Annotated in this window: 100 protein-coding genes and 6 pseudogenes (1 of these 106 running past the window's edge); 19 read left to right on the top strand and 87 right to left on the bottom strand. The window is 36.9% G+C overall.

All coding sequences use genetic code 11. The features are described 5' to 3' along the window. Positions 1–92 precede the first annotated feature (92 nt). Positions 93–419 carry a YlaH-like family protein gene (locus SLH51_RS03210; protein WP_335959066.1) on the bottom strand — a complete coding sequence of 109 codons (327 nt, stop codon included), beginning with the start codon at positions 417–419 and terminating at the stop codon, positions 93–95. Positions 420–440: 21 nt separating this feature from the next. Further along, positions 441–2,276 carry a translational GTPase TypA gene (gene typA, locus SLH51_RS03215; protein WP_335959068.1) on the bottom strand — a complete coding sequence of 612 codons (1,836 nt, stop codon included), beginning with the start codon at positions 2,274–2,276 and terminating at the stop codon, positions 441–443. A gap of 284 nt (positions 2,277–2,560) precedes the next feature. Between typA and SLH51_RS03220 the strand changes: the two genes are divergently transcribed. After that, entirely contained in the window at positions 2,561–2,746 is a 186-nt protein-coding gene (locus tag SLH51_RS03220; RefSeq protein ID WP_335959070.1) for a DUF5325 family protein, read from the top strand. A gap of 309 nt (positions 2,747–3,055) precedes the next feature. On the opposite strand, the gene SLH51_RS03225 is transcribed toward SLH51_RS03220, so the two are convergent. The 3 genes from SLH51_RS03225 to SLH51_RS03235 all read right to left on the bottom strand — a co-directional run bounded on the left by SLH51_RS03225 (position 3,056) and on the right by SLH51_RS03235 (position 5,432). Then, positions 3,056–3,946: an NAD(P)-dependent oxidoreductase gene (locus SLH51_RS03225; RefSeq protein ID WP_335959072.1), complete on the bottom strand. Its 891-nt coding sequence runs from the start codon at positions 3,944–3,946 to the stop codon at positions 3,056–3,058. A gap of 4 nt (positions 3,947–3,950) precedes the next feature. Next, complete coding sequence (locus SLH51_RS03230; protein ID WP_335959074.1) at positions 3,951–4,751, bottom strand: inositol monophosphatase family protein; 801 nt, start codon at positions 4,749–4,751, stop codon at positions 3,951–3,953. Between the two features lie 492 nt (positions 4,752–5,243). Then, complete coding sequence (locus SLH51_RS03235) at positions 5,244–5,432, bottom strand: hypothetical protein (protein WP_335959075.1); 189 nt, start codon at positions 5,430–5,432, stop codon at positions 5,244–5,246. Between the two features lie 251 nt (positions 5,433–5,683). Here SLH51_RS03235 and SLH51_RS03240 point away from each other — a divergent pair, with 251 nt between their 5' ends. Further along, positions 5,684–6,313 (top strand): YktB family protein, encoded by a 630-nt coding sequence (locus tag SLH51_RS03240; RefSeq protein WP_335959076.1) that lies wholly within the window; start codon positions 5,684–5,686, stop codon positions 6,311–6,313. Between the two features lie 22 nt (positions 6,314–6,335). Here the strand turns inward: SLH51_RS03240 and SLH51_RS03245 are convergent, their stop codons facing one another. Next, positions 6,336–6,611: a UPF0223 family protein gene (locus SLH51_RS03245; protein WP_335959077.1), complete on the bottom strand. Its 276-nt coding sequence runs from the start codon at positions 6,609–6,611 to the stop codon at positions 6,336–6,338. A 314-nt stretch (positions 6,612–6,925) separates the two neighbouring features. On the opposite strand from SLH51_RS03245, the gene SLH51_RS03250 reads away from it, so the two are divergent. Beyond that, entirely contained in the window at positions 6,926–8,437 is a 1,512-nt protein-coding gene (locus SLH51_RS03250; RefSeq protein WP_335959078.1) for an aminotransferase class I/II-fold pyridoxal phosphate-dependent enzyme, read from the top strand. A gap of 184 nt (positions 8,438–8,621) precedes the next feature. Here the strand turns inward: SLH51_RS03250 and SLH51_RS03255 are convergent, their stop codons facing one another. The 4 genes from SLH51_RS03255 to SLH51_RS03270 form a co-directional block, all read right to left on the bottom strand. After that, entirely contained in the window at positions 8,622–8,753 is a 132-nt protein-coding gene (locus SLH51_RS03255; RefSeq protein ID WP_335959080.1) for a GapA-binding peptide SR1P, read from the bottom strand. A gap of 206 nt (positions 8,754–8,959) precedes the next feature. Continuing rightward, positions 8,960–9,409: a hypothetical protein gene (locus tag SLH51_RS03260; protein WP_335959081.1), complete on the bottom strand. Its 450-nt coding sequence runs from the start codon at positions 9,407–9,409 to the stop codon at positions 8,960–8,962. A gap of 116 nt (positions 9,410–9,525) precedes the next feature. Continuing rightward, positions 9,526–10,617: a M23 family metallopeptidase gene (locus SLH51_RS03265; protein WP_335959083.1), complete on the bottom strand. Its 1,092-nt coding sequence runs from the start codon at positions 10,615–10,617 to the stop codon at positions 9,526–9,528. A gap of 150 nt (positions 10,618–10,767) precedes the next feature. Continuing rightward, positions 10,768–11,613 (bottom strand): polysaccharide deacetylase family protein, encoded by an 846-nt coding sequence (locus SLH51_RS03270; protein WP_335959084.1) that lies wholly within the window; start codon positions 11,611–11,613, stop codon positions 10,768–10,770. 133 nt (positions 11,614–11,746) lie between these two features. On the opposite strand from SLH51_RS03270, the gene SLH51_RS03275 reads away from it, so the two are divergent. From SLH51_RS03275 to SLH51_RS03285, 3 genes are all read left to right on the top strand, one after another. After that, the gene (locus SLH51_RS03275; protein WP_335959085.1) at positions 11,747–12,787 is read left to right on the top strand and encodes an FUSC family protein; all 1,041 of its coding nucleotides are present in this window, start codon (positions 11,747–11,749) and stop codon (positions 12,785–12,787) included. 177 nt (positions 12,788–12,964) lie between these two features. Further along, the gene (locus SLH51_RS03280; protein ID WP_335959275.1) at positions 12,965–14,581 is read left to right on the top strand and encodes a glycine betaine uptake BCCT transporter; all 1,617 of its coding nucleotides are present in this window, start codon (positions 12,965–12,967) and stop codon (positions 14,579–14,581) included. 199 nt (positions 14,582–14,780) lie between these two features. After that, positions 14,781–15,212: a protein disulfide isomerase family protein gene (locus SLH51_RS03285; protein WP_335959087.1), complete on the top strand. Its 432-nt coding sequence runs from the start codon at positions 14,781–14,783 to the stop codon at positions 15,210–15,212. Positions 15,213–15,334: 122 nt separating this feature from the next. Here the strand turns inward: SLH51_RS03285 and lpdA are convergent, their stop codons facing one another. The 5 genes from lpdA to SLH51_RS03310 all read right to left on the bottom strand — a co-directional run bounded on the left by lpdA (position 15,335) and on the right by SLH51_RS03310 (position 21,371). Beyond that, the gene (gene lpdA / locus SLH51_RS03290) at positions 15,335–16,744 is read right to left on the bottom strand and encodes a dihydrolipoyl dehydrogenase (RefSeq protein WP_335959089.1); all 1,410 of its coding nucleotides are present in this window, start codon (positions 16,742–16,744) and stop codon (positions 15,335–15,337) included. Between the two features lie 3 nt (positions 16,745–16,747). Next, on the bottom strand, positions 16,748–18,031 hold the full coding sequence (locus SLH51_RS03295) for a dihydrolipoamide acetyltransferase family protein (RefSeq protein ID WP_335959091.1): 1,284 nt from the start codon (positions 18,029–18,031) through the stop codon (positions 16,748–16,750). 106 nt (positions 18,032–18,137) lie between these two features. Beyond that, the gene (locus SLH51_RS03300; protein WP_335959093.1) at positions 18,138–19,115 is read right to left on the bottom strand and encodes an alpha-ketoacid dehydrogenase subunit beta; all 978 of its coding nucleotides are present in this window, start codon (positions 19,113–19,115) and stop codon (positions 18,138–18,140) included. A gap of 3 nt (positions 19,116–19,118) precedes the next feature. Further along, positions 19,119–20,204 (bottom strand): pyruvate dehydrogenase (acetyl-transferring) E1 component subunit alpha, encoded by a 1,086-nt coding sequence (gene pdhA, locus SLH51_RS03305; protein WP_335959095.1) that lies wholly within the window; start codon positions 20,202–20,204, stop codon positions 19,119–19,121. A gap of 513 nt (positions 20,205–20,717) precedes the next feature. After that, positions 20,718–21,371, bottom strand: a complete 654-nt coding sequence (locus tag SLH51_RS03310; RefSeq protein WP_335959096.1) for a YkyA family protein — start codon at positions 21,369–21,371, stop codon at positions 20,718–20,720. Positions 21,372–21,813: 442 nt separating this feature from the next. On the opposite strand from SLH51_RS03310, the gene SLH51_RS03315 reads away from it, so the two are divergent. The 4 genes from SLH51_RS03315 to rnjA all read left to right on the top strand — a co-directional run bounded on the left by SLH51_RS03315 (position 21,814) and on the right by rnjA (position 24,985). Next, entirely contained in the window at positions 21,814–21,996 is a 183-nt protein-coding gene (locus SLH51_RS03315) for a YjcZ family sporulation protein (RefSeq protein WP_335959097.1), read from the top strand. A 187-nt stretch (positions 21,997–22,183) separates the two neighbouring features. Continuing rightward, a complete protein-coding gene (gene def, locus SLH51_RS03320; protein WP_335959098.1) occupies positions 22,184–22,735 on the top strand; it encodes a peptide deformylase in 552 nt (183 codons plus the stop codon). Between the two features lie 369 nt (positions 22,736–23,104). Further along, on the top strand, positions 23,105–23,314 hold the full coding sequence (locus tag SLH51_RS03325; protein ID WP_335959099.1) for a DNA-dependent RNA polymerase subunit epsilon: 210 nt from the start codon (positions 23,105–23,107) through the stop codon (positions 23,312–23,314). 3 nt (positions 23,315–23,317) lie between these two features. Continuing rightward, entirely contained in the window at positions 23,318–24,985 is a 1,668-nt protein-coding gene (rnjA, locus tag SLH51_RS03330) for a ribonuclease J1 (RefSeq protein ID WP_335959101.1), read from the top strand. 199 nt (positions 24,986–25,184) lie between these two features. Here the strand turns inward: rnjA and SLH51_RS03335 are convergent, their stop codons facing one another. The 3 genes from SLH51_RS03335 to SLH51_RS03345 form a co-directional block, all read right to left on the bottom strand. Continuing rightward, positions 25,185–26,417, bottom strand: a complete 1,233-nt coding sequence (locus tag SLH51_RS03335) for a peptidoglycan recognition protein family protein (RefSeq protein WP_335959103.1) — start codon at positions 26,415–26,417, stop codon at positions 25,185–25,187. A 102-nt stretch (positions 26,418–26,519) separates the two neighbouring features. Continuing rightward, the gene (locus SLH51_RS03340) at positions 26,520–26,972 is read right to left on the bottom strand and encodes a TlpA disulfide reductase family protein (RefSeq protein WP_335959105.1); all 453 of its coding nucleotides are present in this window, start codon (positions 26,970–26,972) and stop codon (positions 26,520–26,522) included. An 82-nt stretch (positions 26,973–27,054) separates the two neighbouring features. Continuing rightward, positions 27,055–27,606 (bottom strand): peroxiredoxin, encoded by a 552-nt coding sequence (locus tag SLH51_RS03345; protein WP_335959107.1) that lies wholly within the window; start codon positions 27,604–27,606, stop codon positions 27,055–27,057. Positions 27,607–27,926: 320 nt separating this feature from the next. Between SLH51_RS03345 and SLH51_RS03350 the strand changes: the two genes are divergently transcribed. Then, positions 27,927–28,763 (top strand): mechanosensitive ion channel family protein, encoded by an 837-nt coding sequence (locus SLH51_RS03350; protein ID WP_335959109.1) that lies wholly within the window; start codon positions 27,927–27,929, stop codon positions 28,761–28,763. An 87-nt stretch (positions 28,764–28,850) separates the two neighbouring features. Here the strand turns inward: SLH51_RS03350 and SLH51_RS03355 are convergent, their stop codons facing one another. From SLH51_RS03355 to ku, 14 genes are all read right to left on the bottom strand, one after another. Beyond that, complete coding sequence (locus SLH51_RS03355) at positions 28,851–29,102, bottom strand: YkuS family protein (protein ID WP_335959110.1); 252 nt, start codon at positions 29,100–29,102, stop codon at positions 28,851–28,853. A 168-nt stretch (positions 29,103–29,270) separates the two neighbouring features. Continuing rightward, positions 29,271–30,407 carry an N-acetyldiaminopimelate deacetylase gene (locus SLH51_RS03360; RefSeq protein WP_335959112.1) on the bottom strand — a complete coding sequence of 379 codons (1,137 nt, stop codon included), beginning with the start codon at positions 30,405–30,407 and terminating at the stop codon, positions 29,271–29,273. Further along, positions 30,407–31,585: an aspartate aminotransferase family protein gene (locus SLH51_RS03365; protein WP_390183821.1), complete on the bottom strand. Its 1,179-nt coding sequence runs from the start codon at positions 31,583–31,585 to the stop codon at positions 30,407–30,409. Before SLH51_RS03365 ends, SLH51_RS03360 begins: the two co-directional genes overlap by 1 nt. A 126-nt stretch (positions 31,586–31,711) precedes the next feature. Next, positions 31,712–32,434: a 2,3,4,5-tetrahydropyridine-2,6-dicarboxylate N-acetyltransferase gene (gene dapD, locus SLH51_RS03370; protein WP_335959116.1), complete on the bottom strand. Its 723-nt coding sequence runs from the start codon at positions 32,432–32,434 to the stop codon at positions 31,712–31,714. Between the two features lie 174 nt (positions 32,435–32,608). Continuing rightward, positions 32,609–33,505, bottom strand: coding sequence for an AEC family transporter (locus SLH51_RS03375; RefSeq protein ID WP_335959118.1), 897 nt, complete (start codon positions 33,503–33,505; stop codon positions 32,609–32,611). A gap of 244 nt (positions 33,506–33,749) precedes the next feature. Beyond that, entirely contained in the window at positions 33,750–35,036 is a 1,287-nt protein-coding gene (gene aceA / locus SLH51_RS03380) for an isocitrate lyase (RefSeq protein WP_335959119.1), read from the bottom strand. Positions 35,037–35,443: 407 nt separating this feature from the next. Beyond that, positions 35,444–36,943 (bottom strand): glycine betaine uptake BCCT transporter, encoded by a 1,500-nt coding sequence (locus SLH51_RS03385; RefSeq protein WP_335959121.1) that lies wholly within the window; start codon positions 36,941–36,943, stop codon positions 35,444–35,446. Positions 36,944–37,069: 126 nt separating this feature from the next. Then, a complete protein-coding gene (locus tag SLH51_RS03390; protein WP_335959122.1) occupies positions 37,070–38,203 on the bottom strand; it encodes a mechanosensitive ion channel family protein in 1,134 nt (377 codons plus the stop codon). Between the two features lie 165 nt (positions 38,204–38,368). After that, entirely contained in the window at positions 38,369–38,692 is a 324-nt protein-coding gene (locus tag SLH51_RS03395) for a YckD family protein (protein WP_335959123.1), read from the bottom strand. 206 nt (positions 38,693–38,898) lie between these two features. Next, positions 38,899–39,117 (bottom strand): YozQ family protein, encoded by a 219-nt coding sequence (locus tag SLH51_RS03400; RefSeq protein ID WP_335959124.1) that lies wholly within the window; start codon positions 39,115–39,117, stop codon positions 38,899–38,901. Between the two features lie 273 nt (positions 39,118–39,390). Next, complete coding sequence (locus tag SLH51_RS03405; RefSeq protein WP_335959125.1) at positions 39,391–40,983, bottom strand: response regulator; 1,593 nt, start codon at positions 40,981–40,983, stop codon at positions 39,391–39,393. Between the two features lie 17 nt (positions 40,984–41,000). Then, positions 41,001–41,870, bottom strand: a complete 870-nt coding sequence (locus tag SLH51_RS03410; RefSeq protein ID WP_335959126.1) for a CheR family methyltransferase — start codon at positions 41,868–41,870, stop codon at positions 41,001–41,003. A gap of 20 nt (positions 41,871–41,890) precedes the next feature. Then, positions 41,891–44,611 (bottom strand): response regulator, encoded by a 2,721-nt coding sequence (locus SLH51_RS03415; RefSeq protein ID WP_335959127.1) that lies wholly within the window; start codon positions 44,609–44,611, stop codon positions 41,891–41,893. 160 nt (positions 44,612–44,771) lie between these two features. Next, on the bottom strand, positions 44,772–45,638 hold the full coding sequence (ku, locus tag SLH51_RS03420; RefSeq protein ID WP_335959128.1) for a non-homologous end joining protein Ku: 867 nt from the start codon (positions 45,636–45,638) through the stop codon (positions 44,772–44,774). 114 nt (positions 45,639–45,752) lie between these two features. Between ku and SLH51_RS03425 the strand changes: the two genes are divergently transcribed. Beyond that, positions 45,753–47,594, top strand: a complete 1,842-nt coding sequence (locus SLH51_RS03425) for a DNA ligase D (protein WP_335959129.1) — start codon at positions 45,753–45,755, stop codon at positions 47,592–47,594. A gap of 157 nt (positions 47,595–47,751) precedes the next feature. Here SLH51_RS03425 and SLH51_RS03430 read toward each other — a convergent pair whose 3' ends face one another. Continuing rightward, the gene (locus SLH51_RS03430) at positions 47,752–48,426 is read right to left on the bottom strand and encodes an NAD(P)H-dependent oxidoreductase (protein WP_335959131.1); all 675 of its coding nucleotides are present in this window, start codon (positions 48,424–48,426) and stop codon (positions 47,752–47,754) included. 241 nt (positions 48,427–48,667) lie between these two features. On the opposite strand from SLH51_RS03430, the gene SLH51_RS03435 reads away from it, so the two are divergent. Further along, complete coding sequence (locus SLH51_RS03435) at positions 48,668–48,802, top strand: YjcZ family sporulation protein (RefSeq protein ID WP_335959133.1); 135 nt, start codon at positions 48,668–48,670, stop codon at positions 48,800–48,802. Between the two features lie 151 nt (positions 48,803–48,953). On the opposite strand, the gene SLH51_RS03440 is transcribed toward SLH51_RS03435, so the two are convergent. Further along, the gene (locus tag SLH51_RS03440; RefSeq protein WP_335959278.1) at positions 48,954–49,091 is read right to left on the bottom strand and encodes a hypothetical protein; all 138 of its coding nucleotides are present in this window, start codon (positions 49,089–49,091) and stop codon (positions 48,954–48,956) included. A gap of 450 nt (positions 49,092–49,541) precedes the next feature. Here SLH51_RS03440 and SLH51_RS03445 point away from each other — a divergent pair, with 450 nt between their 5' ends. Beyond that, on the top strand, positions 49,542–50,459 hold the full coding sequence (locus tag SLH51_RS03445; protein WP_335959135.1) for a PucR family transcriptional regulator: 918 nt from the start codon (positions 49,542–49,544) through the stop codon (positions 50,457–50,459). 110 nt (positions 50,460–50,569) lie between these two features. Beyond that, a complete protein-coding gene (locus tag SLH51_RS03450) occupies positions 50,570–51,670 on the top strand; it encodes an ABC transporter ATP-binding protein (RefSeq protein ID WP_335959136.1) in 1,101 nt (366 codons plus the stop codon). Positions 51,671–51,773: 103 nt separating this feature from the next. Here the strand turns inward: SLH51_RS03450 and SLH51_RS03455 are convergent, their stop codons facing one another. The 6 genes and pseudogenes from SLH51_RS03455 to SLH51_RS03480 form a co-directional block, all read right to left on the bottom strand. Further along, positions 51,774–52,163: a hypothetical protein gene (locus SLH51_RS03455; protein WP_335959138.1), complete on the bottom strand. Its 390-nt coding sequence runs from the start codon at positions 52,161–52,163 to the stop codon at positions 51,774–51,776. 514 nt (positions 52,164–52,677) lie between these two features. Then, the gene (locus tag SLH51_RS03460) at positions 52,678–53,109 is read right to left on the bottom strand and encodes an RbsD/FucU family protein (RefSeq protein ID WP_335959140.1); all 432 of its coding nucleotides are present in this window, start codon (positions 53,107–53,109) and stop codon (positions 52,678–52,680) included. A gap of 18 nt (positions 53,110–53,127) precedes the next feature. Continuing rightward, on the bottom strand, positions 53,128–54,024 hold the full coding sequence (locus SLH51_RS03465) for a fumarylacetoacetate hydrolase family protein (RefSeq protein WP_335959141.1): 897 nt from the start codon (positions 54,022–54,024) through the stop codon (positions 53,128–53,130). A 44-nt stretch (positions 54,025–54,068) separates the two neighbouring features. Then, positions 54,069–54,842, bottom strand: coding sequence for an SDR family NAD(P)-dependent oxidoreductase (locus SLH51_RS03470; RefSeq protein WP_335959142.1), 774 nt, complete (start codon positions 54,840–54,842; stop codon positions 54,069–54,071). Between the two features lie 18 nt (positions 54,843–54,860). Continuing rightward, positions 54,861–55,655: an SDR family NAD(P)-dependent oxidoreductase gene (locus SLH51_RS03475; protein WP_335959144.1), complete on the bottom strand. Its 795-nt coding sequence runs from the start codon at positions 55,653–55,655 to the stop codon at positions 54,861–54,863. A gap of 19 nt (positions 55,656–55,674) precedes the next feature. Further along, positions 55,675–55,932 (bottom strand): annotated as a pseudogene (locus SLH51_RS03480) (hypothetical protein). 482 nt (positions 55,933–56,414) lie between these two features. Between SLH51_RS03480 and SLH51_RS03485 the strand changes: the two are divergent. After that, positions 56,415–57,434, top strand: coding sequence for a LacI family DNA-binding transcriptional regulator (locus SLH51_RS03485; protein WP_335959145.1), 1,020 nt, complete (start codon positions 56,415–56,417; stop codon positions 57,432–57,434). 163 nt (positions 57,435–57,597) lie between these two features. Here the strand turns inward: SLH51_RS03485 and SLH51_RS03490 are convergent. From SLH51_RS03490 to SLH51_RS24400, 3 genes and pseudogenes are all read right to left on the bottom strand, one after another. Continuing rightward, a pseudogene (locus tag SLH51_RS03490) lies at positions 57,598–57,763 on the bottom strand (LUD domain-containing protein); the annotation flags it as partial. A gap of 11 nt (positions 57,764–57,774) precedes the next feature. Further along, complete coding sequence (aroD, locus tag SLH51_RS03495) at positions 57,775–58,557, bottom strand: type I 3-dehydroquinate dehydratase (RefSeq protein WP_335959146.1); 783 nt, start codon at positions 58,555–58,557, stop codon at positions 57,775–57,777. Between the two features lie 59 nt (positions 58,558–58,616). Beyond that, positions 58,617–58,788: pseudogene (locus tag SLH51_RS24400) on the bottom strand (alcohol dehydrogenase catalytic domain-containing protein). 363 nt (positions 58,789–59,151) lie between these two features. Between SLH51_RS24400 and SLH51_RS03505 the strand changes: the two are divergent. Then, positions 59,152–59,706, top strand: a complete 555-nt coding sequence (locus SLH51_RS03505) for a shikimate kinase (protein WP_335959148.1) — start codon at positions 59,152–59,154, stop codon at positions 59,704–59,706. 66 nt (positions 59,707–59,772) lie between these two features. Here SLH51_RS03505 and hpf read toward each other — a convergent pair whose 3' ends face one another. From hpf to SLH51_RS03665, 33 genes and pseudogenes are all read right to left on the bottom strand, one after another. Then, positions 59,773–60,330: a ribosome hibernation-promoting factor, HPF/YfiA family gene (hpf, locus tag SLH51_RS03510; RefSeq protein ID WP_335959150.1), complete on the bottom strand. Its 558-nt coding sequence runs from the start codon at positions 60,328–60,330 to the stop codon at positions 59,773–59,775. Positions 60,331–60,539: 209 nt separating this feature from the next. Next, positions 60,540–61,466, bottom strand: coding sequence for a S8 family peptidase (locus tag SLH51_RS03515; RefSeq protein ID WP_335959276.1), 927 nt, complete (start codon positions 61,464–61,466; stop codon positions 60,540–60,542). An 802-nt stretch (positions 61,467–62,268) separates the two neighbouring features. Continuing rightward, positions 62,269–62,442 (bottom strand): hypothetical protein, encoded by a 174-nt coding sequence (locus tag SLH51_RS03520; RefSeq protein ID WP_335959152.1) that lies wholly within the window; start codon positions 62,440–62,442, stop codon positions 62,269–62,271. A gap of 68 nt (positions 62,443–62,510) precedes the next feature. Then, positions 62,511–62,777, bottom strand: a complete 267-nt coding sequence (locus SLH51_RS03525; protein WP_335959153.1) for a hypothetical protein — start codon at positions 62,775–62,777, stop codon at positions 62,511–62,513. 29 nt (positions 62,778–62,806) lie between these two features. Beyond that, the gene (locus SLH51_RS03530; protein ID WP_335959154.1) at positions 62,807–63,070 is read right to left on the bottom strand and encodes an HPr family phosphocarrier protein; all 264 of its coding nucleotides are present in this window, start codon (positions 63,068–63,070) and stop codon (positions 62,807–62,809) included. Between the two features lie 272 nt (positions 63,071–63,342). Then, entirely contained in the window at positions 63,343–63,480 is a 138-nt protein-coding gene (gene sda, locus SLH51_RS03535) for a sporulation histidine kinase inhibitor Sda (protein ID WP_335959156.1), read from the bottom strand. A 394-nt stretch (positions 63,481–63,874) separates the two neighbouring features. Then, positions 63,875–63,950, bottom strand: a pseudogene (locus SLH51_RS24405) (ATP-binding cassette domain-containing protein); the annotation flags it as partial. A gap of 38 nt (positions 63,951–63,988) precedes the next feature. After that, positions 63,989–65,116: a Gfo/Idh/MocA family protein gene (locus SLH51_RS03540; protein ID WP_335959158.1), complete on the bottom strand. Its 1,128-nt coding sequence runs from the start codon at positions 65,114–65,116 to the stop codon at positions 63,989–63,991. Between the two features lie 204 nt (positions 65,117–65,320). Further along, complete coding sequence (locus SLH51_RS03545; RefSeq protein ID WP_335959160.1) at positions 65,321–66,394, bottom strand: Gfo/Idh/MocA family protein; 1,074 nt, start codon at positions 66,392–66,394, stop codon at positions 65,321–65,323. A 171-nt stretch (positions 66,395–66,565) separates the two neighbouring features. Next, positions 66,566–66,990 (bottom strand): annotated as a pseudogene (locus tag SLH51_RS03550) (glycoside hydrolase family 66 protein). A gap of 2 nt (positions 66,991–66,992) precedes the next feature. Next, entirely contained in the window at positions 66,993–67,142 is a 150-nt protein-coding gene (locus SLH51_RS03555; protein ID WP_335959162.1) for a hypothetical protein, read from the bottom strand. Positions 67,143–67,258: 116 nt separating this feature from the next. Further along, complete coding sequence (locus tag SLH51_RS03560) at positions 67,259–68,245, bottom strand: carbohydrate ABC transporter permease (RefSeq protein WP_335959163.1); 987 nt, start codon at positions 68,243–68,245, stop codon at positions 67,259–67,261. A 6-nt stretch (positions 68,246–68,251) separates the two neighbouring features. Then, a complete protein-coding gene (locus SLH51_RS03565) occupies positions 68,252–69,001 on the bottom strand; it encodes a carbohydrate ABC transporter permease (RefSeq protein ID WP_335959164.1) in 750 nt (249 codons plus the stop codon). A gap of 107 nt (positions 69,002–69,108) precedes the next feature. Beyond that, positions 69,109–71,376: a DUF5696 domain-containing protein gene (locus SLH51_RS03570; protein ID WP_335959166.1), complete on the bottom strand. Its 2,268-nt coding sequence runs from the start codon at positions 71,374–71,376 to the stop codon at positions 69,109–69,111. Then, complete coding sequence (locus tag SLH51_RS03575; RefSeq protein ID WP_335959167.1) at positions 71,370–73,391, bottom strand: YIP1 family protein; 2,022 nt, start codon at positions 73,389–73,391, stop codon at positions 71,370–71,372. Before SLH51_RS03575 ends, SLH51_RS03570 begins: the two co-directional genes overlap by 7 nt. A gap of 1 nt (position 73,392) precedes the next feature. Continuing rightward, positions 73,393–74,262: a carbohydrate ABC transporter permease gene (locus tag SLH51_RS03580; protein WP_335959169.1), complete on the bottom strand. Its 870-nt coding sequence runs from the start codon at positions 74,260–74,262 to the stop codon at positions 73,393–73,395. Between the two features lie 34 nt (positions 74,263–74,296). After that, the gene (locus SLH51_RS03585; RefSeq protein ID WP_335959171.1) at positions 74,297–75,274 is read right to left on the bottom strand and encodes a carbohydrate ABC transporter permease; all 978 of its coding nucleotides are present in this window, start codon (positions 75,272–75,274) and stop codon (positions 74,297–74,299) included. Continuing rightward, positions 75,258–78,272 carry an extracellular solute-binding protein gene (locus SLH51_RS03590; protein WP_335959173.1) on the bottom strand — a complete coding sequence of 1,005 codons (3,015 nt, stop codon included), beginning with the start codon at positions 78,270–78,272 and terminating at the stop codon, positions 75,258–75,260. The genes SLH51_RS03585 and SLH51_RS03590 overlap by 17 nt, the downstream gene beginning before the upstream one ends. Before the next feature lie 192 nt (positions 78,273–78,464). Then, the gene (locus tag SLH51_RS03595) at positions 78,465–80,024 is read right to left on the bottom strand and encodes an ABC transporter substrate-binding protein (RefSeq protein ID WP_335959174.1); all 1,560 of its coding nucleotides are present in this window, start codon (positions 80,022–80,024) and stop codon (positions 78,465–78,467) included. A 477-nt stretch (positions 80,025–80,501) separates the two neighbouring features. Then, positions 80,502–82,178, bottom strand: a complete 1,677-nt coding sequence (locus SLH51_RS03600) for a glycoside hydrolase family 13 protein (protein WP_335959176.1) — start codon at positions 82,176–82,178, stop codon at positions 80,502–80,504. Positions 82,179–82,181: 3 nt separating this feature from the next. Beyond that, the gene (locus SLH51_RS03605) at positions 82,182–83,459 is read right to left on the bottom strand and encodes an extracellular solute-binding protein (RefSeq protein ID WP_335959178.1); all 1,278 of its coding nucleotides are present in this window, start codon (positions 83,457–83,459) and stop codon (positions 82,182–82,184) included. 13 nt (positions 83,460–83,472) lie between these two features. Further along, on the bottom strand, positions 83,473–85,008 hold the full coding sequence (locus SLH51_RS03610; RefSeq protein ID WP_335959180.1) for a response regulator transcription factor: 1,536 nt from the start codon (positions 85,006–85,008) through the stop codon (positions 83,473–83,475). Beyond that, positions 85,001–86,797, bottom strand: coding sequence for a cache domain-containing sensor histidine kinase (locus SLH51_RS03615; RefSeq protein WP_335959181.1), 1,797 nt, complete (start codon positions 86,795–86,797; stop codon positions 85,001–85,003). Before SLH51_RS03615 ends, SLH51_RS03610 begins: the two co-directional genes overlap by 8 nt. 103 nt (positions 86,798–86,900) lie before the next feature. Further along, a complete protein-coding gene (locus SLH51_RS03620) occupies positions 86,901–87,740 on the bottom strand; it encodes a carbohydrate ABC transporter permease (protein WP_335959183.1) in 840 nt (279 codons plus the stop codon). A gap of 70 nt (positions 87,741–87,810) precedes the next feature. Next, on the bottom strand, positions 87,811–88,770 hold the full coding sequence (locus SLH51_RS03625) for a carbohydrate ABC transporter permease (RefSeq protein WP_335959184.1): 960 nt from the start codon (positions 88,768–88,770) through the stop codon (positions 87,811–87,813). A 120-nt stretch (positions 88,771–88,890) separates the two neighbouring features. Beyond that, positions 88,891–90,171: an extracellular solute-binding protein gene (locus SLH51_RS03630; protein WP_335959185.1), complete on the bottom strand. Its 1,281-nt coding sequence runs from the start codon at positions 90,169–90,171 to the stop codon at positions 88,891–88,893. A 265-nt stretch (positions 90,172–90,436) separates the two neighbouring features. Continuing rightward, complete coding sequence (locus tag SLH51_RS03635; RefSeq protein ID WP_335959186.1) at positions 90,437–92,995, bottom strand: glycoside hydrolase family 66 protein; 2,559 nt, start codon at positions 92,993–92,995, stop codon at positions 90,437–90,439. Between the two features lie 428 nt (positions 92,996–93,423). Beyond that, positions 93,424–93,537: pseudogene (locus SLH51_RS03640) on the bottom strand (thioredoxin family protein); the annotation flags it as partial. A gap of 79 nt (positions 93,538–93,616) precedes the next feature. Next, positions 93,617–94,387 (bottom strand): alpha/beta hydrolase, encoded by a 771-nt coding sequence (locus SLH51_RS03645; protein ID WP_335959188.1) that lies wholly within the window; start codon positions 94,385–94,387, stop codon positions 93,617–93,619. A gap of 156 nt (positions 94,388–94,543) precedes the next feature. Then, positions 94,544–95,512, bottom strand: a complete 969-nt coding sequence (locus SLH51_RS03650; protein WP_335959190.1) for a sugar phosphate isomerase/epimerase family protein — start codon at positions 95,510–95,512, stop codon at positions 94,544–94,546. Beyond that, positions 95,509–96,552 carry a Gfo/Idh/MocA family protein gene (locus SLH51_RS03655; RefSeq protein WP_335959192.1) on the bottom strand — a complete coding sequence of 348 codons (1,044 nt, stop codon included), beginning with the start codon at positions 96,550–96,552 and terminating at the stop codon, positions 95,509–95,511. The genes SLH51_RS03650 and SLH51_RS03655 overlap by 4 nt, the downstream gene beginning before the upstream one ends. A gap of 78 nt (positions 96,553–96,630) precedes the next feature. Beyond that, positions 96,631–97,401 (bottom strand): sugar phosphate isomerase/epimerase family protein, encoded by a 771-nt coding sequence (locus tag SLH51_RS03660; protein WP_335959193.1) that lies wholly within the window; start codon positions 97,399–97,401, stop codon positions 96,631–96,633. Between the two features lie 335 nt (positions 97,402–97,736). After that, positions 97,737–98,669 (bottom strand): DMT family transporter, encoded by a 933-nt coding sequence (locus SLH51_RS03665; protein WP_335959195.1) that lies wholly within the window; start codon positions 98,667–98,669, stop codon positions 97,737–97,739. A 164-nt stretch (positions 98,670–98,833) separates the two neighbouring features. On the opposite strand from SLH51_RS03665, the gene SLH51_RS03670 reads away from it, so the two are divergent. Beyond that, the gene (locus SLH51_RS03670; protein ID WP_335959197.1) at positions 98,834–99,604 is read left to right on the top strand and encodes an AraC family transcriptional regulator; all 771 of its coding nucleotides are present in this window, start codon (positions 98,834–98,836) and stop codon (positions 99,602–99,604) included. A gap of 136 nt (positions 99,605–99,740) precedes the next feature. On the opposite strand, the gene SLH51_RS03675 is transcribed toward SLH51_RS03670, so the two are convergent. The 6 genes from SLH51_RS03675 to SLH51_RS03700 all read right to left on the bottom strand — a co-directional run bounded on the left by SLH51_RS03675 (position 99,741) and on the right by SLH51_RS03700 (position 106,866). Beyond that, positions 99,741–100,988 (bottom strand): MFS transporter, encoded by a 1,248-nt coding sequence (locus SLH51_RS03675; protein ID WP_335959199.1) that lies wholly within the window; start codon positions 100,986–100,988, stop codon positions 99,741–99,743. Positions 100,989–101,520: 532 nt separating this feature from the next. Further along, positions 101,521–101,787 (bottom strand): LysM peptidoglycan-binding domain-containing protein, encoded by a 267-nt coding sequence (locus SLH51_RS03680; protein WP_335959200.1) that lies wholly within the window; start codon positions 101,785–101,787, stop codon positions 101,521–101,523. A 316-nt stretch (positions 101,788–102,103) separates the two neighbouring features. Next, complete coding sequence (locus SLH51_RS03685; RefSeq protein ID WP_335959202.1) at positions 102,104–102,370, bottom strand: hypothetical protein; 267 nt, start codon at positions 102,368–102,370, stop codon at positions 102,104–102,106. 615 nt (positions 102,371–102,985) lie between these two features. Then, positions 102,986–104,809 carry a UbiD family decarboxylase gene (locus SLH51_RS03690; protein ID WP_335959204.1) on the bottom strand — a complete coding sequence of 608 codons (1,824 nt, stop codon included), beginning with the start codon at positions 104,807–104,809 and terminating at the stop codon, positions 102,986–102,988. 181 nt (positions 104,810–104,990) lie between these two features. Continuing rightward, entirely contained in the window at positions 104,991–106,004 is a 1,014-nt protein-coding gene (locus SLH51_RS03695) for a zinc-binding alcohol dehydrogenase family protein (RefSeq protein WP_335959206.1), read from the bottom strand. Positions 106,005–106,038: 34 nt separating this feature from the next. Next, the gene (locus tag SLH51_RS03700) at positions 106,039–106,866 is read right to left on the bottom strand and encodes an amidohydrolase family protein (protein WP_335959207.1); all 828 of its coding nucleotides are present in this window, start codon (positions 106,864–106,866) and stop codon (positions 106,039–106,041) included. 137 nt (positions 106,867–107,003) lie between these two features. On the opposite strand from SLH51_RS03700, the gene SLH51_RS03705 reads away from it, so the two are divergent. Continuing rightward, positions 107,004–107,867, top strand: coding sequence for an AraC family transcriptional regulator (locus SLH51_RS03705; RefSeq protein WP_335959209.1), 864 nt, complete (start codon positions 107,004–107,006; stop codon positions 107,865–107,867). Between the two features lie 371 nt (positions 107,868–108,238). Here SLH51_RS03705 and SLH51_RS03710 read toward each other — a convergent pair whose 3' ends face one another. The 5 genes from SLH51_RS03710 to SLH51_RS03730 form a co-directional block, all read right to left on the bottom strand. Further along, positions 108,239–109,564, bottom strand: coding sequence for an ABC transporter substrate-binding protein (locus tag SLH51_RS03710; protein ID WP_335959211.1), 1,326 nt, complete (start codon positions 109,562–109,564; stop codon positions 108,239–108,241). Between the two features lie 216 nt (positions 109,565–109,780). After that, positions 109,781–112,474, bottom strand: a complete 2,694-nt coding sequence (locus SLH51_RS03715) for a GH32 C-terminal domain-containing protein (protein WP_335959213.1) — start codon at positions 112,472–112,474, stop codon at positions 109,781–109,783. A gap of 159 nt (positions 112,475–112,633) precedes the next feature. Next, on the bottom strand, positions 112,634–113,599 hold the full coding sequence (locus SLH51_RS03720) for a carbohydrate kinase family protein (RefSeq protein ID WP_335959214.1): 966 nt from the start codon (positions 113,597–113,599) through the stop codon (positions 112,634–112,636). A gap of 126 nt (positions 113,600–113,725) precedes the next feature. Further along, positions 113,726–115,171: a glycoside hydrolase family 32 protein gene (locus SLH51_RS03725; RefSeq protein ID WP_335959216.1), complete on the bottom strand. Its 1,446-nt coding sequence runs from the start codon at positions 115,169–115,171 to the stop codon at positions 113,726–113,728. 14 nt (positions 115,172–115,185) lie between these two features. Then, positions 115,186–115,343 carry the 3' end of an extracellular solute-binding protein gene (locus SLH51_RS03730; RefSeq protein WP_335959217.1) on the bottom strand. The gene runs 1,444 nt beyond the window's last position, so only the last 158 of its 1,602 coding nucleotides appear in the window; the start codon falls outside the window, past its right edge; it ends in the stop codon at positions 115,186–115,188.

The following is a 115,343-nucleotide window of genomic DNA, read 5'->3' on the forward strand; positions in this document are numbered from 1 at the left end:
CCTATTCAATATAGGAATCATCTTCTAGTTGCTTAATCTCTTTTTTTATTGTGTCCTTGACATAGGTGCCAGTTTAACTCGCTCTCTTTCTTTTATGCTTGTTCTTTTTCTTTTCGATGCCTATGCAATCTGAAACGATACATTCCTAGGATAATACCAGAAATAATCAAAACAGCAATAATCGGAGCACCAAACGCAAACTCCAAAAACCACATAACAAAGCTCCCAATTACTAACATGACGTAAACCAATACCTTCTTTAGAATTGGTAACTCTCTTGCAAACCCTAAATTGAACACAACAATAGTTAATAAGACGACAACAAGATAAGTTAAAAAACCATACCATGGATTATCCGCCGTTAAACGCATCATCCAAGTTAATGCTTCTAATTCTTGTTCAGTAAACTGATTGTCCATACTATCACCCAACTTTATTCCTTACTTTGCTGCAAGCTTTCTACGTTTTTCTTCACGCTCACGCTCTGATTTATTTAAGATTTTCTTGCGAAGACGAATAGATTCAGGAGTCAATTCACAATACTCATCTTCATTCAAGTATTCAAGTGCTTCTTCTAGACTCATAATACGTGGCTTCTTCATCGTAACAGTATTATCTTTGTTAGCAGAACGGACATTTGTCTGTTGCTTCATCTTCGTAATGTTTACGGCAAGATCATTGTCACGAGTATGCTCCCCAACAATTTGGCCTTCGTAAATTTCAACACTTGGTTCAACAAAAATCGTTCCACGATCTTCTACTTGCATAATTCCATACTGACTAGTTTTCCCAGTTTCCATTGATACAAGCACACCTTGACGACGGCCCCCTACTTGTCCAGGAGTCATTGGTGCATAGCTATCAAACGAGTGATTAATAATTCCGTAACCACGAGTTTGAGATAGGAATTCAGTTGTGTAACCAATTAATCCACGTGCTGGAACTAAAAACTCAAGACGAACTTGTCCACTTCCATTATTCGTCATATTAAGCATTTCACCTTTACGCTCTCCGACAGATTCCATAACTGAACCCGTATATTCCTCAGGAACATCAATTTGAACACGCTCCATCGGCTCAGATTTCACACCATCAATTACACGGATGATAACTTCCGGTTTAGAAACTTGAAGCTCATAGCCTTCACGACGCATGTTTTCAATTAAGATAGAAAGGTGTAATTCTCCACGCCCCGATACGATCCATACATCAGGTGATTCTGTGTTTTCAACACGTAAACTTACATCCGTTTCTAGTTCTGATTTTAAACGTTCTTCTAGCTTTCTGCTCGTAACAAACTTCCCTTCACGACCAGCAAAAGGACTATTATTCACAAGAAACGTCATTTGAAGAGTCGGCTCGTCAATACGTAAGATTGGTAGAGCTTCTTGGTGATCTACTGGACAAACCGTCTCTCCAACGTTAATTTCTTCCATACCAGAAATAGCAATTAGATCTCCAGCTTTCGCTTCTTGAATTTCTGTACGCTTAAGACCTAAGAAACCAAACATTTTTGTTACACGATACTGTTTAACAGAGCCATCAAGCTTCATTAGAGCTACTTGTTGACCAACTTTGATCGTTCCTCTAAATACACGACCAATTCCAATACGACCAACATAATCGTTATAATCAAGCATCGTCACTTGAAATTGTAAAGGCTCATTACTATTATCAATTGGAGCAGGAATTGTTTCAATAATTGTTTCAAATAACGAAGTCATATTTTCATCTTGTTGTTCCGCGTCCATACTTGCTGTTCCATTGATAGCAGAAGCATATACTACTGGGAATTCTAATTGATCTTCGTTTGCACCTAAGTCTATAAATAAATCAATGACTTCATCAACTACTTCTGCAGGACGTGCAAAGTCTCTATCAATTTTATTTACGACAACGATAGGCGTAAGGTTTTGCTCAAGAGCCTTTTTTAATACAAATCGAGTTTGTGGCATACAACCTTCATAGGCATCAACGACGAGTAATACACCGTCAACCATTTTCATAATCCGTTCAACTTCTCCACCGAAATCAGCATGTCCTGGGGTATCCATAATATTAATTCGTTTATCTTTATAGTTAATTGCTGTATTTTTAGCAAGAATCGTTATTCCACGCTCTTTCTCTAGTGCATTAGAATCCATTGCGCGCTCATCAACTTGTTCGTTTTCACGGAATGTACCTGATTGTTTTAATAATTGGTCAACGAGGGTCGTTTTTCCATGGTCAACGTGAGCAATGATAGCGATGTTACGTATATCGTTACGAATAGTCATATTTTTCTCTCCTTATTTGTTCATTAACTGTACAAGTATATCACAAATTCTTTTTAAAGAAACAATTATCGACAAATAGTTATGAAACAGACTGTTACTAGGGTGCTAATTATGAGAATTGTTTTTCATTATCTGTTATTATTTACTTAATTATCCATAATAAACAACGACTTTTTCACTATCAGTAACATGTTTAACGTATTTGTCACATTGTTGGGGTTTTTCTTTTTTATGTTTCGAGTTAAACTTAGGATTAGAGAATGTTCGTTTTGAGGGGGATCCATATGAAGAAGGAGAATGTATTATTCCTATTGCTTGCAGCAATTACTGTCATTTGTATTATGAGTATTGGAGTCGCCGTTGCTGAAAGAAGCATTCTAATAGCTTTATTAGCTATTGCTGGTGTTATTTTAGCGACTGGCCTAGGGTTTACATTACGTAAAAAACTTAGAGAATCCAATGAAGTGTAATCACTCTTGCTCAAATAACCTGTTTTTAATGAAATTCATTTGACTCTTATTTATCGATTTAGGACTATTCCTTTGTTTTAGGTAGGAGTTTTTGTAAAGATGTAACGTAAAAAGCTTCTTAGACAATAGGCCAAGAAGCATAGGAGGGTGTCTCAAAAAAGACACCCTTCTTTTTCAGTGCCCTCGAAGCATTGAGCGCAGCCGGTGCCTTGTTTTAAAGCCCGCTATGAGTTGGTTTCTCTATCCGCTGGCGCGCAACGCGCGGAGCCATTGCCACTTCCTCAATGAACTTTTTCAGCGGCCTACTTATTATTGCTTTCTCTTTAACATTACGCCTGTTTTTTCTTCTAATGGACGAACGATCGCACAAACGTCTTGATCCCCGAACTCCACTTTTGCTTCAGCTACTTTTTGTTCGCCTAGTTTAATCATATCAAGGGGCATATCAATTTGTTCAGCAAGGTCTAAGGCAAGGCGAATATCTTTGTGGAGAAGATTAATAGAAAAGCGTGGATCAAATTGGCGATCAAGGATGGCATCTACGGACCAATCCATACTTTTTGAAAAACCTGCACTTCTCTTGATTAAGTCATATGCAATCGCAGGATCAACTCCCGCTTTTTCTGCCATTATGTAACACTCTGCTAATGCGGATTGATGCACTCCAATTAACATATTATTTAATAATTTAACTACTGTGCCACTACCCGTTGGTCCAACATGAACGATGTATTCTCCAAATGCTTTCATTACTGGTCTCGCTTGCTCATATGCTTCTTTTTCACCGCCACACATGATTGTCAGCGAACCGGCTTTTGCCCCCATTGGTCCCCCACTTACAGGAGCATCTAAAAACAAAGCGCCTTTATCAGCTAACAGCTTTTGCACATGTTCATTTGTTTCTCGATCTACTGTCGAATGATCAATGATAATTTTCCCAGCGCTCACACCTGCAATCAGACCATTTTGTCCCTCATATACATCAATAATTGTTTGAGGAGCCGGTAAACACGTCATAACTATGTCAACGTTTTCCATTAGTTTCTTAGGAGTATCAACCTCTTTAGCTCCGTACGCGACTGCGTCTTCAACTGGTCCTCTACTTCTGCTGACTACAAAAGTTTCAAAGCCAGCATCTACTAAATGCTTTGTCATTGGTAGACCCATCGTACCTAGTCCAATAAACCCTACTTTTTTCATTTTTTTATAACTCCTCTCCAACATAAGATGAAACCATCTCTTTATGAAGATCAGGCTTGCCCACAATGACCGTACTCTTTTGTAAGAAATCTAAATGCTCTCCCTTAAATGTTGAAGCTCTACAACCAACTTCTTCTAATAAAATAACTCCCGCTGCATAGTCCCATGGTGATAAATTCACACTAATGTAACCATCTAATCTATCTGCTGCCACATACGCTATTTCGATCGCCGCAGATCCATAAGACCTAATGCTTCTAACGTCACGAACGAGCGCTTTCAACGGGTTTCGATATGGGTTTTTCTCTTGAACTAGCCACTTGGCATTTAATCCAATAATTGATTCGTGAAGTGGTCTTTCCTTTACTGGTACTAATTCTTCATCATTTATGTATGCTCCTTGGTCACGTATAGCATGAAACAATTCATCATTCATTACATCGTAAATAAGACCAACCATTCCAACACCTTCATGGTAGACCGCTACTGAGATTGCAAAGTTATACCTTTGATGGACAAAATTCATCGTTCCATCAATTGGATCAATAATCCACACTGTTCCTTTTAACGAATCTAGCTCCTCAGCAACCCCTTCCTCACCAAGAAATAAATGCTTAGGGTATGTTTTTTGAATCTTATGATAAAAGAATGATTCAACCGCTCTGTCAACTTCTGTTACTAAATCATCCGGATTAGACTTGGATTCAATTTGAATTGGGTTAGCTAGTGATTGTTTAATCAAGCTAGCAGCTTCATATATCCAGTTTCTTGCCGTTTTTTCAAGCTCTAACCAGTCGATTGACATATACATGACCTCCTAAAAATCGAACTACCTTCCAACCTATTATGACATACATTTTGGAAATAGAAAAATTTTAGAAAAACTTGGATCCCGCCAAATAAATTTCAAAAAAACACTAACACAGTCCTACCCACTTCACATGACCGAAGTTTGACAATCCGGCGGGATCCTTAGTTTTTCTTACCACCCAAACTCACGTCTCTCCCACTCGGAATAACTGCAGGAAGAACTCTTTGCACTGTTTCTTCCTGCAGTTATGGAGGGCTTCAGGACTCCGCTTCTTTCACTCCTTCAAAAACAATGAAATAAAAAAACACTAACACAGTCCTACCCACTATACATGACCGAAGTTTGACAATCCGGCGGGATCCTTAGTTTTCTTATCTCCCAAACTAATTACTGCCTCACCCTCCGTAACTGACTTTCTTTTCATCCTTTAACCAAAAAGAGAAGGTGACTCAGAATTAAAAAGTCACCCTCCAAATTAAATTCTTATTATACCTCTAACAAAATAAGTTCCTTGCGGAGATGTTCAAGTCGCTGTTTTGTTTGTTTAATTACTACTAAATCTTCATCGAGTAAAGCATCATGTAGAGTTGCAAGCTCATAGTCAATTTCGAGGCGCAACACGGGAATTCTCATTTCTCCATCTTCACGAATAAAAGCTTGCACAACTTGTTCCATATGGCTTCACTCCCCTTATGATCGTTAGCAAAATACTAACCAGTTAATATAGACTAAATTTTCTGTTATTTAAACTAATTTTATTATAGCACATTTAATAATAGAAGGAAATGAAATAAAAAAACATTCAATAATTTGATAAAGACTTGACCTAGCAAGTTTTTCTTTTTGTTTTTCACTTCATAAAATTCGAGATCATTAGTCGATATATGATAAAATGTTATTATAAATGATAAAGTGAGGTTAAGATTATGAGTTTGAATGGATTTACTATGTCAGATTTTGACGTATTTAACATTGAAGGACTAGAGGCAAGAATGGAGGCAATCCAGTCAAAAATTCAACCTAAGTTCAAAGAGTTAGGAGATCTTCTAACAAACGACTTATCTATTTTAGCGGGTAATGAAATGTACCTTCATATTGCTAGACATGCCAGAAGAAAGGTTAATCCCCCAAACGATACATGGCTTGCTATCTGTCATGATAAACGAGGCTATAAAAAACACCCACACTTCCAACTTGGCTTATTTGATGACCATTTATTTATATGGTTCGCGCTCATTTATGAAGCCCCTAATAAAGCTAACATAGCTGAATCTTTATTAACAAACAGCAACCTTATTATGGATTTACCCAATGACTTTGTTATTTCCTTAGATCATATGAAAAAAGAAGCGACGCTAATTGGGACTATGAATGAAAGTGATTTAATTGCCGACCTTGAACGACTTCGTGATGTAAAAAAAGCTGAATTCTTAGTTGGACGTCACCTTCAACCAAATAGCCCAATTTTAAAAAATGGACAAACACTATTAGACTTTACTAAAGACACGTATGAACAATTGCTACCCATTTATCAAAAGGCTATGGAGCAATCATAATAAAAAAATGGAAAGAAGCTTATTAGCCTCTTTCCATTTTTATTATATTAGTCATTTCATCTCTTGCTTTTTTAACAACATGGTAACTAGAAATGTCTAACTCTTCATCATATTGTTTAAATAACTGTTTTTCCTCACTTTTGCTTGGTACAATTTCTTTAAACCTCCGGTAGTGCGCTAATAAACTTTGTCTATCAACACCACCTTTGTAGGCTTTCTCTACAACTTCAAAAAAACGAATAACCTCAATTACCTCTTGGGTAGACCAATCAAGTGAAATTGGTAACTTTGACTCCATATTACTCTTCCCCTCTTTCATTATGACCAACGGTTGCGAATACTTTCAACCTCAGTTATGATCCTGTTCGCTCCAACTAATACTACCTTTTTTTTAGAGGTTCCTTCAAGTTTTTTCAAAAAGAGCAACATTTCCTAATGCCTTAGAAATAACTCCTTCATTCGTTTCTAATAAATCAGTTCCACCTATATTTCTCCTCTACTTCACTCGTACCCAATCATATAAAAATAAAAATTTGTGTCATTTTTCATATTAGACTAAGAAAGAATCTTTGCTTTCATCTTCTTTTTTGATATACTCAACTTTGTTTTATAATGATTATTTTAATTGAAAAAAATGAGGTGAACCTGTTGTCACGACAACATCTTACTCCGTTGTTCACTGGTGTTCGTAATCACGCCGAAAAACAACCAATCCAATTTCACATCCCTGGTCATAAACAAGGTAAAGGGATGGACTCTGAATTTAAAGACTTTATCGGAGAAAATGCTCTCTCAATCGATTTAATAAACATTGAACCTTTAGATGACCTACATCATCCTCATGGAATTATTAAAGAAGCTCAAGAGTTAGCAGCTGAAGCGTTTGGAGCTGATTATACATTCTTCTCTGTCCAAGGAACAAGCGGGGCCATTATGACGATGATCATGTCTGTTTGTGGACCTGGAGATAAAATAATTGTTCCACGTAATGTACACAAATCAATTATGTCTGCGATTATCTTTTCCGGTGCTACCCCTATCTTTATTCATCCGGAAATCGATCCTGAGTTAGGGATATCACACGGTATCACAACAGACTCCGTTGAAAAAGCCCTAAGTGCTCATCCTGATGCCAAAGGACTTCTCGTAATAAACCCAACCTATTTTGGGGTTGCAGGCAATTTAAAAAAAATTGTTGAAATTGCTCATTCTTATGACGTTCCTGTTCTTGTGGATGAAGCCCATGGTGTGCATATTCATTTTCATGACCAGTTACCAATATCGGCTATGCAAGCAGGTGCAGATATGGCCGCGACTAGTGTTCATAAACTAGGTGGTTCCATGACTCAAAGTTCAATACTAAACGTAAAAGTAGGTCTCGTCTCACCTAAACGCGTTCAATCGATCATAAGCATGCTCACAACAACATCAACATCATATTTATTACTTTCTTCTCTTGATGTTGCTAGAAAACAATTAGCAACAAAAGGTGAGCGCCTTATTTCAGAGGTAATTGACCTTGCCGAAACAACTAGATATCGAATTAATCAAATTAATGGACTATCATGTATTGGCAAAGAAATTCTTGGGACAAAAGCAACATTTGATCTTGATCCGACGAAACTGATCATCACAGTGAAAGAGTTAGGTATAAATGGCCACGAAGTCGAAATCTGGTTACGGGAAAATTATATGATCGAAGTAGAAATGTCTGACTTATACAACATTCTTTGTATTGTTACGATAGGTGATACACAAGAAAAATTAGACATTCTCATAGAAGCTCTAACACAACTTGCTGCAAAACACGGCTCGTCCAATAATAACAACCAGCATACATCTGTTTATGTGCCTAATATTCCAACACTTGCCTTATCACCACGTGATGCGTTTTATGCAGAAACTGAAGTTGTTCCATTTGAAGAATCCACTGGAAGGGTTATTGCAGAATTTATTATGGTTTACCCACCTGGAATTCCTATTTTAATTCCAGGTGAAATTGTCACTGAGGACAACTTATCGTATATTCAAAAAAACGTAAAAAGTGGATTGCCGGTACAAGGTCCTGAGGATGAAACGTTTGAAACATTACGAGTAATTAAAGAACATCGGGCTATACAATAAAGAAATAAGTAATCTAAAAAATAGGGTTTGACCCCTAGTAAAAAATATATGATCAAGATGCACCATATATTACTCTTACTAGTCGTGGATCAAACCCTATTTTAAATAAATCTTGTAATTATTCCGCTCAGTGTTCGAGGAAGATTCCTAAATCAAAAACTTAGCAAAGGAGTCTTCCTCTTTTTCATTTATTATTATTCTGCTCAGTTGATTTACAATGCTCACAACCATTTCCCTTTGCATAAAGCGTTGTGACCTTTTCACCTTCAAACACATCGATCGTCTTATTACATGATTGACAAATGATAATTCCCATTAGAGCCAGCCCCTTTATGCATTTTTTGTAAGCGTTATTATTTGCTTATCTAAATAATAATACACACTATTGGAGACGTCAACCCCTATATTGTATGTCACATTATTTTTTTAAAACAAAAAAGGATGTCCAATTTAGATCAACATCGACCTTTTAGACATCCTCAAAACATTGGGTATAAAATTTTTAAGTATTACGGCACACTATTAATATGTACTAGGATAGAACGTCTCATGTTGAACCTCGATAAAACGGCCTACCTCCCTAATGAAAATAAAGTCCTCTTCAGTTACTTGATAGCTTTTTGTAGGTAGATGGAAAACGATTAAACCAAGTAAGTGGTGTTCCTTGTAAAAAGGCAAATACAATTTTTGCATCTCGTTTTCCACTTGAAAAACAAGCCTGCCTCTTATGGCAACTAAACTTAATACACTTTCTCCAAAGGGGATAGTCGTATTTAAATAACTAGGTCCAGAACAAGCTTTTAAATGAAAGAACGTTTCTTTTGTCTCATAAATCGAAACAGAGGAGTTATCATTCATAAAGTTTCCAAACTTCTTTATAATTCCGATATAAAAACTAGATAAAGTTTGAACTTGCTCGCGCACTAGACCAATCTCAAGACGTAACTCATCAAGTAAATTCGACTTATTCATTGAGCCAAACCTCCATCAGTGCAAACTTACTTATCTTTTTTTATAGCTTATCATAAAGTCATTGTAAAAGGTTGTAGGGTTACGACAGCTATTGTCGATGGAGCTTAGTTAGAACTTTAGTCCCAAATGCGCTCTAACACTTCTCGAACTTCGGTCTGAGATAATGGTTTCCAAAATAGTTCGCCAAAAATCAATAAGTCCTGATGCAAATGTAAACCCGCTTCATAATTCTCTGCAACTCCATCGCTTGTCCCCGAATTCCCTACATAACCGATGATTGTTTCAGCACTCACACGATCACCTACTTGCAATTCGTTTGGAATATCGTGAAGATGAGCAAAGCGATTCATGACGCCTCCTTGATATTGAACCCAAACTTGTCTTCCTCTTAAGCGATCAAAAATATATTCTGGCGTATCACCCAGTTCAGCAGTATATGCTAAGTCTTGATTACGGACCTCTGTTGATTCATATTCAGTAAAATCATGATCAGCTCTTACAACTACCCCATCGCCCATAGCATAGATAGGTGTTTCTGTTGATATCCCACCTCCAGAAGCAAAATCATACCAATCAATTCCTTCATGGAAGCCATTGCGATATGCTCTTGGAGCTCCTGGCAGATGATTTGCAATAGTACTAACTTGAGCGCCTTTTATTGGTTTTTCTAAAAAAGACAAATACTCAACCATCTGTTCGACATCCCAATCATCAAATAGAAATGCTTCAGGTGGACCCCCTACTCGCTCTGTTGGGCCAAACCATTGGAAAGACACTTGTTCTTCTTCATAAACGACACTCGTTCCAAGTACGATTTCTAAGAATTCAACGGGTAAATAAATCTCTTCTGTTCCTTCATTTCCTTCAACAATAAGGTACACATCTTCAGATGGTATGTATTCGCCATTTCTTTCTAGTACAGGAACACCGTCTACAAGGTAATATTGATCTTCATTAATTGTGACGTGTAAAGATCGATGAATTTGGTCAAACTCCCACTCTCCGCCAACAATCTCCATTAGGTCATCAACTTTAAATCGAGCTTCATTTTCAGAAATCGTAATATCTAATTTTTCTTCGTTTTCATTCTCAGTTTGATGTTGCTGTTTTTCATTTACGACTTCTTCGTCGCTAGCCTGCCCTTGACATCCGCCTAGAAGCAACGCCAAGAATACTACATACATAAATCGGTGTGTTCTTTTCATCATTTTCAACCTTCCTGCTACTAACTAAAATCGACATATCGCCTATTTTACCTTTTGAAACAATTGTTGACAAGAGTCGAAACTTGTAATTCCGAATACTCTGAACATCCTACTACTGTGATAAATCGCTATCAACCTTTAGCCAACTTCCAGCTAGTTAGTTGCTCCTTCATGTTCTGTGATAATTGAAGAAGGATTGACCACTTCATATCCCTTTGCTCTAAGCCCTATTACAATTTCCTCTAACGCCTCTGCTGTCCATTTTCGGTCATGCATAAGAAGATTAGCGCCTTTAGTTAGTAGTGATGTGTTAACCATAATATCCGCTAATGCGTTTGCTTCTTGATACTCTTTTTCCCAATCATATCCATAGGTCCAATTCATAGAGACCATCCCTTCTTCCTCTATTACTTCATTTGATACATTCGTGTTCACACCGAATGGAGCACGATAAAATCTAGGGCGCTCTCCAATAATCTCTTCAATTAAATCATTAAGCTGAATGATTTGATTTCTTTGCTCTTCATTCGAAAGCTGACTCATATTGGGGTGTGTCATCGTATGGTTACCTATTTCAAAACCCATTTCATAAATGTCTTTCAGTTTTTCTCTTTCTTCTTCTGTATTTAAAAAATGACCATTTACGAAGAAAATTGCTCCTGCATTTAGTTCCTTTAACGTTTCAGCCATTTGGACGCTATATTGTTCAGGTCCATCATCAATCGTTAATAAGACTACTTGATCATTAGATTCATTAATTGGTTCTACTAACCAATTTGTTTTGTTGATAACATACTGACTTTCGGGTTGAACAGTCTCAGCTTTTCCCTCTTGCTCTTCAGTCTCTTTTGCTTCTTCAGTATTGTCTACTTCTCTTTCAGTTTGTCTATCGGAAATTTCTGTTTCTGTATGATTATCGACCTCTTCACTAGGTACCACTTGACTTTGACACCCACTAATCACCAAACAAATAAATAGAGATATACAAAAGCGCTTCATTTAAAACCCACCTTTCATAGTTCAAATTACAAATCTCTTCAAATCAAAGATACATGAGTATAACATATCTACATATCTCCAATACTAAAGTTGCGTGTACACAATCATTTACAATAATAAGGAGTTTATAGATATGAAAAGCTGGATTGGAAGACGAGTTATTAAAACAGGCTTGGCCGTTTTTATTACAGCCCTCCTATGCCATCTTATCAAACTCCCTCCTACTTTTGCAGTTATTACTGCGATTGTAACTACTGAACCGACGGCTGCCGACTCTTTAAAAAAAGGGATGATTCGATTACCCGCCGCTGCACTCGGGGCCACTTTTGCGATAGCTGTTGACTTTATGCTTGGACAAAATGCGCTTACATATGCTCTTGTCGCTATGCTCACAATTATCGTCTGTTCAAAGCTTAAATTTGATACAGGAACACTAGTTGCTACTTTGACAGCAGTAGCTATGATTCCTGGAACAACTGATCATGCACTCTTCGACTTTTCTATTAGAATCTCTGGAACATCTATAGGCATTATTGTTTCAACTTTTGTAAATTTTTTAATACTGCCTCCTAAATTCGGACCGATTCTAGTTAAAAAAGTTGATGCACTCTATGAAAAAACTGCAACCACGCTCTCTTCGATAATTGAAGCTCATTTTTCAGATGACACGAAAGATCGAACCCATTACTATCGTCATTTACATGAAGAAATAACAAAAGCGTATCAGTTAACACAGTTTCAGCATGATGAGTGGCAGTACAGACGATCGAGTGAATTCGAACGACGTTCCTTTGGGTATCTACAAAAGAAATTAGATTATTTGCATCTAACTCTTTTTCACCTAGGTAAAATATGTCACTTGCGATTAAATCAATCTTTATCTCAAGAGGATCAAGCGATCATTCTCCAAACAATTAAATCATTTTGTTCAATTTATAAAGACCAATACCATCAAATAACAACTACTCATTATATAAATATTGAGAAAATAAAGCAATTGCTTCAGCAACAAAAGAAACTTGACTCATTCATAAGTCAAATTTGTCATGAACTTTTATCTCTACATGAAGTTACGACAGAATTAGCACAAATCACAACTGATGAACGCCGATTTTCAATGCAAGAGACAAGCTATCCTACTTATATATTTAAAAAGCAGGTCCTATATGATTAATCAGCTTCTCTCATTAATGGTTCATTAAACTTCGCATTTGTAAAAAGGATTAAGTTAAATATATCTGTTTTTCTATTTCAACTTAGGGTATACAAAGAATCACGGGAAAACTTTTGCTATCGTCATTAAGTTTATGGTACGGTAGAACTTGCGTTTTATGAAGAAAGGTAGATGATTATGAAAAAAGTTACACCAGTATTTACAATTTCAGTTGTGATTGCAGTTGCTTTTATTATTTGGGGGGTAGTTGCTCCGACAAATTTAGAAACTGTTACAACGACCATTCAAAGTTTTATCACGAACGAACTAGGATGGTTTTATTTATTAGCTGCTACGGGCTTTTTAATTTTTTGTCTTTATTTAATTTTTAGTCCCTACGGAAAAATTAAGCTTGGAAAACCAGATGACAAACCAGAATACAATTACTTGACTTGGTTTGCATTCTTATTTACAGCAGGGATGGGAATCGGCCTTGTCTTTTGGGGCGTCGCTGAACCATTGTATCATTTTTTTGACCCCCCAACTGCCGAACCAGACTCTAATCAAGCAGCGGGAGAAGCGATGCGTTATGCATTTTTTCATTGGGGCTTGCATCCATGGGCCATTTATTCTGTCGTAGCATTAGCACTTGCTTATTTTAGATTTCGAAAAGGTTCTCCAGCAGTCATGAGTGCCGTATTACAACCACTTATTGGCGAGCGCTCTAATGGAGGCATTGGAACATCCATTAATGTACTAGTTGTTTTTGCTACTATTTTTGGAGTGGCAACCTCTTTAGGATTTGGTGCAGCTCAAATTTCCGCAGGACTCGCCTACTTAATTCCTGGTTTACAAAATATGAATAGCGTTTTGCTACAACTCTTAGTCATTCTCGTTGTTACAGTTTTATTTATGATATCTGCTCAAACTGGACTAAATAAGGGAATTCGAATATTAAGTAAAACAAATGTTTATCTTGCTATTGCTCTTATGTTATTTGTATTGTTATTTGGTCCAACAAGTTATATTATGGGAGTGTTCACACAAGGGATTGGAAGCTATATTCAAAACCTTGCTGGAATGAGCTTTCGCCTTGATGTTTACAATCCAGAAACGACTTGGGTTGAAGGCTGGACCATTTTCTATTGGGCGTGGTGGATCTCATGGGCACCATTTGTTGGAACATTTATCGCTCGTGTATCAAAAGGTCGTACAATTCGGGAATTTGTCATTGGTGTTCTAGCAGTCCCCTCTCTCTTTGGCGCTTTCTGGTTTGCCGTTTTTGGCGGAACAGGAATCCAAATGCAACGTTTAGGGACAGCAGATATAATGGATACAATGACAACAGGTGGAATGGAAGTTGCTCTATTTGCTGTACTTGAACAATTTCCACTCGGACTTGTTCTTTCAATTATTGCCGTATTTTTAATTTCATCTTTCTTTGTTACATCAGCTGACTCTGCTACTGTAGTGTTAGGTATGCAAACAACTAATGGGAATTTAAATCCACCAAATTCAGTGAAGTTTGTTTGGGGTCTTATCATTTCTGCAACAGCCGCTGTACTCTTATCTACTGATAAGGGCTTGGGCGCATTGCAAACAGCTGCTATTATTGCTGCTCTTCCCTTTACAATTATTATGATTATGATGGTTTTCGCTCTCATGAAGTCATTAAAATTGGAAAAGCCTACTTTGACTACTGAAAAAGAAAGAATACGTCAAGAACGATATGAATTAAGGCAAGAACGAGAGAAACTTAAAGAAGAAAAGCATGCCTTTAAAAAAGAAAAAACAGAATTAAGAAAGAAGAAATAAATAACCTTTAGATGTGCGATCAAACGATCACACATCTTTTTTTATTTATATCCTCTTGCAGAATTACGTAAAAAGTCCTAAATATTTCTATTTGATTACAATTTAATTTCAAATATCCTTAGGTACTCAAATGCATGCTAAAATGAAGTATCATTATAAAAGAAGTAAAAAATGTACTTAAACTAAGGAAGTGAATCGATTGGACAAGTATATCGAATTGATGATCCTAAGTTCTATTCTTTTATTAAATTCATGTTTTTCTCAAGCTTCCTCAATTGAAAATCCTATACAACAAACGGAAGAAACGATTACTGTTCTATTTTCAGATTCTTCAACTATTCAAGATGAAAAAACGTATTATGATGCTCTTCTTGAACTAAAACAAAATTATCCTAGTGAGATGCCTTCTTTTTTTATCATTGATGCAAATGAACGAGATGCTATCCGCTATTTTAATATTGACCAGTTCCCAACTATGCTTGTTCTAACAGGAGACAAAGAGAATTTAAGGATGGAAGGAACATTCCCAAAAGACGAAATACTAGCAAACTTAATCGAGATATTTCATATTGACAATGAAGCTAAATTACCATTCTTACCTCCCCTACTTACATACATGAAAAATGGGTGATTCAAAAAGGTCATTTTTTTGACCTATGATTCACCCATTTTCTCTTCTATACACAACTTTGTAAATCATATGAATTAACAGTAATAATAAAAAGACACCCCCTAAGGATGTCTTTTTATTATTTATTTTACGATATGAATTGGTGTACCAAGTGCAACTTCCGCTGCTTCCATCGTAATTTCTCCGAGCGAAGGATGCGCATGAATCGTTAATGCAATATCCTCAGCTGTCATCCCCGTTTCAATCGCAAGACCAAGTTCAGCAATCATATCAGATGCATTAGGACCTGCAATTTGTGCCCCAACAACTAATCCATCGTCTTTACGTGTAATAAGCTTCATAAAGCCGTCAGTTTCATTTAGAGATAGAGCACGCCCATTTGCAGCAAATGGGAATTTCGATGCAACAACATCAAATCCTGCTTCTTTTGCTTCTGCTTCTGTATAACCAACGCTTGCAAGCTCTGGATCAGAGAATACAACAGCAGGGATGGCAAGGTAATCAACTTCAGACTTCTCGCCAGCAATTGCTTCAGCCGCAATTTTGCCTTCGTAAGAAGCTTTGTGCGCAAGTGGTGGACCTTCAACAACGTCTCCAATCGCAAAAATGTTTGAGACGCTTGTACGACACTGTTTATCAATCTTAACAACTCCACGGTCATTAAGCTCAACACCAATTTGCTCAAGACCAAGCTCATCTGTATTGGGTTTACGCCCTACTGTTACTAGGCAATAATCAGCCTCAAATACTTCTTCTTTTCCTTTTACTTCAGCTGTTACCTTTACACCAGACTCAGACTCTTCAACGCCTTTAGCCATAGCTTCCATTTTGAACTCTACACCATTCTTCTTAAGACGACGTTCAACAAGCTTGGCCATTTGCTTTTCAAATCCACCAAGAATTTGTTTACTGCCTTCAAGAACAACTACTTCTGTTCCCATATTTGAATAAGCTCCAGCAAGTTCAATACCAATGTATCCGCCACCGATTACAACCATTTTCTTTGGAACTTCTTTAAGAGCAAGAGCACCAGTTGAGTTAATAACACGATCTGTATATTTGAAAGCAGGGATCTCAATTGGACGAGAACCTGTTGCAATAATACAATGTTTAAAATTGTAAGTTTGAGCGCTTTTCTCATCCATAATACGAACTGAATTCTCAGAAGCAAAGTACGCTTCACCACGAACAATCTCAACTTTATTTCCTTTAAGAAGTCCTTCAACGCCACCCGTTAATTTCTTAACAACTGAAGCTTTCCATTCTTGAACTTTCTCAAAATTAATTGAAACTTGTTCAGCAATAATCCCCATATCCTCAGAATGCTTTGCATTATGATAACGGTGACCAGCAGCAATTAATGCTTTTGAAGGAATACAACCAACGTTTAAACAAACGCCACCCATTTCTCCTTTTTCAACAATTGTTACTTTTTGTCCAAGCTGTGCTGCGCGAATCGCCGCAACATAGCCTCCAGGACCTGAACCAATGACTAGCGTATCTACTTCATTTGCAAAATCTCCGACAACCATGCATTACCCCTCCATTAATAATAATTGTGGATCGTTCAATAGACGTTTCACGTGGTTAAGTGCATTCTGAGCTGTTACGCCATCAATTAGACGGTGATCATAACTGATTGAAAGAGCAAGTACTGGAGCAGCTACAATCTCGCCATTCTTCACAACTGGCTTTTCTTCAATACGACCAATACCTAAAATAGCGACTTCTGGGTGATTAATAACTGGTGTAAACCAAAGACCACGAGCAGAACCAACGTTAGAAATTGTAGCAGAACCACCCTTCATTTCCGCACCACTAAGTTTACCATCACGTGCCTTAACTGCCAACTCATTAATTTCATCAGCAAGGGCAAAAATTGATTTGCGATCTGCATCCTTAACAACTGGAACGAAAAGACCATGCTCTGTATCTGCTGCAATTCCGATGTTAAAGTAATTTTTATATACAATTTCATCATTAGCATCATCAATTGATGCATTAAGTGCAGGGAATTTACGTAAAGCAGCAGTAAGCGCCTTTACAACATAAGGCAAGTACGTAAGCTTCGTTCCTTGTTCAGCTGCAACGGCTTTGTACTCTTTACGATGAGCAACTAAAGCAGAAACTTCAATTTCATCCATGTGTGTTACGTGCGGTGCTGTATGTTTAGAATTTACCATTGCCTTAGCAATTGCTTTACGAACACCTTTAAATGGAACACGCGTTTCTTGTTCACCAACTGGAATAGACACTGGCTCTGATTTTTGCGGAGCTGCTGCATCAACTGCCTTTTCTTCTGGTTGAGCAGGAGCTTCAGTTGTTGCTGTACCACCATTTAAGAATGTATCTATGTCTTCTTTCACAACGCGACCATTCTTACCGGTTCCACTTACTTTAGAAATTGATACACCTTGTTCACGAGCGTACTTACGAACAGACGGCATAGCGATTACACGTGCACCATTATCTGCCTCATCTTCATTCGAAGTATCTGTAGCAGGTTCAGAAGATTTAGCTTCTTCTTTAGCAGGCTCAGCTTCTGCTTCAGGTGCGCTATCTTCTTCTACAGGATTTGCATCCCCAGCATCAATCGTTACAAGAACGTCACCAACAATGCTTACCGTACCTTCCTCAACATGAACTTCTAGTACTTTCCCATCAACCGGTGATGGAATTTCTACAACTGCTTTATCATTTTGAACCTCAAGAAGAATGTCATCTTCCTTAATTTCATCACCTGGTTTAATAAACCACTTTACAATTTCACCTTCGTGAATACCTTCACCAATGTCAGGCAGTTTAAACTTATATGCCACTTTGAAGTGCCTCCTTTAATTAAGCAGTTAAATTAGCTGAAAAGGAAAGACTTTCATCTTCCCTTCTCTTATGCTTGTCTATTTTTAATAAAACTAGATTTTAATATTAGAAATTAATAACTTTTTTCGCCGTGTCAATAATACCTTTATAATCTGGTAACCAATCATCTTCTACAGATGCAAACGGGTAAATTGTGTCAGGAGCTGTCACACGTAAAACTGGTGCTTCTAGGCTTAAGATAGCTCTTTCAGTAATTTCAGCTACAACATTTGCAGCGATACCAGCTTGCTTTTGTGCTTCTTGAACAACAATTGCACGGTTTGTTTTCTCTACAGATGCGATAATTGTCTCTATATCCAGTGGGCTAATTGTCATTAAATCAATTACTTCAACATCAATACCTTCTTTTTCAAGCTCTTCTGCAGCTTTAAGTGAAGAATGTACCATTGCTCCATATGTAACAATAGTTAAGTCTTTACCTTCACGTTTAATATCTGCTTTACCTAGTGGGATTGTGTACTCTTCTTCAGGTACCTCCGCACGGAATGAACGGTAAAGCTTCATGTGCTCAAGGTAAACAACTGGATCGTTATCACGAATCGCAGAAATTAAAAGACCTTTAGCATCATAAGGAGTTGAAGGAATAACCACTTTTAAACCAGGAGTTTGAGCCATAAGCCCTTCTAAACTATCTGCATGCATCTCAGGTGTTTTAACTCCACCACCAAATGGTGAACGCACTGTAATTGGTGACGTTAATTTCCCACCAGTACGATATCGCATACGATTCATTTGACCTGCGACAGAATCAAACACTTCAAAAACGAATCCGAAAAATTGAACTTCCATTACAGGACGGAAGCCAGTAAGTCCTAAACCAATCGCTAAACCACCGATACCTGATTCAGCAAGCGGAGTATCAAATACTCGATCTTCACCAAATTCTTTTTGTAAGCCCTCAGTCGCACGGAAAACCCCTCCGTTTTGACCAACGTCTTCACCAAACACAAGAACATCTTCATTATTCTTAAGCTCATTACGCATACCATCCGTAATCGCTTGAATCATTGTCATTTGTGCCATAGGTTACTTCGACTCCTTTGCTGTATATTCTTCCATTTGCTCGCGGAGGTTTGCCGGTAAATCTTCAAACATAAAGCCAATTAAATCCGTTACTTTTTGTTTCGCCGTTCCATCCGCTTTTTTCATTGCTTCTTTAATGTCGTCTTTTGCTTTATCAACTACTTCATTCTCTTTTTCTTCTGTCCATAATCCTTTTTTCTCTAGGAATTTACGGAAACGAACAAGAGGATCTTTCTTTGTCCACTCGTCATCAAGATCTGAAGAGCGGTAACGTGTCGGATCATCACCAGCCATAGTATGTGGACCATAGCGATATGTCATTGTTTCAATAAGCGTTGGACCTTCACCAGCTAATGCACGCTCACGAGCGTCTTTTGTTGCAGCATAGACAGCAAGAACGTCCATACCATCTACTTGAATTCCTTCAATACCAGCAGCAACTGCTTTTTGAGCAATTGTCTTTGCAGCAGATTGCTTTTCGACAGGTACTGAAATAGCAAAGCGGTTATTTTGAACAATAAATACTGCAGGAGCATTATACGCACCAGCAAAGTTCATTCCTTCATAGAAATCACCTTGTGACGCACCACCATCACCTGTATATGTGATTGCGATATTGTCTTTGTTTTTGCGCTTAAGACCAAGTGCAACACCAGCTGTTTGAATGATCTGAGCACCGATAATGATCTGTGGGAACATAATGTTTAAGCCATCAGGAAACTGACTTCCAGCAAAGTGACCACGTGACCATAAGAATGCTTGATGTAATGGTAAGCCGTGGAATACAATTTGTGGAATATCACGGTAACCAGGTAAAATCCAATCTTCTTTATCTAAGGCAAATTGACTTCCTAACATTGATGCCTCTTGACCTGCTACTGGAGCATAGAAACCAAGGCGCCCTTGACGGTTTAATGAAATCGCACGTTGATCCCAAATTCGTGTATAAACCATACGTCTCATAATTTCTTGTAGCTGTTCATCACTTAATTCAGGCATTGCAGCTTCATTAACCACTTCGCCCTCCTCATTTAAAATCTGGAACGTTTCAAATTGATTTTCTACTTGCTCTAACGTTTTTGTACTCACTACCTTCACCTCTTCCTTTCAAATAAAAAATAAAGTCAATCGTTTTTCATTGAATTAAAATGACTATAAGTTAAGTAGGCTATTTCTACTTGACAAATCTCTCCCATAGGATACCCAATCTCTACTCATACATAACCTCTATGGTAAAGTTTGCATCAAAATTTCGACAAGTTCCGCTTAGCCACATATGTATAAAAATACGATTGATGTTGCATCGCAAAACTCCACTTGGTCTGTATTAGTCAATTTACGAACAAAGTAATACAACACAACTTACGAAATTAAGTCTACATCACTTTAATAAAATCCGTCAATCCTTTTGCTTATCTTAATTTTAATTTATTTATTAAAAAGCTTCGGTTTACTAAGTAGTTAAGTTGTTATATATCAATTTAACTTTACAATAGTACAGATTTGACTCTTACAAATTACGCACCTCATATATTTCAGTAAAGATAAACATAGGTCTATATCAACATAGGTAAAACATGACATAGAAAAAAGCTTAACGTACTATTCAAACTGTACGTTAAGCTCTGCTTTTTCGTAGAATTCCCTTTTTAATTGGTTATACTCATCTGTCGTTTTATTAAATTCTTCTTTATAGCCTTCTACTTTTTCATATGCTTCATTTACATTGTCAATTTGATTTTGAAGATCCTCCATAACTAACTCTTCTTCCTGTAACATTTCAAACAACGTTTTATCTAAATGAATTGCTTCAGAGTAACTATCGTACAATTGTTGATAATGATCATAACGCTCTTGCATAACCTTTACCAAATCAGTTAATACATCATTCAGCTCAAAATCCTCTATCTTTTCAACTTCCCCTTCTATTTTCTTGAATTCTTGAAAGCTTTCTTCGATACTTTCCTTTTCTTTCATAATCATGTTCTCCCGTGCTTGAATCGACGATATCGCTTCATCAGCAACTTGAACGATTTCCTCAAAATCATTCATACCTAGAGCAATAATCTGCTCAAATAGGTCATTCTCTCTTATTTCTGCCTTCTGAAGTGGCTCTTGTTGGTCTTCAAAAGGTTGTTCAAGTTCAACCGCAGCCTCTAAATGCTCGTAAACGGTATTTGCAGGGTTTTCCCCGCAAGCTGTTAGAAAAATAATTGTTACAAATAAAATTACCAACCACTTTACAAAACTCAACATCCATTTCCCCCTATCCTGTATAGCTACTTACTTCTAGACTAATGGAATAAGTACAACTTGTACAATACATCGTTTAAATAATTCTGTAAACGTTGCTATTATATGAGAGCAATATTGGAAATATGTACCTGTCCCTAAATAAATAAATAAATAAATAAATAAAAGAGTTTGGTCATAAGGGAAAAACTGGAGTCCACTGAAAAACTAACCTTTTTTAATGTGAGGACTACGATGCGCTGCGCTCTTACTATGAGAACTCTACTCATAGTAAGAGCGCAGCGGCTTCGAGTTTAGGCAAAAAGGGACAACCTACTGTTTTGACCAAACTCTAAAAAGAATCTTTTAAAATGGGCAAACGTCCAACCAATGATCTTCTCCCTGCATAAAGTAGTTAGTGAATCGCAACCAATGCGGTGCCAAGACGAAAAAGGAGGAATGTCAAATGTTTGGATATGGATATGGTCAAGGTGCGGGATGTTGTTATGACCCTTGTGGTTATGGATACGGCTCTCCAGCTGTTGCAGGAGCTAGTTACGGACCAGGTGCAGGTAAAGGGTTCGCGTTAATCGTTGTACTTTTCATCCTGCTTATTATTGTTGGAGCTTCTAAGTTCGGTCACTGCTAAAAAGTAACGGAAGGAGTAAGGCACCTAAGCCTTACTTCTTCTTAGTTTAGTAACTAGTTATACGTACTATAAAATCAATAGAAAAAGGGAAAAAGTATTATTATTAATCATTCATTAAGGAATACTACTTGATATTTCATTTATTTCTTCATAAAGTTAACTTATAAGCAAAAGGAGTGATACATAAATGTTAACAATGAAGGATATTGTTCGTGAAGGAGACCCAGTATTAAGACAAGTAGCTAAAGAGGTCCCTCTTCCAGCCAATAAAGAAGATATACAAACCTTGCAAAAAATGCTTGAGTTTGTCATCAACAGCCAAGATCCAGACCTTGCAGAGAAATACGAACTTCGACCTGGAGTTGGAGTCGCTGCTCCACAAATAGGAATTTCTAAAAGAATGTTCGCTATCCATGTAACCGATGAGCAAGATCAGCTTTATAGTATGGGTCTATTTAACCCGAGAATTGTTAGCCATTCTATTGAAGAAACTCATTTAGAAGGTGGAGAAGGTTGTCTTTCCGTTGATAGAGATATTCAAGGGAACGTTCCTAGGTATTCTAGAATTACCGTTAAAGGAACAAACTTAAACGGCGAAGATGTAACATTACGCCTACGTGGGTTAGTAGCCATTGTTTTCCAACATGAACTTGATCATCTCAATGGGATCATGTTTTATGACCGGATTGAAGGTTTTCAAGATAAACTAAAAAAAGATCTACCCAATTTACATGCATAAAAAAAAGTGATTCTCTTCCTAATTTTAACATTAGGAATGGATCACTTTTTTTTATCCATTTATTACCTTGAACAGCAGATTTATAACCAACACATACTATACATATAAATCCTCATTTAATTAAAAGGAAAAATACTACAATTTCAAAAAGGAGCGTGAATCACATGTTACGTAGATGGAGAAAAAAAATTGTAAAGAGTTGTAAGAACCTACTTCCTAAAAACCGTCTTATCGAAGTTTAATCACTACTTCTCTGGTTAATAATGCATAGAGATTTTCTAATAATGCTCCAACTTAAAGAAAAACATGAAATGCGGAGACATTTGCTTTATAATGAAAATATAACCAATGGTAAGGAGAGGTAGTAACATGATATTTAAAGTATTTTATCAAAAGAAATTTAACCAAGTTCCTGTAAGGGAATTTACGGAAACGCTCTTTGTTGAAGGAGAGAGTGAATCCGAGGTACGGAAAAAACTTGCTTCACGTAATTATAATATTGAATTTGTAACACCGGTCTCTGGAGCATATCTTGAATATGAAAAACAAAGTGAAGACTTTAATGTGGAGACAATTTAATCCATGAAACAAGTGAAAAACAACCAAACTGCTGTATTTGCCTTAGGTGGTCTAGGCGAAATCGGAAAAAATACGTACGCTGTACAGTTTCAAGATGAAATTATTCTAATCGATGCTGGGATTAAGTTTCCAGAGGACGAGCTTCTTGGCATTGATTATGTTATACCTGATTACACTTATTTAGTAAAAAATGAAGATAAAATTAAAGGTCTCTTTATCACTCATGGGCACGAAGATCACATTGGCGGGATACCTTATTTATTAAGAGCAGTTAATATACCGATTTATGGCGGGAAATTAGCGTTAGGTCTATTAAAAGGAAAACTAGAAGAACATGGTCTTTTACGAAAAACCAAACTGCATGAAATACATGAAGACCAAGTTGTAAAATTCACGAAGACATCAGTGACGTTTTACCGGACAACGCATAGTATCCCTGACTCTTATGGGATTGTTGTAAAAACCCCACCAGGTAATGTGGTTCATACCGGAGACTTCAAGTTTGACTTCACTCCAGTTGGAGAACCAGCTAATTTAACAAAAATGGCGAAAATTGGAGAAGAAGGTGTGCTCTGCTTATTATCAGATAGTACAAATAGTGAAATACCAGATTTCACTATGTCAGAAAGAAAAGTCGGAGAAAGCATAAGTAATATTTTTAATAAAGTTGATGGACGTATTATTTTTGCTACATTTGCGTCTAATATCCATCGCCTTCAACAAGTGGTAGAAGCCGCTGTTCAATACGGCAGGAAAGTAGCTGTTTTTGGACGTAGTATGGAAAATGCATTAACAATTGGTCAAGAGTTAGGCTACATTAATGCACCCAAAAATACATTTATTGAACCATCTCAATTAAACAAGCTACCAGACAATCAAGTAACTATATTATGCACAGGTAGTCAAGGTGAACCAATGGCAGCACTTTCACGTATTGCTAATGGTACTCATCGTCAAATTCAAATCATACCTGGAGATACAGTTGTATTTTCATCATCACCCATTCCAGGAAATACATTAAGCGTTAGTAAAACAATAAATCAGTTGTATCGTGCAGGTGCTGATGTAATTCATGGTTCATTAAATGACATTCACACATCCGGTCACGGTGGGCAAGAAGAACAAAAACTTATGCTTCGTTTAATGAAGCCACAATATTTCATGCCGATTCATGGGGAATACCGCATGTTAAAAATGCACATACGACTAGCTGCCGACTGTGGAATCCCAGTAGAAAATAGTTTTATTATGGATAATGGAGATGTATTAGCACTTCATCCAGAAGAAGCTGGTGTGGTGGGGAAAGTTCCATCAGGCTCAGTTTATGTGGACGGAAATGGCATAGGGGATATTGGCAATATCGTACTAAGAGATCGTCGAATTCTTTCAGAAGAAGGTCTTGTAGTTGTCGTTGTTAGCTTAAATATGAAAGAGTTTAAAGTTACAGCTGGTCCTGATCTCATCTCTCGTGGGTTTGTCTATATGAGGGAGTCTAGCGATTTAATTCATGAAGCACAGAAGCTACTTGCAGGTCATTTAAATGAAGTGATGGAACGGAAAACAACTCAATGGTCTGAGATCAAAAATGAAATTACTGATTTGCTTGGTCCATTTTTATATGAGCGGACAAAACGTAAACCGATGATTTTACCAATTATTATGGAAGTGTAAAACCTTTGAAGAGAATGTCTCAGGATAATAACCTAAGACATTCTCTTTTTTATTACACGAAATAAGGTCTATAACCTAAACCATACTCCTTATTTCGTGCTGACTTTGTCCACATAATTATGTTAAAGAAATGGCCACTCATACTTCTTCGAGGTGATCAAAATCTTGGAGAAAAACCAACTCTTTCTGACCACCATCTTTAATTAAATAACCTTCTCCACGTTTGTGGACCTACAATCCCGTCTACTGTAATGGCTTCTCTTCGTTGAAAATTTCGTATCGCTTGTTCAGTAAGTGGCCCATATAAACCATCTACACGAATATTAAGAGCTCGCTGCACACGTTTCACATCTTCTCCTCTTATATATGGCGTTTGAACAGACAATAGGCGTTGGTATCCTCCCCCACCATTTTCTTGAATTCGATCTAGCGCATGCCAAGTTTGCGGGCCAACAATTCCATCTACTGTAATTCCTTCACTTATTTGAAACTCTCGAATACTTGCTTCAGTTACTGGTCCAAATATTCCATCAGTCGCAACTCCTACTTTTCCTTGGACTTCTTGAACATCAGTTCCTCTCATCATTGGCTGAATCAGGCGAAGCATTCTTCTCGTCTCCTTTCGATACATTTCCTCACGGTCATCTGGCTCATCTGTAGGAGAACCATGTTCGATTGGTTCTGTTGCCGACTCAAAGTCACGTAGCGCTTCCCTCGTTTCCGGCCCGACGATTCCGTCTACCGAGATCGATGCCGTTCGTTGAAAACGCATCACAGCATCTGCTGTTTGAGGTCCAAATATTCCATCAATTCTACCAGGGTGAAACCCAAGTTCATCTAAACGTTCTTGCAAGGCCCGAATATCATCACCTTGATCACCTCTAGAAAGAATCGTTCTTTGTCGTGCCCCTGCAACATACGTCGGAGATGGAGGTGGACTGTCAGTAAAAGTCGCCCCTTCCTCACGCAACCAATTTCGAAAACTATGCATACTAATAGATGGGCAAGGTTTCCACGAGTATCCCGGAAACTCGATATGACCCCATACATTATCAATAGGAATACTTAATTGATCCATTAAACTTCGAGTGAGCTCTAAAGTTGCTTGACGTTGGGCAACTGTTAGTGATTGTGTTCGAAAATCACCAACCATACAAATTCCAACTGCAAAACTATTACTATTCCCTACATGATAACTAACAACCTCTAAGTCATGGCATAAGCTAATCGAGCCATCCTGATCAACCACATAGTGATATCCAATTCCAGGCCACCCTAATTCATTAACGTGATAGCGCGCAAACGCCTCTGCACTCCCAGATGTAGTCGCACTGTGGTGGATTGCAATATTTCTGATTGCACTTTTTGCTCTTCTCCTGTAGGAAGTCGAGCGACTAGATGCCAAAGAGTTTCTTTTATCAATTATGTTCATTGATTGATCACCTCATATTATATATATATGAGAAAGTTATCAATCGTGATGTACATAAGAATAAAGCAGAAAAAGGCTGACATTTATCAGCCTTTTTCTGCTTTATTCTTTAATACCTAGAACTCGGTTTACACGCTTCGTTAACATTTTCATTCCGCCACCACCAGCTTGAAAGTGACGGAGTTGTCCTTCCTCATCGAATACATAATAAGCAGGTACATATTCATTCTCAAAAGCATCTGTTAATTTATGCTGATCATCAACAAAAATCGGTTGTGTAATCCCGTGCTCTTCTGCCACATTTTTTATTTCGTCTAAATTTAAATCTTTCTCAGAGCGAGGCATATGCACAGCAATTACATTTAACTTATCTTTGTAAGTATCGCGGAACTCATTAACATTTGGCATTGCTTCTTTGCACAAACCACAACTAATTGACCAAAAGTGAATGAGCGTTGGTTTGTTTCCAACTAGATCACTTTTTGTGACCTCACCGTTTAACCAAGTTGATGCGCCTTCTAATTCAGGCATTTGAGACCGTAATTTTAACGCCATATCAAACCATCCTCCTCTTGATTATCTAGCTCGGATAAAAAAAGGCCTAACATTGCTGCTAGACCTTCTAATCTTTAGATTTTTACACGTTAAGTGTTTCTTGACCTGGCTTCCAGTTTGCTGGGCAAAGTCCACCAGTTTGAAGAGCCTGAAGTACACGAAGAGTCTCGTCCACGTCACGACCAATGTTGTTATGGTTAACTACTGAGTACATTAGCTCACCTTCTGGACTAATGATAAATAATCCACGAAGTGCAATACCTTCTTCTTCAATAAGCACACCATATTCACGTGATACAGCATGATTTGTATCAGCTGCAAGTGGATATTTTAACTCACCAAGACCATTTTCATCACGTGAAGTGTTGATCCAAGCCTTATGAGTGTGTACTGTATCCGTTGATACACCAATAATTTCTGCATCTAAATCTTCGAATTCATCATAACGATCACTTAGCGCTGTAATTTCAGTTGGACATACGAAAGTGAAATCCATTGGATAAAAATAAAGAACTGTCCACTTATCGTTCTTCATGTTTTCTTCAAGGCTCACCTTTGAAAATTCTTTGTTCGGCAATACTGCATCCATTTCAAAACGGGGTGCTTGTTTTGCTACCATACGCTTGTCTGTCATATGTACAACCTCCTATTAATAATAAAATGTCTTTACAGCCGTCATTATAAAAGAAGTTTTAACACTAGTCAATATCATTTAATAATAAATATAAATTAGTATGTGAAAATCTTTTACATTGAAGTACAAATTGTAGTATACCCACGCCTTGACCTTCTAAACGACTCCTACAAAATTAATTATAACAATGTTTTCCTTTAAAAGCGATTAATATGCTTATCATTCTCAATCAAAATATACATCCTATTTGAGAGGATTACTGTTTTATGCTACTATTAACACTTAATATTTCAATAGGGTTTGAAACTAGGAGTGATTTCATGGAACAATGGGTAAACCAACTTTCAGATGGAGCTTTATTAATAGGATTAGCGACAATTATTGGTCAAATCGTATTAGCTATCTTGGCTTTTTTAATTGCGCGTTCCATTGGAAAAAGGCTCATTCAAGGCAGTTTCTCCAGAATGGAGACGCAAAAAGGAATGTCTGCAGGTCGAGTTAAAACACTAGAGAAATTGGCAATTAATGCTTTCTCATACGTTCTAATATTTGTCTTTATAACAATCATTATTAGCATATTTGGTCTAGACGCTACTGGTCTTATTGCCGGTGCTGGTGTTGTTGGACTAGCTATTGGCTTTGGAGCACAAGGTCTTGTCAGTGATGTTGTAACAGGATTCTTCTTATTGCTTGAAAAGCAAATTGATGTTGGTGATTACGTTACAGCTGGTGGGGTTGATGGAATCGTAGAGGAAGTGGGATTACGAAATGTACAACTTAGAGGTTTTGATGGCACGTTACACTTTATCCCTAATAGAGGAATCAGCAATGTTAGCAATCATTCACGTGGTAATATGAGAGCACTCGTTGATATGAGTATTTCATACGATGATAATATTGATGAAGCAATGACTATTCTTCAAGCTGCTTGTGATAAGATAGCAAGCGAAGATGAAAGCATTAAAGAGGGACCAAATGTTGTCGGAGTACAAGGTCTAGGGGACTCAGATGTCGTCATCCGAGTAATCGCAAAAACAGAGAATATGGAACAATGGGCTGTTGAACGTAAATTACGTAAAGCTCTAAAAGAAGCTTTAGATGCGAATGACATCGAAATCCCATTTCCACATCAAGTATTTATTGAGAAGAAGAAATAATAATACCGTTTTATTAAATTAGACTAGACTAGACTATGGTTATATCGACAAGGAGGCTGAAACATTTTGTTTCAGCCTCCTTTGTTTTTATTGCTGATGTCCGATCGATTGTTCAACTTGTTGGCAAATTTCCTGAGCTGTCATCCCATGAGCATTAATAACAGACCCTTTAATAGCCACATCCTGAACACCCATCACGTTTTGGTCTTGACCAGTAATAACACAACAGTCACAACCTTGTGCATCTTGCTCTTGTTTTAACTGCACAACGTCATAGCCCATTGATTGTAATTGTTGTTGTACATCTGATAATGATTGTTCGACACCGATTTTTGGCATCACCAGCACCTCCGCTAGATTTTAATTCATAACACTTATTACTGTTTCCCATTCTTTGCTAACTATGCACCAAAACGATAATTTTCAGGAAGAAAAACAACCGTCAATAGGATAATTGATTATTCATTTCATACAAAAAAGCCGTCTGGAAAGACGACTTTTTTGTTATTATTTAGCAGAATTATGTTGCTTAAAGTATTCAATTATAGTTTGAACTGCAAAAGGAATCGCATCTTCATTTGGTTCTAACCTAGCATCATGTAACCCAAATGGACTTTCCACTCCTAGCCAAAACATCATTCCAGGTATTTGCTCTAAAAAATAACCAAAGTCTTCCCCTGTCATTGCCTCACTACAAATAGAAAGATTCACATGTTCATTCGCCTTTGCAAACTCAATAAATGAATTAGAAACAGTTTCGTCATTATAAACTTGACAATAATTTGCACCATAGTCGATCTCAACCTGGCAGTCAAATCCTATTTCTAGTCCGTTTAGTAACGATTCAATTCGTTTTTTTATGACTTGCATCGTTTCAATTGACTTTGTTCGAATTGTTCCTTCAATTACAGCTGTGTCTGCAATAATATTTTGTTTTGTTCCACCTTTGATCACTCCAATTGTAACTACACCAGCATCAAGAGGATTTACATTACGCGAAACAATTGTTTGTAGCTGTGTTACCAAATGACTAGCTGCTACAACCATGTCATTTGCTGTATGAGGATACGCTGCATGACCTCCTTTTCCCTTTAAATGGATAAAAAGCTCAGATGTATTGGCAAAAAGTAAACCTGGTTTGGTTGCAATTGTTCCTACCGGATATTCTGGAGCTATATGCAATGCCAGAATCTCATTAGGCCACCATTTCTTTAACTGTTCCGATTCAAGCATTTGCTTTGCGCCACCCGGTCCTTCTTCAGCTGGTTGAAAAATAAACAATTGATTTTGACTTGGTTGGTTATGAGAAAAGTAGCTTATTACACCTAGAGCTATTGTCATATGAACATCATGTCCACAAGCATGCATGTTGCCTTCATGCTTAGACTTATAATCGCCATAGCTAGTTTGTTCTACTATTGGCAACCCATCGATATCAGCACGGTAAGCGATTGTTCTAGAAGGATCTTTGCCGTTAAGGAAAACAAAAACCCCCGTTTTCCACAACTCTATTGTCATAAATTCTTGAGGAAGTTCATGAAGGCGAGCTAATAGATATTGTTGTGTTTTCACTTCTTCATAACCTAGTTCAGGGATCTGATGCAAATCACGACGAATATGAATTAATTCCTCCGTAGATAACATTATCTCTCTCCTACTTTCAAAAAAGATTGAAACTGTTGTTCTAAAGCACCTATAAGAACCGTAATCTCATCACTTGTTAACGTTAATGGCGGCAGTAATCGGATAATCGTTTGCTGAGTTACATCAACCATAAAGCCTTCTTCTAATAGTTGATGTTGAATGAACTTCACATCAGGTGCCTTTAGGTTCATTACTAATCCAAGCATCATTCCTTTTCCCCTTATACCTGTTACTAGGTCTGGAAAAATGCTTTGTAATCGTGTTAGTTCTTCATATAACTTATTGGCTATTTTTGAACCTGTTTCTAATTGCCCATCTTCTATTAACACATCAATAACCGTATTTCCGAGTGCCGCACTAAGCGGCGATGGCGCGAACGTCGTCCCATGGTCACCAGGCTGAAACAAATGAGAGAATTCTTGGGCAACAATAATTCCACCTAGCGGCAAACCTCCCCCTATTCCTTTTGCAAAAAGGATAATATCAGGCTTAATTCCTGCATGCTGATAAGCAAAAAACATCCCCGTTCGGCCAATTCCTGTTTGAATTTCATCCATGCAACACAAAACATTATAAGTTTGACATAGTTTCGAAATAGCTTGAAGATACGATGCTTCAAGCGGAACAATCCCACCTGACCCAAGTACAGGTTCAACAATGATAGCAGCTGGCTTTTTTGTTTGGAAAATGTGTTCAAGAGCGGCAATATCATGTGGCTTCACTTCATAAACAGGAGTATCCGTAACCGGAAAATCTTGATATACCCCAGGTTGTCTCGTCAATTTGATCGCACCTAATGTTCGACCATGAAAACTTTTTTTCATTACAACGATTCCCAGGCGTTCTTCTGGCTGTTGTTTAGACCATTTATGAACAAATTTCAACGTTGCCTCTGTTGCTTCTGCCCCTGAATTCGTAAAGAAAACCTTCCCTTTTATTGAATACTTTAACAAACGTTCCGCCAAAACAATTGCTGGCTTATTATAAAAAACGTTTGAAATATGTAAAAATTTAGCCCCTTGCTCTGTTAACGTTTTGATTAGTTTGGGGTGAGAATGACCTAAAATATTGACGGCTAAGCCCGTAAATAAGTCTAAATATCCTTTGCCATTTTCATCAAATAAATAATTCCCCTCACCACGCTCAATGACGATCGGTAACCGACCATAAGTTGACATAATTGCTTGTTTATCACGTTCTATCCAACTTGACACCACACTTTACCCCTTCCACTCTTATGTAAGGAAAGAGCTTTGCCAAAGAGGTTAACACCTAATCGGCAAAGCTACTCATCCAAACAACTATTAGATATCTTCATTTAAACGTCTAAGCTCTTGCTTAATTTCCGTTTTCCCTTTTGTTTTCTCATCAATTTCCTTAATGACACGTGCAGGTGTACCAGCTACTACTGTATTTGGTGGTACATCCTCTGTAACAACCGCTCCAGCTGCTACAACAGCGCCCTTACCGACCGTAACACCTTCTAAAATAACACAATTTGCACCCACAACTACGTCATCTTCTACGACAACTGGTTTAGCTGAAGGTGGTTCAATTACACCAGCTAAAACTGACCCAGCACCAATGTGACAATTTTTTCCGACTGTAGCTCGTCCACCTAATACTACATTCATATCAATCATCGTACCCTCACCGATTACAGAGCCGATGTTAATACTAGCACCCATCATAATAACGGCATTGTTACCAATTTCAACTTGATCACGAATAATTGCACCTGGCTCAATGCGCGCTTGGATGTTCTTCATATCTAAAAGTGGAATCGCGGAGTTACGGCGGTCGTTTTCAATAACAACGTCTTCGATCTTTGCTTCATTTTCTTTTAGAATTGGCTCGATTACACTCCATTCACCAAATAAAACTCCAACAGATCCAGTAATAAATGCTTTTGTATCAGCTCCGAAATTCAAACCTTCTAAATTACCTTTAATATGTACTTTTACCGGTGTTTTCTTTTCACTTTTTGAAATAAATTGAATAATTTCATTTGCATCCATCATTTTCATTATAATTCCTCCTACTTTTTAAACAATCTCTTCATTATGATAAAGATTTAAGATAAAAAATGCAATCACCTAGCATATTTTTCTTCTATGAAATTCAAAAAACGAGCAACACTCTCATGATAATTATAGAAATTGCTCTCCACTACTTCAAAACTGTATAAACAACTAAAAATATTACCCTAATATGATTAACAAAACTGTAATCGTTACAATGCTAAACATAGTAGTTATCAGTGTAACACTAGATACAAGTCGTGGTTGCGAATCAAATTGGACTGCATACATGACAATGGTCGCTGCTGAAGGCATTGCCGCCGAAACAATTAATACTTTTGCCATAACTGGATCCATCGGTAACATGAGTGTAATTCCATAGGCTATCGTAGGAGAGATCAAAAGCCTAACGATTGTACTATAAGTGACGACCCCCCACTGAAAATTCCCCCATTTTATTCTTGCAAGTTGCATTCCTAAAATAATCATTACCGTAGGAATTGCAGCCTCAGCTATGATGTCAATAGTTAGTATAAAGTTAGAAGGAACAGTGAAATCTAATAACTTCAATAAAATTCCGATTAAAAAGGCATATGTAGCAGGCATCTTTAACACTTCCTTTATCGCTATGCCTACTCCTGCTTTACCTCTTGCAGCATAATAGACCCCTACACAATTCATAAGAATCGATTGTAATACAAGATACATAACAGCATAAGCGAAACCAGCTTCACCATATGCAAATAAAATAATTGGCGTCCCATAATTACCTGCATTCATAAAAGCTGTAGATAGAATAAGACCACCTTCCATAGACTGATCATACTTTTTTAATTTGACATATATTTTATTCAAAAGAATGAGTGAAAATAAAATAAGCAACGCAAAAACTACCATATAAAATGATTGGATATCTAACTCTGAACTGTAAAAAGTTCGAAAAACTAAACAAGGTGTCATAATGTAAATGGCTACCGTTGACACCGGTTTAATATCAACCTTCTTCCATTTTTGAACAACAAATCCAATTAAAAATACGAATAAAACAGGTAATACAACCTCAAAGAAAATTTGCATCAGTACCCTCTCCAACTCTATTAACCAATTAGTTACTGGTCTATTATACTCTTCTAAAAAATAGAGTTGAAGAAAAATGTGTTTATTTCCCCGGCAAGAATGTAGGAGATTATACATGTTTCGTTATAAAACGACAGATCAACCATCTGCACTAAACATTTTTGTTATATATTAAATTAACAAAGATTAAATTTGTTATATAACAGGCTCTACAAAAAAATGCAGAGCCTACTTTCATATATATTTATTTTTGAAATTGAGCTTCTTCCGTCGACCCTTTTAATGCAGTTGTAGAAGAAGTCCTCCCCGTAACAACTTGCGAAATCTCATCAAAATAGCCCGTTCCTACTTCGCGCTGATGTCTCGTTGCTGTATAGCCTTTACTTTCGCTAGCAAATTCTGCTTGTTGCAACTCAGAGTAAGCGCCCATTCCACGCTTTCTGTATCCATTGGCAAGCTCAAACATACTGTGATTAAGGGCATGAAATCCTGCAAGCGTAACAAATTGGAATTTATACCCCATCCTTCCTAGTTCAACTTGATACGTTTCAATTTCAGTTCTACTTAAGTTCGCTTCCCAATTAAACGAAGGAGAACAATTATAAGCAAGCATTTTTTCAGGAAATTTAACATGTATCGCGTCTGCAAATTTTTTCGCTTCTTCTAGCGATGGTTTTGACGTTTCGCACCATATTAAATCTGCATACGGTGCATAAGCAAGACCTCTTGCAATTGCTTGATCTATACCTGCAGATGTTCGGAAAAACCCTTCAGGAGTACGCTCCCCTGTGATAAACGGATGATCTGTTGGGTCAATATCACTCGTAATTAAATCAGCTGCATCTGCATCCGTCCGAGCAATAAGTACCGTTTGAACACCACTTACGTCAGCCGCTAATCTAGCTGCTGTCAGGTTTTTAATAGCTATTTGAGTTGGGATGAGCACTTTCCCGCCTAAGTGTCCACATTTTTTTTCTGATGCTAATTGGTCTTCAAAATGGACAGCAGAAGCACCCGATTCAATCATACCTTTCATTAATTCAAAGACATTCAGTTGACCGCCAAAGCCCGCCTCTGCATCCGCAACGATTGGGGCAAAATAATCAACGTCCCCTTCGCCTTCCATGTGCTGTATTTGATCTGCGCGTTGAAGCGCTTGGTTAATTCGTTTTACAACGCTTGGAACACTATTAGCAGGATACAAACTTTGATCTGGGTACATATGTCCGGAAAGATTAGCATCCGCAGCCACTTGCCAGCCACTTAAATAAATTGCTTTCAATCCAGCTTTTACTTGTTGAACAGCTTGATTTCCAGTTAACGCTCCTAACGCATTTACATAGTCTTCTTCATGCAATAGATTCCAAAACTTCTCTGCCCCTCTGCGAGCGAGTGTGTGCTCCACTTGTACAGATCCTCTTAAGCGAACAACATCTTCTCCTGAATACGGTCTTTCAATCCCTTTCCACCTAGCATCATTTCCCCACTGTTCCTCCAATATTCTTCCTTGCGTTTGTCTAGATTCTCTCATAACGCTCTCTCCCCCAATCATTTTATAATTACACTTATCGACCTAATCAGGTAAGTGTAAGAAAATTGTCAGACCATCTTGACACGGTACAACTTTTAAACTTACTGAACTCACTCCTTAATAAACCTTTCAATATACCTTACACCCCTGTTCTACCTTCTAAGACTTTTAAATTTTACGGACTCATTGTTTTCCTCCTCACAGCACATCTGTATTATTACAGATTAAATATTACAAAATTATAATATAACAGATTATTTTGAAACGCAACCATTTTTTTCTTATTTTTCGAATATTTACATTTCCACTTGGTTGGGTAGATTGATTCATTCTAAATAGTACTTCAAAACGATAAAAAAACCTTGAAATTAGTGATCTCAAGGTTTTGGCTGACTTACCTTATTGCTCTATACAGTCTTTTTAGGCTTTTTATATCCTTTGACCTCTGTCTTAAATATTTTTACAATCCCAACACTCATCACTAGTAATATAATCGTTAAAGGAAATGCACTAACAATAATTGCTGTTTGAAGAGCATTCAATCCACCAGAAGCCATTAATACAATAGCAGAAGCAGATAAAATTAACCCCCACGTTATTTTAATCAAATTCGATGGATCAATGTCACCTTCTGTTGTTTGCATACCTAAAACAAAGGTTGCTGAATCAGCAGAGGTAATAAAAAACGTACTAATTAAAAGCACTGTGACAATAGACAACAGTCCCCCTAAAGGCAAATGTTCAAAAACAAAGAATAACCCCGTTTCTAAACTTTGACCAGCGACATCCACTCCTTGCAAAAGGTCTAAATGAATTCCAGTCCCTCCGAAAACGGCAAACCAAAACGCACAAACAATGGTTGGAACAATGAGTACAGCAACCGTGAATTCTCGAACAGTCCGCCCTTTTGAAACACGAGCAATAAACATTCCGACAAAAGGAGACCACGAAATCCACCAAGCCCAATAAAAAATTGTCCATCCTTGCGTCCAGGCTGCTCGATCTGCATCTAATGGGAATATTCGCATCCCCATCTGCGGAAGGTTCTGGATATATTCTCCGAACGTGTGAGTAAATAAGTTTAATATAAACAATGTTGGTCCAAGTATTACCATTGCGAGCAATAAAATTGTAGCAAGTACCATATTTGCATTACTTAAATATTTAATACCTCGCTTGATCCCTGTACTCGCTGACAAAATAAAAAGAACAGTAATTATCGCGATAATTGTAACCTGAATGCCAAAGTTAACTGGAATTCCAACTAAATAGCTTAAGCCTGCATTGATTTGTTGAGATCCAAGTCCAAGGGAAGCACAAACTCCAAATAAAGTTGCAAAAACAGCAATAATGTCAATTGTATAACCAATAGGACCTTTTACGCGATCACCGAGAACAGGCTGAAGAGTTGCACTCATTAATCCGGGTGCATCTTTACGAAATTTAAAGTAAGCAAGCGCCATTGCAACTACAGCATATATCGCCCAAGCATGAAAACCCCAGTGCAAATACGTATAACGTAGCGCAAGCAAGGCGGACTCACGCGTTCCCCCTTCTCCTACTGGTGGTGCAGCATAATGCGAAACAGGTTCTGATACACCATAAAATAATAAACCAATACCCATACCGGCACTAAAGAGCATAGCAAACCAAGTTGGTCTACTAAATTCTGGTTTATCCGTATCTTTACCAAGCTTAATTCGCCCATATTTGCTAAAAATTAAAAATAAAGCAAATAGCAAAAAGAAAGATGCTGCTAAATTATAAAACCAGCCAAATGAATTTAAGAAGAACGTTTGTGCAGTGGTCATAATGCTGCCTAAATGATCAGGAAAGAACGTACCCCACAAAACAAAAATAAGCGCAATAACAACCGAAATCTTATAAGTAATAGTCAAATTTTTCACGAGTATTATCCTTCCTCTCCGTATCTAAAAGTCATATCGAATTATAGTACTCCGTTACTTCTTCCTAGTCTGCAACAACATGGATATTTTTATTATTTTTACTTTCATTAAGCCAATAAAAAAAGCTCAGCTTTCGCTTGAGCTTTCAGTCATCCTGCTATTGTCTAATTTAGATACAACATTCTCACTTTCTACGTAAACACTTCTACTTGGGAAAGCAATCGAGACATTTTCTTCTTCTAAAATTCGCATAATTTCATAATTAATTTCTTCTTTGATTCTGAACCATTCAGTCCACGCAATCGTTTTTGTAAAAAAATAGATAAATATATCAAGGCTCGAACTGTTAAACTCATTAAAACGTACCATTATTAATTCTTGATCGACTTCATCATGCGATCTTAAAATCGACTCAATTCTTCTCGCACACGTTTCAAGCTTTTCTTGGGAAGTAGAGTAAGTAACTCCTATTGAAAAAGAAATACGACGTTTCCCCATTTCGGACCAGTTCGTTATTGGTTCATTTGCTAATGTTGAATTGGGAATCGTAACGATAGAATCGGCAAATGTACGAATTTGTGTACTTCTGAAACTAATATCTATGACGGTTCCTTCTACTGACGGAGTTTGAATCCAATCCCCTTTTGAAAAAGGTTTCTCAGTAATAATGATAACACCACCAAAAAAGTTTCCAATTGTATCTTGAGCAGCTAAAGCAAATGCTAAACCACCGAGGCCAAGCCCTGCAATAAAACCACTAATCTCATAACCCCACTCACTTGCAATCACAACAATAACAAGAGCAACTACAGCAAAACGCAAAATTTTTGATAAAAAAGGCACGACCATACTGTGTTCATCTATATCAACATTACGCGCGAGGCGAAAAATAGCCGTCGAATACTCCGATGTGTAATTATATAGCCCCCACCCAACTAAGATGATTATAATGGACCTATAAATATGCTCAACAAACGCAATTGTTGTAAAATTAAAAGGCAAATAGACTAGAGCTAAGTAAGTCCCTAAGACTATCCAAAATGTCCGTAAAGGTTTCTCAAAAGATAATAATATGTTTGAAAATAAAACTGTCGGCGTCTTGCGAAGTGTCGTTAAGATAAGTTTAAAAATATATTTTGTGAATATTTTGCGAAATAACAAAAAGATCGAAAAAATAGCAATTGCTATTCCGATATCAACCAATTCTAACCTGTTTAAGGAACGTAAAAATGCATCCCATCTCCAACTATCTAATTCCATTATTATCCCCCTATCCATGTCGTATTTTATCATAAGAAAGGCGAATTGGACAGTATCATGATTGGAGCCTTACAAGTATAAAATATAGTTTCAAATAAAATAATTCTAGATCATACAAAAAGGCTAAATCTATGAAAGATCCAGCCTTCTTATACCTAAATTCAGTTACTCTTTATGATGATGCTTTCTTTCTCCATCCCATTTCGGGATAAAACCATTTTGTTCTAACTTAATATAGTGTTTATCAAACATCGACGTTATTTTTTTACCTTTCTCTTCTGTAAAGACCCCATACTGTACATACTTGGTAATAACTTCTTTCTTTTTTTCAAGTATATCTTTATGTAATTTAGCCATTTCTTCTTTTTGTTCTTCCGTAAGTTCTACTTTTGCTTCATTTGACACTTCCTCTGCTTGACTAATCGTAGAGATTGTTGAAATACCTGCTAATGTAACCATGAACATCAAACATAATAACCATTTTTTCATTTTAACCACTCCTCATATTTATTCCCACTTATCTTGAACTAAACTTCGAAACTTATGCTATTATAATCATAATTCACTTTAGCGTTTAAAGCTTTTCATTTCCACATAAATGGAAAAAAACACAAAAAACTACTTTATTTTTAAAAAGCCCCACTTATGAGGAATTTCTCATAAGTGGGGCTAGTAACATCACGGTAAACTTGCTTTTAGCTTTCAAATCCCTCTTCTGGTTCATTTGACTTTCCACGCTTTTCTGGAATTGCCCTGTCCACTGTTCCTTCCATATACACATCACTGACTTGTTCATGTGTAGCTGCAAGACCTTGCTCAACTTCTTCTGAACTTTGATAATCTGATGGCTGGTACGAGTTTTGTGCAATAGCTTCTGAAGATTGATAAGAATTCTTTTCCTTAGGTTTGGTCATTTTATTCCCTCCTTTATTCCTTTGTTATTATTCGTATAATGTTTTCTTTTATGTATTATGCTTATGTACTCCTTGTTGCTTGTATATGTAAAGACTTTTTTATCATCCACTTTATAATAAACCGTTCATTATCATTTGCTTTTCTTGATATGTTTTTTTCAAAAGAGCGGCGTAAATTGGGATACTTTAATTTGTCATTCATAGAATATACCTTCTATATGATGTGTTTTTCATTCTAATACCTCTTATTCTCTTTTTAAAAACATAAAAAAACTATAAATTTGAGAGTCTATTCGTCCTTTCCATTACTTGCTGGTGCAATGGAAAAGAAATGATAAATGAAGTCCCTTCTGAACCTGTTTTGATTTCTATTTTTGCAGAGTGCCGTGCTATAATGCTATAACAAATAGCTAAACCTAAGCCTGTTCCCTGATCTTTTGTTGTGAAAAATGGGGTTCCCATATTTTCTAAAATTTCGTTCTCAATTCCTGGACCATTATCATTGATTTCTAACATCACTTTTTCTTCAATGGTATACGTTTTGATTACTAATGTGCCACCAGGATTCATTGCTTCTAACCCATTTAACCCTATGTTTAAGATTAGCTGTCTTATTTCTTTTTCATCTAGGAGTAACAGTGGACATTCACTTAGTTGTAATTGAATTACTTTATTATTCATAAGTGCTTCTGCTCTTAATAAAGGATGCAATGTCTTAATAATTGAGTTGAGGTCTTCTTCCCTACGGTTATTTGCTTTATCTTTTGCTAACGTCAGAAACTCAGTAATAATTCCATTTGCTCGGTGCAGTTCATCAATCATTAAATTGATGTATTCTTCTGGCTGTGGCACATGCTGTTGACTTTTAGCTAATTGTAGGAAGCCAAGAACTGTAGTCATAGGATTTCTTATCTCGTGTGCAATTCCAGCTGCCATTTCCCCGACAAGATTTAATCGATCTAAACGAGAAACCTCTTTCTCCAATTTCACTAGATCCGTTACATCCGTTATCGTACTAATTATACAAGGTTCTCCATCAATTACTGCTGTTTCAGTCGAAAGCAAGCCTTCACGTGACACACCTTTTTTTGTAATGTATGTAATTTCTTCATTGTAATTTGCCTCACATACGTCCTTGGGATCATTTTCATCTAATAATGTCCTATTTGAAGTCGATGTAATTTTTAATACATCTTCTGATTGATCTTGAAGTTCATCAAATTGATAGCCGGTAAACTGGATCCAGCTTTCATTAACCGCAACATAACGTTTATCAAGTAAAGATCGAATAGCCATAAGGTTCGGGCTAAGTTGAAAGATTTTACGAAACCTTTCTTGGGAAACTTGAAGTGCTTGGTTCGCCTGAACCAGTTCTTTCGTTTTTTCTTCAATAATATTTTCTAAGTTGTTGTATCTTTCTTGAAGCTCATACGCTTGTTTCTCTAATAACATATTCTGCTCTTTAATTTCATTTTGTTTATTGTAAATTTGAACGAATGCTTCTACCTTACTTTTTAATATAATAGGATTAAATGGTTTGAAAATGTAGTCAATAGCACCTGTTAAATAGCCTACAGAAACGTGCTCATTAGCTTTACTTAATGCCGTAATAAAAATAATAGGAATATGACTTGAATTTTGTCGTTTCTTAATAATTTCTGCAGTCTCAAACCCATTCAAACCTGGCATTTGCACATCCAATAATATGACAGCAAATTCATATTGAAGTACAAACTTTAATGCTTCTTCTCCTGAAGTGGCCGCCACTAAATGATAATTTTTACCGTTTAGTACCGCCTCTAAAGCCATCAGGTTTTCTGGTCGGTCATCAACCATTAAAATATTAACCTTATCCCGATTATTCATAACCTACCCCTTTATCTTCAATTTCTCACTTTATTCCCTTTAATATATATTTTTTCCTTCAAATTAAATTCTTCGAAATTGTTTGATAACTGATACACCTGGATTGATTCTTTGCTTCCTATCCCTAAAAAGCCTCCGTCACTCAAACTATCATAAAATAAATCATACACTCTATTTGTAAGACTCTTATTAAAATAAATGAGTACATTTCTACACACGATCATTTGAAACTCATTAAACGAGTGATCAGTTACTAAGTTATGATGTGCAAAGATAATATTACTCTTTAAAAACGGATGAAGTTCTACTTCATTATCATTAACAGAATAATATTCTGAGAATTCCTTCTTACCGCCTGCCTTCTGGTAATTCCTTGTATATAGTTGCATACGCTCCAGTGACAATTTTCCTTCTTTCGCCCTTTCAATGATTTCTTCATCCATATCTGTAGCATAAATCTTTGTTTTTCCGTAAATCCCTTCTTCATGTAATACAATTGCCATTGAATACACTTCTTCACCCGATGAACAACCCGCATGCCAAATCCTGATAAAGGGAAGTTTTCGTAAAATCGGAACGACCTCTGCACGAAATGCCTCAAAGAAACTAGGATCACGAAACATTTCAGTCACATTAATAGAAAAATCTCCTAATAATTTCTTCATCAAGTTTGGTTGATAAAGCACTTTAGATTGAAACTCTGAAATTGTTTTTACATTCTCAATTTGTGCACGATGCCATATTCTTCTCTTGATCGATGAATACGCGTAATTCCTGAAATCATACCCATAAAGCTGGTATATTGCTTCAAGCAATAACTTTATTTCAATTCTCTCAATTTCTGTTTTCCTTGCTATTTGAGGTATTTGTTCTAATGACTCAGTCATGGTTCACCATCTTTTTAAATCTACTTATGAAGCCAAACTTTTATTAACGAGAGTAGCTGCTCCATATTAACAGGCTTACTTATATAATCTGAGGCTCCTGCATTAATACATTTTTCCTTATCACTTTTCATCGCTTTTGCCGTTAAAGCGAGAATCGGTAGGTCAGCCCACTTTTCCTCTTTTCGAATAGCTTGCATTGTTTCATATCCATTCATTTCTGGCATCATAATATCCATTAAAATTATATCAATGGAAGTATGATTCTCTAAAACTTCGAGGGCTTCTTTTCCATTTTCCGCAAATACAACTTTCATTTTCTGTTTTTCTAATGCCGTTGTAAGCGCAAATACATTTCGCATATCATCATCAACAACTAAGACCATTTTATTACTTAATTGTTCTTGAATCGTTTCTTTTTGAATATCCATTTGATCGAAACTATTTTGTTTCGTTATAGCATCATCCTGGTCGCTTTCCAATACTATTGCTTCCCCCTCTACTGTACCTGCTACCTCTTGCATAGCTAAATCTACATAACCATCATAATCCGACAAATATAAAGTAAACGTACTCCCATTTCCTTCAATGCTTTCAACACGAATGTATCCGCCTAATAACTCTGAAAGCTCTCTACTAATCGAAAGCCCTAACCCTGTACCACCATATTTTCTTGATGTTGTGCCATCTTCTTGATAGAACGCTTCAAATATGCTTTTCTGTTTTTCTTTCGAAATTCCAATTCCAGTATCGATGACTGAAAATACTACTTTGAAGCCATCTTCTTCTTTTCCTTTTTTAATATGAAGCTCTACACAACCTTTAGTAGTGAACTTAAAAGCATTTGATAATAGATTTTTTAATATTTGTTTTAAGCGCTGATCATCCGTAAAGAGAATCGTTGGTGTATCTGAATCAACCTTTAATTTAAATTCTACTCCTTTTTGATTAGATACCGGGGCAAACTGTCTTTCAACAAATGCCTTCACATCACTAATTAACACTTCTTCAGCGTAAACATCGATTTTTCCCGACTCAATTTTTGATAAGTCCAAAATATCATTTATTAAATCAAGTAAGTCTCTCCCGGAAGCATAGATCGTTGCTGCATGGTCGATTTGTTTTGCTGTTAAATTCCTCTCTGCATTTTCCGCTAACATTTGAGACAAGATTAATAAACTATTTAAAGGTGTTCGAAGCTCATGTGACATGTTTGCAAGAAACTCTGACTTGTACCTAGACCCTAATTTAATATTTCTATTTTTTTCTTCTAGATCCTTTTTTATCAATTCGAGCTCTTTTGCCTTTTCATCTAATTGTTTGTATTGTTCTTGTAACTGCTCATTGATCAGTCGCAACTCTTCTTGCTGTTGTTGAAGCTCTTCTGACTGCGTTTGTAACTCTTCAGATTGCGTTTGTGATTCTACCAACAGTTCTTCTATCTTCATATGATCTAAAATTCGCTCGATACTTGTCCCAGACGCTCGACTTAACTGCTCAAGAATGCGGGTTTCTGAATGAGAAAACGGTTCAAACTTTGCTAATTCTATAACCCCTAACACGTCTCCTTCAAATTCAATCGGAATTAATATTAATGAGGAAGGAGTGGCTGCACCTAATCCAGAGCTCGTTGTAATATACCCTTGCGGAAGATGATCAATATGCATCATCTTGTTATCTTCTGCACACTGACCAACCAACCCTTGACCAAATTGAACTTGATTCACGCCTACATCTTTGTCCTCACGAGCATATGCAGCTATTTTTCTAAAAGCTCTTCCCTCATCCTTTATATAAATAACCCCATAAGTTGCTTTTACAAATTGAGCGATATTTGTCATAATTGTTTTTCCAAATTCATTTAATTCCTTAATACCTTGAAATTTCATTGCTAGCTCTGCATAACGTGATTTAATCCAATTTTCCTCTTTTAAAGCATCAGCTACTTGCTTTTCTTGTTTCGAAATTATCTCAAGGGACTCTGCCATAGCATTATACGCTCTGGCAATATCACCAATCTCATCCTTTGTAGTCACATCAATTCGAGGCAAATGTGTAGTTGAATAAGTAGATACGTTTTTCATCACATTACTTACATTATTTATGCTTTTGGAAATGCTCTTCACAATTGAATAAGTGATAAAAATGATTAATAATAATGCAGCACCTATAAAAACAACAAGAAAGATCACAGCATTTTGGTATGCTTCCTCTGATTCAGAAAGTGCTACCATCATCGCTTGTTCTTCAAGTTCAGCAAATTCGTCAACTTCTTCAATCATATTTTTCCTTAGCTCTTGATTCTCTTGTAAAAGATACGACCTTGCCTCTACTTCATTTCCAGTAGTTACAAGTGAAATAACATTTTGAATCATATCTACATACGATTCATGTAAATTATGTATGGATGACACTAATATTCTTTTTTCCATATCAAAAGATTCCGTTCTTTGTAATCTATCAAATAGAACCTTTAGATTCGTCTCCGATTGATTTATGATCGTAATTTTCTCATTAACATCTGACTCTGAAGTGCTAAGCAGAAGCTCGCGTACTTCCCTAACTATCGTATTTGTTTCATACTTCAATTGTTCTGCTACTGAGACTCGCTCATAATTTTCCATTACGACATCACGCAAATAGCTATTTTGTGTTGTTAATGTATAAAAGACGGTTGTACTTAAAATAAGAATAATTGAAATAATGGACCCTAATCCGATGATCAGCTTTGTTTTTATTTTCATAGTTTTCAAACCCTTTTTAGTTAATCTAATGATTCTAATAGTTTACTATATCAACCATAGTAGTTCTAGAGAGATCCAGTATTTACTAAATAAAAAAGGTTGACAACTAAACTCCAACTCCTTTATTGTAGTCAGAATTTTTGTCAACCTAAACGACCTATTAAGCATTTTTACGAGCTGCAGGTGCTTTTTCTGTTGTGCTTTTTTTCGCAGTTGCTGCCTTTTTCTTTCTTGTTCCCGCTTTTTTCGTTTTCGTTTTATCAAGAGAAGCTTGTAAGGCCGACATTAAATCTGTGACATTCGACACTGCAGCCGGTTCCTTCTCTGTCGCTGTTACAGTTTGTTTTCCTGTTTTCTTTTCTTCAATTAAGTCCATCAATGCAGTACGGTATTCATCTGTGTATTTTTCGGGGGCAAACGTTGTTGTTAACTGCTCCACAAGCATTAATGCTGTATCAAGTTCCTTTTGCACGACTAACTGTTCAGAAGGTACATTTGGAACATCTTGTACATTTCGTACTTCATCAGGAAAATGGATCGTTTCCATTAAAAGGGTATCTTTATAAACACGGACAACAGCCAATTGCTCCTTTGAACGAATGATAATTTTCGCCACTCCAATTTTCCCAGATTCCACTAGGGCTTTACGTAAAAGAGAGTATGCCTTTCCACCACCGCTATCTGGAGCAATAAAATAGCTCTTTTCAAAATAAATCGGATCAATTTCTTCTAATTTCACAAAATCAATAATTTCAACAGCTTTATCTTCATTTTCTTTTTTTAACTTGTCAAGTTCTTCATCATCTAAAACAACAAATTTATTTTTTGCATATTCATATGCTTTTACAATGTCTTCATTCGTTACTTCTTTATCACAACCAGGACAAACCTTTTGATAACTTATTGGAGTGTGGCACTCTTTGTGTATTTGCCGCAATTTTATATCTTTGTTTTCTGTTGCAGTATGGAGCTTAATAGGAATATTAACAAGGCCAAAGCTGATACTTCCTTTCCAAACTGTATGCATCGTTTATTCCACCTACTTTTTTTCTTAATGTGCAATTATTTGCTCTTGTTTATGTATGTTCATTTTAAATTTGTTAAATCTAAATAGTAAACAATGTGGAAAGTAGGGAAAACTGTGAAGCCAATGCTTTTGTCACCTGCAACAGATATTCCGAATGGAAGAGGTTGGCTATACGAAGTCAAATATGATGGATTTCGTTGTCTCTTACAGTGGGAAGAATCTGTTCCACAGTTGATGAGTAGAAACGGAAAGAATCTAAATCTTCAATTTCCTGAAATCATCCAAAGCTGCAAAGAAGTTTATCCCTATATTAAGGATTTCTTGCCATTAACATTAGACGGTGAATTAGTCTATCTATCAAACAACTATAAAAGCCAGTTTAATACGGTACAGCTGCGAGGCCGTATGAAGAAACAAGATGTGATCGCTAACCATGCAAAACAATTCCCTTGCCACCTTGTTATATTTGATATTCTTTCATTGGCTAAAACAAATCAAATGAATTTATCACTTTCAAAAAGGAAAAAGGCTATACAAGTACTTTTTAAAAAGAGTAACCTTCCCTTATCCGTAAATTACGAGAGTACACAACGACTTCAATTGATTGAGACCTATCAAAACGGACAAGAACTTTGGGAACAAATTGTTGTTTATAATGGTGAAGGTATAGTAGCTAAAAGAAGCTCAAGCAATTGGGAAAGTGCGAAACGAACACCTAACTGGCTAAAAATTAAAAATTGGCGTTACGTTACAGTCATATTAACTAAATTCGATAAAAATAATGGCTATTTCCATGGTTCTATCTTTTCTGACAATGCCCTCATTGAAATTGTTGTGTTTCGCCATGGACTAAACGAGGAAGAAGAACGAACATTATTTACCTTTTTTCAAAATAACGGAAAGAAAATTTCAGCAAATGTATGGGAACTTCCCCCTTCCATTTGTGTTGATATTGCCTGTATTGATTTTGATGGTAAAAGCTTAAGAGAACCCATGTTTCATTCATTCAATTTTGAAGCAGAAACAACAGACTGTTCTTGGAAGCACATGCAAAGACAACTGAATCCCATTCCTGAGAACATTCAAATTACAAATGCTGACAAGCCTATCTGGTCCACTATTAATGCAAACAAAGACGATTATTTGCTTTATTTACAAAAAATTGCACCTAATCTACTTCCCTTTTTAAGTGAGCGTTTATTAACCGTCATTCGGTATCCACACGGGTCATCAGGGGAAAGTTTTTATCAAAAACACTGTCCTGACTACGCACCAGATTTTGTTCTAACTGAAAAGGAAGAAGATATTGAATATATCATTTGCAACGAGCTCCAAACGCTTCTTTGGTTAGGAAATCAGCTCGCTCTTGAGTTCCATATCCCCTTTCAAACTCGGCAATCAAAGAAACCGTCCGAAATTGTCTTTGACTTAGACCCTCCATCGGTTGCTGATTTCCAATTAGCGATTACGGCTGCTCAAAAAATGAAATCGATTTTTGATCAATTTAACCTGACAGCATTTGTGAAAACATCCGGAGGAAAAGGACTACAAGTGTACATTCCTTTACCAAAGAATCGTTTTTCTTATACAGAAACACGCATTTTCACTCAATTCGTTTGTCAATTTTTAGTTGAACAAGAACCTGATTTATTTACAACTGAGCGACTAAAAAAGAATCGAAATAACAAATTGTATTTAGACTACATTCAGCATGACGCTGGAAAGACAATCATTGCTCCGTACTCTCCACGCGGAAGCGAAAAAGGTCTTATTGCAACACCATTAAATTGGGATGAAGTAGAAGAATCATTGACACCATTTTCCTTTACCCTTCCAGCTGTAATAAAAAGGATCGAAAACAAAGTGGATCCTTTCAAATTTTTTCGTGAAGTTAGCAATGAACAAGCATTTTCAGACATTCTTGATCAACTAAAAGAATTAGCAAAGAAGAAATAAAGGGCAGAGAAACAATTAATCATTTGGAAAAAGAAAGGACAATCCTGCTTTACAACTTTCTCACGATATCGCAAAGGCTTTCACATTATTTCACTGTCGAATAAAAGGGTGTCCCAAAGGTAAAAAGCCACCTTTTTTTGGACACCTTTGATATCCTCTATTTCATCCATGTTACGATATCATTTAGCTCTTTTCTTGTTTTCGGTCGTGGTTCATCTTTTCGATAACCAAACGCGACCATTACTGACACACCAAAATGTCCTTCTTCTAATAGCCCTTCTTTTTCGAGTAAATCGTGCACTCGTTTGTATTCAAAACCTTCCATTGGACATGAATCGATGCCAATTTGTGCGGCTGCTGTCATCATATTTGCTAATGCGATATAGGTTTGTTTACAAGACCAATCAAAAATCGTTCTCTCATTTTCCAATACACCAAACTTTTCTTGGAAATTTTGATATCTTCTAGGAAGATCTTTCACAACCTCATCTGGTGCTTTTTTTACCGTTTTAAAATGTTTCGTTATATAGTCTGAATCATACCTTACATCTAAACTCTTCCTAGCAAGGATGATCACAAAATGACTTGAAGTTCGCAATTGTCTCTCTGCACCCCAAGCAATCGCTCCCAGTTTCTCTCTAAACTCTTGGTTTTGAATAACGACAAATTTCCAAGGTTCAAGTCCAATTGAACTTGGTGATAACCTTCCTGTTTCTAGGATAAAATGAAAATCCTCATCTGATATTTCTCTGCTAGAATCAAATTCCTTCGTCGCGTGCCTGAATTGAAATGCTTCTAAAATTTGCTGTTTTACAAAGCTATTGTCTGTCATAATTTCTCACCTATTCTTTAGTTATTATAAAAAAGGGTAAATATTAAAACCCTTTAATCATTTTATCTGTAAATTTCCATAACCCTATAGCAATTAGTAACGACAAAGTCATTGTACTATTTTAGAAACAGTTTAAAAACTAAAAATAATTATGAAGACTTCTAGTAAATTCCACTATTGCCTATGACAGAAGCAGGATACGTGCATATGGTGTAGTAACCCCTTGAAAGGTGGTGTAGTTATGGTTTACTACGGACCATGGTATGGTGGTTATTGCTGTCCTCCAGCACCTCGTCACGGCACTGGCTTTGGCTTTGCATTGATTGTCGTGTTAATCATACTGCTCATTATCATCGGTGCAAGCTGGTATAAATAAATGAACGTTAATTAGCGCCATGAAAGGCGCTTTTTTTTATTTCGTCTGCAAGCTAGGGGCTGACCCTTACGTTTTAAGATTTATTAATACCCTACTTTGTTGGCAAAACTGCCTCTTTTATATACTGGTCAATTTGAACCTTATAAGCTTCTCAATTCCGCGATTTTGCTACGTCTATTGCGATTCCCGCACCAGTTATACCTCCACCAATGATCAATACATCAAACGTTTCCTTTTCCAGTTGGTCCATGACACACTCTCTATCAATACTTGAGAATGCTCTTTGCATCTAAACCCCTCCTATATAATCAAAAAAGACCACAACTGACACTTTGGCAATTCTCCAAAGTGTAGTGTGGTCTCTTTTAGTCTCCAACCGTCATATTAACTCACTCATTTTCTCAAAATCAACCATTTTTTATAAAGTTAGCTTATAAACGTAAAAGCTTTTCACATCACAATTGTACTAATATTCAAACACATTATATCATAATGAGTTCATTTTGATCGATAGAATAGTCGTACCATATACGAATACTTTCTTTACAATTAGTCACGTAAAGGCTAGATTCAATAGCCTTTTCGTTTTGTTTCGCTGGGAAACATTTAACCATTCCTATTGTTTTGATATACTATTATTATTGTGTTTGCATATGTCATGATTTCAAGTGTAAATTTGCTTCTTTTAAAAATTTTTCTCTATAATATAGCATTATTCAGGAAAGGGATATGATCACTCATGTTAGAAAAGCTAAAAGACCATTTTGGTGAAGAGTTTATTGTCAACCAAGAAAATTTTTCACCAGATACGAAATACTACTGGTTTAAAACCCCAGAAGATGACACGGTTGGATTTCCTACCGACCAACTTCAAGAAGAAGAACTTGCCCTATTAAATATCTTTTTAACACCCCTTACTAACAAAGCTAGTTTTAAACCAAAATCTATCGAAGAAACGTTTTGGTCAACATTATTGTTTGATAACGGCCAAGTACCTACCTCTGGACTCGATCAATATAAAAACACTTCATTTCGGTTTGTTCACTTTCATTTAAAGGATGACACATCTGAAAGAGAAGCTTTTAATGGTGCAATAAAAAGTTTATTCCCCTCTAAAACGGTCATTATTTGGGAAACTGAAACCAATGGACTTATCATTGACTTAGAGCCACATGTAACAGATTCGATCGATAATTTATATGAATCTATAGTCGATACAATTATAAGTGATTTTTATTTTGAATTGTCTATGTATGTTGGTCTTAGTAATGTCGTTATTTCAGAAGCTCACAGTCGTTATCGGTGGGAAAACTCATGTTTCTCCATAGTAAGGCAGTTCACTAAAAAGAAAATTTATAGAGATGAAGAATTAATTCCCTATCTTTTATTGCATGAGTCGAGCCCTGTTACACTAAAGCAAATTACAGAGGAAACATTAAAAAATGTTATAAATGATCGAGATTTAATAAAAAGCATAAAAGTCTACCTGGATTGCAATATGAATGTATCCCTAGCAGCTAAGAAACTATATCTTCATCGAAATACACTGCAATACCGTGTTGATAAGTTCATTGAAAAAACCGGTATCGACATTAAGCACTTTGGTAATGCTGTCTCCATTTATCTAGCTTTAATGATAGAGGGACTGAAAAAATAATGCATTGTGCACAAAAACAGTGCATTATTTTTTATGCACATTTACGGTATACGAAAACGGTTACAAAAGCTAGACTAAGAGTATCTTAAAGAAACGAAGGAGAGATTGACATGGGTGATATTCGCTTAGAAAACATTTACAAAATTTATGATGGTGACGTAACAGCGGTTACAGATTTCAACTTACAAATTCAAGATAAGGAATTCGTTGTATTCGTTGGACCATCAGGTTGTGGTAAATCTACGACACTACGTATGATTGCAGGTCTTGAAGATATTTCAAAAGGTGACCTATACATTGGAGATCGTCGAGTAAATGATGTTGCACCAAAAGATCGTGATATCGCGATGGTTTTCCAAAACTATGCTCTTTATCCACATATGAATGTATACGATAACATGGCATTTGGTCTAAAGCTACGTAAGTTCAAGAAAGATGAAATTGATAGACGAGTACAAGAAGCTGCTAAAATCCTTGGTTTAACAGAAATGCTTGATCGTAAGCCAAAAGCAATGTCTGGTGGTCAGCGTCAACGTGTTGCACTAGGACGTGCGATTGTACGTGATCCGCAAGTATTCTTAATGGATGAGCCATTATCTAACTTAGATGCTAAGCTTCGTGTTCAAATGCGTGCTGAAATCACAAAATTACACAAACGCTTACAAACTACAACAATTTATGTAACGCATGACCAAACAGAAGCGATGACGATGGCCTCTCGAATCGTTATTATGAAGGACGGTATTATTCAACAAGTAGGTACACCAAAAGAAGTATATGATAATCCAGATAATGTCTTTGTTGGTGGATTTATCGGTTCTCCAGCTATGAACTTCTTAAATGGTACGTTAACAAATGATGGATTCTTTAAAATGGGCGATGTAAAAGTTAAAGTTCCAGAAGGAAAATTAAAATTATTAAAAGAAAGAAACTATGTGAACAAAGATTTAATTCTTGGCGTTCGTCCAGAAGATATCCATGATGAATTAGTATTCTTAGAAGCATCACCAGAATCTAAAATCCAAGCAACCGTTGACGTATCTGAATTACTAGGTGCTGAATCTTACCTCTATTCAAAAGTAGACAATCAAGACTTCATTGCTCGCGTTGATGCTCGTTCTGACGTGAAAAGTGGACAAAAACTTGATTTAGCATTTGACATGAACAAAATTCACTTCTTTGATACAGAAACTGAACTAAGAATTCATTAAAAGTTACAAAATACCCCAGCAATGAACTAGATTGCTGGGGTATTTTTATTAAAAGGGCAACGTCAAAGGTCATTATGCACCTTTGACGTTGCCCTCTTATTTATTACTTATGATCTTCAGGTGTAACCTCTGTATGTAGTGCCTTATAAAACTCAAGGATATGTTTATAACTATTGCCTAAATCTCCAAATGAACCTTGTTTAGAACAGTAGACATCAACAGCTGACTTAATCGGTGTAATTTTAAATACAGTTACAACCATAATATAGGATGAGACGCCTTTTTTCTCTATAACGACTTCCCCGCGCTCAGTATCAATCTTCGTAACTTTCCAATTCCCAAACTTGTTGCTGTTTACCACTTTATTGATCGTTTCTATCATTGTTTCCCGATTCTTTTTGTAATAACGAGTATTTAACCCAGGTAATTTCGGCTTCTCACTAGTTTCTTCATGACTTTTCCATACCCCTACAATTGTACGTAATAATGACACAGCATTTCCTCCTCTTTCTTAATTCGATATATCCTAGTGAAACATGATATCCATTTAATTCTTAGTTTAGCTGATAGTATAGCTACGCAGTTTGAACCAAGCCTACTTTAACAACTACTCTCTCATAGTTCTATTTTATCATTAAATAGACTTAAATTGTGTACGTTTTCATCTTCTTTATGTATTTTTAACAAGAGAATATAAGGCATTCATCTTATTTAACCAGCTTTAGGAAGAAAAAGCTACGTGTGTATGATATTAAAGACCACTACCTTTCATGCTAGGGGCTAACGGTTTCTTTTACAACAATTTTATTTTAGCAAGATGCTAATTCCTGTTTTCAATCGAGCCTAAAGAAACATTCGACGCTTGCTTAACATACTCTTTAAAACAACAAGAATGAAGGAAGGAACCAACTTAAGCCACATGACATTTATGAGAATTAGAGCTAGCAGGTAATCCCCACTAGCTCTAATTCTCATATTTAACTTGTTCCGTTAAAAGGTGGGAAAACTCACCTACTAACTACCCCTTTTTTAAATATAATATTCGCATAAAGGGCTTGCTCACTTGTTGCAACAATCGCGTAAGCTCCTTTTGCTCTCTCATAGAAATCAAATCGTTCGATCATTTGGAATTCCTCGAATGCAGGTTCATTTTTTTTAATAATCTGCTTGTACTCATCCCAAATAACTGGCGTAGTCGAATCACCTGGGACTACCTCCATCAAAGAGATCGGCTTTTCCACATATGTATCAATTGGAAAAAAAGGAAGAATAGCCTCTAATAATTCTACTGCACCATGTCCATCTGATCGCACAAGTCTTTTTGCACAGCTAGCAGCCGGAAAGTTCCCATCAGCAATTACCAGTTCATCTCCATGTCCCATCTCAAGCATGATCTTCATTAATTCCGGCGACAGAATAGAAGGAATCCCTTTTAGCATAGTAGTCCTCCTTTTTTATTATTTATCAGCGATAAATCGATTTGTTAATGAGCCTACTTTTTCAATTTCTACCGTTACTTCATCACCTGGTTGTAGATAAACTTGCTCTGATTCTGGATATCCTAAAATGACCCCTTCTGGTGTACCAGTAAGAATGACATCTCCAGGAGTTAATGTCATATATTGAGAGATGTAGCTTACAATTTCATCTACACGGAAAATCATATCTGATGTATTTGAATCCTGACGTACTTCATTGTTCACATATGTCTTAAGGTTTAAATTATTTGGATCCCCTACCTCATCAGCTGTTACAAGATAAGGCCCCATCGGACTGAAGTCATCACATGTTTTTCCTAAAAGCCATTGCGGTGTCTTCATCTGTAAATCACGTGCTGACAGATCATTAACCGTGCAATAGCCAAATACATAATTCAGTGCGTCTTCCTTATTGACATATTTGGCATTTTTTCCAATGACAACACCTAATTCGACTTCGTAATCTAGTTTGTCTGTCTTTTTCGGCACAGCGATCTCACACTTATGACCCGTCAATGTATTATTAAATTTATTGAATAATATAGGCACCTCAGGATACGGAGCATTTGTTTCATCGGCATGCTTTCGATAATTTAAGCCAACACAAATAATTTTATTAGGTTCTGTTACACATGGTCCCCATTCAACCTCTTCTTCCTGTCTAATAAATGACGCATCCATTTTTGTTGAAAGTGTTTCGATGTATTGCTTAATAGCAGAAAGTGCATTTTCTCCTCCATTGATAACTTCCATTACGTTCGTAGGAACACCTTCTGCTGGCGTAGTCGATAAAGCCGCTTGTACATCAATAATACCTTCCTCAATTTTAACCCCTAATGCTTGATTGCCCTCTTTCAAAAACGTTACGAATTTCATAGTCTCTCATCCTCCAATAATACGTTTAAAGTTTTATAGAATAACTACGCATCTTTCCCAAACACTACGCCCCCATCTATGTAAAGCGGAGAACCCATCATAAACCTCGATTCGTCTGAGGCAAGGAAAAGTGCTGCATAGGCAACATCCTCAGGCTTCCCTAATTCTCCGCTTAATTGACGTGACTTTATTTTTTCTATTGCTTCTTCTGGATTATTGTACGATGTTTTCAAATAACTCTCTACAAACGGTGTGAAAATGGTTCCAGGTAAAATGGCATTTATACGTATATTATACGCTGCATAATCGACTTGCATCGATTTCGTAAGTGCTAAAATCGCCCCTTTTGTAGTAGAATACGAGGCTCGATTAGCAAGTCCCATTTCAGCAATACAAGAGGACATATTAATAATTGAGCCACTTTGTTGTTCCATCATATATGGAAGAACGTATTTACTCGGTAGCATCACCCCGTTGATATTGACGTTTATTGTTTTATCCCATGCCTCTAACTCAATTTCATGAAGTTTTCCAACTCCACTTATTCCAGCATTATTAAATAAAACATCAATGCGGTTATACTGCCCAATCGCTTCTTCAACCATCGATTGAACCGAATGAGCATCGGTTACATCTGCATGAATAAACGATGCTATTCCATTTTGCTCGTGAATTTCCTGTACTGTTTCATTTCCACTCTGACAATTTAAATCATTAACAATAACGCTAGCACCTTCTTTTGCAAATAAAAGAGCTGTACTTTTGCCAATACCAGATCCTGCTCCAGTGATTAAGACAACTTTATTTTGCAATCTCAACTTTCTCACCTCATTTGATTAATGTTCAAGATGGTCTTCCGGTTGCGCTGCCTTAACGGTCAAACCACCGTCCACCATTAGAAGGTGACCGTTAATTTGCATCGCTTCATCTGAAGCTAAAAAAACGACCGCATCACCAATTTGTTTCTCCGTTCCTAAGCGTTTCATCGGATTTGCCTCAATCTCTTTTTGACGAATTTCCGGGTCTGCTAAGAACTCTGTACACATATCCGTATCTACTGTACTTGGACCGACAGCATTTACGTTTATGTTATATTTCCCAAGTTCAATCGCCATTCCTTTGGTCAACATGTGCCCAGCTGCTTTTGAAGCTTGATAATGCGGGATAACAGGGCTCGTTACCATTAAGCTAGCAGTAGATAATATATTGATAATCTTCCCCGATCGTTTTGGGATCATTTTTCTTGCTGCCAGTTGGGAAGTAAGAAAAATTGACTTTACATTTGTATCAAAGGTCCGATCCCACGTTTCTTCTGTTGCTTGCATAAATGGTTCAAAAGGAGCAATACCGGCATTATTTATTAAAATGTCAAGTTCTCCAAGCTCCTCTTCTACAGTTTTCATCATGTTCTCTACTGCTTCTTTTTGTCCAACATCTGCTTTAATTATGATTGCATTTCTTCCTAACGCTTCTACCTCTCGCTTCACCTGTTGAGCTTGTCTAAATGAAGAATCAGAGTGGTAGTTAATCGCAACATCAGCACCTTCTTCAGCTAATCTTAGAACGATTGCCTTTCCGATCCCGCGACTTCCTCCCGTTACTAATGCTTTCTTCTGTTTTAAGCGACTCATCTTACCACTCCTCTATTGTTTATAAGCTAATTCCAATACGACTAATGCTAAATTCCTGATGTCCTAGAACTTCGGCTTTTGTTTCTTGACCAGAAGCAACAGTAACAATCTCATGAAATATACGTTCGCCTGCTTGTTGCAATGTCTATAAGACTGGGCTCGTGTCTACATCAATATTATCTGCCATTCGCTTGGCAGCTAGTTCATTGCCAGAAATCTTGATGACTGGAACAATCGGATTTCCAGTAGGTGTTCCACATACAAGCAATCCCAACACTGAACGTTTTCTCCGCCATCGTTTTCCCCTCTTCCTATTCTATTAATCAATTCCGAATTACTTTCATTTGTATACCGTTCGGCATTTTCCTTTCAAAATGATAGATAGCTCATTTTCTTTTACTAAATCTTTCAAGAAGAGCGTCTAACAAACTTAATAAATCACTTATCACCAACTAACCGACAAACATGGCCACACAGGAAAACGCTTACAAATTAGGGCATTAGGTAATGGATTTAATTAGACTCGTTGTTAGACAGAACGTTCGACTACGCCATTATTGACTTGTGCTAGTCGTGCAAATAAATTTACCAATCGTCAAACCCTTCCTTTACAATTTTCATATGGTATTATTATGTTATCGATAACATTAAAATAACAGAATATTTCATTTGCTGTCAATATAATTTACAATAGAGTAATAATTTTTTATTTTCTTTACTTCATAAAGCAATTAAGAATTTTTAGGAAGGACGTATGTTATGGCAACTATCTATGATGTCGCAAAATTAGCTAAAGTCTCCCCTATGACCGTATCGAGAGTCATTAACCAAAAAGGGGCAATTAGCGAATCAACCAAATTAAAAGTAGAAAAAGCAATTGAGGAATTAAACTATATTCCAAATATATCAGCACGTAGTCTCATATCTAAGTCAACGAAAATCATTTCTCTTCTCATTACTGATATCAGCAATCCTTTTTTTACAAAGGTTGCACGAGGTGCCGAAGACAAAGCAATGCAACTAGGCTATCAAGTCATTTTTAGCAATAGTGATGAGGACGTTGAAAAAGAATCGAGATACATTCAAATGCTTCTAGAGTCAAGAGTGGACGGAGTATTAATGGCTCCTTCTGGTGACCATTCAAAAAAAAATGTACAAAAACTAATTCAAAATCGCATTCCTTTTGTCATCCTCGACAGAGAAATAGAAGGCTTACCATCTGACATTGTTTTAGGGAACAGTCATGAAGGTACCAGAAAATTAATGGATCACCTTATAATTCAAGGACACAAAAAAATTGCCTTAATTAATGGACCATCCTATATATCAACAGCTAGAGAACGTAAGCAAGCTTACATGGAGTCTTTGCAATTTGCCGGAATACAAATTGATGAATCACTACTATTTGAAACTGATTATAAACAACAAACTGAAAACAATATTACTGATAAACTATTAGAGCTCCCCTCTCATCAGAAGCCTACTGCCATATTTGCTGCAAATAATTTCATTGCCGCAAATATGATGAAAAAATTAACTGAACGTGGAATAGACGTGCCAAACGATGTTGCATTTGTCTGTTTTGATGACTTTGATTCTTTTAGTAATCTCCATTCATTCCTTACGGTTGCAGCACAACCCGCCTATGATTTGGGTTATATGGGGGTTCAAATGTTAGTAGATAAGATTGAAGGCAACTCGAACTTAGATAATCGAAGAATTGTCTTGCCTCCTGAGATAAAAATTAGACAATCTTCTACCCGTTATAAAAATGAATAACCTCCTTCAAAACTAACTTAGGCTTATATAGTAAGAGGCTGCTTACCAAGGATATGACCGTCTAGTACGGGAATCCTTGGTAAGCAGCCTCTGTTGATAAATCTATATTATTCTATTACTTTTATTTGTCATAGACAATTAAATAATACGCTTTAACAGGCCCCTATACCCAAACAACTAAATTCATTTCTATGTCAGCACTATTGCTTGGTCTAAATCTAAAGTTTATGCAAGAGGGTACTTGCCGTTCTCTTGGTGCATTGGATACTTAAACTAGTAGCCTGAGTCATTGTAGAGATAATCGTACTTTTTAGTATGATGGCAATATAGTAGCCTCAACTTATGATGACTTCTTAACAATCTCCATAACAGACCTAAGCTCTTCAATCGGTATTTGGCCTGGTGCAGAACTACTTTGTCCTACTCCAAATGTAATCGTAGAACCAAACACAAAACCAAACATCCGAGTAACGGCACCATATTTCCCCATCGAAATTGTCACCAACGGAATGTTTATCCTCTGAGTAGCATCTTGTGTTGCTTGTAACAGCAGTAAAACATCATCCATATTTTGTGGCATAACAGCAACTTTAGCAAGGTCAGCTCCAAATGATTCAGCTGCTATAAACTTATCCATCAGTACCGAATGAGCTGGTGTTAACTCAAAATTATGGAAAGATAAAATCAAACGAACACCGTATTTCGTTGAAGCTTCTCGTAGATACTCAATATCTTTTTTATCATTGATTAATTCATAATCGATTATATCAACATTATTTGTTGCACATACATTTGCTATTAATTGAATTTTATCCTCCTCTGATAAAGAAATAGAATTTCCTCCCTCTTTTGTTGACCTAATTGTAAACAAAATTGGAGTTGTTTCTACTAGAGATCGGATTATAGAAAGCATTTCAATGACTTTCTCTTTGTCATCTAAATTTTCAAAAAAGTCAGCACGCCATTCAATTAAATCAGGGTTTTTTGTCTTAATATTTTCTAACTCATTAATAATCTCACTTTCAGATTTCCCGATCAATGGGATGCAAATCTGTGCGTTGCCATTACCAATTTCAATCCCTCTTACCTTCACAGTCTTTTGTGGATTAACTTTTTCACTCATATAAACTTTCCCCCTTGATAACATTCAGCAGCTTTGTTCTATTAAAATAGTTCTTATAATCATAAATGAACAACACTTATTGGGCAACTACCTATACACGAAAAGATGTTGGTTTTACCGTTTTCACAATACTCACATTCCCCGCAGTAAAAATTTGGTTGGATCACTACTCTACTTCCAACTTTCAATTACAGTACCCATTAATTCATGTCCTGGACAAACTGGATACATGGCATGTGGCAAACGTCCTTTATACACACTTACATCCGAACCACAAATTCCAGCATATCGCGCACCTTTATTTTCACTTCGTCTTCTTTTAATGAAGCTAAAAGTGGAAGCTCCCTTAATTCTAACTCATTTTGTTTTTTAGATATAACCCTCTCATGTTGTTTAACACCCGCCCTCTGTTACACCACTTTTCTATCACGTTATTAATTATACAGGTACTAGTAGCAAAAACTGCTAAAAAGCAATTATTTTTATAAAATTCCAACAACATTTTTACAACTGCTGAAAACTATATTATAATTTAGAGTAGTATGGGTATTTACCATCTATAAAGAACAGAAAAAATGGAAAGTGAGCTTTTATATGTCTAATTTTAAAATGTTCCCAAAAGAAAAAAGTATTGTTTTTATCGGATTTATGGGAGTTGGAAAAACCACTATTGGAAAGCTAGTTGCGCAGAATTTAAATAGAAGTTTCATTGATATAGATGAAGAAATTGAAAAAGAGTATAAGATGCCAACAACAGAAATCTTTAAAACAATCGGTGAAAAAGCCTTTCGTGAAAAAGAGAAAGCATTAATTACAAAATTCTGCAGCCAAAAATCAATAATCATCTCCGTTGGTGGCGGTGCATTTCTGCAAAAAGAAGTGCGTGAAGTGTGTTTATCTAATTGTACTGTCATAGCTTTAGATATCTCATGGGAACAATGGAAAGAACGTCTTGATAAAATTATTGATAGTCGTCCTGTCCTAAAGGGACTTTCTATGGAGGAAATTGAAGCACTATTTTACAAAAGAAAAGAAATTTACGTTACTCATCACTTAAAGTTCACAACTGATCATCTAACTGAGGAAGAAGTTGCTAATGACATTACAGAATCGTTGAAACCAATTTCGGAGCTTAATGATTCAAATTAAAAGCTTTTATATAGTAAATGAACCCTTTTCCATCTTGGAAAAGGGTTCATTTACTATATTGCTCTCTCATTCTGTTTCAATCACTCCATATTTCCCATCATTTCGTTGGTAAACAATATTAGTCATAGATGTCTCGGCATCTGTAAAAACAAAGAATTGATGGCCTAACATATTCATTTGAAGAACTGCTTCTTCTGTATCCATCGGCTTTAAATTAAACCGTTTTGTCCTAACAACTTGGATTCCCTCTTCTTGACATTCCGTTTCTACTTCCGGTTCCATTAGTAGAACTGCGTTAGACTGTTGCTTATTGACTGCTTTTTCTTGCCTTGGTTTACGGTTAACTTTTGTCTTATATTTCCGTACTTGACGCTCTAATTTATCAACAATCAAGTCAATTGCTGCATACATGTTTTCATGTTGTTCTTCTGCACGTAAAAGTAATGACTTCAAAGGAATGGTTATCTCAACTTTCGTATCATTTTCGTATACTTTTAATTTCACTTGAACTTCTGTAGTGATGGAGCCGTCAAAATACCTTTCGAGCTTTTCTACTTTTTTTATAATGAAATCTCTTAAAGCGTCTGTCACCTCTAAATTTTCACCGCGAATATTAAACCTCATTGAGTTACCTCCTAGTATAAAACATTTTTGTACTTGATTTGTTGCTTCTTTCTATATCCAAATCATACTACTAACTCCTTACTCTTGCTGTGAGCTTCATCACACAACACCAAAAAATCAAACAAGCAATTTGGAAATCATTGCTTGTTTGGTTTTTCGTTAGGTCCAATCATTATTTTTGAACTTGTTAATACATCCGATTACATTCTTTACTTTGTAGTTGAAATTTGTTCATTCTCTTTTGCAACTTTTAAACCCGTTGCTAGTTTTAAGATCCCATTCCCTTGAAAACGCCGACTATAATTCAATGTAACAGTTCTCTTAATTAACTGAGCGTATAATTCAGGTTCAGATAATGGTCGCTCAAATTCTTTCTCACTTTGTTCAATAAGTAGAGCAGCTGCACCTGATATATGTGGTGCGGCCATTGAGGTGCCTGATAAAACAGCAAATTCATTATTTAAATAAGTAGATAAAATCTCTTCACCCGGAGCCACTAGATCGATTTTACAATTTGTATTACTGAATTTAGAAATCTCCTCTTGTAAATTTACGGATCCCACTTGGACCACTTCTGGATACGCACCAGGATAGGCGTACTCATCTGTAGCATCATCTCCATCCCCTTCATTCCCAGCTGCACAAATAACAAGAATGTCTTGTCGTATCGCTTCTTTAACCGCTTCATGCAATTCTGGAGAATCTTCCCTACCTCCTAATGACATCGAAATGACACGTACTCGTTCGCCCTTTTCGCCCCTCCATTTTGTCGCATAACGGACTCCTTCCGTTATCCACCTTGTATCTCCAAACCCTTGTCCTGTTAACACTTTTATCACAAGTACCTTTGCTTTTGGAGCCACTCCAATTACACCTGCGTCATTTTCAGCTGCACAAATGGTTCCACAAACATGGGTGCCATGGCCATTGTAATCCTCAAAAACCGAAGTATCACGATTATCATCTGTTGTAAAATTGTAGCCACCTATAATTTGGTCTGTTAATTCATAATGGTCGGAATCACAACCTGTATCAAGAACAGCAATTACAATTCCATCACCAGTATATCCTTGCTCCCAAACAGAAGGTGCCTCAATTAATTCAATCCCCGGTGGGATAACTTTCGTATCTTGCATCACAGTTTGAATTGTATATGGAATTAAACTAACTTTACTCAATGTGATTCCCCCTTTAAATGTATTAAAAGCAACATATATCCCTTTTCTCCCTTAGTACTCTTTTACTTTATTTCTTTTCGAACTTAAAGATTTTTCGCATCATTTAAAGCGATCTCGTATATAATTTATTCGTAGGCAGTTTTTCAATTAGATAGACGGTTCCTTATGGGAAGCGTCTTTTCTTTTTGGATTCTATTCTGAGTTCTTTTATATTTCTTATTCCTAGTGTGATGGTAGAGAAGACTGTGGCAACAAGCAAGAACAATTGTAAGAACCACTCTAGCCACTCCAACACACTTATCGCCCCCTTTTTGACAAAAAGAGCCCTGCACAGTTCACCGATGACTGAAGGGCTCTTTTTTTGAGTATGCAACTATTGTTTCGTACTATAAGGATAATTATGGAATATATATTATTGATGATTGTAACACGCCATACAAAGTCAAACATCATTTTTACGAATATTCGTTCGATTTTACTGGTTCATAATACTTCTTCTATGTAAATCCCCTTACTTAATTCCTAGATTTAGTGTTTTCATATAGTTACGTTAGGGAGGAATGTATGATACATTGATTGTAGCTAGTCTTGAACTAGTTATTTGTATTTTTTATAATAAAATAAAACGCCTAGATCATTTGAGTCCAAGCACTATTAATATCCATTTTTAGTAATATTCAAGAAAAAACCATCTTGCATGGATTACCTTCAGTTTTGTTTGTTGCAATAAGAATCTTTATCTAATTGAACTTAGAAACTATTACCTTGTAAACTTAAATTCATGAGTGAATGAAGCACGTTTTTTATTTAGTTCTTCACTTGACCAAGTCAAGCTTAATGGACAAAAATCATACATTTCTCTCCAAACGATGATAGGCTCAAATTGTCCTCGAAGTTTATTACCAACAACATCACCATTTACAATATGTATCATTCGTTCCCCCTAATAAATTAACTATAGTATTACTGTTAGTTTAGCCCCCCAACCTTTAAAACTTCTAATTAACAAACTTCTATTTTCTTTTTCCATAAGACTTTCCCTTTTTCCTTCGTAAGCAAAGATGTTCTAAATTTTCTCTTTAACACCTCTAAATTGGAACTAACAAATTCCTTCTTCATATATGGATATTTGTATCTATTATCAATAGCATCAAAATATAAAGTCATTCTAAAGAGGAAATCCCCATCTTTTGTAATAACAGCCCGATACGTTCCAATATATTGACCATCACCATTATATCCTTTAATTTTCCCAACCCACATTTCCATTAGATTTATGATAACCTCCTAACAGTTTATCAAATTCTGCTTATTGTTGAATCTTCGTCTTTAAAAAATCTAGTAGTTAATTCATCTAAAAGCGACTCTTCATCATATCCATCGACGATTAAATTAATAGCTACATTAGGAGCAAGACCTAACGACATCACACCCATAATACTTTTACAATTAATTTTCCTATTATCTACTTGTATATAAACATCTGAAGAATACTTTTGTGAGACATTAACAAGTTCATAGGCAGGCCTAGCTTGTAGACCCGTATTTAATTTCACTTTCATTATTTTTTAAGCATTTGACCGAACTCCTTTCTGCACAAATATAAGAATATCTCAATATCTTTTTCTGATAGTCTAACCTTTGCTTTTGCATTCCCTTTGAATATATTTACTCATATACTCTAATATTTTTAGTAAAAGCTGTTAAAAACTGCTTTAAACATTTTAGACTATTCGTTTATACTAAATGTTACTTTCACCTACTTTAAAGCGTAAATAGCAACATCAAATGCATTTTTCTCCTCATAGTTTTGAAAAGTAGCTCAAGTTATTAATCAAATGACAGCCTTTTCATTTTGGTAAGCCCCTCTCTTGACCAATTCTGATTCTACAATTTCAATAAAATCTCTTTCTAAATTCATTTCAATCGCCTTCTCGTATACTTCTAATAAATCATGAGTCATTATTTGCATGCTGGCCTCCGTAATATGCTTTTTAATAACCACAGTTTAAAATATACCTTTCTTTATCCAGGGCAAATCCCCATTCCCAAATTAAGTATTAATCTTCTATTTCAATTATAATTGAATGCTTAATGATTGAAATACACATTAAGTAAACGCTTAACAAACGACACCTTCTTATGAATATAATCCACTATTCTTTTGAAATATAAATACCAATCCAATCGCATACCGACTCAGTTTGAGATTTACATTCCTCTATCAATACAAATTTAAAGCTGTTAAGAACTACTTCTCAACAGCTTTAAGTCATTAAAACTATTTTTCTTGAGTGTTAATGATACGTTTCTAACTACTCCTATTTGCGGCTGCTATCAGTTACACTTTAAATTTTAAAAAAACGTGGATTTCTCAGCAAGGCGCGAGCTATAGATATACGCTGACGTTGACCACTAGAAAGTTCCCCCCCGTTCCCCAACCTACTAGCTAATGTTCCAACTATAACTTTATGACTTTGTTACCTTTCAACAGAAACTTCTTTTCTTAAGTCAGCTGATTGAATGACTGCATCAATGACTTTTTGAACCGAATACCCGTCTCTGAAAGTAGGAATACCAGTTGATGATGCCCTTCCACTATTTTTACTTTCTACAAGCAAATCAGCCCATTTCCAAATTTCATTGCGTTCGGTTAAACGCCACGGCCTAAACCGTTCTTCACTCGGTTGAGCCAAGTCATCCCACTTCATGACATTTTCTAAATGAAGCTCTTGCCATTGTTCTTTTCCATGGGCATAGGTTAATACAACTCCTAATTCGCTCGAAAGAAATTTCACTGCTCCTTTACTTCCGAAAAAGGACAACTCAATGGTTTGGCGTCTGTTTCCCTGAGAGGAAATCCAGCTTGTATAAAACGAACCATGTGCACCCGACGGGAAAGAGGCATTAAAATAGACTGAATCTGCTGATTGATCATGATTGTCCATTTCATGGATCGTTTTTACTTTTCCTTCATGTAAAAAGGAGAGTGAGGCTTGTACCTTGCTAACGTTTTCATTTACGACAAATTGAACAAGATCAATCAAGTGCGATCCTAAATCAGCAAGAACGCCGCCCGTTCCTCCTTTTGATTTTGTTCCACGCCATCCTGGTGGACCAGACAATCCATAAGCCCCTGTGTACTGAAATTTCCCGTCATAGATCCTCCCAATAAAATCTTCCTCTAATAGTTCCTTTAGCTTTTTCACTGCTGGATGTTCACGGTAAGTAAAATTAACTCCGTGAACAATCCCGTTTTCTTCAGCAGCTTCAACCATTAAGCGGGCCTCATCGCGGTCCATTGCTAATGGCTTTTCACACATTACATGAATACCGCGTTTACTTGCTTCTAATGCAATATCATGGTGTGATTCATTCGGCGTAACAATACAAATACCGTCCAGCTCTTCCTTCTCAAACATTTCTTGATAGGATTGATAGTTTGCTAGAATATTGTATTTGTTGGCTAATTTTTCAGCAGTCGTTCCACTCTGGCTGCAAATGGCTTGTATTTGAACCTCTGGATGCTTTTCCAATATAGGCAGATACCATAAATCTGCAAATGAACCGGCTCCTACTACCCCGATCTGTGCTTTCCTTCCATTCATAAGATCCTCCTATAAATTAAATAGTAGTGTATGTTCAAAAAGGGAAAAGTCGTCCTTTTTGTCTATTGAACTTGCAATGGCTTCTCTCACTGCACGTCTGCTATGAGAAAACCGCTCATAGCAAACTTAAAAGATTTGCAGTGGCTCCGCTCATTGCTTCGAGGTCGTTCAAAAAGGGAAAAGTCGTCCTTTTTGAACGACCTCTTAATCTACTTTCACAGATTGACCGCTTTCTGCAGACTGAATGATTCGCTCAAGTACTTTCTGATTTTGATAGCCATCATAGAAAGTCGGCGTTCCCTCTTGCTGATTGTTTGTTACTAAGTCAGCAAAATCCTGTAATTGTTGTTTCTTATACTCGTCAGGTACTTTTTCGGTTTTAAACGCGGGTCTTGTACCTGTTTCATCCTTTTCATTTTTAACACAAAGATCAATCTCATCCGGTCTCTCACAGTTAACGTGAATCGTACCATAGTCGCCGTACAGTGTGACCTCATGCTGGTTCCCAGATCCAACTGCATTTCTTGTCGTAAGAAAATTACCAATGACATGATTGTCAAGAACCGCTTGAAAACTAGCGTAATCATCGACATCGACTTTTTTTAACTCTCCATCGTTTGGATCTTTTCTATCATGAATAAATGTTTCCATTAATGCTGATACAGAATGAAATTCTCCAACAAAGAATCTAGCACTATCAATCATATGAGCACCTAAATCCCCTAGGGCTCCCGTACCTGTAACCGCTTTATTAAAACGCCAAGCATAAGGTACTTCAAATAGTGGTGCTCCAAATGATTGGAGATATCGAACAGCAATATGGCGAATTGCACCAATCGCATTTTCTTCTATCAGCTTTTTCGCATAGCGAAAGGAAGGAACATAACGGTAAGAAAATCCAACCATGCAAGGGATTGGTTGTTTTTCATACAAGACAGCTAAATCCTCTGCTTCCTTAAAATTTAAGGTGAAAGGTTTCTCTGCCATAATCGGCTTTTGATAGTGAATACATAATTCTAACACCTTGGCATGCAAAAAGTTGGGCACGATTGAAATCACAGCATCAACATCAGGATCTGCGATCAACGCTTCCATATCATTAAAGCGTTTCTCTTCACTAACCCCTTCTTCATTACCAATTGTATTCAAAAGCTCCTCATTAACATCACAGAGAGCGCCCAACTGTAGTTGTTCTAATTCAGAGATCATTCTACGATGGGCATTCGCCATCCCGCCAAGGCCAATTAACCCAACCGTTATTACATCATTTTTAATCATGTATTCTCCTCCTTCAAAAGCTAAACACTTTATTTTTATTCAATCACTATTGTAAGTTGATCATCGCAGGAGTAGAACAAGCATTTTGAAAACGCTTAACTTTAGACACCAATTAAGGAATATAAAACACTCATTATTTAAATACTAAGTTAGTACTACCTATCCTAGTACTCAATAACTATTCCAATATTCTAATGAAGGAAGCGTAAACGTGATTTGATCGCCTTCTTGCACAAAATCAAGCTCAATGGCTGATCCTTCCAAAACATCTGGTGAAGCCATCCAGACTTTTGCAACTTCTTGATCGGCATTTACCGTAACTGAAATATTTTCTCTCAATTCTGGTTCAGTTTGTGTTCCCATTGCATCCTTCCACTCTTGTGAAATGGCATCTGTAAAATTAATAAAATGTAAAATCTCTTTATTATCTTTTTGTTTTGTGAAATTCCATACAGTAGATAATATTGGTGTGTGACTATCTGTAGATCTGTAGAACTCACTTCTTTCTCTATTTCTTTTATATCATCCCGAAGGTTTTGGTAGGCAACAGAAAAGTCATAATAGCGAATTAATTGGTGTTCTAACTCAGCTGGAATCTTTAAACTTTTATCTCAAGCCATTTTCCATTTACGAATGGATTAGTTTCATCTACTTTAACCGTTTCACCTTCAAATACATCTTCTTTCAGCGATTGAGAGGATCCTATGCTAACACAACCAGTTATAGCCAATATGCTATGTTTTTTCATTTCCCATCCCCCACTATCTTATATAAGAAGTATCTCTTGTCATGATTAAATGGATAAGTGTGGGCTATGAGAAACCTACATCATAGCCCACTAAAATATTCTCATATTCACAAAATTTATTCGCCTGTAATCCCTGACTTATCAATACTTTCCACAAACCATCTTTGTACAATCAGATACATTATAGCTAATGGAAGAATGGAAATAATTGTTCCTGTAAAGGCTATTGCTTCTGTATAGCTCAAGTTTGGATTGACACCAGGGTCGCCGGCACCACTTGCCTGTGCGACTCCCTCATAGGTTTGCTGCAAAGATCCTAGTAGCATCGGAACTGTCTGAATTTTCCCCTCTAAATAAAAGGATGTTAAAAACGTTTCATTCCAATATAGCGAAAATGCGTAAACACCAACAATGATAAAGGCTGGACGAACCATTGCTATCGCGATTGTCCAAAACGTCCTTAACGCATTCGCTCCATCTAGAAAAGCGGCTTCCTCCATCGCTTTAGGTATTAATCTAAAAAATTGAAAGAAGATAAGAATAAATAACGCAGCTTGTTCTCCTTGTCCTGTTAAAGCAGGGACTACCAACGCTCCAATATTTCCTTTCAGATTCAATTCCGTAAAAATTTGATATCTTGGAATAAAAAATAACGTTTTCGGAACGATGTAGGTAAATAACAATAATAGAAAGACGATATTTTTTCCTCTAAAATCAAACCTAGCTAAACCATATCCTATTAATGCGGAGGAGATAATAACGCATATTGTCGAGACACCGGCCAATAATGCTGTCGTAAAAAAGGCATTCGGCATATTTAATGCATTCCATGTCAACTCATAGTTAAAAGTATAGAGGCTCGTTGGCAACCATTCGACGGTGCTATCAGCGAGATCTAAGTTGGACATCAAACTGACCGAAAACATGTAAATTAAAGGGTAAAGAAATACAAAACCAAAAATTAGCAAAATCGTGTAGGTTGATAATTTGTATAAGAGGCCATCACTCATTTGCGAACCAAAGAACATTTTCTTTACTTTTAATCTATTTTTCTTAACTCCGTACGTGAAACGATTATATGTTTCTGCTAAGTTACTATACATTTATTATCACCTCACACTTATCTTTCTGCTTCGAGTTGCATAGTACAATATAGAGATTAGTAGTATTTGAACGAAAGTATATAGAATGGAAATCGCAGAAGCATACCCCTCACGTCTAGAGCCTTCATATGTCGACTCCAAAATAATTCCAATAATCGGATTAAGTTCAAAATTGGCTAGAAAAACAACAACAAAGACTACGCATACACTTACTAGAGGATATATAGTAGGCAGTGTGATCTTCCAGAAAGCTGACCATGGCGACGCACCATCGATAGATGCAGCCTCATACATATCCTTGCCGACTTTCTGAAGTGCGGCAAGGAAAATGAGAATGGGAACAGCACTGTACCACATGAGCTGAACAATCAATTCAAAAAGGGAAACGATCCACAAAACAACATTTTGAGATGGAATAATCGTGTAAATCACATCTAAAAGCAGCCTGTTTGCACTGATCGCCATTCCACCGTAACTACTTATATTTTCCATCAACTCACCACTCATAATAATGACCGGCAAGAAAAACAGTAATCGGAAAAACGACTTCCCCTTTATCTTTTGATTAAGCAGCACCGCAATGATGACAGATAGTGCAATAATGACCGGTACATATAGCAGCGTACTGACAAAAAAGTTTTGAGCTGCAATCACAAAGTCGACGTCTTCAAACAAAATCCTCTGATAATTTTCAAGACCAACCCAGTTATATCTCCACCCTGATCTGCTCCCAAAGGAAACATTATTAAAACTCATGAATATCGTCCTATATAATGGATACAAAACCAATACCAAAAAACCAATAATCCAGGGGCTGATAAAGAGAATACCAGTTAAAGCTTTTTTCTGCTTCATACTCAGCGTCATAATATCACAACCCCTTTTGCTTTAATCTGCACATCTCCATAGATATAATCTAAATCATTATAATTAATCATGATTTCCTTCCCATTACTATACTCGACGATAACGACCCCCTCATCGACGATTGTATGATTAATCATCTCACTGCCTACAACTTTCCCGAGCCCTTCATTGACAAAGTTGTAATAGCCATCGATTCGATCCTCTAAATAGCTATACTCTGAAACATAGATATCATTTGAAACTGTGCCTTTTAATTTGTAAGTCGATTCTCCTGTCAGTACAAATGAAGGGTAGACGCCAAACTCAATGAGTCTTAATTTTGCATCGGTATCATTTGGTGAGAAATTCATATAATACGAATACAAATCTTTAAAACCACTTAAGACTAGTGAAACCAATGGAATGGTTTCATCGATAAACATTAACCCTGACGAATGAATAGGTGTATCAAAATAATCATCAATATATGGATAAAGATAAGCATCAGGCGCGTACATACTTGTACGAATGCCATGCTCATGTAAATAGTCCATTACCTTTTTTGTATATTCCATCCCCTCCGTACTACTCCCGATCGTACCACTATCGTAATGAGTAAATAAGCTGCCGGAGAATCCATCCAATGCCAATGAGTCGATGCTATTCTTTTTATATTGATCCACATCTTTATCGGCTAATACGGTGTAGAACTTCGGATTATTCAAATAGTTAACTAGGTTATTCTGGCGATTGTACACGCTCAAATCTTGTCTGTTCATTTTACTGGCAGAATACCTCGTTTTTTCAAAATAGGACCGAGCATAATCAACATAGTAGTTAAACTTAATATCGTTTGAAGAAAAGAATTGGACCGCTTCTTCTAAGTCTTCCTGTCCACCTAGACTTCTCAACACATCAAACCTATACGTAAGTTCATTTGGAATAAATGTTTTAAACGTAACATTTAAATTCTCATAGCCCTGATCCAACAATGTCTTACTCAGCTCTTTTGCTTGATCATACGTTGTTACAGGAACACTCTCCTCACCTAACGTCCCCATCGTGATTTCACTATTGACAAAGTCAATTTTCAAAGGAATCTTATCGTAAGAAGAATTTATATTTTTCGTTAGCCCTTCTTTTTTTTCAAGGAGATCACGATATTTTTTAGCAACACCAACATAGTTTGCGTCACTCTCATTCAAGAAGACATACCTTTGAACAAGATCAAACTGATTTGGTTTCGGTTGGAAGCCTAAAACATGCTGATCTTCATTGACCCGGCTTTGAAACTGAGAATAGGCGGTACGATAATTGTAAGCAAAATACGATTGATAGTATTTCGTATTTGTATCTCTAGCTCGATAATTATAGGTTGCATAACTACTTCCGCTTTCAGAGATCACTAACACACCCATGTTATCGACTTCGTGAATAATCCCGAAAATCGGCAAGGATACACTCTCTAATGGCTTAGTCGACAGCCCTCTCCGACTTGGTGAAGAGGTGTTTTCATATCCCATATCCCTCCCATAAACTGGAGCCGAATAACCTGCTGCATGCTTTGGTGTTTCATCTAGATTTACGATCGCCCCAGCTCCATCAGGGATGACCATATAACCGTTTTCTTTGTGGCTTGCACTTCCAAAAAACGGGTAGATCATTAGTTCATTCATTGATACATTATTATTTCCCGGCTTCCACAAATCTGGGTTATACTCTTCTACACTTTCCTGTGGGATATGAAAAAGCAAGTCCCCTCCTTGCAGGGTAACAACCGCATCAAACTTTACTTGCTGAGCGGTAAAATCAACCGTTACCGTAAAACCATCGTCCATCATTTGATAGGTCTTTTCGACATTGTTATCGAGAACGGTTCTCCTGCCCGGCGTGAAGCGATCATAGGTTACTAATGATATGCCTGATTGTATATACCTGATCATTTCTTGACTGTAGCCTTCTGCACCCATGTCCCTATGAACATCATAAGAGAACCATGTATAGCCATTGCATTTATCTTTAACAGCAATTGCAACTGACTCTTCTTCTAGATAAAGCTCTAAATGTTCATTTTCCGTTACTTTCGTAAATCGATCCGGAATATCAGCTTCAACAAATTGATCGGCGCATGTCCCAAACTGATCATTTACAATAATATCCTGAAAGTTATCCTTTGCTACAGCAATTGCATATGGAACACCTTGAGTATTGAAATAAACGTAGGCAACTCCAATCATACTTAATATAAGAAGCACTGCACTGTACTTCATTAATCTCTTTACCACCGTTGGCTCACCTCCGTAATCACATCATATATGAACCCAATCAGTTGATTGCCTAACGAATATAATACAAATAAGAACAATCCAATGATCAGCATCGTAAACACACTTTTGGAAATGACAGTAATTGTTTCACTGACATCATAATTATGAATATCTTTTATCGTGAAGAACAATAGAAATGCGGCCCATATAAACATGCCCTGAACCGGTAGATGATAGAATACAGACTGTTCTAAAGTTAACCCGTTACTAAATAAGATGACTAGAGGCATGATAATCACGATAGGACTCAACGCATACGCCGTACTATTATATACATGTGTAAAGCTTCCCTCACCATCATTAATCGAACAAATTAAATAATTTGATACGAGCCACAATACAAAAAGAAACATCATAATCGATAGTTCATACACGATATACTGATCTTTTGGAACAAATAATACATTTGTATACATATGATGCAGGATAAAAATAACAGCAATCAAAATAAAAATCATCGTTGATGACCTTCTAGCTATTCTGTTCTTATCTTGTATTTCATAAATACCATTTAATGGCTGCTTCAAGAAGGAAAACATATATAGCAAATCATCAACCATTTTCATCCTTCTTAGGACACTGACCCGTTTTCTAACCTTTGGACCATACCGGAATTTTCGGTTCAAAAATTTATGCGTAGAAACAACACCTACTACAACTAAAAGAAGCGAAAATACGTTATTTAAATTAGTCTCCAACCATGATTGACGTATTTCCCAAAAAGCTTCTGAGATCCCCTCGCTATACTGAGCATCAAAATATTCTTCGTATGCACTGTAAGGATCCCCTTCGCGAAGGTACGCATCCCCCAAACCGATATGGCCATTATCAAAAATCGAATTATACTTCATCGTATATTCCCATAATTCTTTACTCTCTGTATAATCACCAGCTTGATAAGCTCCCATTGCCTGATGCACTGCATCAGCAAATTGTGTAGATTGATAAGTTTGAATTCTGCTCGTTCCCTGGTCAACAACAATAAGCTCATCAGCTGAATTCGAAGCAATGCTTACCGGTCGGCTCAAAAGCCCAAATCGGCTTGAATTCACATCACTTCCCCCAAACAAGAATAATAGATTTCCATCAGAATCATACTCGAAAATCCATCCTTCCGAGGTGATCGAGTAAACATTGTTATGCTTTCCGATCCAAACGCTTTCCATATTATAGTTAGCAACTAATTCATCAGGGAAATAATTAGTTCCCGAGACGTTAAATTTCTTTAGCGGATTTGTTTCAATAGATGATGTAACTGTATAGATAAATCCCCTATCATCTATCGCGATATTACTAGGAACATCGGGAAAAACCCTCTCAAGCTTCCTTTGTTGCATTTCTGTTAAAAAGAATGACCTGACTTGATCTAACAATGGTACATTTAATGGATTAGCTCCAAAGAAAGTAATGAATTCACCTTCCCTATTTAACATGATCAACCCATTCACAGATCCACTGCTTCTGACGTAGATATTCCCTCTAACATCTACAGCAATATGTGTCGGACTAAAACTATAGCCTTCATTAAAAATGGGCGAGTCCGGCTGCCCAATTTCTCTCACATATTCATGGGTCAATTTGTCGAAGAGAAAGATCTTACTTTGATAGCTATCTACAACATAAATATACTCGTCCGTCACAAATGAACTTTGAACAGTAGTAAGCTTGTCGCTCGCAAGCTCTTTATAAAAGCGATAGTGTTCATCCAATATAAATACTTTATTATGGGAACTATCAGATATATAAATATAGTCCTCCTCATCGACAAATACATGTTCTGGACTTTCTAATCTTTCACCGTTAATGACACTAATTTGCTTGCTTGGCGTATAGGCAGTCTGGGTTTTTATAATCGTTCCTTGGCTATCACTTGTATACGTGTAATAAGGAGCACCGGCAAACACGTATGAATGAGGATGGATAACCATCAGCATGATTCCAAGTAACATTGTGAGTTTCAAATACATCTTCATATTACTTAATCCCCGTATGAGCCATGGAGTTCATGACTTTATTTTGTAAGATGATAAATAAGATTAAATTAGGAACAAACATAACCAAACCCGCTACTGCTGCTAACCCGGCACCCGCAACGATATTACCAGACTGTGATACCAATGTTTCCATATAAAAAGGAAGCGTTCTAATAGACTCTTTATCCATAAAAATAGCTGAGCTTTCAATATTACTCCAGCTTGCTTGAAAGGTTAAAATCGCGACCGTTACAAGCGCTGGCTTTACGAGAGGAAGCATGATACTCCAATACAATCTCATATTTCCTGCTCCATCGATTTTAGCTGCTTCGAGAAGTTCGTTTGGAATTTGATCCATAAATTGTTTGAGTAAAAAGATTCCGATCGGCATCGCTAAAAGCGGGATAATGTGTGCCCAATACGTATTGAAAATCCCTAAATTCACAACAATAAAGAATCTCGGAATCGCAACAGCTACAGGTACAAACATTAACGCAAGCGTATTGATTTTATTAAAGGTGTCTTTTCCTTTGAACTCTAATTTGGACAATGCGAATGCAGCCAAAGAACTAATAAACAACGTAAGCAAGATGACTAGAATCGTCACATACAAACTGTTAAATACATACCTTGACAAAGGCATCCCCGACTCAGCCGAAAAATTAGCTAGCAATCGGAAGTTTTCTAATGTTGGTGCTTGAACAAAAAAACGGGGTGGATATGCAAATAACTCTGTAAACGGTTTAAAGGCATGGTTAAAAATAAAGATAATAGGAAGTGCCATAAAAATAGAAAGAAACGTCAATGCAATATGAAATTTAATCTGATCTCTATGAAACTTCTTCGGGTTAATTTTCATTGATTTCGCCAAAGCTCTCACCACTCTTTATGTTTTAATAATAAAGCTAATCTTTTTCACCGAATAATTTATAACTTATTTTATTGAACAGGACAACAATTAACAGGAGTACAACGGTTACGGCTGATGCGTAACCCATTTCGTAACGAATAAAACCAAAGTCGCTAGCGTGGTCAACAATTAACCAACCTGCATATTGCGGAGGCGGTGTGCCTCCGCTTAGTGTTGCGGCTATCCCAGAAGCATTAAATGTTCCAATAATAGCCATCACTGCACCAAATAACATTTGCGGCTTCATCGAAGGGATCGTAATGAAAAAGATTTCTTGCCACCGGTTTCGAATCCCATCAATGTATGCAGCTTCATATAAGGACTTGTCGACATTCAACAATCCCGCTAACATCGCAAGAAAACCGACACCCATACTTCCCCAGAGCCCAACAAAAATCATAACCGGCACTAAAAACTCAGGAGATTGTAAAAACTGTACCGGCTCTTTAATGATGTTCCATTCTAATAACCAGTAGTTTAAATATCCGACCTGATCCCCACTAAATAAGACTCTCCATACAATTGCCATCATGATCGGACCTGTCACAGAGGGAGAATAAATAATCACTGTGTAGATGGTTCGGACATTATGAGGAACCTGTGATAGCATCCAAGCAAGAAAGAAAGCCATCATATACCCGATTGGTCCTACAATCACTGCATATAATAAAGTACTAGATACTGCATGCTGCAAGAAAACAGTATCTCCTGTAAATAAATCGATATAGTTTTGAAACCCTACAAATTCAGGAAACTGCACGGTATTAAAATAAGTAAAAGACAAGAATACCGCAACTAGTACTGGCATGATAATAAGCAGTGTAAATAATGTAGCGTAAGGCAAAATAAACAGATAAGGTGAATTTTTGACCTTATAAAACAGGCTCTTCATTTGTCTGCTCTTTGGCTTAACAGGGCTGTTTAGGGGCGGCCGATTTACGGACGGCTGTTCTATACTACTGCTCTTTTCCATCTCTTCTCACCCACTTCTCTACGTTTTCTATCGTTGGAACCTTGTAGGGTTTGATTAGCTGGTCGCTATCAATATAGCCAAACTCCCTTAGTTTTCGATCCAATTCTCTATCAATCGTTTTGACTGCATGATCTATCGCGACTCTCGGATTTTCTCTATCAAATACCACTTTATTCCATGCATTACTAATTTCACGTTCAACCATATAATCTCCAGGAACTTTGCCCGTCGTTTGGATCCATTCCCATTGTTCCAAAATGCCGAATTTCGACTCAGACGGCCAAGCGCTTTTTCTAAAACCATCAACGTTAGCTGTTAAATAGAGGAACTGACTCCCTAACGTCGATTGAATATCATATGAGAACGCACTTTGCACCTCTGCGTTTGTCCACCACTTCATGAACTCCCATGATTTATCTTTTTTATCACTTTCACTAAAAATGATGCCTGTGCTTCCATACGTTGGATCCCAGCGTTCAATGACTCCCTGATCATTTTCAACTCCAGGAATCGGCAGGACTTCCCATTGTCCAGCCAACTCAGGCGCAGCATACTTCAATTGAATATAAGTATTCGCATCTCCTATCCCAACCGGAGATTTGCCGTTCCTGAAATTCTGGTAAAACTCAGAAGTTGTAATCGGCATATTATAGACCGTAAATAGGCTTGTCATAAAATCGAACGCTTCGTATGAACCCTCTTGGTTAAGAATGCTCTTACTGCCTGTTTCGTCATACAACTCACCGCCAAATTGATAGATAAATGGAGTCGTTGTATCAAATCCTTTAAATGCACTATCAGCTGCGAGAGGAACAAAGAAGTTCATGTCATATCTCTGCAACATTGGAACAAGACTGATGACCTCTTCCCACGTTTGTGGAGGATCTTCACCTAAAAACTCCATAATATCCTTACGATAAAATAATAGCTTTACATCCTGTGTTTCTGGAATCGCATATACACCCTCATCGTATATAAACGGAACAAAGGAGTTCGGGTTAAACTGTTCTGCCAATTCAAAAAAGCCATCATACGTTCTTAAATCTTCAATGATTCCACGCAATGCAAGCTCAAAGGGTCTTCCATGGCTAATACCTAAAGCCGCATCAGGCGTCGTATCTGCTGCATTGGATAAGATCACTTTGTTTTCATCTGGCAACAATGATAAATTTACATTGATTCCAGTATTTGGTGTAAATTCTTCATCAATCATTCGCTGCATAATTTCAACATATAATCTCGATTGGTTAACCCAAATCTCGATTGTATCTTCGTCAATGACGGCCGCCTCGTTGTATTTCGGATTAAAGAAGGAATATCCAAATGCCTTGGTACCTTCTATTAAATTAGTAACAATCCCAGCATTAGGCCTAGGCAAATTCATGTGATTATGAAAATAAAACTTATCTAAATGCATCGGATTATAAATAAGCATCGGCAAAATGGTTTGAATGCGTCCGTATGCCGAAGAGTGTCCTTCATTAAATCTAGCCATATAATGAGGCAAATCATCCGGCTTTTCCGCAAATTTAATAATCAATTCCTGAGCAATTTCTAGCTCTGAGATCACAGGCAAATCATCCATTTGGGTCTGTTCTATAAGAGCAAGCTTCTGCTCTTCTATTCTCCCTGCGATTCCATACAAATAATCTGTAATATCAGGAATATACCGTTCAATTCTCCATTGCCTCTTTCTGTCTACTAGACCACCCGTTAAACGCATAAACTCTCTAGAAATTGAATCAATCCCCTCCAGTGTCATAAGCAGCTCATGATACACATCCCGAACATGTGAATTGTTAATAGACAACGTAAGAGTATGTTCACCTTTTTCTAAATAGATTTCATAATAATTTCCATCTTCATCTTTCAACGTCTCATTCTTCCAGTTACTTGAATAATCAAACATATATAATTCCAGCTCTTGAAAAGGAACCTCGCCATTGATTTCAATTCTTCTGTACGTCGGCATCCCATTATTCGTATCTTGAGAATATTTCAATGTAAGATGATAATACCCGCTCTCTTCAACAGAAAAATGATAATCTACACTGTCGCCGCTATCACCGAATGAGTAGCCGTCTAACACATTAAGAACTCTTGTTTTGTACTCATAGGGCGTTACCTGTGGATCTCTAACATACTTAGGTCTAATACTTTGCCTGTTTTTCGATGCCATTTTTTCTGCTTCGATCTTAATGGTTTTCTCAGAGGCATCCGTTTGTCCCTTTGTTGATTCACGGTATTCCTCATATGTCGGATTGGAATCAACTGTATTGTGGATCGTTATATCCCCAAGTAAAACATAGCCTTCATTTATTGACATGGTGACCGAATTTATCCCTTTATTTAACTTAAATTTCAAAGGTTCTGTAAAGAAGTGATTTGGATCCATCAAGCCTTCATGTTTCCATTCTGAAATCAACTCAGATCTAGGATTCAATTCATCACCATACCGGTCATACTTTAAATCTCCTTCTAATGAAATCGGTCTCCAATCCATAGAAAAGCTAAGCCGATTCATTTCATTGAACTGAATCTCATCGTTAATTTCAATAGCAAGCTCAGGCGATAAATGACTATCCTGTAAAATATGATAATCAAGCCACAACTCATAAAGTCCATCCTCTGCAGCTTCAACATCAAAGGATATTTCATCACCCGGTTCTAAATAAATAACGTCACTTCCATATCCCTGACTTTTCGAACTTTCATATCGTTCCCCGCCACTAATTTGCGAACGTCTGATACTATAGCTTTGATCAGGAACTACTTCCTGATCGTTATCCCATTGCTTCATCACACTATAATAATTGCCCTCGGATTGAAAACCACTAATATAGGCTTCAATCGCCGACATACTGCGTTCATAATCGGCTTTTGATAATTGCTCATCATAACTATTATTCATATTACCTTTACCAATAAACAGTATGACAGCTAGAGCAATGACCAAAAGACCAAAAATCAAGTACATTATCTTCCTTTTTATCGTCATTTGATCCCAACCTAACACAATCAAATTTTACTAAGAATTTCTTAATATAATAGGTAAGGAGCCTTCCCATGTTGTTAGTTGTTGGCTAAATCTAACTTGACATGTGGGAAGTACTCCTTTTTTCATAACTTAAAACCAAGGAACATCTGAATTTAAAAGTTTAGTAGATTTGATTTAATTCATATGGTACGTTTATCTATTATATTGTCTCAAATAATCCTCTAAATTCTCATTCATCATCGTATCCCACTCTGATGCTATATCGCTGTATCTGACACCTTCATCTCTAATCTGATTTCTTAACTCCCAAATATCTAAATTTGAAAACACGTTACTTACAGCTGGCATCTGTCTTGGGTATGATATTGGGTTGGCCAATTGCTGTTGGAATTCAGGATTTTTAAAAGCTTCAAAGTTAAAGATCGCCAATTCGCTGTCTTCAGGGAAACCCTGTACAAGCGGGTGATTCTCTAATACTTCAGGGTTTGTTGTAATCGGCCACCCTTGAACAAAGTCCATCAATCGGTCCTCCACTCGTAAAGGAGCATCTTCAGGTAATCCAGAATATTCATCAATCAATGACCATTTCGACTTCAAACCTTCTTCCCCATACGTAAGCCATTTCAACAATTGAAACGCCGCTTCTGCTTTGACGGGATCGTCTTCTAATGCACTAGATATGCTTAAAGTATCATAATAAGCTCGAATGCTTGTCGAACCACCTTCTGGAGCTTCCGGCATAGGATAAATATCAATCTCCATTTCACGGTTTACGACTAGTTCCCCAACATCTCCACTGAGTGCAAACATCCACATATTGCTAACCGCTTCTAAACCGTCACCCCATGCCCAACCTAAATTTCCGACTTTTTCAATTCTTTCTGCCTCAGGAAGGTCATAGAAGTGCAAGCCTTCAATCCCTTCTCTGGCAACTTGCTCGAACCACTCACCATATCTTTTACTATTGGTAAAATCCCATGTTTGCGATTCGATATTGTACCCTAGCCACCCATTAGGAATACTGTCAAAATAATGTGCACCATGGTCTTGAAATTCAATGATTCCTGGGAAGATTGGATTATCCGGAGTGAGTTTTGCCACTTCACTTCGTAGATCCTCATAATCTTGATAGGTCCAGTCATACGTTGGAACCTGGATGTTGTTTTCCCTTAGCAATCTCGTATTTATTGCCGGGAATTGACCGACAGACATCCACGGAATCCCATAAATCTCTTCACCATCATACGTTTTCATAACCCTTTTTGCGTTCTCAGAAATCCACTCCGCTTCAGGATCAGCTTCAATATATGGAGTTAAATCTAACGTTAATTCCCTGTCATACGCTTCGGCTGCCAGCGGGGAATAGAAAATATCAGGCAGATTTCGTTCATTTGCTCTTGCCGTAAGCATTTCCATTTGGGTAAAATCTTCTTCATCCGCAGCAAACTGACGGTCACGAACAACTGTAATATTCGGATATTTCTCCATAAACTTTTGGATATTTAAGAATATTGGATTGGTTTCATCATTTTCACCATAGAATTTACTTGCATACACTAATTCAATTTCTTCTTCCTGCCAATCCGGGGTTCCACTTTCATTCTCATCAATTCCGACATATTCGGATAAGTCTAGAGATGCATCTGTACCTTCCTCATTTATTGTTTCTTTCGTGCTACTCTCTCCCGTACAAGCAGATAATAGAAGTAACAATACCAATAAAGTGGGTAAAAATAAGATTTCTTTTTTCATCATGTCCTCCGTATTTTTAAATTTTCCCTTGAAAAATCACAGAACTTCTTTCATTGTTCGTTGTATTGTTCAATGCTCCCCCCCCTTCATTACTACACCATAAAAAGATGGTTTCTCCTTTGAAGAAAAATACATTATTTCTATTCTGTTGCACATTTATTATCTATCGGAAAGCGCTTTCCGGAAACCGTTTTCATTATTGTTAAAGTGTCTATTATTACAACTATACGCCCAGAAAATTACCATCTATCACCAAGAGTGTATTATATTAATAAATCAATAGAGAAACCTGACACCTTTTTAAAAAACATATAAAAAATGATTGATATTTAATTCAATAGATTAGAGTATGGATTTATATTATTTCTTATTTTAAGAATCCATCTTGAAGGTATTATTGTGATTAATAGAGAAAAGTCTCATTCCTGTCATAAAAAAGTAAAACAAAAAAGCAGCCGAAGCTGCTTTTTTTACTAACTATTTTAAAAGGTAAACACGAGACTCATAAGGTTTTAGTGTAATTGACGAAATATCAACACTGCTTTGAACATGATAATTATTGATAAGCAATTGTATAGACTCAAAATGAATACCCTCTGGCAATTCAAATTCTGCCTCTTCCTTTGTGAAATTACACATTACAAGTAATTTCTCTTCACCAAATGTACGTGTATAAGCATAAATTTTCTCATCTTCTTCTAAAATAAGATCATATGTGCCATACACAATGATATCATATTCTTTTCTAAGTTTAATTAATTGTTGGTAGTAGAAGAAAATAGAATCTTTATCTTCTAAAGCTTTTTTTGCATTGATTTCTTTATAGTTTGGATTCACTTTTAACCAAGGTGTACCTGTGGTAAAGCCCGCATTCTCACTATCATTCCATTGAATGGGCGTTCTTGCATTGTCACGACCTTTTACATAAATGGCTTCCATTACTTTATTATGATCTTCATTGCCTTCAATAACTTTTTCACGGTACATATTTTGAATTTCAATATCATTATATTCCTCAATAGATTCAAAGCGAACATTTGTCATTCCTAACTCTTCACCTTGATAAATGTATGGGGTACCTTGCATCATATGAAGGAAGGTTGCAAGCATTTTTGCAGACTCCACACGATACTCTTTGTCATTTCCTAATCTCGAAACCATTCTTGGCTGATCATGATTATTTAAGTAAAGACTGTTCCATCCTTTTCCTTCTAAATCCTTTTGCCACTTTGTCATAACTTCCTTTAAATCAGCAAGTTTCCAAGGTTTCACATCCCACTTTCCACCAGGACCTGAATCTAAATCCATATGTTCAAATGTGAAGATCATATTTAATTCTGTATCTTCTTGATTTGCATACTTTGCTGCATCTTCTGTTGAAGCACCTGGGCATTCCCCTACTGTGATCATGTCATATTTTGAAAGGACTTCACGGTTCATTTCCTGCAAATATTCATGAACACGCGGACCATTCATGAAGAACTCTCCACCCCAGTCGTATTTTTTTCCACCTGGAGCACTTGGTAATCCATCCGCTTTTGAAATCAGATTAATTACATCCATACGGAAACCATCAACACCCTTATCAAGCCACCATGTCATCATGTCATAAATTTCTTTTCTTAATGTCGGGTTTTCCCAGTTTAGATCTGGTTGCTTTTTACTAAAAAGGTGAAGGAAATATTCATCTGTTGCTTCATCATATTGCCATGCCGACCCACTAAAGAAAGATGTCCAGTTGTTCGGTTCCTTATCATCCTTGCCCGGGCGCCATATATAATAATCACGGTAAGGACTATCCTTAGATTTACGAGACTCAACAAACCATTCATGCTCATCAGAAGAATGGTTGACAACAAGGTCCATCATTAGCTTCATACCACGGGCATGCATTTCTTCTAAAAGCTCGTCCATATCTTCCATTGTTCCAAACTCATCCATTATATTTTGGTAATCGCTTATATCATAACCATTATCATCATTTGGAGATTTGTATACTGGTGATAACCAGATTACATCTATACCTAACTCCTTTAAATAATCAAGCTTTGATGTAATTCCTTTAATATCGCCAATTCCATCTCCATTACTGTCAATGAAGCTCCTTGGATAAATTTGATAGACAACACTTTCTTTCCACCATTTTTTCTCCATTTTTTATCTTCCTTCCTCGTTTTTAAGTATTTGATCTATTTCTTTAGCAGCTTGAGCTAAACCGTCCTCTACACTGATCTTTTCCGAAAAAATAAGCGTGAAGTACTTTCCATATATTTCCTCAACATCCCACCACTGAGCAACAGTCGGCCGTAAAAGTGCATCATCTAGACTGTCTAAATATGCTTGATAGTAAGGATATTGGTCATAAAATCCTGATAATTCCACATATTTATTGGATGGTATTAATCCGGTTTGCGCTAAATACGTTTGCGGTTCTATAGAGGTCATCCATTTTACAAATGTCCAAGCGGCTTCCTTATGCTTTGTCGCTTTTGAAATTACCAAGTTTTCTCCACCTAAAAGGGCTCTTTTCCCATTGCTAATGGGGAACGGCGCTGAAACCGTCACTTCATTAATATAGTCAATTTGTTCTTCTGAGTTAACACTATAAAACCATGGTCCATCATCAATCGCGAAATAACTCCCATCAATGACTTGGTGCCATAAACTGCTACTGCTACCTGTAACTGATAAATTACCTTTTTGATAAAGGGATAAAAGTTTAGTAACTGCAGAAATGCTTTTTTCACTGTCCAAATATCCAGTAGCTTTTGAATAGGATGGGTCGGTAAGCGTTCCGCCAAGACCATAAAAATAATGCATAGTAGCCCATATCGATAATGAATCTACTCCAATAACAAACTGATTACTTTCAACCATCTCAATAAGCTCGACCATCGTTTCAGGTGGACTATTCTCACCAGAAGATTCGATTAGCTCCTTGTTATATATTGAAATCTTCGTGTTCGTATTTAAAGGAACACCATAATATTTCCCATTATAATAGTTGGATTGTAGTGGTTCTTCATAAAACTGATCCTTCAATTCATTAAAACCATCAAACTCACTTACAGGATGCAAGAGGCCCAGCTGGGCAAATGACGGAATCCAAACAATATCCATTCTGATAATATCTGGGGGCTTGTTTGCAGATGCCCTGGAAATAAGTGCCGGTTTTAATTCATCCTTATAAGGTTGCCTAACAGACTTTACATTAATCCTTGGATACTTCTCTTCAAATAAAGGAATAAGAATATTTTCAAACAATTGCGTTTCATATTCACCAAACGTATGCCAAATAACAATCTCATCTTTTGAAGGAGTAACATCTAATGGAGGTCGACTGTTTCCAATTATGGTTTGGTTCCCACAAGCTGTTATAATCATACCGAATGCAATCATCAACAAACATATTCTCACTTGTCGAATCACCCCCATGTTCAGTCACCTCCTACTTTTGATGCTCAGTCCGAAAGTCAACAGGTGAATAGCCTGTTATCCTTTTAAATAGCTTGCTGAAATATTTAACATCTTTAAACCCTGACCTTGCTGCAACTTCATACACTTTTAACGACGTATTCATTAACAGATCCGTTGCCTTTTTAATCCGAAGATCAATTACATAATCAATAAACTTTTGATCACTAAATTGTTTAAACAAAATACTAAAATAATTTCGACTAATGTGAATATGATCAGCAACCATTTGAAGCGTTAGCTCTTTTGTATAATGCTGGTGAATATAGCTTAACGCACTTTCCATTAATTCATTATCTACGCTCGGCTTTTGACGCAGATCTGAGATCAATCTAACACATTCCGCAATTTGTTTAGTAAGAATCCTGTACAACTCATGTAATGACTCTATTTTTTTAAAATGTTCACATTTATCAAGCAACAAGGAGAGAGCAAGCTTATTTCCAAACAAGCTTGTTACTAAATCACATGCTTCTTGTTTAATGTCAGAAGGGTGCATTTTACCTTGCTTCCAATGCTCGTATCGCTCTTCTATATACGTTGCTACCTTCTTTTCATCAACTGGCAAAAGAAACTGTTTTAATTGTTCTACTTGGTGCGGCTTTTCTAGTGGTTCTTTTCCTTCTTTATAAGAAAAAACAACTTCATTAGGATAAAAGAACCGTCTTTCACAAGCCAAAGAACTTCTGTGAAAACCTTTATCCGCTTCATATATGTTAGAAATAACATCATACCCAAATGAAAAACTCAAACTAGATTCCTTCACTACTTCATCATTCAATTGATGAATCAATTTTACTGGATTACCATTTACCTCTATCAAAAAGAGCAGATCTGTCTCCGAAATGGCAAGACAAACCCCTTTCTCATATTTTGAGTAGAAACGCTCTTGAATTTCTTCAAGAGTAAATCTTCTAAATAATATCCCGTACTGTTCTTCAATTTTGGCTACATCGTTGATCTTCATATTAATAACGATAAGAGAACCAGACATCGAGTTCTTTATTTCTTTAAAATGGGAAGAGTCTTTTTCATTTGATAGAACCCGTTTTAATTCTTGCTCTAGCTTTTTCCGTTCATGTAAAGAGGTCGTCTGCTCAACAAGAGTGAGCTTTTTCTCAATGTTTGTTTCTTCATCCATTTTGTGTACACATTTTTGAATTAATTGGACGAACTCTTCTTGTTCTAATGTCGGCTTTAAAACATAGTCAACGGCCCCGTATTTTATCCCTTCTTTGACGTACTCAAATTCGTTATAACTACTTACTAAAATAACCTTTAATTTCGGAAAGAGGTCTATTGCTTTCTTCATTAAAGTTAGCCCATCCATAATCGGCATTTTAATATCCGTAATTAAAAGATCAACATGGTGTTTCTTCATTGCATTTATGGCCTCTTCCCCATTAGGAAAGTCTCCAATAAGAGATAATCCCTCTTTCTCCCATTCTACAGAAGCCTTTAAACCAAAACGGATTACTGGTTCATCATCAACGATTATAACGTTATACATGATTCTCACCTCTGTTTTTCGGTTTCATGATCAGCTTAACGATAGTTCCCTTTTCGCTACTTTCAATTTCTATTGCAGAATCCGGACCAAAATAAAGGTTAATTGAATCAAAAATATGAAGTAAGCCGATTCCAACAGACTTATTCATTGGGCGGAGTGCATGTTGAATCTGGTTTAGTGTTTCCTCATCCATTCCTTTCCCATTATCCTGAATGACTATTTCTACTTTATCGTCTATTTTCCGACCCGATATTTGTATCATACCTTCCATACCAGTTGGTACAATCCCATGAAAAATAGCATTTTCCACTATCGGTTGTAGTAACATCTGGGGAATGAAAAAATCATTCACTTTTTGATCAATATCCAGTTTTAGATGGAAGGTTTGTTCATAACGAATTTGCATGATGTCAATGAACTTCTCAATAATGTCTAGTTCTTCTTTTACTGTAACAAATGTTCCTTTTTTACCCATATTCGCCTCAAGTAACTTAGTAAGTGCAGCCAATGCCGTATTTGCCCTGTCAACTTGATTAAATTTAACTAACCATCGAATCGTACTTAGTGTGTTAAATAAAAAATGTGGATTTATTCGGTGCTTTACGGCACGTAACTCTGCTTCTTTTTTTTGGACTTGTTCTATTTTCACTTGATCCATTAAGTGCTCAACCTTTTCAAGCATCCGATTAAACTCCATGCTCATGACTCCTATTTCATCGGATGTTCGCACGTTCGTTCGAACATTAAAATCTCCTTCACCTACAAGTTTCATTTGTCTTGTAAGCACCTTAATTGGGTCGGTCACTCGGTTTGCAAAGAAATAACCAATCATCATTGCTAATATGCCAAAGACGATTGAGGTTAGTACAACAATAGTTTGTATCGTTAATAATTGACCTGTAATTTCTTGAATAGGGACAATCCCTACTATTGTCCAGCCGTTTGCAAGCGGTTGTTTTACCCCATAGTAATAACGTCCATTATCATCAAATTCAAACTCTAGTTCATCCCTATTGATAACACGATGATACAATTGCTCGTTGGAGATCGTTTGATCGATTTTTTCCATATCTGAATGAATCATAATATTCCCTTGCTGATCAACCACAAAGAAATGTCCTGTTTTTCCTAATTTAATCTGATTAATCCTGTCAAGGACTGCATTCCCATCAAGAAAAACTTGTATATACGCAATATTATTTAAATTGTCAAAGTCCTTCATCACCCTAGTAATTGGCAAAACCAAATCGGTGTTTTCTCCTGCCCCGCTGAAACGATCAAATTGAAGCCCCTGCCATAATAATTCACCATCTAGTTCAGTCGTTTTCTTTTGCCAATCTAACTCCTGCAAATTATATTGTGAGAATTTGAACCAAGAAAAATTCCCACTTCCCCAGCTTGACCCCTCTTCCTTTAATACATAAATCATACGTACAAAAGAGCTTGAAAATATATTTTCGTTTAAGAACGAATGCATCGTTTCATGATTTTCCTGTCTCTCCGCCTCAGGAAGTTCTTCATTTAAATCCTGTTTTACAACCTCTTGTAGCCTTTCATTGCTGTAAATAAGATCTGCCATGTCACTACCCGTAGTTAATACATAAGACAGTGAATCCGCTGCTTGCCGAGCAGTTTGCAAAGACGATTCTCTTACATTTTCTTTAATGATGTTTGATGATGATACATAAAAGAAAACACTGTTGAATATTGTCGGGATTAAACTCACAATTAGAATGACAACTACTACTTTGGTAGCGAATCGATTTTTATTCATACTTAGGTTGGTCATCATTTAACCCCATTTTTTCACAATTGTTGGCTTTATCATAACTTTCTTACTATGTTGTAGCAAGGTACTACTTGTGCTTAACTAATTGAAAGATAACATTCCTCTATCCTTTTACAGCACCCTCTGATTGGCCGCCTTTCACAAATTTCTTTTGGAAAATGATATAAACAATCATAACAGGTAGAATTGCAATGATTGACGCCGCAAATACTAATGACCAGTTACTCGCATGTTGCCCTTGGAACATCATCAAAGCAATTGGTAAAGTTCGCATTGCTTCGTCTTTAATAATCGTTAAAGCAACGAAGTACTCATCCCATGTTCCTGAGAAAGCAAAAATGGCCATTGTGCCTAATGCTGGTTTGGATAATGGCAAATAAATATGCCAGAATATTCTCCAATTTCCGCCGCCATCTATAAGAATCGATTCTTCTAGATCTTTAGGAATGGTCTCAAAGAAGCCTCTTAGAAAGAAAGTAGAACCAACTACTCCTCCCCCAATATAAATTAACCATAGTCCTAAATACGTATTAACTAGTCCAAGACTATTAATCACTGTAAATTGTGGAACAATCGCCAAAACGAGTGGTATCATCATTGTAAATAAAAAGGTTCTAAATAAAAACTCTTTAAACGGAAATTCAAATCTAACAAAGGCATAAGCCGTCATTGCTCCAAGAAAGAGCCCACCTACCATTGCTACACCCGCTATTAATAAACTATTTAAGAAATACCGATAAAAGTTGTATCCGGTCCACACGTCTACATAGTTATCGAGATTAGGTCTAGCTGCCAATACTTCACTCGGCCTTGGCAGTGAATACGCTCCCTTTAAAAAAGTGGTCAATATCATATAAATAAACGGGAATATAAACGCAATAACCCCAAGAATTAAAATCGCATAAACGACGATTTTCCAGAACAATTCTGATTTGTTCTTCAACGTTCTCCCTCCTAACCATATAATGAGCCAAGTACAGTACTTGGCTGCCGCCGTAACAAGTTACGACTTATTAATAAAATTTTTGTTTCCCAATCTTCTTTTGCTGACTCCAAGTAATGATAAAGATTGTTATGCCCATCATAACCCCTAGTGCTGATGAATAGCCAAAGTTCATGTTTTCAAAGGCTTCCGTATAAATCATGCTTTGAATAACTTCCGTTTGATTCATTGGTCCGCCACCAGTTAGGAAATATACTTGTGGGAAGATGTTAAATGCCCCCATAACCAATTGAATCACAACAAAAATTGTAATAGGTGCAAGCATTGGAATTGTGATAAAGCGGAACATTTTAATTCCATTTGCTCCGTCAATCGTTGCTGCTTCATATAATGATTTCGGAATACCTTGTAATGCTGCCAAATAAATAACGACTGTCCAACCTACTGTTTTCCAAATGTGGAACAACCAGATAACAAACATGGCTGTCCATTGATTTTGCAGCCAACTAATTGGTTGATCAATCATTCCTAATTGTGTATAGAGTACATAGTTAATAAAACCGCTCTCACCAGAAGCGAATAAATAGCGGAACAAAAATGCAACTACAATCCACGATGTGATAATTGGTAAATAATAGAACGTTCTAAATGTAATTTTATACTTAATAAATTGAAGATTAATTAGCACTGCAAAAAAGATACCTAAAAACCAATTTATTGGGACTGTCACAATTGTATTTAGAAATGTATTTCTAACAGCATAACCGAACTTTTGATCCTCAAATGCTCGTGTATAATTCTCAAATCCAACCCATGGGCTTTCTGCACCTGGCATAATGTTATAATCTTGAAAACTCATAATGATTCCTTTAAATAATGGATAAATAACGAAAACACCGGTACCAATTAAGCCTAATATAATGAATGGAAAAACCTCTTTCCATTGCTGTAACCCTTTTTTCAGATTTATTCTTTCTTTCTTCTTTGGTTCTTTTTGTTGTATTTGAACCTGAACATCTGTTTGACTCAATTTTTTCACCCCTTTTGCATTCCTTTGGTGAAAGAGGGTTTCTCAAGAAGGGATTGCCCCAACTAGTTAAAACTAGGGGGCAGATCCCTTGGTTTTGAGTCACCTTCTTTTTATTCATTATTACTTATTAATGATTGCATCAGCTCGTTTGGCCGCGTCATCTAACGCCTCTTTGGGCTCCATTGCTCCACGTAGTACTTTTTCGATATTTAATGTAATAATCTGTTCAATTTCAGACCATTGTGGTAACGGAGTACGAGGAAGAGCCGTTTCAAGCTGCTCAACATATGGTCCGATAAATGGCAACTCTAGAAACTCAGGAGTTTGTGCTGCCGCCATATTAGTTGGAATTAACCCTGTTTCTACACCAATAATTGTTTGCGCCTTTTCTCCAGTCATCCATTTAGCGAATTCCCAAGCTGCTTCTTTATTTTTTGAGTTTTCAAAGATGACTAAGTTCTCTCCGCCAATTACTGAACGACTTCCATCTACACCTTCAGGAATGGGTGCCGACACACTATAATCTAGAGGATTTGCCTTTCCTTCTTCATTCATTAAAATACTGAAGAACCAAGGACCATCGTCAATCATTAAATACTCGCCTCTATCAATTCCTTCCCAAGTTCCCGGTTCTCCCCCAAGCATTGTTGGACTTACTAACCCTTCTTCATTCCATCGAACAATAGTTTCTAAAGCATGTAAACTTTCAATGCTGTTTAAATGACCTTCAAATTGAGTAAAGTCATCATCTGTTAATCTTCCGCCTAAACTCCAAAAGTATGGAAGGTAATCCCAAGTTTGTCCTACACCAGTAATTGAAATTCCACCCATTGCTCCTGCCTCAACCGCTTTACGAGCAGCATCCTCAAGCTCTTCCATTGTTGCTGGCGGTTCGCTATAACCAGCTTTTTCGAGTACTTCTTTGTTATATATAGCTACTTTTGTATTTGTGTTTATTGGTAATCCGTAATAAGCGCCATCATAGAAATTTGTAGACATTGGTGCTTCAAACAGTTGTTCTTTAACTTCGGCGAAACCTTCAAAAGTACTTACTTCTGCTAATGCATTTAACTCTGCAAATTCAGATGTCCAAACAATGTCCATTCTCATTAAGTCAGGTGCTGCATTTCCTGCAACACCAGCTATAACTTGTTGCTTTAACCCTTCTTGTGGCTGCCTAGTAAGTTTAAGTTCAATATTTGGATGATCTTCTTCAAATGCCGGCTTTATTTGTTCTACTAATACTTTTTCTTCTTGCTCTCCATAAGTGTGCCAGTAGTCTAGTACCACTTTTGATCCATCATTATTACTTGAAGTATCATCGCTTGATGAACATGCGGCGCTTACAACAACAAGTAAAACTAACATTGAAAAGAAAAGAGATAATATTATTTTCTTCATTTTTATTTCCCCCTTGTTTTTAGTACATGCTTATTATCTATCTGAAATCGATTTCCAGAAACCGCTTGCATTACGAATGAGGTGTCTTATATTACGATCATTTAACCAGTTTTTATCATTCGTTGCTTATGGTGTTTTATATCATTATGTTACAGTTATATAAAACACCCTTTTAACAATTCATTTAAAATTCTTTATCAACGAAGAGTCATGACCAGAAAAAGGTCATGACTCTTCATTTGTTAGTTATCAAGTTCATAACGTTTTAATTTTTTACAATCTCTACATCGTCAATTTGCAAATTCGTAGAACCATCAGTAGCTTGATGGAAAGCAATAGTTAGTTCTCCGTTTGTTACTTCAACTGTTCCACTAATCTTAAGGTACTCTTCCCCATGTGGAATATCCATATAAACTTTCTCTCCACCGAATCCTGATAATTCCATTCTACTAACCGTAGGAGTACCCGTGCTTTGCTTAACCATAGCTGTTACTGTGTAAGTACCGTTCTCTAGACGCGAAAGGTCTTGTTCAATTTTTTGCTCATAAGGTTTGTCAGACCAGAAGTAAGCTTTATACTCTCCGCTATTTACATCATTACCATCGACACCGACATTGGAACCTGTTATATTCCAACCTCTTAGGTCTCCTCTTTCAAATCCACCGTTGATGATCTCAGCTGGTATCGTAACTTCTTCTTCCCCATCGCTCAAATATAGAATCAACGGTTCAACGGTCTCTTTTAGGCTATCCCTTGCCTCAGACGTGACGTTTCGATCATTTGTTTTCTTGGTTAAATAAAATAGATAATCTTCTAAATATTTTATACCCTGAACAATTGAACCTTTCTCTAAATGATGATGTGCTTGATTGAGTGTATCGGTAAGCTGCTTTACTAATGGACCACTTACGTCACCACTTTCAATATAACCATTCATTAATTGAGTTAATCCAGTCCCAATATTTGTAACACCATCCGATGCATCACTACTCATGTAAATCATGTTCCAGTATTCTAATGAAGGAACCATGATTTCCACATAGTTTCCGTATTCGTCACGTCCCTTTGTAAATGATAGCTCTTGTGAACGACCATCATTATTATCTGGAGAAGCTAACCAAACAGAATTCACTTCATTTGAATAGTAATATTTCATTTTAAAATCAGATACTTTATCTGGAGTTTCTTTTTGACCATCATTTGCTCTCCAGTCATTTTGGCTGACGCCTAACAAGTTAATCATCTGTATAATTTCATAGTTTTCATCTTGTTTGCCATATGTCCAAATTGTATCTGGATCCCCATAAGGAGTGTTTTCATATTTTGGAACTTCAATTCGGTTCGTAGTTTCTGTTTGTCCATCTCGAAGTAAGTTTTGGTAAGCAACAATGAAATCATATTGTTTAGCGACACGCTCTTCTAATTCTTTCGTCATATATAAGTGTTGAGCTGGGAAGTATTCGTTACTCAACATATTTCCATTGTCACCTAGCTCCATCCGCGCTCCTCCAGCTGCATAGACAGAAGCACCAGTTAATAGAACTGCTGATGTATTAAACGGGCTTCCTGGGTTGGCTTCGCCGTAATCATAACTCATGTACGCAGGGATGACTAACGATTTCCCACCGCTTTCCTCTCTAGCACTCTCAATTGTTTTCTTTAAAGAGTAGTATGTATCATAGAGTTCGCCGTCTTTATCTCGATCCCATGGCCATATTTCTGTGTAAAGAACATCAACATCACTAATATTTACATTTTCAATTCCTTGTGCTCCTACTGGATTAAATACTAAGTATTTGTCACCAATGGCTTCCTTAGCAGCATTCAGAAATTCAGTATAATTATCTTTTACATAAAGCGTTTTCCCGTCAGCTGTTTGCATCTCGCCCCATTCACCAACTGTGTCAGAGTGCCAACCATCAAACTCAAACGCCTCAAACATTTTATTGGTTTCAGCAAAAATATAGTCTTGCCACTCCTTGTTACTCATATCAAAGAAGTATAAATGGGTAATTCCTGTTGGAGTTTCATCAGCCATTTTAAATTTGAAATGACCTTCTCCACTATCGTTATTGTCTGAGTAATACAGGGCCCATTCTTGCTTCACACCATCATCCTCATATCCTGAGACTGCAGCATATGCCATATTGTAAGCCATGTTTACCATATTTGAATCTTGAGCTGCCGAGATATAACTGCGGATTGAATCCCCGTAAACTTCTCTTCCGCTCCAATCATCCCAAACTTCCAGGTTATCTGCTACTGGTTTATGATGACGATATTTCCAGTCGTAATATTGCAAGGCATTAATATGGTAATCCTTTAACTTTTCAATTCTTTGTGCTGCATCGACATTCTCTGTAAAATCCCATACATACCCGTAGCGTGGGAACTTTGTCCAGGATGACGAAACGTCAACCCCAACAGTATCTGAATCTATAAGGTTATTAGATGAATCTTTCACATCTACTTCAAGCATATAACCTTTAAAGTCTGTTGAAGATGCTTCCCAGTTTACTATAATTCTATCGTCTTCAGTATTTGCTAAAGAAAACGGTTTTTCAACCGTTGAACCAACTTTATATTCAAGATGTTTTGCGTTAATCTCAACTGTTCCTGTAAAGTCATTGCCTGTTTCATTTTTCAGATCAACCCGAATTTCAACATTGTCTCCAGGGTCATACATTGCCTTATCCGTCGTTACGGCGTGTATCATTTCCCCATTATTTTTTTCAGTTGCAGTATTGGTTGAACATGAAACGTTAGTTAAAAACATTGTGAATGCTAGTGTCATTGCCATCATCCTTTTAAATTTCTTCAACATATAAACACACCTTTCATTTTAATTACAAAAGTAAGTAAAGATTCCTTTTTCTCTCATTACTATTTGAATTCTTGATAACCCTTTCATCTCATTCAACAACTAGTTCATTCATTCGAGTCCTTTCTCTTAGCCCGATTAAAATCGTAACTTTCTTTCTCTATCAACAGAAGCCTCCTTTCTGCCCTGTATTACTCGAACAGTGATACAAGCATATACTATCTCCAACCCAACTTTAAATAAAAAATGTAAGCGCTTAATATAAAACACTTCTTTCCAAATATTGAACACCAAAAAGCTTACTATTCATTTTGAATCCACGTTCCTAACAGTATTATCAGACTCCAGTATATTGGATTAAATAAAAAAGACTGTTAAGAGACTAGAGCCTCTTAACAGTCTTTCCTATGCTTAATATTTACAATCTATCCTTACACAAGGTCACATGCTTCAGCCGGCATCCAGTGTTCATCTTTCCCGTCCCACTTTACATTACAACCTATTGGATTAATTAATGGAGTACTAATCTTTTTGCCCGCCAAGTATAGGTATGAAAAAACAATATAACAATGAGAATGTTTTGACTTTTCTTGCAACTAGAACCTTCCCCACTTATTACACGATTTAATTCTTTAGCGGCAACCACTTCAATACATCTTGGATCGTTTTATCCCAATAGCCCCACTCATGCTCACCTGGACCAAAGTCTGTCGTTAAATGGTACTTCGTTTTTTCGCACAGCTCTTTAAACCGAATATTGTCTTCATACAAGAAGTCTTCAGTTCCACAACACTGATATAGAAGAGGCTTCTGTTCATTAATATGCGTTTTTTCGATAAGTGAAAGTAAATCATGTTCTGTTTCAGAAATCTCTTCATCTCCGTAAACTAATCGTAAAACTCGATCATTATCAGAATGTTTTATTCTGTTCACTATATCAACTGCCCCTGATAAACTAGCAGCTGCACTAAATTGATCAGGACAATTCAAGGCCCATTTAAATGCGCCGTATCCTCCCATTGAAAGTCCTGCAACAAAGTTATCTTCTCTAGCATCTGATAATGGAAAAAACGATCTCGCTATTGACGGAAGTTCTTCCGTTAGAAATGTCCAATACTTGTTTCCATATACCATATCTGTATAAAAGCTATGATGGACTTGCGGCATGACGACTGCCAGTCCAAGAGGCGCAACATATCGTTCAATTGACGTTCTTCTCGTCCAAATAGTGTCATCATCACTTAACCCATGGAGCAAATATAATGTTTGGTGTTTATCTGCAATTTTTTTAGTTTGCATGCCAATTTGTGTTATCGTTTGCTGTGGAAGTATAACCGTCATCGATGTACTCAAATTTAATACTTCTGAATAAAATTGACATTGAATAAGAGCCATTGGTGATCATCCTTTCATGACTAATTTATCGATTTATTCCCACCTAGCTTTATTACCTATTTGATGAAGAAGCAAATTAGTCCCGGCTTCTATCTACCGGGACTGCTCTACATTATATTTAGCTATATTTATACTTAGTAGACAATTGTGTTTTACTTAAGCCCACCACATCTCGCCAGCAGATTCACGGATTAAGACATCATTTAAATTCTTCACTGCACGTGTAAAGCCCTCGTCAATTGACATGATTGGATCTTCATGCTCAATGCTTACCACATAATCATAACCATATGTACGAAGCGCACTGATCATATCAGACCACTCTTGGATGCTATGTCCACATCCAACACTGCGGAATGTCCATGCACGAGTCTGCACATTGCCATATGGCTGCATATCGACTAGGCCGTACATGTTAACATTGTCTTGGTCAATATACGTATCTTTTGCATGAAAATGGTGGATTGCTCCTGCTTCACCGAGAATTTTTATTGCGGCAACTGGATCAATGCCTTGCCACCACATATGACTTGGGTCTAAGTTTGCCCCAATCGCATCACACGTTGCTTCGCGCAGCTTTAACATCGTGTATGGTGTATGAACAAGGAATCCTCCATGCAATTCTAGACCAATTTTCACATTATGTTGCTCTGCTAGTTCACCAATCTCTTTCCAATATGGAATCAACTTATTCTCCCATTGCCATGTTAAAATATCGCCATATTCAGGAGGCCATGGTACAACTGGCCAGTTAGGCTGCTTTGCTTCCTCACTATCACCTGGTGTACCAGAGAATGTATTGACCACTGGAACATCAAGTAAAGATGCTAGTTTAATTGTTTTACGCAAAACAGAATCACACTCTTCTGCAAACACTCGATCTGGCGTAAGCGGATTGCCATGACAACTGAATGAACTAATAGTTAACCCACGTGATGTTACAGCCTCTAGGTAATCATTTCGCTTTTGCTCGTCTTCTAAAAGCTCATCAAGTGGACAATGCTGATTGCCTGGGTAACCACCAGTACCAATTTCAACAGAATCTAGTCCTGAAGCCTTCACATGATCTAGCATTTCTTCAAATGATTTTTCCGCAAATAAAACCGTAAAAACACCTAACTTCATTTTACTGTCACTCCTTGTTTTAACGAGATAATTTGTTTGGATTCCTGTGAATCAAGTGCCGCGAGAATAATTTGTAGTGATTTCATTCCTTCTTCCCCACAAATAAGTGGTTGATTATCTTCTACGATGCTTTCAACAAAATGGTCGATGACATGCGTGTTTGTCTGACCACCTTCTTCATTCGTTTGAATCTTATCAAGCTTGTGATTAATAACAGACCCGTTTCGATATTCTTCAATTAATGAATATGTCGGATCATCTTCTAAACGAAGTATTCCCTTTTCACCATATATTACAGTTGAATTATCCCCACCAGAAACATACGCCCAGCTTGCCGTTAATGTTCCAATGATGCCACTTTCCGTTCTTAACATACAGACAGCATTGTCATCAACTTCTGTGTTTTTCTTTGCATTCGTTTCGATGAATGCACCAACCTCTGTGAATTCTCCAAGTAAATATCGCATTAAGTCTGCTTTATGCACACCTAAATCACCCATTGCCCCGATAAAAGCTTGCTCTTTATTAAAGAACCAACTATCTGCCCCGTCTACACTCCATCCTTCGGGACCAGGGTGACCAAATGTTGTTCTAAAGCTGTAAATTTTTCCAAGCTTGCCACTGTCAATGATCTCTTTTGCCGTTTGATGTGACGAAACAAATCGTTGATTGTGAGCGATCATTAATTTCTTATCATTGGCTGTTGCAGCAGCAATCATTGCTTCTGCTTCTTCTTTTGATGTTGCCATTGGTTTCTCACAAAGAACGTGTTTTCCTGCATTCAATGCATCAATCGAAACAGGTGCATGTAAATAGTTAGGCAGGCAAACGCTAATTGCATCAAGTCCATTTACTTTCAAAACTTCTTTATAGTCCGTGAAAGCGAGAGCCCCATATTCCTCTGCCATTTGCTCAGCGCGCTCTGGAACAATATCGCAGACAGCTACAATTTCTACTTGATTATTCGCATTGTACTCAGGCAAATGACGGTATTTTGCAATACTTCCACAACCAATAACGGCTACTTTTAATGTACTCATTTCATTTCCTCCCAAATGGATATTTATTTTTTATAAAAACCGCTGCTACACTCGGCTTCCTCTCTTTCTGTTTCCCTTTTATTTATTCGCAAGCTGAGGTAGCTTTTCCTTCAAGTAATTTATACTTATTTCAATACTTTCTAGAGGCGAACGGCGACTAACATCTTGCTCAACAACCCACCAACTAACATTCGTTTCTTCCCCTTTAGCTAGTACGGCTTCAATATCTACGCCACCAGTTCCTAGCTCCGCAAAAAATTGTTCACCGTCTGTCGTCATATCTTTCAAGTGAACTAACGGTGTTCTTCCTTTGTATCGATCAATCCATTCTGTAGGAATTTCTCCAGCTTTTGTTAACCAATATACATCAAGCTCTGTTTGAACATGACTTGGATTTGTATCATCAAAAATAGCTTCAAGCGCCATTCTTCCATCCTCCAGTCGTTCAAGTTCAAAATCATGGTTATGATAACAAAGAGTAATTCCTTCTCGTTGACACGTTTCACCAGCTTGTCCTAGGAAAGTAATAAGAGCTTGATAGTTTTCTTCTGTACGTTGGTCTGGTAATAAAAATGGACAAACAACATACTTACTTCCTAATATTTTCTGATCCGCGATCACTTGGTCCAAATTGTTTTGTAATTGATCGAGTGGAACATGACTCGCTGCCGCTTTAAGACCAAGTTCATCTAATAGCCCTTTTACTTCTTGAACTGATAATCCACCATACCCAGCAAATTCAACTCCATCAAAGCCAAGATCAGCTACTTTTTTCAACGTACCGGCAAAATCCTTCTCACACTCTTCACGTAATGTAAACATTTGAACTGCTACTGGTATATTTTTCATCTTTTCTCCTCTTTCCTTTTAATTAATGGTTTCCTGAACACCACATTTTGTTAACGTTTTCATTCGTTTGCTGTTTTTTAAAAGATATGATGATATCACGAGATTTACTAGAATTACTACCATCACTTATTTCCTTCATCATAAATGATTTATTTCACTATGAATATAAATAATCTAATTAAAACATATACTATTTGGCTATTATCTAAAAAAAGGCCTATTGCATAAAGGCTAAAAAACATCCACTTAAAATAGCAAAATAATAGGGTGTTTAAAAATTGAGTTACAACACTTTTTCAAACACCCTTCTATTCCGATTGCTCATCCCTCTGCTTTTAATTTGCGAGTTTTTCTTTAGTGACGTAATCCGTAGCTTTGCCTTTTTTACGATCTAAACCTATCCAAACAAGTCCAGACATAATAACGAATGCTCCAATGATTTGTGTCAGCATAATTGATTCACCGAAAAATAACGCACCTGTAATGGCTGCTGCTGCCGGAACAACATATCGATAAAAATTAGATTTTGTCGCACCTACTCGGTTCATAGAGAGGTTCCACACTACAAAAGCGACAATTGTACAAAGAATTACGTTGTAAAAAATCGCTCCGTAAATCGGAAATGTTAGATCTGACCATTGAACTTCGCTCCACCCTCTTAATGTAAACGGAAATAAAAAGACCGAACCAAATAATATATACCAAGTCGTAACACGCATGGCAGAGTATTTCTTCATTAACGGCATACACGCTAAATTAAAAAATGCCCCCAATAAACTAACCAATAGAGCAAGTAAGTTACCGAGCATGTATTGAGAAGATAAATCAAAGCTATTACTCCCACCTAAAATAATAAGAGCAACACCAATGAACGCAATGGCACCGCCAACTACAATTTTTTTTGTCAGTACCTCCTTTGTAAAAAGCGGCGCAAATAAAGCGACAAAAATAGGCCAAGGAGCTACATTTAATAATGAAGCGTTTGCCAATGTCGTATATTTAATCGAGTACATTACAAGTATTTCTAATACTGTTACCCCGACAAACCCAATCACAGCAAGCTTCAGTAAATCACGCTTTTCTACTTTTATTCCCCCCTCTAACTTATAAAGCAGGAGAAATAAAAGTGGGATAGCAAGACTAAACCGTAAAAACACAAAAACTTCTGCGGAGAAAACCTCCATTGCCCAACGAGAAATACCAAAATTGGCTCCCCAGATAATCGCAACAAGGATTAGTCCAGCATAATACACATAAGTTGATTTCACTCATTACAGCTCCATTCTATTTAACAAGTTTAAGATCATACGGGTTCTATTATCTATACAGACCTATTCAAACTTATCATATATGTAAATGAATCCTCATGAACATCCATGATATAATGAAAACCTCTACTATTTTGCTATTTTTAAAGACAGGAGAATTAAGGATGCTAAACATTGGATTATGTGATTACTCGTATCACACTAAGCAATTCTATTCTTTCCATCAGACTGGATTAAGCGATTATCTTTTTCGTTTGCAAACAGAAGGAAGCTGCGAGGTAATTGTGAATGATAAAAACATTGTTATTGAAAAAGGGGATCTTCTGCTAATTAAGCCAGGCGACCACTACGAGCTTCGGGTTGAAGAAGGACAAAACAGCGGAGATTATTACTTATTCTGCAAGGGAATTTGGATTGATGAATGGTGGAACCGCTCTGCAAAGCCAACTGTTTCGAGAATTGATCTTGATGAAAAGCTCTTAACCTTATGGCGTCATATTATTATTGAAGAACGCCGACCACCATCAGAGGAAAACAACGAACTTATTGGTTATTTATTACGTGCACTCTGTTTGTCTTTAGAACGTACAGTAAATGAAACCTCTTCGACCTTTAGTCGCCCATATGCTGTAACGATAATGATGCGTTTCATTGAAGAACATGCCTTAATAGCATTTAAAATAGAAGAAGTAGCCCAGCACGCAGGTCTTAGCGTATCGCGGGCCGTCCATCTCTTTAAAAGTAGTGTAGGAAAAACGATGATTGAATACGCCCAAGAAATTCGACTTTCTGCTGCCATTGACCAAATGAAGTATACAATCATGACACTCGATCAGATCGCTGAAAATTGCGGGTTTGGTGGTTATCCATATTTTCATAAAGTATTTAAAAAGAAGTATGGGGTATCTCCAGGGAACTTTAGACGAAAAGAGTAAATTTACGTTGAGTTAGATTACTCGTTGATGAAATTTATACACAACTCATTTATTTTCTTACATTTCAGAATGGAAAGAAACCATTTTCTACTATACTTTTCTCTATGTCTTCGAAAGAGGTATCCAGTTTTTTTCCTTAGTTATTTATTGAAGAAGAATTCTCATTCATAGGTTGCTGCATTGTTTTTCTTGTAATCGAATACATTAATACGATGCTAATAAGTAGCGCACACATCATTAGTATAAACGGAATTTTTGGATCGACTTTATATGTGACCCCTCCGATAATACCAGCAGGCGATATAAACAATAGAACGATCACCTGCAAAATCGAGAACATATTCGCTCGATTATCATCTTCGATTGCGTTTGCAACAGCTGTTTCTAAATAAGGGTTGGACAATAACAAGCCTGCTGCTAGAAGAATCGTACTAGCGATAACTACAATGATGTTGCCTTGTTGTGCTGTAATGAGTAACAAAAGAGCAATAATAGATAACCCAAAACCTATGATCATGTAATGCAGGTGAAGCTCTTGTCTAAAGCGAGGAATAACGACTAACAACAAGATAAGCATACAGACAGAAGAGATAGCTGGAAATATAGCAATCGTTGAATCTCGAAAAGACAGAACATCCACTAAGTAAATTGATAAATATGTATTCTGCATAACTAACTGAAACTGAAAAAGGATATAAACTGAAAAAATGATCAGCAACTGCTTATTCTTTGTAATTTCAATAACTGTTTTGACATACAACTTCAACGAATTGCTAATATTCATTGCACCTGACTCTTGACGTTTTCTAATACCGATTTCGCTCTCCTGTGTAGTAAAATGACGAATGATAAACATCAGAGTCATACTGATAAAAGCTATGAAATACATGGTTCGAACTGCAGGAACAAGTGACATCTGACTAACTAAAATCCCCGCTAATGGAGCAAAAAGTCCACCAATAACTGCAATAAATTGCAAAACCGTAAAAACGACAGAACGTTTATTAGGTTCAGTATCTTCCACAATTAAACAAGTCCAAGCAATATGGGGAATCTTCTGGAATCCGTTTATAATAGCCGCAACGAGGAAAAACCAAAAATTTTGGGAAACAGCCCACAAAAGAGTAGCAACCGACCAACTAAGTAAATCAAAGATAAGCAACGCATATTTTCGTCCAAGTCTATCCGTTAAAAAGCCGCTAATAAAAGAAGAAAAAATTTGTACGACTAGGCCAATACTCGTAATAAGTCCAATTTCTGTTTCATTCAATCCAAGCATTAACATATAAACAGAAGCGTATGTAACAAATAAGCTGTATGGAATAATAAACATTGGCTCAACTATCATACAAGCTCTTGCGTTGCCATTAATTTGTCTGAACACGATCGGTCCCTCACTTTAATAGATAAATATTTGTAACGAGTTAATATTTTAGATAAAGTTATTATTCGAACATTCTTGTGTAATTATATTATTCTCTATTGTCTAGAAAAATCAATCTATTTATTTTTTCTAGACAATTAAATTCAAATTGTTATAGCCAATTGTAGCTAACTGTCAATACTGACCTTTTCAATAATTTAATTTATCCTAGTCTATCTTTCTACTTGTTCAAGAAGAAAAGCTTCTACTTCTGCAAGCGTTGGTATTGAACTCTGTGCACCTGATCTAGTAACTGCAAGCGCTTCCTTACTTGAAAAACTTAGAAAATGCCGATTCTCATTTGCAGCAATAAATCCTCGATAAAAGTTAAACTATATCTAATCTAACTGCAAATAACACGCAACCATTGTCTGTTCATGGTTGCGTGTTATTCTTTTACCTCCCGACTTCCTTACACCCTAGTTAAAGTATAACTTCATCCTTTAAATGGATTGCTGTTGACCCGTAAAATGGATCCATTGCTACATTAACATTAGCGACCAAACTCTAAACGTCGAACCCTTCTTGTTAACTCCTCAACTTGTGTTTCTAAACGTGCAACACGTTGTGCTATACCTGTTGGTACGGGGGTTGGAGTTGGGGGTACAGGTGTTGGGGGAAAACGAGGAATCCTAAGCACTTGACCTACATAAACTATGTTTGGGTTTGTAATGGCATTAACAAGCATGAGCTCTTGAAGCGTCACACCATAACGATTGGCAATAGCCCATAGCGTCTCTCCGGGTTGAACCGTATGCATCACTTATTTCCTCCTCAAAAATTTAATGTGTGATTACTCAATTAGTCTATGTATATAGTTTTACAGATGTTCTTGTTTATAATTTCAATATTATAGGGGGAAGTAAGTATCCATTTGTTTAGAGTCTTTTGAACCTTCGTTGTGGTTTATATAATTCGACTACAGAAAAAGCAATTTATTTTTCAGTTGGCTCTTATTTAAAAGGACTTTTTTCTATGATACTGACTTTGAACGAAAAACACCAAAACAAAAAACGTGGCTGTCGATCAATCAGAAAAAACTCAGATGGACAGAACCACGTTTTTTTTAAAACGACTCAACAATCGCCAACTTTCTTTTTCCATAGTACTTTTGCTTTTTCTTTTGTAGGTAATGAAGTCCTAAACTTTCTCTTTAACACATCTAGATTTGAACTAAAATAGACTTTCTTATTAAATGGACATTTGCTTTTATTATTTGTAGCGTCAAAATATAAATTCATCCTAAAGAGAATATCCCCATCTTTCACAATAACAGCTCGATACGTTCCTATATACTTCCCATCACAATTATATCCTTTAATTTTTCCTACCCACATGTCCATTTAGATCACCCCCCATGAAACAGAAATCTATCGCATGTTATTCAGTATTTGAGACCTAATTTCCCCATAAAACTACTCTGTATTTTCCGCATTTAGACAACCGTTTCTATTTACTATAGTGTACCGGAAAAGCATCTTAAAGCGCAATCGTTTGCATTAAATGTTGAAATAGATTTTTAACACATTATTGCAATCTATATATAGCTCTTTGGCCAAGAACGGATATTGGGACAACATTGAATTTCACCCCTGGCTTGTCCATACACATGCATGTTGCAAGGTCCCCTAAAAAGTAGGAAAAAAGAAATAATTTTGATTAAATAAATTAGCATTAGTATTACCAGAACGTTTCAAGTTTTCCTAATAAAAATATCCTTTCCCTTGGAAGTACAGGTGATTCCCTGTCAAACCCAAAGTAAAGGATATCTGTTAATAAACTATATAGTATTTTACCTTTTAAAAAAACTACTTATATTCGGACTGATTGCCACTGGAGCCAAGTTAGTGGGTGAATTATTTCTTTAGCAACAGTTACATCGCAAAACTCTTTGAATTTCTCCCTTTTAGTCTAACGTGTTAAGAGGAAAAAATCATTTTCTTTTCTATCAGCCTACTCTACTCACCCAAACTCGCTCCCTTAATAAAGAAACGCTCAACCTGTTTCTCTACAACAGAGTCAGGAATTAAAGGCGGAGCATGATGTGGTTTTGTACGGGCATCAATAATGACGTTGTCACAACCCCAGTGCTTATATTCATACGTGCTATTCACCCCGTGGATATCATGAGAAGGATTGCTTCGCGTAAAGGTTGCCCATAGGAAGTTATTGACTGATTCGCTCATAAAATGACTATCATCACATACTATGATCATTGGACAAGTAGGCATCAAGCCTTGCTGCTCAATCGCCATACTTAATTCCTTCATTTCCTTTTGTGCATGTTCATTAGTTGAAAAGGCAGGAGCTTCTAACGCAACAACACCCGGCATTACTAATCGTGGGTATTTAAACATCTGTAAATTATTTATGTTGTCAGGAACTTCTGTACACAGCTCTCTTTTCTTATTACCACAAGCTGCGAAGACAACCTTACTTCCCGTATTTAATCCAGTACCCGAATAATCCAGCGTATCAATCGTTGTATTCGTTTGAAAATGAATATCTCGTTGTAAATCAATTCGTTCTAATAGATAAGTTAGAAATTCCACTTCTCTTCTAGTAGCTAAGGGCTGTGTCTCTTCTGCTGTCATAAACAAATATTTAGCAAGGCTCAGTTGTCCTGTCCCGAGAATTCGATTGGCTTGTGTGAGCAGTTCCGCTGGTTGCTTCACTGTTTGATAAGGCGTGTACCGTTCACTCCCTATGGCAAATAGCAATGGATGCACACCTGCTGCATCGACTGCGTGAACTTCTTTGACACCAGGAATATCATGTTTAATCGCATCACCTGTTAACTCATGAATGAGATCGCCAAATGCCGTATCTTCTTGAGGAGGACGTCCAACAACGGTAAACGGCCAAACTGCATTAGACTTTGCATATACTTTATGCACTCTCATTAACGGAAACGGATGAGTTAGACTGTAGTAACCCAAATGGTCACCAAATGGTCCCTCCGGCTTTGTTTCACCTGGATGAATCTCACCAGTAATCACGAAATCTGCATCATGGCTAATGCAATAGCCATCGACATAGCTATAACGAAAACGACGTCCAGATAATAGTCCGGCAAATGTCATTTCACTTAATCCTTCTGGAAGTGGCATTACAGCTGCTAATGTATGAGCAGGCGGCCCACCAATAAAAATACTCACTTTTAACGGAACACCTAGTCTATTAGCTTTCTCTTGATGAACACCAATCCCACGATGAATTTGGTAGTGCAAACCAATCTCTTTATTTAATTCATATTCATTTCCACTCAGTTGAACCCGGTACATTCCCAAATTGGCGTTCATAATTCCCGGCTTTTCCGGATCTTCACTATACACTTGAGGCAAAGTCACAAATGCCCCTCCATCGTCTGGCCAGTGATGAATGAGTGGTAGGTCAGAAATTTGTATCTCTTTAAACCCAATTGGATTGCTGCCCGATTTTTTTAGAGGCAATGCCTTCGTAGCAGCTAAGCCCGAACCGATGTGTTTAAACGGTTTTTTTAACGAACTCATTGGATCGTTACGTAAAGCGATGACGCTTTGTGTTGCTTCTAATGTTTTCCGAAAAATAAATTTGCTTCGCTCGATCGTACCAAATAAATTAGATACTGCCTGAAATTTTGAGCCTTTTACATTTTCGAACAATAAAGCAGGTCCACCAGCCTCAAATACTTTCAAATGGATAGCAGCCATCTCTAGATGTGGGTCAACTTCTTCATGTACACGAATCAACTGACCATTTTTTTCTAAATCGATGATACATTCCTCTAAATTACGATACATGATTTCCTAGCTCCTATTTCTATAACATATTACATTTATTATACCCGTTCTAGTGTACTATGTCTGCTTTGTCGATGCCAAGGTAGTTTGAGTTCAAAATATGACAATAGTAAGTTATACATACAAAATAGGGTGCCAAAATAGGCTTGAACCTATTTTGGCACCCCTAATACAATGGAATTTACACCTCAATAATCGCTTTAATAACCTTTGATTCCGGTAAAAGAAAGCTCTCAAAAACATCAATTACCTCATCAAAACTGCTTCTATGCGTAATATAATTTGTGGCGCTCATGTTCCCTGATGAAAGTAGCTTCAACACGTACTTGAAATCTTCACGTGTTGCATTCCTACTTCCCATTAACGTTAATTCTTTTTTATGAAAATCTGGATCGGAAAATCGAATCTCATCTTTTACCAATCCTACATACACCAATTTTCCTCCATGAGCAACATATTGAAACGCTTGTGTCATTGAATGAACATTTCCTGTTGCATCATAAACAATCGTTGGTAAATCTCCATTGGTTATTTGCTCGAGGTTTTGAAGAGGGTTATCAAGTGCATGTACAGTCGCTTCAACCTTTGCCCACTCCTTACAAAATTGAAGTCTTTCCTCATTAACATCCATGGCAATTACTCTGGCTCCTTGTTCTCTAGCAAATGCCATGACACCAAGACCTATCGGACCAGCACCAATAACTAGAACATATTCTCCCTTTGCTACACAAGAACGTCTAACAGCATGAGCCCCAATTGCTAGCGGTTCAATAATTGCTGCTTCTTCAAGCGTAACATCTCCTGTTTTCATGAGATTTTTCGTTGGAACAGAGATGTATTGCTGCATTCCTCCATCTCGATGAACCCCCATTACCTGCATATCTGTACAACAGTTTGGCTTTCCCCTTCTACATGCAATGCAGTTCCCACATTCTATATATGGAATGACCGCTACTTGGTCCCCAGCTTTTAATCCTTCCTGATTAGGACCTACTTTTTCAATAAGACCGGATAACTCATGACCAAGAACCCGCGGATATGAAAAATAAGGCTGGTTTCCTTTATAAGCATGTAGGTCTGTACCACAAACCCCAATTCTTTTAATCTGAATCAGAGCATCACCTTCCTGTACCTTTGGAACGTCTTTCTCTTCATACACAAACTTATCAGGCTGTAAGCAAACAATACTCTTCAATTTCACCTCTCCTCTCTCGATTAAGCACTTTCAATTACAACTTATAAAATCTAGCAGCATTGCCACCAAATAAATCATCTTTCTCCCTTTCAGTCATTGAAACAGGTAATGCATGATTCAAAACCGCAACCACATCCTCATAACTTCCTTTAAGAAGACAAACAGGCCAATCACTCCCAAACATTACCCGTAATGTCCCAAACTCTTGTAAAACATGCTGTATATATGGGACAAAATCCCCTTCCTTCCACTCGTGACTTGCTTCCGTTATCATTCCAGAAAGCTTGCAATAAACATTTTCATATGTAGAGATTTGACTAATGAAGCCTTTCCACGTTTCCATTTCATTTGATCCAATGGCAGGTTTACCAATATGGTCCACAACTCCTCTTAAATGGGGAACTTTCTCTAATAATTCAATAAGAACAGGAAGTTGATGATGCACAACGAGTAAGTCTACTGGTACTTCTTTGTCAGAGAAATAAGTAAGCGCATCAACATATGGTTGTGTCAAAATGATAGAAGCGTCATCCATATCTTGAATCATTAACCTGAAACCAACAAACTTAGGATGATTGCTAAACATTTCGAAATGGGTTCGATAATTGGGATGTTCCAAATCTAACCATCCAACAACTCCTGCTATTGAATTAGTTTTCTCACTCAATTCCAAAATGAACTCTGTCTCCTCTAATGTAGGGGCAGCTTGAACAAGAATCGTTTGATCAATTTGATGTTTCTTTAAAAGTGGTGCTAGATCAACAGGTGAAAAATCTCTGTAAAGCGATGTTATTTCTGGTGTTATCCACCCATAATCTCCTCTGTCAAGTTTCCAATAATGTTGATGAGCATCAATCCTCATTTCATAGCCCCTCCTTAAACAGGTAATTATATTACTTCTATGTTATCATCAAGTAAATGTTATGAAAATTACTAATCTTGACTATTTTATACCTTTTAATGATACATCTGAAGTATATTGGCGAGGAAGGTGAACTAATGAAACCCGTTCGAAAACAATTTGATGTTAAACAATCGTTATTTCCGTTTTATTTAGCCTATCGAGATTCAAAAAGCCCTCAACATGAGCTTCCAGATCATGTTCACGAATGGTATGAAATTGTGATTATTCATAGAGGGAAAGGTACATTTTTTATAGATCAGACTTTCTACGATGTTAAAGAAGGTGATATTTTCATTATTCCAAGCAATACTATCCATCGGGCTATACCTGATGAAACCAACCTTATTACTTCAACAGCAATTTTTTTCAGTCCTGTATTGATCCAGCAGGCTTCTTTTGGCGACCCCTCTTCCTACTATGCTATTTTTAATGAGGCAAGAACTATAAAAAATTATAAATACTCCTTACGACCAGACCATCAAAATCAATTGAATGAATCTATCGATAAACTAGTTGCAGAATTCAAATCGGAAAATCAAAATAGAGAAAATGCCATAATCCTATGGCTGCATCTAATTTTACTGGATCTTTATCGTAACCGACTCCAAAAGTCTACTTACAACAAGTCACCTTTACTAGAACCTGAATGGATGACAGAAATTCTAGCTTTCATTAACAAAAATTTAAATGGTCGCCTAGATCTGAATTTCCTTGCCAAACGTATCTCTATATCACCAGCACATTTCAGTCGTACCTTTAAAATTCTATTAGGGATGAATGTATCCGACTACATAATAGAGAAACGTATAAATCTAGCTAAAGAAAAATTAAAGAATGAAAACGAAAAAATATCCACCATCTCTAAACAATGTGGATTTAATAGTATGCCTCATTTCTATCGAACGTTTAAAAAACAAACATCTATGACTCCTTCAGAATATCGAAGAAAAACTATATGAGAAATTATGACCGTGTCTATTCTAATTTTCATATAGTTTTCTATTCTCTTTAATCATTTCTTATTCCATTCAAAAGGTATACAATATACCGATAATAATATGAATCATTAGATCGAAATTTATTATTGGCCACACTTTACTGGGGGTTAGCGATCATCACAAACTTTATTGCATAACGAACTATGCTTTTACTCTTTTTTAGGTCGAGCTTTACGCTTTTTCATATCTTTAGATGCGAACATTTAAAATATTTGGGAGTTAAAACGATTACAATTAAGAGAAAATATTTTCTCCAAACCCACAGCACCACGTAAGCCTAATAAAAAAATATCCTCTAGTCACGTAAACGCAACTAGAGGAATTCTGTACAATTATTGCTGCCTTATTTCTGCTAATCTTGTATTTATTTTCTCAACCGCTTCCTTAGCCGACGCCTCTACATCTTTCCCGCCTATGCCAACTTCTTCAAATAATGTTTTAATGGCATCACTTACAACAGGATACGCTGGAGTAACCGGACGATTCTTTGAGTAGGTTTGTGCTTGTTGAATAAATATATTTCTAGGGTATTCATTCAGTTCTGGAAAATCATTTGCTACAGAAAATCGGGCTGGAATATCACCTGTTACTTCTACATATTTCTTCATTCCTTCATAACTTGTCATATAACGGATAAACTTCCACGCTTCGTCTGGGTATTTAGTCTTTGATGATATTCCGAGCGACCACCCTCCGTTTGGCACAACTTGATGGTTTGCTTTTGGCAAAGGAGCCACACCAAAATCTTCTTCTAGCTTCAATTGATGATTATCTTCCAATTCAGTTAAGTGCCATGAGCCAATCACCGTCATGGCCAGATGTCCTGTTTCAAATGGATCTGGAGGTAATTCAATGGACGCAACCCCCTCTTTATAATATAAATCTTGATAAAATTGCAGTGCCTCAATGGCTTCTTGTGAATCTAAATAGCCACTTGCAGTCGTTCCATCAGCACTTAAAACGCTCGCACCAAACTGCCAAAGAAGAGGCATCTTATAATAAGCAGGAGATTCTCCGTCGCCAAATCCGTGTGCGGGATCAATCCCATATACTTCTTTCTCTGGATTATTTACTTTGCGCGCAATTTCAAGTACTTCCTCCCACGTCATCGGGTTGTCCGGATCTTCTGAAGGAAAAGGGACACCTGCCTCTTTAAAGAGATGCTTATTGTAAAATAAAGCAATACTCGATTCTACTAAAGGAGCAAGATAAATTTCATTCTGAAAAATCATTCCATTCAATGTTGCTTCAGGGATATCCTCAAGATCCCCTTCCTCTCTCATGTATTTATCTATTGATAATAATGATCCAGCATTGGCATACAGAGCCAGGTTTGGACTATCAATCGCCAAAACATCTGGGGGGGTGCCAGCAGCCAATTCCGTGCGTAACCGTAATTCATAGTCACTATATTGGATCGGTTGCATATCAATCAATATATTAGGATGAGCTTCTTCAAAATTAGAAATTAATTTTTCATATGCTTGATTTTCCGCAGGGTTTCCATAGTTTCGCCAAAATGTCAGTTCTATTTGATCTGTACTATTTCTTCTATCGTCTTGATCTTCATAGTCACTAGAGAAAGAGCTAAAGAAAAACACCGCAACGGCCATACCAAAAATCATTGTCAAACCAACATATAGCCCCTTTTTTTTCATCTAGCTCCCTTCCTTTCGACGTTCGTTTAGTTTAAATTTTATTTAGATTCAGTATGTATTTGTCCAAAGAGGGTTTTTAATACAATACTATACTATCCAGAGATAGAAAACCACTCAAATTCGCCGTCCATTCTCTTTTTTACCCTTAAAAAAAATGCGCCTCTCAAAATCTGAGAAAACGCGTAATTTATACCATTAGCTAAATTATTGTCTTGATCATTCTTTTAGCTGTCTTTTGTTCCATGACTCTGTCTCATGTTCCATAATATAATTCGCCACTCTGACCAACTCGTCTTTCTTCTCTTCGATTTGTCTTTCGGTTCTTTTCTGTAGATATCCCACAAATTTTTGGACGCTTTCATAGCCTTTTTCTTCTTGCGTTGTTGCCTGACTTACATTTCCTTCTTCATAAAGTTGTTGTGCGCTCTCAAAATGTGCTTGAGCGTTATCTAAATGTGTCAAAGACGCCTGCTTGATTCCATGTGGAGTAATACCAGCTGTTTTAACCATTTCAATTAAATCCCGAAGACGATAACTTGCTGAAGTACTCTGTATGAAGTAGTTGGTAAAATGGGCCTCTGTATTTTCAGTTATTATCCCTACACTCATATCCCCCGCCATCTCTATCTTTCTTTCATACATTTCTTTATCATTAAAATAGAAAGTAAACGTATCCCCGGATTTCTTCACTTTTAATGCTTGAGCTTCTTGAAGATTTATGTCTTGTGGTAATTTGACTCCTTCCCAGCCAATCGCTTCCCCACGAACTTCTGCATACGTTTCTAACATATTGATATCTTTGTTAAAAAAAGCAGACACCATTGTTCTTTCTTCGTCCGTAATCGTAAGTCCGTATTTTGGAAAGCCCTCTGCTCCTTGATTGACCCATTCTATATCAGCAGAAACACTAAAGTCACCAGTCATAAGTTCTTCTCTATACATTTTGGCCCATTCATGGCTATGTCCAAGCAGACTCGTCACACTTGACTCATTAATAATTTTCCAATGACCCGAATGCTCCCCAGATATAGGAGAAGGTCCCCAGCCATCTGTATAAGCTGATTGGCTACCATCTGAAGTCCGAATAATCATTTCCTTTGATCTATTCCCATTCGGATCACGTATGGTTAGGTTGGTTATTCCAGGCTCAACACCGGTTATCAATACAGTTGTATCATCGATTTTGTTTATTTCGACCATTCCTGGCTCCCTTATTTCCCACTCAAATGGTTCGATTTCACTTAACCAATCTGGCTTCACGTTTGCAATAAGCTCCTTTGACTCTCCAATGTTTACATTCAAATACTCTTCACTAACCACAATTCGTTCTATTTCCCCTTCAGCCGGAGCCTCACGCCAAGTGGAATGTAAATGAAAGAAATCGAGTGAAACAACCTCAACACTACCACCTTCTGCATACAACTCAATGCCTCTATTTGTCGGTTTGGTATAAATCAAATTTGTAAAAACCATTTCCCCGTCATCGATAAAGAGTTCAACTGAGGATTCATCCACCAAACCGCGAATTTTAATCTGTTCTCTCTCTGTTGGAAAGTCTGCTTCAAACCGCTTTCCAAATTGAAACTTTTCCCCATTTCTATCAATTAACGTATCAAGACCAGCTTTCGTTCGATCTAGGAAAACAGTTTCTGAATTCAGGTCAACACCAACGACCGTTTCTTCCTCATCGGATTGTCGGAGGCGAATTCCAAATTCTTGAACGTCTTCCCACTCGATTACTGCTTCAAACTCGTAGGATACTCCAGAAAAGTCTTCTATTTTCTTTTCCCCCTCTAAAGTAAAGGAGTCTATCGAATGTTCGGTTGCACGAATATCCTTTAATTCCCTAATCGGCTCTTGGAATAAGCGCATACTACCGTCCTCAATCGTTCTTAAGGTTACTTCGCGAGGAATCGACATCGAGCCCATCCAAGGATAGGTCGGTGACTGATAAGGATAACGCCAATTAGCCATCCACGCCAACCAAATACGACGATCGTCTCCCTCTGCAAGTTCGTTAAATGACTGAGCTGCATAAAAATCTTGACCAAAATCTGTAATTAGTACCTCTTCAGGTTGGTTATCATTCGTAAATTTATATCCATCAAATTCTCCAATAAAATATTGATTTGTCGACCCGTCCGTGACATGATTGTCTCCAATACTTACTGTAAGCACCCATTTTTGATTTTCTTCATTCCCATCGACCGGTAAACGAAATAAATCTGGAGTTTCCCATACAGCAACATGAGTGCCGTGCTCATTGCCTTGTTCATCTACACCAAATTCACTTTGGTATTGCCAATCAATTAAGTTCGGAGAGTTATAAAATGTAACACTTTTATCAGTTGTGACAGCCATCACCCATTTTTCCGTTTCATCATGCCAAAACACTTTCGGATCACGAAAATCTTTTATTCCCGGATTTTCAATGACTGGATTTCCTTCATACCGCTCCCAAGTTCGTCCATTGTTTTTGCTGTAAGCGATCCCTTGAGACTCGCCTCCCTCTGTACTCGTATAAATGGCTACCATACCTGCTTCTCCATCAAAAAAACCAGTCGTATCGTTCCAATCGATGACTGAAGTTCCTGATAACGCCTGGCCAAGTTCATCATGTTCTAACGCAATGGGGAGGTGCTCCCAATGAAGCATATCCTTACTGACAGCATGCGCCCAAGTCCCCATTTTTTGGTGGAACAAGTGATATTCTCCTTCGAAATAAATGAGTCCATTTGGATCAGCCAGTCGCCCTTGCGTGGTTGAAAAGTGGTATTGCGGCCGGTATTTTTCGGTGTAATATTCATCAGTAGCAGCAGCTAACGAGGCAACATCTAACCTCGTTTCACTAACATACCCTACAATAATAATCAGTGTCGTCACAAAAATTAGTATGTATCTTTTCTTCATATAAACGATAACCTCCTCTTTTTTATGCAGTAATCCGTAGTTCAATGCACTATTCAACAAATTCATTCTACGCGCCTTTTATGAGGAAACCGCTCATTAAAGGTTTAAAACCTTGCAGCGGCTCCACTCCTTGATTCGAGGTTTTTCAAAAAGGAAAAGTCACCCTTTTTGAAAAACCTCTTCATTTGTTGGGATTGCTGATATAGCTCCTACTCTCGTGCAAACTATAGCTCCTACCTTATTACTGAAAGTCGTGATCTCTTTGATTTGTTCAAAGTCCTCTATTATTTTCTTTGGTTCTTCTTCTTTTGCTAGTTGATAGAGCATAGCACCGACAAAGGCATCGCCTGCTCCTGTTGAGTCGATTGAATGGACTTTTATACTAGGAATGGTTTCTTGCTTCTCTTCATTTGAGATTAGTGTTCCGCTTTTCCCTAATGTCACAGCAACTAAGCCTGCTCCTAGTTGATGGAGAACTTGAACACCTTTTGTTAATTCATCAGCACCAGAAATGATGCTTAGTTCTTCATCACTCACTTTGACAAAATCAGCTAGGGCGATTCCTTGCTTGACTAAATCGACAAACATACCTTCTCTTCCTTGCCAAAGGTCTGAGCGATAATTCGGATCAAAGGAGATAAACTGTCCTTCTTTTTTAGCCGATTGGATCGCGTTCAAATAAGTCGAACGAAATGGGTCTTCTAATAGAGCTGTCGCTGAGCCAAAATGCAAAATGCTCGCTTCTTTTAGTTTGTCTTGATCGAGCTCATCTTCAGCTAAAAAAGCATCAGCCCCTCGGTTAAAAACAAAATCTCTTTCTCCTTTTTCCTTCAACGATACAAATGCTAAGGTTGTCGGATGTGTCTCATCGAACACGAGCATTGATGTATCCACTTTTACGTCATCTAGTGTCTTTTTCAAAAAATGGCCAAACGGATCCTTTCCAACTTTCCCACTAAACTTCGCCGTACCACCCAGTTTTACAATCGTTGCACATACATTAGCTGGGGCGCCTCCTGCCTGTTTCTCAAAATGTTGACCGCCAACTAAGTCGATTCCGACATCTGTACAGAAAAAATCAATTAACAACTCTCCGATACAAATAATTGATGAGTTTGTATTCATTTCCTTCTCCCTCTTGTTCTAAATTGTGAGTAACTTGATAGAAAAAGGAGGAAACGTGTAGAGGATGTCTCACCTCATTTACCTGTTTCCTCCCAATCTCCTTTTACGCCATATACAAAATCCTACCTATTTCCCAAGAGATGATACGTAGCCTCTTGCTTTGATCGATCCGTTTGACGTATGGATCGAGATCGCTTCACATGCTTTATCTGGATAAACTAAACTGGTTAACGAATATTCCCCATCATTGACAAGTAGTTCTATAGACGCGGAGTCCACAACCAAACGTAGTTTAACATCGTTTGTACTGTCCAGTTTCACCTCTTGGTCGAGTAAGAACATATCCGAAAAATCAATTTGTCCAGAATGTTTACGATCTAGTACTAATGCGTTCTTTGCTTGATCAAACGTAAGTGTCGTATATTGATTCTCCGTATGATGTACAGTGATCCCAAATTGGTCTGCATTCACACGTTCAAGATGTAAAGTCAGATCGACAGACGATTCATCAAGCTCTAATGTTTTTGTTCCTTCTACGACACACTCGTTAATATCAACATTTTTAGAGAAATAGGAATCGAGTTCTTCTACTAGCTTTTGAATAACTTTATAGTTTTCTCCAACTTTCCGAACAGAAAGCTCACGCGGCAGCGTCATTTGACTGCGCCAGCCTTCTGTTGGGATTTGATTGGCGTATCTCCAGTTACTCATCCATCCGAGGTAGATGCGTCTTCCATCTTCATCTGGAATATCCGAAAAGCTCACACCTGCATAATTGTCTTTTCCAAAGTCGAGCAATTTGATCGAATCATGATCTGCAGTAAAGGTGGAGCCATCAAAGGAGCCAGTAAAATATTGTGTAAATGACCCTTGATCAAACTTAGGATTATCTCCAATACTTACAATTAACACCCATTTTTCTTCATCGCTGTCTTCTACCTTTAATTTAAATAAATCCGGGCATTCCCACACGCCATCGTGAGAACCAAATCCCTCACCAAATTCACTTTCAAATGTCCAATCGATTAAGTTTGGTGAAGAATAAAACGTGATCGTTTGACCTGTTGCTAATGACATCAACCATTTTTCAGTTTCCTTATGCCAGAACACTTTCGGATCTCTGAAGTCGACTTTTGTTTCATGACCAAGGACAGGGTTGCCTTCATACTTCGTCCACGTTCTTCCTTTGTCATGACTGAAAGCTAAGCTTTGTGTTTGAACTGAAGGTTTTCCTTCCGTTCCTTCTAAGTGATGCGTGAAAATAGCGACTAGTCCTGGCTCGTCTGGGAAAAAACCAGACGTATTGTTCCAATCGACAACCGCACTGCCAGAGAAAATCGTTCCATGTTCATCTGGATATAGGGCAATATCGAGTTCTTCCCATGAAATCATATCTTTACTGACTGCGTGGCCCCAATGCATGGGCCCCCACGTTGTACCATTTGGGTGGTATTGATAGAATAAGTGATACTCACCTTCGAAATAGACCATTCCATTTGGATCATTCATCCAGTTTTCCTTAGGTGCAAAGTGTAATTTGGGTCTATATTTTGCTAATGAATTAATTGTCATAGTAACCTCCATTTCTACTCTGTCGCGCGATCATACCCTACTTGTTTGATTTCTAACCATTCTTGGAAACCAAGACGATCTAATTCTACTAAATAGTCTTCCCACTCTTCTTCTACTTTTCCATTTGTAATCCATTCAGCACGTTTTCTATTTACATAAGGCATTAAATCTG

The organism is Halalkalibacter kiskunsagensis, assembly GCF_037027555.1.
Lineage (GTDB): Bacteria > Bacillota > Bacilli > Bacillales > Bacillaceae_D > Halalkalibacter > Halalkalibacter kiskunsagensis.

Bases quoted from the DNA above. Each gene is read 5' to 3' on its own strand.
- SLH51_RS03630 (WP_335959185.1), bottom strand. From the start codon at position 90,171: ATGAAGAAAATAATATTATCTCTTTTCTTTTCAATGTTAGTTTTACTT.
- SLH51_RS03315 (WP_335959097.1), top strand. From the start codon at position 21,814: ATGTTTGGATATGGATATGGTCAAGGTGCGGGATGTTGTTATGACCCT.
- SLH51_RS03445 (WP_335959135.1), top strand. From the start codon at position 49,542: ATGTTAGAAAAGCTAAAAGACCATTTTGGTGAAGAGTTTATTGTCAAC.
- SLH51_RS03405 (WP_335959125.1), bottom strand. From the start codon at position 40,983: ATGAATAATCGGGATAAGGTTAATATTTTAATGGTTGATGACCGACCA.
- SLH51_RS03245 (WP_335959077.1), bottom strand. From the start codon at position 6,611: ATGGAGTCAAAGTTACCAATTTCACTTGATTGGTCTACCCAAGAGGTA.
- aceA (WP_335959119.1), bottom strand. From the start codon at position 35,036: ATGAGAGAATCTAGACAAACGCAAGGAAGAATATTGGAGGAACAGTGG.
- SLH51_RS03340 (WP_335959105.1), bottom strand. From the start codon at position 26,972: ATGGCGTTAAAATTACGGTCTCAAATGCCTGAATTAGAAGGCGCATCA.
- SLH51_RS03600 (WP_335959176.1), bottom strand. From the start codon at position 82,178: ATGGAGAAAAAATGGTGGAAAGAAAGTGTTGTCTATCAAATTTATCCA.
- SLH51_RS03615 (WP_335959181.1), bottom strand. From the start codon at position 86,797: ATGACCAACCTAAGTATGAATAAAAATCGATTCGCTACCAAAGTAGTA.
- SLH51_RS03670 (WP_335959197.1), top strand. From the start codon at position 98,834: ATGCTAAACATTGGATTATGTGATTACTCGTATCACACTAAGCAATTC.
- SLH51_RS03485 (WP_335959145.1), top strand. From the start codon at position 56,415: ATGGCAACTATCTATGATGTCGCAAAATTAGCTAAAGTCTCCCCTATG.
- SLH51_RS03585 (WP_335959171.1), bottom strand. From the start codon at position 75,274: ATGGAAAAGAGCAGTAGTATAGAACAGCCGTCCGTAAATCGGCCGCCC.
- SLH51_RS03435 (WP_335959133.1), top strand. From the start codon at position 48,668: ATGGTTTACTACGGACCATGGTATGGTGGTTATTGCTGTCCTCCAGCA.
- SLH51_RS03350 (WP_335959109.1), top strand. From the start codon at position 27,927: ATGGAACAATGGGTAAACCAACTTTCAGATGGAGCTTTATTAATAGGA.
- SLH51_RS03430 (WP_335959131.1), bottom strand. From the start codon at position 48,426: ATGACAGACAATAGCTTTGTAAAACAGCAAATTTTAGAAGCATTTCAA.
- SLH51_RS03515 (WP_335959276.1), bottom strand. From the start codon at position 61,466: ATGCAAGATACGAAAGTTATCCCACCGGGGATTGAATTAATTGAGGCA.
- SLH51_RS03715 (WP_335959213.1), bottom strand. From the start codon at position 112,474: ATGAAGAAAAGATACATACTAATTTTTGTGACGACACTGATTATTATT.
- SLH51_RS03275 (WP_335959085.1), top strand. From the start codon at position 11,747: ATGAAAAGCTGGATTGGAAGACGAGTTATTAAAACAGGCTTGGCCGTT.
- SLH51_RS03230 (WP_335959074.1), bottom strand. From the start codon at position 4,751: ATGTCAATCGACTGGTTAGAGCTTGAAAAAACGGCAAGAAACTGGATA.
- SLH51_RS03650 (WP_335959190.1), bottom strand. From the start codon at position 95,512: ATGAAGTTAGGTGTTTTTACGGTTTTATTTGCGGAAAAATCATTTGAA.
- SLH51_RS03595 (WP_335959174.1), bottom strand. From the start codon at position 80,024: ATGAAAAAAGAAATCTTATTTTTACCCACTTTATTGGTATTGTTACTT.
- SLH51_RS03255 (WP_335959080.1), bottom strand. From the start codon at position 8,753: ATGGGAATTATCATTTGTCAATCATGTAATAAGACGATCGATGTGTTT.
- SLH51_RS03475 (WP_335959144.1), bottom strand. From the start codon at position 55,655: ATGAGTCGCTTAAAACAGAAGAAAGCATTAGTAACGGGAGGAAGTCGC.
- SLH51_RS03525 (WP_335959153.1), bottom strand. From the start codon at position 62,777: ATGGAAATGTGGGTTGGGAAAATTAAAGGATATAATGGTGATGGTCAA.
- SLH51_RS03440 (WP_335959278.1), bottom strand. From the start codon at position 49,091: ATGCAAAGAGCATTCTCAAGTATTGATAGAGAGTGTGTCATGGACCAA.
- SLH51_RS03720 (WP_335959214.1), bottom strand. From the start codon at position 113,599: ATGAATACAAACTCATCAATTATTTGTATCGGAGAGTTGTTAATTGAT.
- def (WP_335959098.1), top strand. From the start codon at position 22,184: ATGTTAACAATGAAGGATATTGTTCGTGAAGGAGACCCAGTATTAAGA.
- SLH51_RS03410 (WP_335959126.1), bottom strand. From the start codon at position 41,870: ATGACTGAGTCATTAGAACAAATACCTCAAATAGCAAGGAAAACAGAA.
- SLH51_RS03345 (WP_335959107.1), bottom strand. From the start codon at position 27,606: ATGACAGACAAGCGTATGGTAGCAAAACAAGCACCCCGTTTTGAAATG.
- SLH51_RS03450 (WP_335959136.1), top strand. From the start codon at position 50,570: ATGGGTGATATTCGCTTAGAAAACATTTACAAAATTTATGATGGTGAC.
- SLH51_RS03465 (WP_335959141.1), bottom strand. From the start codon at position 54,024: ATGAAATTCGTAACGTTTTTGAAAGAGGGCAATCAAGCATTAGGGGTT.
- SLH51_RS03575 (WP_335959167.1), bottom strand. From the start codon at position 73,391: ATGAAGATGTATTTGAAACTCACAATGTTACTTGGAATCATGCTGATG.
- SLH51_RS03545 (WP_335959160.1), bottom strand. From the start codon at position 66,394: ATGATTAAAAATGATGTAATAACGGTTGGGTTAATTGGCCTTGGCGGG.
- SLH51_RS03635 (WP_335959186.1), bottom strand. From the start codon at position 92,995: ATGTTGAAGAAATTTAAAAGGATGATGGCAATGACACTAGCATTCACA.
- SLH51_RS03680 (WP_335959200.1), bottom strand. From the start codon at position 101,787: ATGCATACGGTTCAACCCGGAGAGACGCTATGGGCTATTGCCAATCGT.
- SLH51_RS03375 (WP_335959118.1), bottom strand. From the start codon at position 33,505: ATGCAAATTTTCTTTGAGGTTGTATTACCTGTTTTATTCGTATTTTTA.
- ku (WP_335959128.1), bottom strand. From the start codon at position 45,638: ATGCATACAGTTTGGAAAGGAAGTATCAGCTTTGGCCTTGTTAATATT.
- SLH51_RS03705 (WP_335959209.1), top strand. From the start codon at position 107,004: ATGAAACCCGTTCGAAAACAATTTGATGTTAAACAATCGTTATTTCCG.
- SLH51_RS03365 (WP_390183821.1), bottom strand. From the start codon at position 31,585: ATGTCAACTTATGGTCGGTTACCGATCGTCATTGAGCGTGGTGAGGGG.
- SLH51_RS03460 (WP_335959140.1), bottom strand. From the start codon at position 53,109: ATGCTAAAAGGGATTCCTTCTATTCTGTCGCCGGAATTAATGAAGATC.
- SLH51_RS03310 (WP_335959096.1), bottom strand. From the start codon at position 21,371: ATGTTGAGTTTTGTAAAGTGGTTGGTAATTTTATTTGTAACAATTATT.
- SLH51_RS03280 (WP_335959275.1), top strand. From the start codon at position 12,965: ATGAAAAAAGTTACACCAGTATTTACAATTTCAGTTGTGATTGCAGTT.
- SLH51_RS03645 (WP_335959188.1), bottom strand. From the start codon at position 94,387: ATGGCTCTTATTCAATGTCAATTTTATTCAGAAGTATTAAATTTGAGT.
- rnjA (WP_335959101.1), top strand. From the start codon at position 23,318: ATGAAACAAGTGAAAAACAACCAAACTGCTGTATTTGCCTTAGGTGGT.
- SLH51_RS03605 (WP_335959178.1), bottom strand. From the start codon at position 83,459: ATGGGGGTGATTCGACAAGTGAGAATATGTTTGTTGATGATTGCATTC.
- SLH51_RS03655 (WP_335959192.1), bottom strand. From the start codon at position 96,552: ATGAGTACATTAAAAGTAGCCGTTATTGGTTGTGGAAGTATTGCAAAA.
- SLH51_RS03235 (WP_335959075.1), bottom strand. From the start codon at position 5,432: ATGGAACAAGTTGTGCAAGCTTTTATTCGTGAAGATGGAGAAATGAGA.
- SLH51_RS03725 (WP_335959216.1), bottom strand. From the start codon at position 115,171: ATGACAATTAATTCATTAGCAAAATATAGACCCAAATTACACTTTGCA.
- sda (WP_335959156.1), bottom strand. From the start codon at position 63,480: ATGCAAATAATGACTCATGATTTATTAGAAGTATACGAGAAGGCGATT.
- SLH51_RS03335 (WP_335959103.1), bottom strand. From the start codon at position 26,417: ATGAACATAATTGATAAAAGAAACTCTTTGGCATCTAGTCGCTCGACT.
- SLH51_RS03710 (WP_335959211.1), bottom strand. From the start codon at position 109,564: ATGAAAAAAAAGGGGCTATATGTTGGTTTGACAATGATTTTTGGTATG.
- SLH51_RS03540 (WP_335959158.1), bottom strand. From the start codon at position 65,116: ATGAATGGAAGGAAAGCACAGATCGGGGTAGTAGGAGCCGGTTCATTT.
- hpf (WP_335959150.1), bottom strand. From the start codon at position 60,330: ATGAGGTTTAATATTCGCGGTGAAAATTTAGAGGTGACAGACGCTTTA.
- SLH51_RS03325 (WP_335959099.1), top strand. From the start codon at position 23,105: ATGATATTTAAAGTATTTTATCAAAAGAAATTTAACCAAGTTCCTGTA.
- SLH51_RS03250 (WP_335959078.1), top strand. From the start codon at position 6,926: ATGATTATTTTAATTGAAAAAAATGAGGTGAACCTGTTGTCACGACAA.
- SLH51_RS03690 (WP_335959204.1), bottom strand. From the start codon at position 104,809: ATGTATCGTAATTTAGAGGAATGTATCATCGATTTAGAAAAAAATGGT.
- SLH51_RS03505 (WP_335959148.1), top strand. From the start codon at position 59,152: ATGTCTAATTTTAAAATGTTCCCAAAAGAAAAAAGTATTGTTTTTATC.
- SLH51_RS03360 (WP_335959112.1), bottom strand. From the start codon at position 30,407: ATGTTATCTACGGAGGAATTAATTCATATTCGTCGTGATTTGCATCAG.
- lpdA (WP_335959089.1), bottom strand. From the start codon at position 16,744: ATGGTTGTCGGAGATTTTGCAAATGAAGTAGATACGCTAGTCATTGGT.
- SLH51_RS03270 (WP_335959084.1), bottom strand. From the start codon at position 11,613: ATGAAGCGCTTTTGTATATCTCTATTTATTTGTTTGGTGATTAGTGGG.
- SLH51_RS03660 (WP_335959193.1), bottom strand. From the start codon at position 97,401: ATGAAAAATATACCAGTAGCAGTTCAAATGTTTACATTACGTGAAGAG.
- SLH51_RS03520 (WP_335959152.1), bottom strand. From the start codon at position 62,442: ATGATACATATTGTAAATGGTGATGTTGTTGGTAATAAACTTCGAGGA.
- SLH51_RS03395 (WP_335959123.1), bottom strand. From the start codon at position 38,692: ATGAAAAAATGGTTATTATGTTTGATGTTCATGGTTACATTAGCAGGT.
- SLH51_RS03210 (WP_335959066.1), bottom strand. From the start codon at position 419: ATGGACAATCAGTTTACTGAACAAGAATTAGAAGCATTAACTTGGATG.
- SLH51_RS03560 (WP_335959163.1), bottom strand. From the start codon at position 68,245: ATGTATAGTAACTTAGCAGAAACATATAATCGTTTCACGTACGGAGTT.
- SLH51_RS03300 (WP_335959093.1), bottom strand. From the start codon at position 19,115: ATGGCACAAATGACAATGATTCAAGCGATTACGGATGGTATGCGTAAT.
- dapD (WP_335959116.1), bottom strand. From the start codon at position 32,434: ATGAAAATGATGGATGCAAATGAAATTATTCAATTTATTTCAAAAAGT.
- SLH51_RS03260 (WP_335959081.1), bottom strand. From the start codon at position 9,409: ATGAATAAGTCGAATTTACTTGATGAGTTACGTCTTGAGATTGGTCTA.
- SLH51_RS03700 (WP_335959207.1), bottom strand. From the start codon at position 106,866: ATGAGGATTGATGCTCATCAACATTATTGGAAACTTGACAGAGGAGAT.
- SLH51_RS03555 (WP_335959162.1), bottom strand. From the start codon at position 67,142: ATGAAAAAACATAGCATATTGGCTATAACTGGTTGTGTTAGCATAGGA.
- SLH51_RS03265 (WP_335959083.1), bottom strand. From the start codon at position 10,617: ATGATGAAAAGAACACACCGATTTATGTATGTAGTATTCTTGGCGTTG.
- SLH51_RS03390 (WP_335959122.1), bottom strand. From the start codon at position 38,203: ATGGAATTAGATAGTTGGAGATGGGATGCATTTTTACGTTCCTTAAAC.
- SLH51_RS03240 (WP_335959076.1), top strand. From the start codon at position 5,684: ATGAGTTTGAATGGATTTACTATGTCAGATTTTGACGTATTTAACATT.
- SLH51_RS03530 (WP_335959154.1), bottom strand. From the start codon at position 63,070: ATGAAAGTGAAATTAAATACGGGTCTACAAGCTAGGCCTGCCTATGAA.
- SLH51_RS03220 (WP_335959070.1), top strand. From the start codon at position 2,561: ATGAAGAAGGAGAATGTATTATTCCTATTGCTTGCAGCAATTACTGTC.
- typA (WP_335959068.1), bottom strand. From the start codon at position 2,276: ATGACTATTCGTAACGATATACGTAACATCGCTATCATTGCTCACGTT.
- SLH51_RS03610 (WP_335959180.1), bottom strand. From the start codon at position 85,008: ATGTATAACGTTATAATCGTTGATGATGAACCAGTAATCCGTTTTGGT.
- SLH51_RS03415 (WP_335959127.1), bottom strand. From the start codon at position 44,611: ATGAAAATAAAAACAAAGCTGATCATCGGATTAGGGTCCATTATTTCA.
- SLH51_RS03355 (WP_335959110.1), bottom strand. From the start codon at position 29,102: ATGCCAAAAATCGGTGTCGAACAATCATTATCAGATGTACAACAACAA.
- SLH51_RS03565 (WP_335959164.1), bottom strand. From the start codon at position 69,001: ATGAGTTTTAATAATGTTTCCTTTGGGAGCAGATCAGGGTGGAGATAT.
- aroD (WP_335959146.1), bottom strand. From the start codon at position 58,557: ATGAGTGAAAAAGTTAATCCACAAAAGACTGTGAAGGTAAGAGGGATT.
- SLH51_RS03685 (WP_335959202.1), bottom strand. From the start codon at position 102,370: ATGGACATGTGGGTAGGAAAAATTAAAGGATATAATTGTGATGGGAAG.
- SLH51_RS03400 (WP_335959124.1), bottom strand. From the start codon at position 39,117: ATGACCAAACCTAAGGAAAAGAATTCTTATCAATCTTCAGAAGCTATT.
- SLH51_RS03590 (WP_335959173.1), bottom strand. From the start codon at position 78,272: ATGACGATAAAAAGGAAGATAATGTACTTGATTTTTGGTCTTTTGGTC.
- SLH51_RS03225 (WP_335959072.1), bottom strand. From the start codon at position 3,946: ATGAAAAAAGTAGGGTTTATTGGACTAGGTACGATGGGTCTACCAATG.